Genomic DNA, 115,343 nt, shown 5'->3' on the forward strand with positions numbered 1-115,343 from the left:
TTGCCAAAAACAACAGAAATCCGTCCATCGGGAACCGGTGAATCACCGCTTGCAGTTATTGAAGACTGGGTAAATGTTGTTGATTCAGAGACAGGGAAAAAAGGCCGCCGTGAAACAAATACGATGCCGCAATGGGCGGGAAGCTGCTGGTATTATCTGCGCTTTATCGATCCGGATAATAAAGAAGCGCTAGCGGATAAAGACTTACTAGAGCGCTGGCTGCCGGTTGACATTTACATTGGCGGCGCCGAGCATGCTGTACTTCATTTGTTATACGCGCGTTTCTGGCATAAAGTATTGTACGACATTGGCGTCGTTCATACGAAAGAGCCGTTCCAAAAATTGTTTAATCAAGGCATGATTCTCGGTGAAAACAACGAAAAAATGAGTAAGTCAAAAGGCAATGTTGTCAACCCCGATGAAATTGTGGAAAGCCACGGCGCGGATACACTTCGTCTTTATGAAATGTTCATGGGGCCGCTTGAAGCATCCATTGCATGGAGCACAACTGGGGTGGACGGAGCTCGCCGCTTTCTTGACCGTATTTGGCGCTTGCTTATCACAGAAAATGGCTCTTTAACGCCTAAAGTGACAGGTGAGGATAAATCACTTGAAAAAGTATACCATCAGACAGTGAAAAAAGTGACAGAAGACTATGAAGGACTTCGTTTCAATACAGCCATTTCGCAAATGATGGTGTTTGTCAATGAAGCGAATAAAGCTGAAACGATTCCGGCTGAATATGCGGAAGGGTTTGTGAAATTAGTGTCACCGCTTGCGCCGCATTTAGCGGAAGAGCTTTGGGAAAAGCTTGGTCATAGCGGTACGGTAACGTATGAAGCGTGGCCGGTATTTGACGAATCAAAGCTTATCGATGATGAAGTGGAAATTGTCATCCAGCTAAACGGCAAAGTAAAAGCAAAAGTAATGGTTTCAAAAGATGCAACAAGGGAACAAATGGAAGAGATCGCGATGCAAAATGACAAGCTTCGAGAAGAGCTGGCTGGAAATACGATCCGGAAAGTGATCGCGGTGCCGGGCAAGCTTGTCAATATCGTCGCAAACTAATCAAGGAGGAATGAAGACATATGATTCCAACAATCACTGGTGAAGAAGTACGTGAAAAGCTCGAAAATGGCGAACAGCTGGCATTAATTGATGTGCGGGAAAACGATGAAGTGGCAGAAGGCATGATCCCTCAGGCGGAGCATATCGTCATGGGGACGATTCCTGAACAGTTGGATCGTCTTGACAAAGAAACAGAGTACATTATTATCTGCCGCTCCGGCGTCCGTTCGGAAAATGTGTCCCGTTTCTTAATCGAAAATGGCTACAAAGCAACAAATATGACAGGCGGTATGCTGGACTATACAGGCGAAACAGCGCCGAAAAACTAAAAAAACTGTGCGGATTGGCTCCGCACAGTTTTTTTATGGAAAATCCCTTGAGAGTGTAGACAAATTAATATTTTTTTCAGAACCTTCTTTTTTTCTTCCTCACCATGACGCTCGGAATGTGTGGGAGGTTTCGTTTGCTGCTTTTAAATGGGAGCCGTAAAGGCGGCGGGTGCGCGGCTTTGCTTTCCACGGAGCAGAAGATGAGCTCGCTAGTCCCGCAGGAGCCCCCACCGCCTCTGCTTTTAAAATAAGTGAAGATAAAAGAAGCGAGGCGTGTGGCATGCTCCGCTTTGAAACGAGACCGTCACGCTTCTCACCCGCTTTTCGTGAATAAAAGCAACAGCTCGAACTCTCGCTGCTATTTTAAAACGGGGTGAAGCCAAATGGACGGAGACTCCTGCGGGAACAGCCAGCTGTGCGAGACCCTGCAGGCGCGTTAGCGACGAAGCGGCTCGCTGGTGGCCCGCGGAAAGCGGAGTCCGTTTGGCTTCACCTATCGGCCCTTTTAAAAAAGCATAGTTTCTATAAAGACGTTTGCTCGTTTCCAGCAATAAACGCATGCTTTCAAAAAGCAGCCCACTTTGTCGACAGTCTCTCCCTTATCTCACGGCTGCCGCATTCGTTCCGGCAATATGACCGGTGATGAGCGCGGCAGTAATATTGTAGCCGCCAGTATAGCCATGAATATCCAGTATTTCGCCACAGAAAAAGAGACCATCTTTCTTTTTAGACGCCATCGTTTTCGGTTCAATTTCTTTTACTGATACGCCGCCGCCTGTGACAAACGCTTTTTCAATTGGCAATGTGCCACTAACGGCAATTTTAAACGATTTAATGAGAGACGCGAGTTCACGAATATTCGCATCGGACAATTGATTTCCAGAAGTTTCCAAATTGATATCAGCCCGTTCAAGCAAAAAGTGCAAATACCGTTCTGGCAACAATTTCTTTAAGCTGTTTTTTACCGCTTTTTTTGGTTCTTCCTTGATGATTTGCCGAATCGAAACGCCTGCTTCATGTTCATTCCCATTCGGAAACACGTCAATAGACATGTAAACAGGAGAGCCATTTTTTTTCAGCTCTTTTACGACGTATTGGCTGCAGCGCAGTGCGGCGGGACCGGACAAGCCAAAATGAGTAAACAGCATATCCATCCGGTGCGTGACGAGCGGTTTACCTTTTTTATTCAGTACAGACAGCCCGACATCACGGAGCGCCAGCCCTTGCATAGAGCGGTTCACAATAAACGGCTCTTTTGACGTGACCGGTACTTCTGTTGGAAATAATTCTGTAATGGTGTGCCCCGCTTGTTTTGCCCACGGATAACCGTCGCCGGTTGATCCGGTTTGCGGCACTGCTTTGCCGCCGGTCGCGAGGACAACAGCGTTAGAATGAATTTCTTCACCAGATGTTAATTGAATACCCCGCATATATTTGTCATCCATTAATAATTTTGCGACAGGAGACTCAAGCCGCATGTCGACTCGAAGCCGCTTTAATTCACCGAGCAGCGCTTCGACGACGTCCTGTGCCCGATTAGAAACTGGAAACATCCGTCCGTGGTCTTCTTCTTTCAGCTTCACGCCGAGGTTTTCAAAAAAACGGATAATGTCTTCATTGCTGAAAACAGAAAAAGCGCTGTACAAAAAACGGCCGTTCCCTGGAATGTGCCGAATAATTTCTTCTACGGGCAGCCGGTTCGTCACGTTGCAGCGGCCGCCGCCGGAAATTTGCAGCTTGTTGCCGGGCTTTTTGCCTTTATCAATTAACAGTGTGCGCGCGCCCGAACGGCCTGAAGCAATGGCTGCCATTAAGCCGGCTGGTCCGCCGCCTACCACAATTACGTCATACATAGGGTCACCTCGTTCTTTAAACTTTTTTCATTATAGCAGATGGCAAAATAAATTGTCAGGCACGCTGGAAAGATGTACACTAGCAAGTGATGTTTAATGGAGAAAAAGAGGGATTTATTTATGTCATCCAACTTAATAAGAGGGACGTTTATCCTCACACTGGGCACGTTTATTTCAAAGTTTCTTGGCTTGTTTTATGTGATACCATTTTACAGCATTATCGGTGGGGAGGATGCGGCCGCGCTGTATAGCTACGGCTACGTTCCATATACGATTTTTATCAGCATTGCCACAGCCGGTATTCCGCTTGCAGTATCCAAGTACATTGCGAAATATAATGCGATTGAAGAATACGCTGTCGGCAGGAAACTGTTTAAATCCGGTCTTGTCATTATGCTGTTAACAGGTTTCGCCGCTTTTGCTGTTATGTATTCTTTTGCGCCATTTTTTGCGAAACTATCTTTAGGTGGCAAAGAAACAACATACACTATTGATGAAGTGGCAACGGTCATTCGTGCGGTCAGCTTCGCACTTATTATTGTGCCATTCATGAGTGTAACACGTGGATTTTTTCAAGGGCACCAGTCAATGGGACCTTCTGCTGTTTCACAGGTTGTTGAACAAATTGCTAGGATTATTTTCCTTCTTGGCGGCGCATATATCGTTATTCATGTGATGAACGGGTCGGTTGTCACTGCGATCAGCGTTGCGACATTTGCGGCGTTTATCGGTGCGTTAGTTGGCCTGCTCGTCTTATACTGGTACTTTTTTAAGCGGAAAAAGCATTTGGACAAGCTGTTAGAGCAGGATAAAGGACAGGCGGATGTGTCACTGTTTGGCATGTATTCGGAAATTGTCGTCTATGCCGTTCCATTTATTTTTGTCGGAATCGCGATTCCGTTATACCAGCTTATTGACCAAGTTACTTTTTCAAGAGCCATGTCTCAAATTGGGCTTGCGGACCAGGCTGTGTCAGCATTCGGAGTGTTAAATTTCAGCACCCAAAAATTGGTGATCATACCGGTTTCTCTCGCAACAGCTTTTGCGATGACACTCGTGCCGATGGTGACAAGCTCATTTGTGAAAAAAGACATGGCGCTGGTGAAGCAGCAGCTCAATAAAACATTTGAAGTACTGCTGTTTTTGACTGTTCCAGCAGCTGTCGGCATGGCGCTTTTGGCAGAGCCGCTTTACACTGTTTTTTATAAATACAGTGAGTTTGGCACCGATGTGCTCCGGGTATATGCGCCAGTTGCCATTTTATTTGCACTGTTTTCCGTAACAGCTGCTATTCTGCAGGGCATCAATGAACAGCGCTTTACCGTATTGAGCCTGCTGACTGGAATTTTAGTTAAGCTTTCGCTGAACATTCCGCTGATTAAACTTTTTGAAACGGAAGGCGCTGTGTATGCGACCGCTCTAGGCTATTTGACTTCTATTGTCATCAATATTGTCGTTATTCGCATGTACGCATCGTATTCTCTTCGTCCACTCGCCAAAAAGATTGGGCTGATCACAGCATTTAATGCCGTGATGGCGATTGTGGTGATCACGCTTTATGGCATTTTGTCAATGGTCCTTTCAACAGAAACAAAAGGCACTGCGTTATTGATTATTTTCATTTGCGCAACTGTCGGAGCGATTGTTTATTTCGCGATCAGCGAGAAGTCGGGTCTTCTTGATGAAGTATTTGGATCAAGACTTGATAGTATTAAACGAAAACTACGCTTGAAAAAAGCATAAAGGAGTAAAAGATGCGTTTAGATAAATGGCTCGCCAATTCCGGGATTGGATCCCGGAAAGAAGTAAAAAAATTGTTGAAAACCGGGGCTGTAACTGTGAATGGGAAAATGACAAAAGACGCAAAGGTCCATGCCGACCCGAATGCGGATAATGTGATGCTTTTCGATGAGCCGGTTGAATACCGGGAATTTATTTATTTGATGATGAATAAGCCAAATGGCGTCATTTCCGCAACAGAAGACAAGAGAGATGAAACGGTCATTGATTTGCTCGATGATGCGCATAAGCACTTCGATCCGCACCCGGTCGGCCGGCTCGATAAAGATACGGAAGGTATGCTGTTATTAACAAATGACGGGCACTTGTCGTATCAATTGCTGTCACCAAAACATCATGTGCCGAAAACATATTTTGCCCGTATTCATGGGCAGGTAACCGAAGCTGACATTGCCGCGTTTAAAGAAGGCGTAACGCTTGATGACGGGTATAAAACGAAGCCGGGTGACCTCGTTATTTTATTAAGCGGCGACGAATCAGAAATTGAACTGACGATCACCGAAGGGAAATTTCATCAAGTGAAGCGCATGTTTCAGGCGGTCGGCAAAGAAGTAGTGTACTTAAAACGGCTCTCCATGGGCGCGCTCGGTCTTGATGAAGAACTGGAATTAGGCGAATATCGAGAGCTGACAGAAGAAGAACTGAATTTATTAAAAGAGAACTGAAAAAACGGCTGTCCATAGCGGGCAGCCGTTTTTGGTATAAAAATATTAGGATGTCATCCGAACTTTTTTTTCCGTGGTTGTCCATTTTCCGCGTGTTGGACTAAAAACAAGCTCATTGTAAGCCAGTACATTCAAGTCGCGTTGAATTGTTCGCGGGGTGATGCCAAATTCATCTACAATATCCTGCGTTGTCACAGTCCCATTTTCTTTAATGAACATATAGATGGATTTTATGCGAGTCAGCATTCGATTTGTAGTAGGCTTCAAAGAACCACTCCCTCATCTTTTTTCCCTGAGGCATAACAACAACAGACGGCAGAAAATGATAATATGATTAAGCTGATTCAGACATCTCCTTTACAGCCTATTTTTATACAGGTGTTAAACTGTCTGATAATTACAGTGTACTGTATTTGTATAGAATTTGCTAGAAAAAACCGTTGAGTTTACATGATGTTTACCCTTTTTTAATAATATTATGCCTTTAAACGGGAAAAATGTACGTAATTTTTCTATATGTTCTGAAAAATAATCTTTTGTAAAGGAATTAGTTAAAATGACTGTTCCCATGTAAAATGAAAAAGGGAGGAATGTTTATGCATACCATTGATTGGCGGGACGAAATAAAGAAACTCGAAGGTGGATTAATAAAAGACCTTCAAAAGCTCATTCAAATTCCAAGCGTCAAAAGCAATGAACGTACAGATGAAGCGCCATTTGGCAAAGAAGTCCGGCAAGCGCTCGACTTTATGCTTCAATTAGGAGAAAAAGATGGATTTACTCTAAAAAATGTTGGAAATGTCGCCGGTCATCTTGAAATGGGAGAAGGAGTTGACTTAATCGGCATCCTATGCCATGTCGATGTTGTGCCGGCAGGAGACGGCTGGTCTTACGAACCATTCGGCGGAGAAATAGAGAATGGCAAGCTTTTTGGCCGGGGAGCAATGGATGATAAAGGACCGACAATGGCTGCCTACTATGCGATGAAGGTCATAAAAGAATTGGGCATCCCTCTTGAAAAACGTGTCCGGATGATTATTGGAACTGATGAAGAAAGTGACTGGGAATGTGTGGATCGCTACTTTGAAACGGAAGAAATGCCTCAATCCGGATTTGCGCCAGATGCAGACTTTCCGATTATTTTTGCTGAAAAAGGAATCGCGGATCTTCAGTTAAATATCAATATTCCATCATCGACACAATCCGCTGTATCGGTTGAAGCTTTTCAAGCCGGCAGACGGTATAACATGGTGCCGGATCACGCCGTTGCCTCTGTTTGGATTGAACAGCAGCATACTCTATTTTTACAAAAATATACAGAATATATAAAAGATAATGAATTAGACGGTTCTTATTATATTGACAGTGGCATGGTTTTTCTCGAAATGAAAGGCATTTCTGCTCATGCGATGGAACCGGATCATGGGCGAAATGCAGCCTTGATGCTGGCCGCATTTTTAGTGAAAGAAGCCATTGACCCGGCTTCAGCAGCATATTTGCAATTTATTATCGATCAATTTGAGGGAGATACACGCGGACAGCGTCTTGGCATCGCTGTGACAGATCCTGAAATGGGCGATGTAACTGTAAACGCTGCTCTTTTCCGTTATGAAAAAGAGCAGGCGGCACAAATTGGCCTGAACGTCCGGTATCCGGTTTCATTTTTATTTGATCAAGAAATGAATGAGCTTAACAAAAGGCTGGAAAACGCTTCACTGCTTATTTTAAACAATAGCAAACCGCATTATATGAAGCCGGATGATCCTTTCATCGAAACGTTAAAACGTGTGTATAAAGAAGAAACGGGAGAAGAAGCAGAATTGCTTGCTATTGGTGGCGGCACGTATGCCCGTGCGTTAAAAACGGGTGTTGCTTTTGGCGCGTTGTTCCCGGGGCGAGAGGATGTCGCACATCAAAAAGATGAATACGCAATACTGGATGATTTGTTCCGGGCAGCCGCCATATACGCGCGGACTATTGTCGAGCTCGCCGGAAAAAAAGAATAGAAAAAATCCCGCCAGTTAAACGGCGGGATTTTGTTAATTATTTAAACCATGAAAACGATACCTCTAAGCCGGCAGGGGAGGAATTATTCATATTGAAAAACATCGGTTGATAAGTACCGTTCGCCCGTATCCGGTGCAATACAAATGACAATATCATTTTTAGTTAGTGTTTTAGCGACTTCAATCGCTGCGTAACATGTTGCTCCGCCTGATGGACCAATGAGGATGCCTTCTTCCGCGGCAAGACGGCGGGTAATCGTGTAAGCATCATCATCCTCTATCTTAAAAATGGAATCATACACATTTGTATTTAAAATATCGGGAATAAAGCCGGGGCTTGTACCGACTAATTTATGCTTGCCTGGCTTTCCGCCTGATAAGACAGGAGAGCCTGCGGGTTCCACAACATGGACCGCCAAATCGGGAAATTGTTTTTTTAATTCTTCACCTGTGCCGGTAATCGTACCGCCTGTACCGGCACTTGCAATAAATGCGGCGAGGTTTTTGCCGATTTGAGCAGCCGCTTCAGCGATTTCCGCGGAAGTCGTACCGCGGTGGGCGTCGGGGTTGGCCGGATTGTCAAATTGCATGGGAATGAAGCTGTTTGGCGTCGATTCTGCCAGCTCAATTGCTTTTTTAATCGAGCCGGGCATTTTATCATTCCCTGGCGTCAGCACAACCTCTGCGCCGTAGGCTTTTAAAATATTGATGCGTTCTTTCGACATCGTGTCGGGCATAACTAAGATCGCTTTGTAACCGTGCGCTGCTGCATTCATCGCGATGCCGATGCCCGTGTTACCGCTTGTCGGTTCAATAATCGTGGCACCTGGTTTCAGCTTGCCCGATTTTTCTGCCTCGACCATCATGTTATAGGCGGCACGGTCCTTTACACTTCTACTCGGGTTATAAAATTCTAATTTCACATATACGTCTGCTCCATGTTCAGGTGACAAACGCTGCAACTTAACAAGCGGTGTATCGCCAATTAAATCCGCTATATTGTTGACTACTTTCATTCAATGTCACCCTTTCTGTTCTTTGTTTATTAAAACACATTATCTAAACAATTCCAATGGAAATACAATGAATGAAAATGCCCGGCTTTTATTCTTTGTTTTTGGTAAACTAAAAGCAACGGCTGACCGAAAAGAGGAGTGTATGATATGCAGCCACATTATTTTTTTGCTATCGTTCTCCCCGATCATGTGAAAAAAATGATTGCGGATGAAATGAAAAAACGAAATGATCCGTTTAAACGAACTGTTCATCCAGAAGACTATCATCTGACATTAGCTTTTGTTGGGGCCGAGAAATTATCCGTCCTTCAAGAAGCTTGCGGCCTTATCAGTGAAGAAGTGACCCGTACTCCAGCTTTTCCGATGAAACTTTCTTCATTAGGTACATTTGGCAAGAAGGCATCGCCCCGCATTTTCTGGATTGGAACGGATGAGCCGGCACCTCTTTTTCACGTGCAAAAAGAAGTAGCGGCAGCGTGCAGGAAGTCAGGTATTGATATTGATGAAAAACCATTTCGTCCTCACATTACAGCGGCACGGAAATGGATCGGCCAGCAGCCATATTTCCCATCACAACTGCCGGACTGGCCGCCATTTTTTGTAACTGAAGTGGCTTTATACGAAACAAATACGTCTGCATTGCCAAAATATATAAAAAAATGGTCATGCACATTAGGTAAGTCGGGAGAGGGTACAAGCCATGGGGCAATTAATTAAGCTGCAGAATTATATATCGCGATACGAAAATGATGTTTTTCATTATCCTGCACAGTATGTGCGGCTTAAAAAGCAAGAGTGGGAGAAGTTTCACGCTCTTTGGGAACAGCGGCAAGATGCCGGATTACTGATTCCGGAACCGGGTGAGGGGGATGATTGGCTGCTGGAGGAACCGAAAGAAAAATATTCGTTATTTCGAGGCCTTTTTTCACGGAAAGAAAAACAGGCGGAAGCCGATCCCGAACCGCTGCAGGAGGAAGAGAACTTATTTTCTATCAATGAAACAGAATCAATCTATTTGAAAACGGAAGAGGATGCGAAAAAAGCGTTTATTGATAAGATGTATAATTTTCAAATTAAATGGGCGAGTTCCACGCTTTTACATCAGTCGCCGCTTGACCATAAATATTACGTCGATGAGCGGCTGCAGTTTTTATTGAAACGGCTGCCAGATACATTTCTTATGCTGTATGAACCGGTTTTTCGTTTTCAAAAAGCGGTCGTTGAGCTTGATGTGGTTATCATTACCCCGCTGCATATTTGGTGTGTTACTTTTTTAGAAGAGCAGGACGAAGCTGTTTTTGCAGGATCACCAGAGCGGTTTTGGGTGAAGAGGTTTGGCGCGGCAGAATCAAAAATTTTAAGCCCGGCTGTGTCACTGGCAAGAACGGAAAAAATCGTTAAAAAGCTTCTCCAGCATGACCAAGTAGATATGCCGATCCGAAAAGCTGTGTTTTCTCGAAACGGCTACATTGATGATCCAGCTGCGCCGGCAGACATACATTATATTGATAAGCGTGAATTTTATCACTGGTTTGACGAGATGAGGCAGTTATCATCGCCGCTGAAAACGATTCAGTTAAAGGCAGCCAAAGCGCTGCTTGCCCACGCAGATACAGTCAGTTTGCGCCGCCCCGAATGGGAGGAGGAACTTTAAATGATTTCAACCCGTCCGTTTAACGCGTATTTGGACACATTAACAGAAGTGGCTGTTTTATTGCCGAATCATTACTATTCGGGAAAGTCGTCTGCTTTTTATATTGAAAGCGGCGGCAGTGTGACCAAAATGGATATTTTAAATATAGAAAAATTTGACACGATGATCAAGTATACGTGCCAAGTAAAAGAAATGCCGGAATTTGGCCGGGAGCATGTCATTTTAGATGAACGGCTCATGCGTACGGACCTGCAAATTGGCGGGGTCATCCGAACAGAAGAATTTGACCATCTATTTTATTATGAAGGGGAGCTTGGAAGTATCTATTCGCCGAAACTGACATCTTTTCGGGTATGGGCGCCAACAGCAACCGAAGCATTTGTGAAGTTTAAAGAAACAGCCGACAGCCCGCATCGCTATGTGCCAATGAGAAGAGGCCCGTCTGGCACGTTTGAAGCAGAGCTGGCTGAAAATGCGGAAGGGTATTTTTATCATTATCAAGTACGAATCAATAACATTTGGCATGAAGCTGTAGATCCCTATGCGAAAATGGTGTCAGTGCACAGCGAATGGGGCCGGGTTGTTGATGATGAAAAAATGATGGTGCCAAAATACGAGCTTCCGCCATTTTCATCGCCGCTTGATGCGATTATTTATGAAGCCTCTATTCGGGATTTATCAAGCCAGCCGGAAAGCGGGATTAAGCGGAGAGGATTGTATCTTGGTTTGACCGAAGAAGGAACACAAAGTCCGGACGGTCAGCCGACGGGGCTTGACTATGTTGCATCTCTCGGTGTAACACATGTAGAGCTGCTGCCGTTTTTCGATTATTTCGGCGTGTCGGACGTTGATTTTTCCGCCAACTATAATTGGGGATACAACCCGCTGTTCTTTAACGTTCCGGAAGGCAGCTTCAGCACAGATCCCGTTGATTTGTATGCGAGGGCAGTTGAACTGAAACAAATGATTGAGGCGTTTCATAAAAAAGGGCTTCGTGTCATTATGGACGTCGTGTATAATCATGTATTCGTCCGTGAAACATCTTCGTTCGAACGGCTTGTCCCAGGCTACTTTTTCCGCCAGGGGCTGGATGGAATGCCGTCAAATGGGTCAGGCTGTGGAAATGATTTTGCTTCGGAGAGAAAAATGGGGCGTAAATTCATTCTTGATTCGCTTCATTACTGGATGGATGCTTATCATCTAGATGGCTTTCGCTTTGACTTGATGGGGCTGATCGACGTAGGAACGATTCAGCAGGCGGCCGCCCGCATCCGCCGCAATAAGCCGGATGCGGTTATTTTAGGAGAAGGATGGGATTTAAATACCGCTTTGCCATCGGAAAAAAAAGCGTCCATTCAAAATGAACAGGACCTAAGAGACATCGCTTTTTTTAATGACCGGTTTCGAGATTCAGTAAAAGGAAACACGTTTCAATTATTTGAACCGGGCTTTGCGTTTGGAAACAGCCAATTTTTAGATAACGCTTTTGCGGCACTGACAGCAAATGTCGGCTGCGCTGGTATTGACCGGTTGTTTCATTCACCGGCACAGTCTGTTAATTATGTAGAGTGCCATGACAACTACACGTTGTGGGATAAGCTTGAGGCGTGTTTCCCAGGAGACACAGAAGTGAACAGGAAAAAGCATTTGCTCGCGACATCCTTTGTACTTCTTTCACAGGGCATTCCATTTCTGCATGCAGGACAGGAATTTTGCCGCACAAAATATGGGGTGGAGAATAGCTACACGAGTTCGGATATGATCAATCAGATGGACTGGCGCCGACGCAGTGAGTATATTGATCATGTTCAATATATAAAAGGGCTGATTGAGCTGCGAAAGTCAACCGGTGCTTTTCGAATGAGAACAGAAGAAGCCATTTGCTATCATATGATCAAATGGCCTTCCAATTCCGACACATTAACCGTTTGGCTGAAAGATGTTGGTTCTTATGGAAAGTGGAATGATATAGTTGTCAGTTTCAATGCCGGCAGGGCTGTTTCAAGCTTTATACTGCCAGATGGAGAACAATGGAATCAAATTGTCTCTGGCACGCAGTCAGGAATAGATCCTATTGATGTGGCACGGGCTGACGCGGTTGTAGAATCATTTAGCTGCGCTGTTTTCGTCCGATAGAATGTTTTAGAAAGGAACTGGTCGAAAGCATAAATTCATGGTACAATACTTCATACGATATTAAGAACGATACGAGTAATAAAAAAGACAGCGATTGTTTTTCGAAGCGGCTGCTGTCTTTTTTTATGAAAAAGGTGAGTTTTTGTGGAACATTTTCTTGGCGGTGACTGGGAAATAACGCCTGCTGGAGGCGTAACAGGAAAAGCATTTTTTGCGCGGCACGCTGGAAAAGAACTGTTTTTAAAACGGAATTCTTCTCCTTTCCTTGCCATGCTCTCAGCCGAAGGGATTGTCCCGAAGCTCGTCTGGACGAAGCGGCTTGAAAATGGAGATGTTATTTCTGCACAGCATTGGATGAATGGACGCGAACTTGTACCAGAAGAAATGGAGTCCGAGCGTGTGGCCCGGCTGATGGGGAAAATTCATTCATCCAAACCGCTTTTAAATATGCTGAAGCGGCTTGGAAAACAGCCAGTTTTGCCGGCAGCGACATTATCCGATATCCGCTCCCGCACCAATCTGATTTCAGCACATCCAGTTGTAGCTGATGCAGTACACTTTTTGGAAGAACAGCTGCCAAATGTACCGGATTATCAATTTGTCGTTTGTCATACGGACGTGAATCATCATAACTGGCTGCTTTCTGATCAGGATGAGCTATTTTTAATTGACTGGGATGGAGCGATGATTGCGGATCCGGCGATCGACCTGGGAACGCTGTTGTTTGGCTACGTGAAACGAGAAAATTGGACAGGCTGGCTGTCACAATATGGTCTGGCGTTGACCCCGGATTTTTTCCATCGAATGAAATGGTATGCGGCTGCACAGCTGCTTTTGTCGATCGAGTGGAACCGGGAAAAAACCCGCTTTCATGATATGAACCGAAGTCTTGCCTCTTTGCATCGATTAATGGGGGCGGAGTACAATTTATTTGGAAATGGAGAGAACAAGCAAGATGCGTTTAAGAAATAAACCGTGGGCGCGTGAGAAAATCAATGCGTACCCGCAATATATTATCCCGCAGCCTGAGGAAGCAAAAGGGCGCTGGAATGAATTTTTTGGCAATGACAACCGAATCCATATTGAGGTGGGCACGGGAAAAGGCCAGTTTGTAACAGGCATGGCAAAACAAAACCCGCATATTAACTATATTGGCATTGAGATGTATGAAAGTGTTATTATCACGGCGCTGGACCGGCTTATTGAAGCAGACTTGCCAAACATGAAGCTTTTAGACGTGGACGGAGCGAAGCTGATGAATTACTTTGAAAAAGGGGAAGTCAGCCGCGTTTATTTAAACTTTTCCGATCCATGGCCGAAAACGCGCCATGCAAAACGCCGGTTAATGTATAAAACGTTTTTAAGCTTGTATGAATCGATTATGCCGGATGACGGCGAAGTCCATTTCAAAACAGATAACCAAGGCTTATTTGAATTTTCACTGAAAAGTTTTTCGGAATACGGCATGCTTTTAACATTTGTCAGCCTGGATTTGCATAATAGCGGGTATGAGGGCAATGTGATGACTGAATATGAAGAGAAATTTTCAGCAAAAGGCCAGCGTATTTATCGATCAGAAGCAAAATTCCAGCCTCGCGTATAGAAAAGCGCAAGGTTGCCTGCTTATCGGCGACAAGCATAAGGCAAGCACTAGCAGAGGCGCTTTTTGCCTCCAGAAGGGCTTTCTGGGTAAATGGAACAAAAGCTAAGAACGCGTCATCGTGCCGCAACGCTTTTGTGACCCACATCCTGTGGACCTCGATGGCGCCTGGAGCTGGACCACGTCCGAAATATATTCTTTTTTGTCTTTTAAAAAATCCCAAACAGATTCAATCTGTTTGGGATTTTTTTAATTATACAGGCTGAACGTGCAGCAGCGTGCCGGTTTTAGCATCTGCAGAGAACTCAAATTGTTCGTTTCCGGTTTCGCCAGGACGTGAAATGCCGCCTTTATAAACAAGTGCGGGAAAGCCGTTTCTGTCAATTTGTTCTGGCTTCATTTGAATCCATGAGCCATCGACCGGCCCGTTTTTTTTAAATGTATCTTTCACTTTTTTTAATACTTTTTCAGGCGGAACATTCATTGATTCGGACGTTTGTTTTTGAATCAAAACGGCTGCGGCTGCTCCTGCGGCTGCGCCGATCAAAAAAGCAGTTCGATCACATTTTATCATGTTGAAACCCCCTGGTTATCTAGTAGATTGCTCTTATAGTATACAAGAAGTTCTGATTGAAGAAAACTAAAATGCGCTTCATTCCACCTTCGTGTTCATTTCCGGTATAATGAACAAAAGACAGGAGCGGGAGGAATCAGACCAATGAATCAAGAAACAAAAGATATGTTTAAAACGCTGACAGAACTGCCAGGCGCGCCGGGAAACGAGCATGCGGTGCGGGCATTTATGAAAAGAGAAATGGAACCGTATGCGGATTCAATTATTCAAGACCACTTGGGCAGCTTGTTTGGCGTGAAAAATGGAGATGAAAATGGTCCGCGCGTTATGGTTGCCGGTCATATGGATGAAGTAGCGTTTATGGTAACAGCAATTACCGAAAACGGCATGATCCGCTTTCAAACGCTAGGGGGCTGGTGGAACCAGACAATGCTTGCTCAGCGTGTCTGTATTTATACGAAAAACGGTCCAATCGAAGGAGTTATCTCGTCTACACCGCCGCATTTATTAACAGAAGATCAGCGTAATAAGCCAATGCAAATTAAAAACATGCAAATTGATATTGGCGCGGACGATAAAGCCGATGCGGTATCAATCGGAGTAAAGCCGGGTCAGTCTATTTTGCCGGTATCACCGTTTACGCCGCTCGCTAATCCGAAGAAAATCATGGCGAAAGCATGGGATAACCGATACGGCTGCGGACTGGCCGTGGAGCTGTTAAAAGAGCTGGAAGGGAAAGCCCTGCCGAACATGCTTTATTCCGGGGCAACGGTTCAAGAAGAAGTGGGTCTTCGCGGTGCACAGACGGCGGCTCATTTAATAAATCCGGATATCTTTTTTGCTCTCGATGCAAGCCCTGCCAACGATGCGTCAGGAGACAAAAATGAATTTGGACAGCTTGGCAAAGGGCTGCTGCTCCGTATTTTTGACCGATCGATGGTGACACATGGCGGCATGCGTGACTTTGTGCTGGATACAGCAGAATCAAACAATATTCCGTACCAGTACTTTGTTTCACCAGGCGGGACGGACGCCGGACGCGTCCATACAACAGGAAGCGGTGTCCCAAGTGCGGTCATAGGAATTTGTTCACGCTACATTCACACGCATTCATCGATTATTCATACGGACGATTATGATGCGGCAAAAGAACTCCTCGTAAAACTTGTCTCCAAAATGGACAAGACGACCGCGAATACGATTAAGCAATATTAACGGAAAGGAGAACACAAATGTCCACGATAAAATTAAAACGGGCGCTTGAAGAAGCACTCCAACAGCCCAACCGGACGATTGTATTTGACCGGGAGAAAGAGGAAATGCGCATTGAAAACAGTGAAACGAAAAAAGGAGTCACTGTAACACTTGGCGGAATTTTGGCTAAATTTGAAGGGAACGTTCAAAAAGCGGCGGAAGAAACGGTGTATTATGTTAACGAAGCGCTCAATGCGTTTGATGGCGCCGGCAAAGAAGAACAAAAAGAAAAAAGGATTTTTCCAGTTATCCGCTCAGCCTCTTTTCCAATAGAAGCAGAGGAAGGCGTGCCGCTTTTTTATGATGAGCATACAGCTGAAACCCGTATTTATTATGCGGTTGACCTTGGCTCAACATATCGCTTAATTGATGAAAAGCTCATGGCGAAAGAAAAGTGGTCAGCAGATCAAATTCGTGAAATTGCGCGCTTTAATCTGCGTTCCCTGCCGCTTGAAATGAAACAAGACACCGTGGCTGGAAATGTGTTCTATTTCTTGAATTCAAATGATGGATACGATGCCACTCGTATTTTAAACGATCGGTTTTTAAAAGATATGAGTGACAAAATAGAAGGCGATATGACCGTATCCGTTCCGCATGGCGACGTTCTTATTATTGGCGACATTCGTAATGAAACGGGCTATGACATTTTAGCGCAAATGGCGATGAGCTTTTTCGCAGCCGGACGTATTCCGATTACGGCACTTTCATTTGTTTACGAAGGCGGGCATCTCGAACCGGTCTTTATTTTAGCGAAAAACCGTCCGCACAAAGACTGACTTCTTTGGCGGACGGTCTTTTTCATCCCCATCTATTTTCCCAAAATGTCGTTTTTCTGTTAACAAATCGTGTATAGTTGGTACAATGAAAAAGACTTTAAGGAGAAAGAGTGGTTATGGATGAGTATGCTGAAAAAAATTCTCTCCTATTTTAGAGAAGAAATCGAAATCATTGAAGAAGTCGAAATAAAACCAAATGATAGAAAACAAGAAGAAGCGCAGCCGGAAAAAGTAGAAGAAAAGCGCCCGGCCCCTTCTGCACCCTTTGCACAAAAGCGGTTCGTCCCACTGAATCCATCCGTCCAGCAGATTTCAACACGTGTCGCGTATCGGTATCCGACGGTTAAGCGGGGCAATCACGAAGAAGTACCACGCCGGAATCGTTCGAATCGAACCGAGCCTAAACAGGAGACACCATCCGATCTGTCAGGAAGTGAGCATCCGCGTCAATCAGTCTATACACCCGCACCGCGTGTCGCGCCACGTCCGTTTAAACCAACGGAAATCCCGTCACCGATTTACGGATTCCGGGCCCGTCCGGTTAAAGAAGATGCGCGCAGCGTCCGCAGTGAAGAGCGGGAAAAAACAAATGAACCACTTTTGCTGTTTACAAAGGAGCAGTCAAAGCGCCCTCTTGAACGCCAAAAGGCGGTGCCGAAAGAACAAGCGGAGATGCCGATGGAAAAGCCACTTCCAGTAGTGGAAAAGCCGGCACCTGTCTATAATGAAGGCGGCAAGCTTCCGCCGCCAGCTGCTCACGCTGAGAAAACACGGGAACGGCGCCATTCGCCGTTTAATGTTGTGATGCTGAAAAAAGACCGTGAGAAAGTGGGCAAACCGGCATTAAAACAACAGTCAGCACCGGCACCGAAAGAAGAAAAACCGCTTCCGCCCGTTCAATCTGTTTTAACAGGCAAAATAGATCGTCCGCCGCTGTCGTTTCTGACACCACCCGCTAAAAAAACAACGGATAATAGGTGGATACAGGAAAAATCAGCGCTATTAAATGAAACGTTAAAAAGCTTTAATATTGATGCGCACGTTACGGGCGTGACGACGGGTCCGTCCATTACGCGCTTCGAAGTGACGCCGGCAATCGGTGTGAAAGTAAGCAAAATTGTTAGTTTAACAGACGATATTAAACGCAGCCTTGCTGCACGGACCATTCGAATTGAAGCCCCGATTCCAGGTACGCAAGTTGTTGGCATTGAGCTGCCAAATGAAGAGAGCCGACCGGTGTTTATCAGTGAAATTATTGGGCACAACAGTTTTCAAATGGCAAAGTCTCCGCTTGCTTCAGCGCTGGGTCTTGATATCGCAGGAAAACCAGTCGTACTGGATTTGCAAAAAATGCCACATGGATTAATTGCGGGTGCAACTGGATCTGGAAAAAGCGTCTGCATTAATTCGATTTTAGTCAGTCTTTTGTATAAAGCAGCGCCGCATGAACTAAAACTGCTGCTCATTGATCCGAAAATGGTCGAGCTTACGCCTTATAACGGCATTCCGCATTTGGCGAGCCCGGTTATCACCGACGTGAAAGCCGCCACTGCTGCGCTTAAATGGGCAGTGGAGGAAATGGAGCGCCGCTATCAACTTTTTGTTCATGCCGGTGTGCGTGATATGGCATCGTATAATACAAAAGTGAGCCAATCTGAATTTAATGAGCCGCATTTGCCGTATCTGGTCATTGTTATTGATGAATTAGCGGATTTAATGATGATGGCACCGGGCGAAGTAGAGGAGTCCATTTGCCGGATTGCGCAAAAAGCGCGAGCATGCGGCATTCATTTAATTGTCGCTACGCAGCGTCCGTCTGTTGATGTTATCACGGGCTTAATTAAAGCGAACATCCCGACACGGATCGCTTTTTCCGTTTCTTCACAAATTGATTCACGCACTATTTTGGATAAAGTAGGTGCGGAAAAATTGCTTGGAAAAGGCGACATGCTTTTTTTAGATAACGGGGCAAGTGAATCGATCCGCCTGCAAGGCACATTCGTTACAAATGAAGAAATTGATGCAGTGGTCCGTTTCGCCAGCGGACAACAAAAACCGAATTATTTATTTAAACAGGAAGAACTGCTGCAAAAAACAGCTATTCATGATGAAGAAGATGAATTATTTCAAGAAGCGTGTGAACTTGTTGTCCGCCAAGGCGGCGCCTCCACTTCCATGTTGCAGAGGAATTTAAAAGTAGGCTATAATCGTGCAGCACGTCTCATTGAAATGATGGAAGAGAAAGGTCTTGTGTCCGGACAGCGGGCTGGACGGCCAAGGGAAGTTCTCGTTTCAGAAGAAGAATTTTTTGCGTATTTAGAGGAATCGAATTAATAAACCGGTGCCTTTGCACCGGTTTTTTTCGGGGAATAGTCACGTTTTGAAAAAAGTGCTATAATGGACAAATGCAATGATTGACTGCCAGCCGTTTCAAATGAAGCGGCACTACATATACTACATGTAAAAGGCTAGAGAATGCTGGAGGTTTAATGATGACAACCTATCATTTTGTTGGAATAAAAGGCTCTGGAATGAGTGCCCTTGCCCATATTCTTCATGACAAAGGATATGCCGTGCAGGGATCGGACGTAGAAAAAACATTTTTTACACAAAAAGCGCTTGAAGAAGCAGGCATTTTAATTTTGCCATTTAATGCAGATAATATTCAAGAAGGCATGACCGTTATTGCGGGAAATGCATTTGGAGAAGATCACGAAGAAATTAAACGCGCACAAGAAATGAATGTACCGGTCATCCGCTATCATACATTTTTAGGCGATTTCATTCAAAACTTTACCAGTGTTGCGATTACAGGTTCGCACGGGAAAACATCGACAACCGGCTTAATGGCACACGTTGTGAGCGGCGCAGCACCGACGTCTTATTTAATTGGAGACGGAACGGGGCGTGGGGCGAAAGACGCGGCATATTTCGCATTTGAAGCGTGTGAATACCGCCGCCACTTCTTATCCTATTCGCCGGATTATGCGGTTATGACAAACATCGATTTCGATCATCCGGATTATTTTGCTGACGTGCAGGACGTTGTGTCTGCGTTCCAGCAAATGGCGATGCAAGTGAAAAAAGCTATTTTTGCATGCGGCGATGATGAATATTTACAAGGCATTCAAGCAAATGTACCCGTTGTTTTTTATGGCTTTGGTGACGAAAACGATTTTCAGGCACGCAACACGTCTTTTAATGAAAACGGAACGACATTTGATGTATTTGTCCGAAATGAATTTTATGCGACATTCCGTATCCCTGGCTACGGGGATCATAACATTTTGAACGCGTTATCTGTGATTGGTCTTTGCCATTACGAAGAAATCGATACAGATATTGTAAAAGAACGCCTGCTTACGTTTTCGGGAGTAAAGCGACGTTTTTCCGAGAAACAAGCAGGCGGGCAGGTGCTGATTGATGATTATGCGCATCATCCGACTGAGATTCGTGCGACAGTTAATGCGGCACGCCAAAAATACCCGAATCGGGAAATCGTGGCCGTATTCCAGCCGCATACATTTTCGCGTACGCAAACGTTTCTTGATGAATTCGCGGACAGCTTGAATAAAGCGGACGCGGTTTATTTATGCGATATTTTTGGTTCGGCTCGTGAAAATCACGGTAAGTTAACCATTGAAGATCTTCAAGAGAAGATTCCAGGTGCCAGGTTAATAAAAGAAGATAGTACAGAGGTGCTAAAAGAGCATCAAAACAGCGTCCTCATTTTTATGGGCGCCGGTGATATTCAAAAGTTTCAGGCAGCTTACGAAGAACAGCTTGCTTAATACGAAAAAAACGCCTTTGCCGGGATGCCGGAAAGGGCGTTTTTTCGTGAGCAAATCCGCTTATTTTAGGTTTTCCGGATTCAATCCTTCTAATTCTGGCAGCACAAACCGTCCATCTTTACGAATTAATACGTCATCAAACCAAATTTCGCCGCCGCCGTATTCCGGACGCTGGATGTTGACCATATCCCAATGAATATTGGAATGGTTGCCGTTATATGCTTCTTCGTAGCACTCACCCGGTGTGAAGTGGAAGCTGCCGTCGATTTTTTCATCAAATAAAATATCCTGCATCGGATGAAGAATGTGTGGATTGACGCCAATTGCAAATTCGCCAATGTAACGGGCGCCTTCATCTGTATCAAAAATATCGTTAATGCGCTTTGCATCATTTGCATGAGCGTCGATAATTTTGCCATTTTCAAACCGAAGCTTTACGTTCTCAAAGGTAAAGCCATTATATGGTGATGGGGTATTATATGAAATGACACCGTTGACAGAATCACGCACAGGCGCTGTATACACTTCTCCATCTGGAATATTTAAGCGGCCCGCGCATTTAATAGCCGGAATATTCTTAATGGAAAACGTTAAGTCGGTTCCCGGCCCTTTCAGTTGTACTTTATCGGTCCGATTCATTACCTCGACAAGAGGATCCATCGCTGCATCCATTTTGCTGTAGTCAAGGTTGCATACGTCAAAATAAAAATCCTCAAATGCATCGGTGCTCATTTTGGCAAGCTGAGCCATCGATGGTGTTGGATAGCGGAGCACGACCCATTTTGTTTTTGGGACCCGAATGTCACGATGCACTTTCTTGCCGATCGTATTGCCGTGAATTTGCACTTTCTCTGCCGGCACGTCCGCCTGCTCATTTATATTATCTCCAGCACGAAGACCGATATAAGCGTCCATTTCTTTCATGACATTCGCTTCAAAATCAGCCATTAAATCGTATTGGCCTTCTTGAGCCCCCATTAAAAGCGATCGGTCTACCCGATGGTCTTTTAACAGCACGTATGGCCAGCCGCCCGCTTTATAAGCTTCATCGACTAGCGCAGTTACAAGTTCGCGCTGCAGGCCAAAGTTTTCTATCAGCACTTTTTCGCCAGGCTGAATTTGGCAAGAGTAGTTGATTAAGTTAGCCGCAAGCGTTTGAATACGTGAATCTTTCATAATAAATCCTCCTCCTGATCTTCTCTATTGTACGATTTAGGGAAACTTTGTGCAAAAAGAAGGAAATTCTCTTGTAAAAAAAGAAATAAGTAATTTAGTGTTTATAATTTTAGGCACTGGGTAATTTTATTACATAAACAATAACGTTGGAGGTGTCCCGGAGTGGAAATTATTCTTTACTTAAGCGCGGCGGTTGCGGCAATCGCGTTTTTGATTTTGGTCCTTAACTTGTCCAAAACATTAAAATCAGTCGACAATACGCTCGACACGCTGTCCCGTACAGTAGACCGACTGGAAGGGCAATTAAAAGATGTGACAGCGGAAACCGCAGAGCTGCTGCATAAAACAAATGCGTTAGCTGAGGATGTGCAGCATAAAACCGAACAGCTGAATACAGTCGTTTACGCTGTTAAAGATGTCGGTTCATCTGTTCATAACTTGAATCATTCGTTGAAAAAAGTGACAACGACTGTTGCTTCACAAATGGAAAAAAACCAGTTCAAAATTTCCCAGGCTGTTCAGTGGGGGAATGTTATAAAACAAATGGTTGATAAATTCAAGGAAGACAAACAAAAAACGGATGCGCAGCCATCGGCCGGACGTACGAAAGCTCTTCCGGCACCAGCTTATAAAAATAATCAATAAAAAAGAAAAATTAGAAGAGGAGCGTTTATTCATGAGAAACAAAAACACATATGACCAATTTAATATTAAAAAAAATGGCGTCAATACACCCCAGCAGACACAATACGACAGCTTTGATTTAAATGCAGATCGTTATCAGTATGAAGATACAATGAATACGAAAGATTTTATTATCGGCGCATTGTTCGGTGCGATTGTCGGTGCAGCAGCGGCGCTTATGATGGCGCCTAAGTCAGGCACGGAGCTTCGCAGCGACTTAAATTCCCAAGCCGGTTCCTTAAAAGAGCGTGCCAGCGGATTGACAGATACAGCGAAAGACAAAACATCCATGCTGACAAGTGCAGTCCAAGAAAAATCGACGGCGATTGTGGATAAAGTAAAATCATTGAAATCATCTGATGATTCTGGCTCAATTGACTCAGAAAAAGCAGAAGATAAAAAAGAAGAAGCAAAGTCTCTAGTAGATAACGCAGCGGAAGCTGTAAAGAACAAGGTGGATACAACAGCTGACACAGCGAAAACAAAGCTTGATGAAACGAAAAAAGCGTTTGACGAAGCAGAAAAAGCAAAAAACAGCTCCGATCAAAAAAGCGATACTTCATCAAAACCGGCATCAGAAGGATGGGTGGACCCGGTTGATAAAGGAATCAATGAGAAAAAGAAAAACGGCGGCTTGAACAATAACAACGGTAACAATAACAACGGTAACAATAACAACGGTAACAACAATAACAACAATAACAACAATAATAATCAAAGCAAAAAATTTAATAACAAGTAATGAAAAGCCGGACTTGTTCCGGCTTTTCATATTAAAGGAGTTTTAAGTATGCAAAAGATTATAAACATCAATGAATTTGAAGAGCTCATTGAAAGCAATGAACCATTCTTTTTATTAAAGCATAGTACGACATGTCCGATTAGCGCAGCAGCATATGATGAGTACCAATCGTTTATGGAAGATCCGGCATCCGATAAAAAAGGTGTATATTTAGCCGTCCAGGAAGCACGTGAACTATCCAATCATATTGCTCAAGTAACAAATATTCGTCATGAATCTCCACAAGTCATTTATTTTAAAGAAGGCAAGCCCGACTGGAATGAATCACACTGGAAAATTACAAAAGACCAGCTTTTTTCTGTAAAATAAAAAAGTGCCCGAATGCCAGTCGTTCGGGCATTTTTGCACTTAAACGCTTTAATGCTTAAAAGCGTTTAAGAAATAAAGCGAAATTTTCGTGACTTTTCGAAATGGATGATTTATAATAATCGTAATAGCCCAAAAGAAATGTATCGCATACGAAGTTGATAGCTCTTTTCACCATTTAATTGCCGGGAAATTTTGAATATCTACTTGCGGAAGGATGAGTAATGTGAGCAACCAAGAATTAGAACAGATAAGAAGCAAGGTGGACGAAATGAACGTTCAGCTGCTTAAACTAATTAATGAACGCGCAGAGCTTGTACAGGAAATCGGGCGCATTAAAGAAAAACAAGGTGTCAATCGTTACGATCCAGTCCGCGAGCGTTCTATGCTAAATAATCTATTAGAAAAAAACGATGGACCGTTTGAGCGTTCCACTGTTGAACATATTTTTAAAGAAATCTTCAAAGCTGGTCTTGAGCTTCAAGAAGATGACCACCGGAAAGCTCTTCTCGTTTCACGTAAAAAGAAACAAGAAGATACAGTGGTTACAGTCCGCGGCCATAAAGTAGGCGATGGCAACGTTACATTCGTTTTCGGTCCATGTGCCGTTGAATCATACGAGCAAGTAGCAGCAGTAGCTAAATCAATTAAAGGCAAAGGCCTAAAAATGATCCGTGGCGGTGCATACAAGCCGCGTACATCTCCATACGATTTCCAAGGGCTTGGTCTTGAAGGATTGAAAATCTTGAAGCGTGTAGCAGACGAATTTGATCTTGCGGTTGTCAGCGAAATCGTCAATCCTGCTGATATTGAAACAGCTTGTGAATATATTGATGTCATTCAAATCGGTGCGCGTAACATGCAGAACTTCGAATTATTAAAAGCAGCTGGTTCTGTGAAAAAGCCTGTTCTTTTAAAACGCGGCTTGGCAGCAACAATTGACGAATTTATCAACGCGGCTGAATACATTCTTGCCCAAGGAAATGACCAAGTCATCCTTTGCGAGCGTGGTATTCGCACATACGAGCGTGCGACACGCAATACGCTTGACATCACTGCAGTGCCAATCTTGAAGCAAGAAACACATCTTCCAGTTTTCGTCGATGTGACGCATTCAACAGGACGCCGTGATCTTCTTCTTCCGGCTGCAAAAGCAGGAATCGCGATCGGTGCAGATGGCATCATGGCGGAAGTTCATCCGGATCCGGCTGTTGCCCTTTCAGATGCGGCTCAGCAAATGAATTTACAACAATTTGATGAATTTTACGATGAGATTTTAAAATCCGTGCCGGTAAAAGCATAAAATTTAGGCTCCTGTGTTTGCACAGGAGCCTTTTTTCGTTAATATAGAGAGAAAGAAACGAAAAGGAGCAATTACCCCAATGAATATTACGATTTATGATGTAGCGAGAGAAGCAAACGTGTCGATGGCAACAGTGTCGCGCGTAGTAAACGGAAACCCAAATGTAAAACCAGCCACAAGAAAGAAAGTTAATGATGTCATTGAGCGTTTAGCCTATCGTCCAAATGCAGTTGCCCGCGGTCTTGCCAGCAAAAAAACGACAACGATCGGATTAATTATCCCAGATATCTCGAATATTTTTTATGCGGAGCTTGCGCGTGGTATTGAAGATATTGCGACAATGTACAAGTACAACATTATTTTAAGCAACTCTGACCAAAATGAAGAAAAAGAAATGCGCTTGATTCAAACAATGCTTGGCAAACAAGTTGACGGTCTTATTTTTATGGGCAATCACATTAACGATGAGCATGTAAAAGAATTTGACCGCTCACCAGTGCCGGTTGTGCTCGCGGGATCTGTCGAAAAATCAGGTAAAATAGCCTCTGTGAATATCGATTATAAAGAAGCAGCACGTGAAGTTGTTCAGTCACTTATTGATGGCGGACATAAGCGTATTGCCTACGTAGCTAGTCCGTTCCATGATGTGATCAGCACAGAGTATGCCCTTGCTGCCTATAAAGAAATTCTTGAAGAAGCGGGCATTTACGATGAGTCGCTTGTTGTTGAAGGTGATTACACGTATGACTCTGGCATTGAAGCGTGGGAAAAACTAAATGAAGCAAGTGAGCAGCCAACTGCTGTATTCGTTTACAACGATGAAATGGCATTTGGTGTCGTTCATGGGGCTCAGGATGCCGGTTTGACTATACCAGACGACCTTGAAGTGATTAGCTTTGATTCGACGAAATTGTCGCTTATGGTACGTCCTCAGCTGACAGCAGTTGCGCAGCCGTTGTATGATATCGGCGCCGTTGCCATGCGCTTATTGACGAAACTCATGAATAAAGAAGAAGTTGAAAATCTGGTTGTTGTTCTGCCGCACCGTATTGAAAAGCGGGGTTCAACAAAAGCATAATACAAAGCGGAGGATGAATGTCATACAATGAAAAAGCAGGACATGTTAACGCCAGTCGGAATGGCTGTCGGTTTAACACTTGTCGCGTTTGCTGTTATTTCTAACAGCGGGACTTCATGGTTTGCGTCATTTGTTGATTTTGCTTCGTTTTTAATTGTGATTGGCGGTGTAACGTCCGCCCTATTGATTAAGTTTCCGTTTATGGACCCGAATCTAACAGAAGAAGCCGGACAAACACAGCCCAAGGATTGAACTGTGTTTGTCCGGCTATTTTGTGTGGTCACGAAGTGGATAAAGAAGCTTATCGACTGTCAACTGGTTTTTTTCCATAATTTCGCTTTTTCTTGGAATGGCCGGATACATATCGTCTGGATCTGTCCAAGAAGAAGGGAGAGGGTGAGGTGCTTTCGGCTGCCATTTTGTGATCCATTCTTTTGGGAATGATTGGGTCAATTGTTGCTGTCCGCTCATCTCCAGCCAAAGAAGGGACCAGGCACGCGGCACAACACGCCATATATCATATCCGCCACCGCCAACAGCGATCCAACGGCCGTCACAATACTCATGAGCAAGTTCATGAGCAAGTGCGGGAATTCGTTTGTAAATGTTCATGGTCGCCGATAAATGGGTTAAAGGATCATAGTAATGAGCATCTGCCCCATTTTGAGTTAAAATGACATCCGGTTTAAAAAAATGAGCGACTTCACGGAGCGTTGTTTCATAAGAAGACAGCCACGATTCGTCTTCTGTAAAAGCATCGAGCGGCACATTAAAGGAATACCCATATCCATGACCGTGCCCCCGTTCATTTACGTTTCCTGTTCCAGGGAAAAGGTACCGGCCTGTCTCATGAATAGAATAAGTAGCTACTTCAGGATCGTCGTAAAATGACCATTGTACACCATCACCATGATGAGCATCTGTATCAACGTACAAAACACGGGCATTGTATTTTTCCTGCAAGTATTTTATGGCTACAGAGCTGTCGTTATAAATGCAAAAGCCCGAAGCTTTTCCACGAAAGCCATGATGCAGCCCGCCTCCAAGATGAATAGCGTGGTTCGCCTTGTCTGTCATCACTTGATCAGCAGCTGTCAGCGTGCCGCCAACAAGGAGCGCACTTGCTTCGTGCATGTCTTTAAACATCGGTGTATCCTCCGTGCCAAGGCCATACCCTTCTCCGGCAGCTTCGGATAATTCACCATGCCCGGCTTTTTTAACAGCTTCTACATATTCAGGGTCGTGAATAAGCGTTAGTTCTTTATCTGTTGCCATACGCGGTTCAATGATTTGGCTGTCATCAAGCGCTCCCAGCTGGCGCAGCAAATCAATCGCTAATGTAAGACGAAATTGGTTGAAAGGGTGATTTTCTGAAAAGCGGTAACGCAATAGTTGATCAGAATGCACAAAAACGGCATCGTGATTCATGTACAAACCCCTGGCATATTTGGCCAAAGCACCTGATGGCCCGCTTTTTTTAAATCATCGATCACCCCGACCGGATTCATTGTTCGAATGCGCAGTACAATGACTTTGTGCGTCTCTGCATCACGATCCGGATAAACAAGAACGCTTTGCACATTCACGCGTCTGTGACGCAGCACTTGTAAAATATCAAATAAAATGCCGGCTTTGTTTTCAACACGAATTTCAATCCGGGAACCAGGCTGATGAACACCGGTTAATTCAACGAATGTGTTAAGAACATCTGTTTCTGTCACCAGTCCGATTACTTCATTATTTTGAACGACAGGCAGGCAGCTGATGTTATGCTCGTAAAACGTTGCCGCAACATCCTCTACAAAATCAAGTGGGTGGCCGGTAATAACGTTTGGTTCCATAATTAGACGAAGAGGCTTATTTAACTCTTCCCCACCATTTTCCTGTTTTAAAATAGACGGAGTTGCATCCTTAATATCCCGGTCTGTGACGAGTCCGACGAGCAGCCCTTCAGCGTTTAAAATTGGGATATGACGGATTTTATGGTCACGGCAAAGCTGCAAAGCTGCCGCGATTGTATCATCAGGTGTAAGCGTATGTATATCAATATTCATTATTTCTTCAACAATCACCTGTAAGCTCCCCCTTTTCTCAATACATAAAACGGTTCATAAAACGAATCTGATCGAATTTCTGAATGGATTCCTGGTCTACTCGCGCACCGATTCGGACCATTAAACAGTTTGCCGGATGGGAACTGATTTCCGGATCATCTGTTGCATACCAGACAAGCCCGCCCGCACTCATCATTTTTTCCATAATCTTGCGGTAATCCCAAACGTTTAATCCAGTTCCTTTTAAATCCCAATGCCAGTAATATTCTGTTGTAATCGTAATGTACTCTTCCATTTGATCATCCATCATCGCAACGCGCAGCATCGTCTGGCCGACACGCGCTCCCCGGTACTCAGAAGAGACTTCAACCGCACCGAGTTCAATTAAATTATCGAGCTTTGCTTCTGACCAGCGTTCAAGTGGATCTGGATATAAAAATGTAACGTATCCAACAATAGTGCTGCCACTTCTGGCAATAATGATGCGGCCTTCGGGAAGATTTGCAATGCCGATTAATGCCTCGTGCTGCTGTTCGGGCTGGCGGAATGCAACAAGACCTTCATGAAATTCATATTGCATCAGCTTTTCGGGTAGGATTGGACCTTCAATAATGAGTGGTCCGGCCGGTGTTTCCACTTCTTTCGAATAATACGTTTTACGATGCTCCATTAGGTCACCACCTTCATAATCATATATACCCTACATTATACATAATCACCTTTAAAATAAAGCGTTTTCACTAAATGTTCAGAGAATCAATAAAATCTTAACAAAATTAATTTTGAATAAATTGTGAAAAATATTTAAGTGTTATATAATAGGGGGGTATTAACCATACATAAGGGGGAATCGGTTTATGAAATTGGAAGCGCTATCAGCTATACAAGGAAATTATAATTTAACAAGTTATGATGACGTGTACTCTTCTTTTGACTGGAAAGAAACTGAGAAAGCTTTTTCTTGGGCTGAAACAGGCAAAGTAAATGCGGCTTATGAAGCGATCGACCGTCATGCCGAATCTGAAAGAAAAGATAAAGTGGCGCTTTATTATCGTGATGCAAACCGGAATGAACAATATACATTCGCGGATATGAAAGCAAATACGAACAAAGCGGCTAATGTACTAAAAGAATATGGGAATGTGGAAAAAGGGGACCGCGTCTTCATCTTTATGCCGCGCTCGCCAGAATTGTATTTTGCCTTGCTTGGTGCGATTAAAGCTGGTGCAATCGTCGGGCCATTATTTGAAGCATTTATGGAAGGCGCTGTACGCGATCGTCTTGAGGACAGTGAAGCACGAATGATCATTACAACACCTGATTTATTGGGGCGTATCCCGGTTGCTGATTTGCCAAAGCTGGAAAAAGTATTTGTGGTGGCAGACGGTGTTGAGGAAGATGATAAACACGTTGATTTTATGGCGAAATGGAAAGAAGCATCGGATCAATTTGATATTGAATGGGTAGACCGCAATGACGGAATGCTGCTTCACTACACATCTGGTTCAACTGGCAAGCCTAAAGGGGTTTTACACGTACATAATGCAATGATTCAGCAGTATCAGACAGCAAAATGGGTGCTTGACCTTCAAGAAAACGATGTATACTGGTGCACAGCTGATCCTGGCTGGGTTACTGGAACAGCGTACGGCATCTTTGGTCCTTGGCTTACTGGTTCAACCAACGTCATTGTTGGGGGACGCTTCAGTCCGGAAGCGTGGTATGGCACAATTGAAGAATATAAAGTAACCGTTTGGTACAGCGCACCGACAGCATTCCGCATGCTGATGGGGGCTGGTGATGAAATTGTGAAAAAGTTCGATCTTTCATCGCTTCGTCATATTTTGAGCGTCGGCGAACCGCTCAATCCTGAAGTTGTCCGCTGGGGTAAAAAAGTATTTGATCTTCGCATCCATGACACATGGTGGATGACGGAAACAGGTGCACAGGTTATCTGTAATTATCCAGCGATGGATATTCGCCCGGGCTCAATGGGCAAGCCGATTCCAGGTGTGGAAGCGGCGATTGTTGATGATCAAGGAAACGAGCTGCCGCCGAACCGGATGGGCAATTTGGCCATTAAAAAAGGATGGCCGTCCATGATGGCGACAATTTGGAACAACGAAGCAAAGTATGAATCTTACTTTATGCCGGGTGACTGGTACGTTTCCGGGGATTCTGCTTATATGGATGAAGATGGCTATTTCTGGTTCCAGGGCCGTGTCGATGATGTCATTATGACCGCTGGTGAACGCGTTGGTCCATTTGAAGTTGAAAGCAAACTCGTTGAGCACCCGGCGATTGCCGAAGCGGGCGTGATCGGAAAACCGGATCCGGTTCGCGGTGAAATCATTAAAGCGTTTATCGCGCTTCGTGATGGCTACGAGCAGTCGGATGAATTAAAAGAAGAAATTCGCCAATTCGTAAAGAATGGTCTTGCAGCACATGCTGCGCCGCGGGAAATCGAATTCCGTGACAAGCTTCCGAAAACGCGCTCTGGTAAAATTATGCGCCGTGTCTTAAAAGCGTGGGAACTTGATCTTCCAACAGGTGACTTGTCGACAATGGAAGACTAATAAGTTTGCTCCGCTGCTCCGTTTATTGCGGAGCAGCTTTTTGATGAATAGATATAAATCGCAATAAGTGGACATAATTTTCCGTTTGACAAACAGAATCGTGCAGGCTACAATGTGAGTTATATTTAATAAACAAAGCGATGAACGGAATAAGTAGTCTGCTGTCCCTGTTATATAGAGAGCTTTCGGCTGGTGAAAGAAAGCACAAACAGTGAGATGAATTACCTCCAGGAGCTTTCACCGTGAACAACTAGTAGCGGCTGACGTCCACCGTCGTTACCGGTGTTGAGTGGAGAATATGTTTTCTCAAGCTTGGGTGGTACCGCGCATAAATAGCGTCCCTGCATATATTGCAGGGGCGTTTTTTGTTTAAAAAGGAGAAGATAAAATGGAATTATTAGAAGACTTAAAGTGGAGAGGCATTGTTTATCAGCAGACGGATGAAGAAGGCATTGAAAAATTGCTGGATAGTGAAAAAATCGCCCTGTACTGCGGTGTAGACCCGACAGCGGACAGTATGCATATTGGTCATTTGCTGCCGTTTTTAACACTCCGCCGTTTTCAAAATCATGGCCATAAACCGATTGTTTTGGTTGGTGGAGCGACTGGGACAATCGGTGATCCGAGTGGTAAGAAAGAAGAACGGACCTTGCAGACAATGGAGCAGGTGCAAAAAAATGTCGATGGCCTGCGTGCGCAGCTGGAGAAAATTTTCTCGGTAGAAGGAGACAACGGGGCGGTTCTGGTCAATAACTACGATTGGATCGGCTCGATGGATGTTGTTACATTTCTTCGCGATTTCGGAAAAAACATTGGCGTTAACTATATGCTGGCGAAAGATACGGTTTCATCACGGTTAGAGAGTGGTATTTCGTTCACGGAATTTGCCTACACGATTTTACAGGCAATGGACTTTTACTACCTGCACAAAAATCATAACTGCCGGATGCAAATTGGTGGAAGTGACCAATGGGGAAATATTACGACCGGTTTAGAGATGATCCGGAAAATGAACCCGGAAGGTGAGCAGGCATTTGGTTTTACTATTCCGCTCGTGACGAAATCGGATGGAACGAAATTTGGGAAAACAGAAAGCGGTGCGGTTTGGCTTGATCCTACGAAAACGTCACCGTATGAATTTTACCAGTTCTGGATTAACACGGCTGATGCCGACGTTGTTCGGTACTTGAAAATATTTACGTTCCTCGAAAAGGAAGAAATTGAAGCGTTAGAAGCATCTGTAAACGAAGAAGCACATCTACGTAAAGCACAAAAAGCGCTTGCGGAAGAAATGACGCGCCTGATCCATGGACAGGGTGCCTTAGATCAGGCCATCAATATTACAAAAGCTTTGTTTAGCGGTGATATTAAGTCTTTATCAGCTGCTGAAATTGAGCAAGGATTAAAAGACGTTCCAAGCTATACTGTAGAAGGGGAGATTCCCAACATCGTTGACTTACTGGTAGAGGCGAAAATTTCCCCATCAAAGCGGCAGGCGCGTGAAGACGTGCAAAACGGGGCTGTGTCAATCAATGGTGAAAAAATGACCGATACGGCATATATGCTGACAGAACAGGATAAAATGGACAGCCGTTTTACTGTGATCCGCCGTGGAAAAAAGAAATACTTTTTAATTCAGTACGATAACCAGCAAAATATAAATGATTAAACATCATGTCAGTATTGAGATGAGTGCGCAGTAGGGTAAGGAGTCATAATGGAAAAAGAATTAACGAAGATCAATGATAAAATTTATTATTTCGCCATTAGCATTGTCATATTAGCGATGCTAATGGGTTTATTATGGGATGACTCTTATTTGGGGAACATGAATACAGGGTTTCTTTTGCACGCAGGATTGATTTTCATTTTGTCTTTAAGTTTAGTGCTTTATCCAATGTTCGATAATCGGGCAACCCGCATTGTCATGATCACTGGAGCGGCAGCCTACTTTTATACACTGTTCTATTTATATCCGGAAACATGGTCTACCTTTATTTATATCTGCCTTATTCCGGTTATTTCCATTTTATTTTTTGATTCAAAACTTTTTTATTATGCTATTTTTCTGAACAGTACAGCTGTCAGCTCCGCGTTCGTATATATTAGTCTAACAAAGCAGGAAAAGCTGTATCCCTTTTTTTACGAGGATTGGATCGGACATTTCATTAACTTTTTAGGCGTTCAGATCCTTTTGTGTATTTTGTACTATTTAACCTATGTCCGAATGCAGAAACAGCAGGCTTATTATAAAGAAGTGCAGGAGTCTGAACGCATTAAAACAGCAGGACAGCTGGCAGCGGCTTTCGCGAATGAAATCAGAAATCCAGTAACAGTTGTCAAAGGATTTTTGCAGTTATATGAGCAAGATTCTGCTTATGATCACCATGCAAAAAAGCATTTTTCTTTAATGATCAATGAACTCGACATGGCAGAGGAAGTAATTTCTCAATTTTTAGCCGTCTCAAAACCGAATAAAGAAGCAGTAGTCGAAGAAGTGCATCTAAAAGAAAACCTCCAAAGTGTCGCGAGTCTGCTTGCTTCTTACGGATTGATGAATGATAACAAAATTGAATTATATGTGGAAGAGGGCTGTCGAATTGCAGCCAATAGCATGGAGTTTAAGCAGCTATGTATCAATATTATTAAAAATGCGATAGAAGCTTCTACAGAAGGATGTTCAGTTATTGTAAATGCAAAGCGGGAAAAAGATAAAGTGGAGATTCAAATCATGGATCGCGGGAATGGCATGTCGGAAATAGAAATGCAGTCGTTGGATACACCGTTTTACTCGCTGAAAAGTAAAGGAACGGGGCTTGGATTAATGATTTGTTATAATATCGTGAGTAAATACAATGGAAAAATCACGTTTCAAAGTTTAGAAGGCGAAGGGACAACGGTTACAATCCAGTTTCCGGAATACTGAAAGACGCCGCTATCACAAGGCTTTTTCAACAGCCTTTTTTAGTTTAGAATGTAATAGTCCATTGTAATCTCTTTTTAACGATTAAGGGCGCCCGATCATTCATTCAAATTCTACAAAGCAGAAAAGAAATAAAAAAACCCACAAAACATTGATATAACAATGTTTTGTGGGTTTTTAAAAATGAATCTACAAAGCGATTGAATTAACGTGAGTAGAACTCAACGATAAGCGCTTCGTTAATTTCTGCTGGCAATTCAGAACGCTCAGGAAGACGAGTGAACGAGCCTTCAAGTTTGTCAGCATCAAAAGTCAAGTAGTCGGGTACGAAGTTGTTTACTTCAACTGCTTCTTTGATGATAGCAAAGTTGTTTGATTTTTCGCGAACGCCAATTGTTTGACCAATTTTCACTTGGTATGATGGAATGTCAAGACGTTTTCCATTAACAGTGATGTGACCATGGTTAACAAGCTGACGAGCCTGACGGCGAGTGCGGGCAAGACCTAAACGGTATACAAGGTTATCAAGACGTGATTCAAGAAGAACCATGAAGTTTTCACCGTATACGCCTTTTAGTTTACCAGCGCGGTCAAACAAGTTACGGAATTGACGTTCAGTCACGCCGTACATGTGACGAAGTTTTTGTTTTTCTTGAAGTTGTTGTCCATATTCAGACATTTTTTTACGCTGATTCGGACCGTGTGGACCTGGAGCGTAAGGGCGTTTTTCGATTTCTTTACCTGTACCGCTAAGTGAAATGCCGAGACGGCGGGATAATTTCCAGCTTGGACCTGTGTAACGAGCCATTGAATGACTCCTCCTCTGTGTTTTTATTTTGTTGTAAAATAAAAACCGGTGTGACAAACTATCAGCACATTTTGTTTTCATGCACCATCGCCCTGCAGCAACGGGTTACACGATGCCCCTTTTCCGGATCATGCCGGATAAAGAAACAAAATGACATCTAAACAGCGTACACATAGGCTGCATTTATTTTACACAAAGAATAGTATATAACGCGTGAAAATTGCTGTCAACCTTTTATTATAAAAAGCGGACCAGTGTTTCAGCAAAGTGGACAAGCCCTTTTTCATCTTCTTCGTCAAAACGGTTTGTTTCGGGGCTGTCAATATCCAGAACGCCAAGTAATTCCCCATTTTTCATTAACGGGACAACAATTTCGGAGCGGGAGGCGGCATCGCAGGCGATATGGCCAGGAAAAGCGTGGACATCTTCAATACGCATCGTTTTGCGCTCGGCAGCAGCCGTGCCGCATACGCCTTTTCCAAACGGAATGCGCACACAGGCTGGTAATCCTTGAAAGGGACCAAGAACAAGTTCTTTGCCATCATTTAGATAAAAGCCTGCCCAATTAATACGGGGGAGAAATTGGCCGAGCAGAGCAGACGCGTTGCTTAAATTAGTGATTTGATTTGTTTCACCAGCAAGCAGCGCCTCTAATTGCTTGTTTACAAGGGAATATTGTTCTGTTTTTGTGCCAGAATAAGCGGCAGTTTGAAACATGCTTATACACTTCCTTCTATTAGAGTACGATCAATTTGTTCTAATCCTTGCCCGATACCGGCGGCCGCGTGTGCATCGGATCCGTAAACGAGCGGGATACCGAGTGAATGAGCAGTACGGGCAATGTGAGCAGGCGGGTACGTTTCCCGGCATAGCGGCTTGACAAAACCGGCTCCATTATAATCCAGTGAATAGCCCGCGTGTTTTACTGCCTGCAGAATGCGTTCTATGTGCAGATCGAACGGCTCCGTGCATGGAAACATGTGCTGAAATTTATGAACGAGTGTCATATGTCCGATCCGGGACGGCTTAAATGCGCCGAGATCTGTTTGAATCGACTGTAAAACGGTATCATAGTATAACTTGTAAACAAATTCAATTGATCCGGCTTCATTTATGATTCGTCCAAATTCTTCTTCGCTGAAATCAATACAAACAAATTGGCCATTTATCGGAAGAAAGTGAACGGATAAAATAGCATCATCTAAAGAAGAACCGTATTCCGTTAAAAACTGAGTTGTTTCTTCTTCAAATCCGGAAATAAAATCAACCTCCAGACCTGTATTGATTTTTAAAGAAGAAGCATACTGTTTTTTAGCAGTTTCCACCTCTTTTATATACTTTTCAAGATCTGCTTTTCGCATTGAGCTGTCTCGGGCAGGCGCAGGGTCGATGAAGTGGCCTGGAAGCGGCGCATGTTCTGTGAACGTAATTTCAGAAAACCCAAGCGTGATCGCACGTTCAATATACTGTTCTAATAAATCATTTGAGCCGTGCGGGCAGTACAATGTATGAATATGTCCGTCTCTCAGCATACGAAAAAACTCCTTTTTCTTTGAAAAAAGCAATGAATTTGACATTTTTTTGCGAAAACTGCTTGAAAAAACGTAAGTTCCCATCAAAAATATGAACAATCATGCTATTATTAATATTAGTGAAATTATACGCAATTGAACGAGAGGGCGCAATGAGGCGTTTTCTTTCTATACATACTATTTATTCATTGTTACGAGGGGGCTTATGATGGTGGAATTCGTCATTGGAGCGATCATTGTCGTACTTATTTTTTCTATTTACACAATGGTGAGCAGAAAAAGAAATGCAACTGAAATCGATCAGCTTGACATGAAAAAAACAGAACTGCTTCATCGCCCAGTCCATGAAGAACTGGCTAAAGTAAAACGCCTTAACATGACAGGCCAGACAGAGGCTTTGTTTGACAGGTGGCGGGCCGAATGGGATGAAGTCGTAACGGTTGATATCCCGGCCGTGGACGAAAAATTGTTCGCTTCGGAAGACCAGGTCGACAAATTTCGATTTGGTGCTGCAAAAAAAACAAATAAGGAGATCGAAAGCCGCCTCAGCCAAATCGAAAAAAAAGTAAACGACATTTTATCTGAGCTTCAACAGCTCGTTGGCAGTGAAGAAAAAAATCGCGCAGAAGGCGAAGATATGCATGCACGCCAGCGTGAAGCGAAAAAGCGTCTTCTTGCTCACCGTCATACGTTTGGTAAAGCAGCGCCCGTTCTTGAAGTGCAGCTGGATGTCATCACCGGCCGCTTTGAAAAATTTGCGGATTTAACGGAAGACGGAAACTACCTTGAAGCACGTGAGCTCTTGATGGAAATTCAGACGGAAATGGATGTTATGGAGCATAAAATGGCTCGCATTCCGGCGTTAATGACAGAAGTAAATCATACACTCCCGGCGCAGTTATCTGAAATTGAAAATGGCTACAAAGAAATGAAGCAGGACGGCTATTTATTGGATCATTTGCAAATTGAAAAAGAAGTGACTGACTTGAAAGAAGATTTGGACCGATGCCGTGATTTTCTTGTGAAAACGGAAGTGGCGGAAACAGAATTGATTGTATCTGATGCAAAAGACAGCATTGACTTTTTCTATGATCTGCTTGAAAAAGAAGTAATGGCAAAGCATCACGTGTTAAAAGATGAAGGAGAAACAGGTACAGTCATTGAAGGAATCAGTGGCCATAACGATGAACTAATGGAAGAAACCGATCTCGTTAAACAAAGCTATCAGCTCGACGGTGAAGAATCAGATGTGCCAAAAAGGTTAAAGGAAGAAATTTATCATCTTGAAAAGCAGTATGAAATTTTGCACGGCCGCATTCAAGATGAAAAAACGGCTTATTCATTCCTTCACGATGAATTAAAAGAAATTCAAGCCCGTATCGCAGAGCTGACAAAAGAGCAAAAAGGATTTGCGGCTTTTCTTCAAACGCTTCGAAAAGATGAAGTGGAAGCGACCGAAGAGCTGCACACGCTTCGAAACCGATTGCAGCAAATTACACGAAAAGTAAAACAGAGCAACTTACCGGGTGTTCCGGACTACTACCGGGAGATGAGTGAAGATGCCCGGGTGCGTATTCAAGAAACGAACGCATATTTAAATGAAAAGCCATTGAACATGAAAGCGGTGCAGGAAAAGCTCGATGCAGCTAACGGATCGATTGGGCACCTTGCGAATAAAACAGATGAGCTGATTGATCAAGTCGCGCTGGCTGAACGAATGATTCAATTTGGCAACCGGTATCGCCGGACGCATCCGAATATTGAACCGAAACTAAATGAAGCAGAAATCGCTTTTCGCCAGGCGGACTATAGCAAAGCATTGGAACTGTGCGCGACAGCGATTGATAAAGTCGATTCAAAAGGGTTGAAAAAATTCGATGCCCAGTACAAAGAAGAACAGCAATAAAGCGGGCCGTCTCGAGAAAAAGAGGCGGCTTTTTTTATGTCAATATGCTAACATGGATAGGTGAAAAAAGTAAGGAGCAATGCGTATGATTTATTTCGACAATAGTGCGACAACGATGCCAGATCAATCAGTACTTGAAACATTTATAAAAGCAAGCACACGCTTTTTTGCGAATCCATCATCGCTTCATTATCCCGGAATGGAAGCTGAACGGTTTCTTGAAAAAGCGCGCGGTCAAATTGCCGCGTTGTGCCGTGTTCCTGCTCGAGAGATTATTTTTACATCTGGCGGAACTGAATCGAATAACCTTGCGATCAAAGGAACAGCGCATTTTTATAAAAGCAGAGGGCGGCATATCGTTACGACCGCAATGGAACATCCATCTGTATTTGAAGCGTGCCGGGATCTTGAAAAAGAAGGATTTGATGTCACATATGTAAAGCCAAGAGCAAATGGTGTAATCGAAACGGCAGATATTCAACAAGCTATAACGAATGAAACAATTCTTGTATCGGTCATGCATGTGAACAATGAAATCGGCACAGTCCAGCCTATAGAAGAGATTGGGCGAATGCTCAAAACTTATCCGCAGACGCTTTTTCATGTGGATGCGGTGCAAGGATTTGGAAAAGTGCCGCTCGACTTAAACAAATCCGGCATACATCTTATGTCGGTATCTGGGCATAAGCTGCACGGATTAAAAGGAACGGGCTTTTTATATAAGCAGAGCGGTGTTCAACTTGCCCCGCTGCTGTCAGGCGGGGGACAGGAAAGTGGTTTTCGCAGTGGAACAGAACAAACAGCTGGTGCAGCGGCATTAGCAAAAGCGGCACGTCTTATACTAGAAACGGATATAGACTCTATCCAGCACATCACCCGCCGGATCTACAATGGACTCACTTCTCGCTTAAACTTTGTTGTTCATACACCGATTAACCAAGCCGCGCCACATATTTTAAACGTATCTTTGCCAGGTGCAAAAGGAGAAGTGCTCGTGCATGCCCTGGAAAAAGAAGGGATTATTGTTTCGACGACAAGTGCCTGCTCCTCAAAGCAGACAAAGCCAAGCCGTACACTGCAATCAATGAATGTAAATAGTGACCTGGCTGCTTCCGCAATTCGCATCAGCTTGTCATCCCATAATACTATGCAGGAAGCTGAACAATTTATCGAAGCGCTGGATCGAATTATTCCAGCGCTCGCAAAAAAAAGGAATGAGCGAACATGAACTATGACCACGTATTGATCCGTTACGGCGAAATGTCGACAAAAGGACGGAACCGAAGTAAATTTATAAATAAAATGAAAACAAATATTAAGCGTCTTTTGCAAGATGACCGTATTGGAGTGGAAGCACAGCGTGACCGCATGTTTCTTTATCTAAACGCGGCATCGTTTGACGATGTGAAAGAAAAGCTTGTTCACGTGTCAGGCATTCAGTCATTCAGTCCAGTTGTGAAAACAACACAGGAATTAGATGAAATGAAAGAAGCAGCACTCTCTCTTGTAAAAAAAGCGATGAATGGGAGCCCTGCCTCTTTCAAAGTCAACACCCGCCGCGCCGATAAGCAATTTCCGCTTGATACGCATGGATTAAACCATGAAATCGGAGGGCATGTGCTGCGTGAAACAGAGGAATTGACGGTGGATGTTCGAAACCCGGACTTTACACTAACAATTGAAGTAAGGACAGAAGCTGTATATTTATCATCCCAAACAATTCCGGGTGCCGGTGGTATGCCAGCCGGTGCAGCGGGGAAAGCCATCTTGCTTTTATCGGGTGGTCTCGACAGTCCTGTGGCGGGGTACATGATGATGAAGCGCGGTGTCGAAATAGAGGCGGTCCACTTTTTTAGTCCGCCATACACGAGTGACCGGGCAAAACAAAAAGTCATTGATTTGGCCAATGTGCTGACAACGTACGGCGGCAATGTCCGGCTGCATATCGTGCCATTTACACATATTCAGGAAACGATTCATAAGCAAGTGCCGGAAAATTACACGATGACATCTACGCGGCGGATCATGATGAGGATTGCGGATCGCATTCGTGAGCAGACGGGTGCCTTGGCCATTGTTACGGGAGAAAGCCTCGGGCAAGTAGCCAGCCAAACGATGGAGAGTATGGCGGCCATTAATGATGTGACAAACACGCCGGTTCTTCGGCCGCTGATTGCAACGGACAAGCTCGACATCATGAATATCGCACGCAAAATCGGCACGCATGACATTTCGATTTTACCATTTGAAGACTGTTGTACGATTTTTACACCGGCCGCACCAAAAACAAAGCCGAAAACGGAAAAAGTCCAGTTTTTCGAAAGCTTCTTAGACTTTGATCCGCTGATCGATGAAGCCGTTCGGTCAACGGAAACGATTCTGCTTCCAAACAATGAATCGGAAATGGATGACTTATTATAAGATACCCGCGCCAGTTTCCGGCGCGGATTTTTCCAGATAGATATTTCGTGTATAGAAATAAATGAGGTGAATACATGCAAAACGAACGAAAATCCGGCATGTTGTACACAGCCGGATCATATGTGATTTGGGGATTGATCCCAATTTATTGGAAGCTGATCGGTGATGTGTCTGCCTATGAAATATTGGCCAACCGTGTAATTTGGTCATTTGTTTTTATGATTATACTGCTCGTGCTGATGAGAAAGCTTGCACCGCTTAAACGTGTACTAAAAGACATAACAATTCATCCAAAAAAAGCACTGGCGCTCGGGGTGGCTTCATTTTTAATCAGCATTAACTGGTTTGTTTTTATTTGGGCAGTTAACAATAACCATATTATTGAAACGAGCATGGGCTATTATATTAACCCGCTTATGAGTGTGCTGCTCGGGGTTGTCGTGTTGAAAGAATCACTTTCTAAAGCACAAATCATTTCTTTTTTGCTGGCCGCATGCGGTGTTTTAATTATGACATTTTCGTATGATTCTTTTCCGTGGGTGTCATTATCACTGGCGATTTCATTCGCTCTTTATGGCTTAGCCAAAAAGATGATCCGGATGGATGCGGCGGTTGGCTTGACAATTGAAACAGCTGCCGTCACACCGTTTGCCGTTTTATATCTATTATTTTTATCAAGAAACGGAAGTATTCAATTATTTTCAGGCAATGTTCAGACAGATCTTCTCTTAATTGGTGGTGGTGTGCTCACGGCGATCCCTCTTCTTTTATTCGGGCATGGCGCACAAAAAATTCCGCTTTATTTGATCGGCTTCCTGCAATACATTGCGCCAACAATGACACTTTTGCTCGGCGTTTTTATATACAATGAACCATTTACGCCATCGCAATTGCTATCTTTTGTTTTTATTTGGAGTGCGCTCGCTGTCTTTACATTTGCCCAGCTCAAAAGCGTTCAAAAGAAAAAAGCTGTCGTTTAGCCCTTTTTCATTGCAATCACAGCATGTGATTCAGTATGATGTATGTATACTGCTGAATTTGGAGGGAATAAACAATGGCAAACGTAACATTTAAAGGAAATCCAATCACATTGATTGGCAGCGAAGTAAAAGTGGGAGACAAAGCACCGGATTTTACAGTTCTGGCTAATGACTTATCTCCTGTCACGCTTGTGGATACAGCGGGAAAAGTTCGCTTAATCAGTGTTGTGCCTTCGATTGATACAGGTGTATGCGATGCGCAGACTCGCCGTTTCAATGAAGAAGCGGCAAAAGTGGACAACGTTGAAGTGTTAACCGTCTCAGCTGACCTTCCATTTGCTCAAAAGCGCTGGTGCGCGGCGGCCGGTCTTGAAAATGTGAAAACATTATCAGATCACCGTGACTTTTCTTTTGCTGAAAGCTATGGTGTTGGCATGAAAGAACTCCGCCTTCTGGCACGTTCTGTTTTTGTGATCGACTCAAGCGATACAGTTACATATGTGGAGTATGTCGGTGAAGGAACAGATCATCCAGACTACAACGCGGCGATTGAAGCAGCAAAAGCAGCAAAATAATTCAGTACAGGCTCGTTTCAGCCGGCTTTGACATTTTGTCGGAGCCGGCTGTTTTTTGCGAAATGAAAGTGAGGATTCTTTTTATGACAAAGGAATTGACAGTAGAAAAATTGTTTACCGTGTTAGACCAATCTGCCGCACTTATGAGCAGGCTTTTATCCATTCCGTATTTAGAAGCACTCGGTGAAACAGCAGAAAATCTCTTTCACGGTTACGTCGTGCAGGAAGAATTAAATGAAATGGATGAAAAACGGCTGCAAAAGTTATACAGTGAGGTTCAGCTGGAGCACTATTCAAAAGAAGCGATCCGCAAGTCGTTTCAGCTTGCCATTTTAAAAGGCATGAAAGAGCATGTTCAGCAGAATCATCAAATGACGCCAGATTCGATCGGCTTGTTTATTGCCTATCTATTAAGAAAAAGCTTTGGGAAAACGGCGACGTTTACACTGCTTGATCCGGCGATCGGAACAGGAAATCTTGTCACAACGGTATTAAATGAATTTGACGGAAAAGTAGAAGCGCACGGTGTCGACCTTGACGATGTGTTGTTGAAGCTTGCCTATGCGGGAGCAAACCTGCTCCACCACCCAATTTCGTTATACACCCAAGATGCATTGGAGCCGCTGTTAATTGATCCGGTAGATGTGGTTGTTTGCGATTTGCCTGTTGGGTATTACCCGAATGATGATCGGGCGTCTTCATATAAGCTAAAAGCAGACACTGGTCATTCGTATGCCCATCACTTGTTTATTGAGCAAAGCCTGCAGCACACTAAACCGGGCGGCCAGCTGTTTTTCATCATTCCAAACGGTCTTTTTGAATCACCGGAAGCGAAAAAGCTGCAGTCCTTTTTAATAGAAGAAGCGTATATTGAAGGTGTGATTCAGCTGCCGGCAACGCTTTTTAAAAACAAGCAGGCGGAGAAAAGCATCTTAATGATCCGCAAAAAAGCGCCAGGTGTAAAAAAGCCGAAAGAAGTACTGTTAGCATCCATGCCATCATTAACGGATAAAAAAGCAACAGCAGCGATCGTCCGAAAAATTGATCACTGGTTCAGCGAACATCAGAAAGGATGACAGCGATGTGGACAAAACGAGACCACTCGTATTGGAATCAGCTGATGGATTGGGAGCAGCAGCTGGTTTCAAATCGGGACAATGAAACGGAGGAGAATGATGCCCTCAACCGGATCACAGCCTCAATGCCGGATGATATGCAGGATCGATTTTTTATGCAGGTGGATCAATCAATAGAATGGATTCATTCGTTTTTGCAAAAAGAGAGGCTGCAAACAGAAATGAGAAATCGAATATTCGCGACAGCCCGGATCTTTCGCGAAGATATTGAAACGGTAGAGCAGATGCGCAGTCTTACAATCGACCAGCTTCATTACATAAGCCGTCAACAAGCTTCAAGAAATCATGCAGCCGCCGCAGTCCAGGGAGCTATCACAGGAACAGGCAGTTTGGTGCCGATAGCCGCAGATCTTCTTTCTATGACGGCTATTGGGCTGCATGCGATTCAAACAAACGCCCTTTCCTATGGTTTTGATCCAAGTCATCCGGTTGAAAAAGAGAACATCCTTCATCTCTTTCATGCCTCTTTGCTTCCGGATCACCTGAAAGCAGATGGATGGGCACAGCTTATCACAGAAGTAGAAGAAGGAATTGCTTATAGTTCTGATGACAGCTGGGCGATGGATGAAACGATGCTTCAGGAACCATTGCGTCACGTATTGAAGCTGGCAGCTGTTCGAACATTGCGTCATCAAACCTTATCGGGCGTTCCGCTTATCTCAATGGCGATTGGAGCCGGTGCCAATTATTGGGCGGTTAAACAACTGACTGCTTTTGCTGAACGATACTATCAATATCGTTATTTGCATGAAAAAAAGAACCGGAGCTGACCACCAGCCGGTTCTTTTTTATTGGTGTATTTTTTCATTAGTATATACATCCGGTACGGTTCTGAACCAAAGCCACAAATCATTAATAACCGAGGCGAGCTCGCTAATGCCTGTATTGAGCCGGCATGATCGGTCAAAATCTTCTTCATTATTCAAAGCGGCCTGCTTCTCATTAATATGTGTTTCTAGTTCTTGAATGCGATCCGGAATCTTCCCCCGGATCATTTCCCATTTATGCATGATCACTTGCCGTTCATCTGCGGTATACTCAAGCCATTCCCGATTGAGAGCAGGAATAGAAATGCCGAGGCGTTTATCGTACTGGAACATAAATTCACCTGCTTTATTCTCGTTTCTTCTATAATAGTGAAACAAATATAAAATAGCAAAACGGTCGAATATACAAGATTTCTACATAAATACACAAAAAACTGTATTTTTTTCAGAAAACCACTTGAAAGGGCCTTTGGAAAATGATATTCTTTATACATATTAACAGAATAAAAATTAATTCGAATGAATAATTATACTGGTATTTGCAATTATGAGGAGGAAATAATAGATGGGTAAGAAAGTTGTTCTCGCATATTCAGGTGGTCTTGATACATCCGTCGCGATTCCGTGGCTTAAAGGAAAAGGATACGATGTTGTCGCAGTGTGCCTCGATGTCGGCGAAGGAAAAGACCTTGAATTTATTAAAAACAAAGCACTTCAAGTAGGTGCAGTTGAGAGTTACATGATCGACGCGAAAAAAGAATTTGCGGAAGATTTTGCACTGATTGCCTTGCAGGGACACACATGGTACGAAAATAAGTATCCGGTTGTATCCGCGTTATCACGTCCGCTTATTTCAAAGAAATTAGTTGAAATCGCGGAGCAGGAAAATGCAACAGCTGTGGCGCATGGCTGCACAGGGAAAGGGAATGACCAGGTTCGTTTTGAAGTAGCAATCCGTGCGTTAAACCCAGACTTGGAAGTTCTTGCACCAGTCCGTGACTGGGCTTGGTCGCGTGAAGAAGAAATCGAATATGCAAAGCAGAACAATGTGCCGGTTCCAATCGGAAAAGAAAGTCCGTTTTCGATTGACCAAAACCTATGGGGTCGTGCCAACGAGTGTGGCGCTTTAGAAGATCCTTGGGCAGCACCCCCGCTGGATGCGTATGACTTAACAGCGCATTTAGAAGATACACCGGATACACCAGATATTATCGAAATCGATTTTGAAGAAGGTGTTCCAACAGCTGTAAACGGCGAAAAAATGGAGCTTGCTGAGTTGATACTTCATTTAAATGAAGTGGCAGGCAAGCACGGGATTGGCCGTATTGACCACATTGAAAACCGTCTTATCGGCATCAAATCACGTGAAGTGTACGAAACACCGGGCGCGACAACGCTTATTACTGCACACAAAGAGCTTGAAGACATTACACTTGTAAAAGAACTTGCTCACTTTAAGCCGGTTATCGAAAAGCGTTTAACTGAAATCATTTATGATGGTCTTTGGTTCAACCCGATTCGTGAATCACTTGTCGCTTTCTTAAAAGATACGCAGAAATATGTAACAGGTACAGTGCGTGTGAAACTCTTTAAAGGACACGCAATTGTTGAAGGAAGAAAATCGCCGTATTCATTGTATGATGAAAGCTTGGCAACTTATTCTAAAGACGATGCGTTTGACCATGCTTCAGCGGTTGGCTTTATCAACTTATATGGTCTGCCAACAGTTGTCAGCTCGCGTGTTCATAAAGCGAAGGGGCTTAAGTAATCATGACGAAAAAGTTATGGGGCGGTCGGTTCCAAAAATCAGCAGAAGAGTGGGTAGACGAATTCGGAGCGTCCATCTCATTTGACCAGGAGCTCGTTTTCGAAGATATCGAAGGCAGCATCGCCCACGTGACAATGCTTGGTGAAACAGGCATTTTAACAACAGAAGAAATGGATCAGATCAAGTCAGGACTTGAGGCTTTAAAGAAGAAAGTCGAAGCCGGTGAAATCGAATTTTCGGTTTCGCTTGAAGACATTCATTTAAATTTAGAAAAAGCATTGATTGATTCGATCGGTCCAGTTGGCGGAAAGCTTCATACCGGAAGAAGCCGGAATGATCAAGTCGCAACGGATATGCATTTGTACTTGAAGAAGCAAGTCAAAGACATTATCGGGTTAATCAGCCAGTTCCAGTCGGTTTTAGTGGAGAAAGCCGACAAACATAAAGAAACGATCGCGCCAGGCTACACGCATTTGCAGCGGGCGCAGCCAATTTCATTCGGTCATCATTTAATGACGTATTTCTGGATGCTGCAGCGCGATAAAGAACGGTATACGGAAGCGTTGAAACGAATTGATATGTCTCCGCTCGGGGCGGGGGCGCTTGCCGGCACAACGTTTCCGATTGACCGTCAGCGTTCAGCAGAGCTGCTTGGCTTTGCAGGCGTATATCAGAACAGTATGGATGCAGTAAGTGACCGCGATTTCATTCTCGAATTTTTAAGTGCATCGTCGATTTTAATGATGCATATGTCCCGTTTTGCGGAAGAGATCATTCTTTGGTCCAGCCAGGAGTTTCGCTTCATCGAGATGGATGATACGTTTTCAACCGGCTCAAGTATTATGCCGCAAAAGAAAAATCCAGACATGGCAGAGCTGATACGCGGCAAAACAGGCCGTGTATATGGCAACTTGTTCAGCCTGCTGACGATTTTAAAAGGACTGCCGCTTGCCTATAACAAAGATATGCAAGAAGATAAAGAGGGCATGTTTGATACCGTCCATACGGTTCTCGGTTCTCTGAAAATTTTCGCCGGCATGGTCGATACAATGGCGGTGAACGAAGACCGCATGAAAGACGCTGTGCAAAATGATTTCTCCAATGCGACAGAGCTTGCGGATTACCTGGCAGCAAAAGGCATTCCGTTCCGTGAAGCGCATGAAATCACCGGCAAGCTTGTATTTACGTGCATTCAAAAAGGATGCTTCCTGCTTGATTTGTCGATCGAAGAGTTGAAAGAAGCATCGAACGTAATCGAAGAAGATATTTACGGCGTTCTATCACCGTATGAAGCAGTCAAGAGAAGGAAGTCTCTCGGCGGCACTGGGTTTGACCAAGTCGAAAACCAAATTCAAGCGGCAAGAGAACTGCTAAAATAAAAAAGCGTAAGGCGCCTGCTTATCGGCGACAAGCATAAGACTAGGACTGCCGGAGGCGCTTTTTGTCTCCAGAAGGGCTTGGCTTATGACCGCGAGCCGATGGAGCCTGGAGCTGGATTAACAAAAAAACCGCCAAAGAAGTGGCGGTTTTTTTATGCATGCGGTTATTCATCGATATCATCAGTACGGACAATTAATACGTCACAGTTGGCTGCACGTGTAATATGCTCGGAAACGCTTCCAATCAAAAAACGTTCCATTGCGTTTAATCCCGTGGCACCACAGATGATCAAATCCGCTTCTACTTGTTTCGCTACATCCTTGGGGATAATTGATTTAGGAGAGCCATATTCGACAAACGTATTTACATGTGTCACACCAGCTGTTTCCGCTTCTTTTTTGTAATTATCAAGAAGCTCGTTTCCGTACTTTGTTGCGCGTTCAGCAATAGAGCGGTCATATGCCTCGATTGCTGCAAATGAACGGGTGTCAATGACATGAACAAGATTTAACGAAGCACCATTTCGTTTTGCAATTTGGACAGATTTTTTAAAGGCCCATTCCGCTTCTTTTGATCCGTCAACGGCTACTAATACGTGCTTATACTTTAACATAAGCCATTCCCCCCCTTATACCTTCATTTTACAGCAAAAGCATCAAATAAAAAGTGATAAGTCTAACATTTCTGAAAGTTTTACCAGAAAGGTTTAAATGGTTTGTAAGGAGGGGAAAGTTATGTGATGCAATACAAAAGGAAGGGGTCGAAATATGAAAGTATCTTATCACGGACATTCAATTGTTAAAATTGAATCAAATGGAAAAACAGTTTTGGTCGATCCGTTTATTAACGGAAACGAATTGACGGATTTAAAAGCAGACGAACAAAATCCTGACTTTATCGTGCTGACGCATGGACATGGCGACCACGTAGGCGATACGCTCGAGATTGCCAAGCGAAGCGGTGCCCTTGTCATTGCCGTGAATGAGCTGGCGCTTTATTTGCAGCACCAAGGTGTTAATGCGCATCCTATGCACATAGGCGGCAGCCGTGAGTTTGAATTTGGGAAAATTAAATTTACACAGGCGTTTCACGGCTCTGGTCTTCAGCAGGAAGACGGAACGTTTTTATACATGGGTATGCCGGCTGGGGTTCTCATCATGAATGAAGGGAAAACCGTCTATCATGCAGGTGATACCGGATTATTTTCCGACATGAAATTAATTGCTGCACGTCATCCAATCGATTTGGCTTTTTTGCCAATCGGCGATAACTTTACAATGGGACCGGACGACGCGGCGATTGCGGCGGAATTTTTGCAGGCGAAAACAGTTGTGCCGATTCATTACGATACGTTCCCGCCAATTAAGCAAAATCCGGAAGACTTCACGTCGAAAGTGAAAAACGGCAGCGGCAAAGTGATGAATCCCGGAGATGTGATTGAATTATAAAAGCGGAGCTGTCTCAATTGAGGCGGCTTCTTTTTTTTCGCCTTGTTTTGGTCTATAATTAAGAAAGGAATGAGAGCCGAAAGGGACGGGTGGAGCCATTGATAACGAAACACGAACAAATTCTTCAATACATTGAGGAATTGCCGATCGGCGAAAAGATTTCCGTCCGCCAAATTGCCAAGGCACTTTCGCTCAGTGAAGGAACGGCCTACCGGGCGATTAAAGATGCCGAGACAAAAGGAATGGTCAGCTCGATTGAGCGGGTCGGGACAATCCGGATTGAGCAAAAGAAAAAAGAAAACATTGAAAAGCTGACGTTTGCGGAAGTCGTCAATATTGTCGATGGACAAGTGCTTGGCGGACGAAACGGATTACATAAAACATTAAATAAATTTGTCATCGGCGCGATGCAGCTTGAAGCGATGATGCGCTATACAGGACCCGGTAACTTATTAATTGTCGGAAACCGGGTAAAAGCCCATGAACTTGCTCTGCAGGCTGGTGCAGCTGTTTTGATTACCGGTGGATTTGAAGCGGGCGATGACCTGAAAAAACTGGCGGATGACTTAGAGATTCCAGTTATCTCGACAAGCTACGACACGTTCACCGTTGCGGCCATGATTAACAGGGCTATTTACGATCAGCTTATCAAAAAAGAAATCGTGCTCGTTGGTGATATTTTAACGCCGGTTGAAAGCAGTGTTTTTTTGGAGCTGGGTGATACGGTCGGGGACTGGCTTGATAAAAACAGAGAAACATCGCATAGCCGATTTCCAGTCGTTGATGAACATTTAAAGGTATTTGGCATGGTGACAGCGAAAGATATAATGGGAAGCGGGCGGGAAATGCTCGTTGATAAAGTGATGACGAAGCATCCGATTACGGTTACGCTTAAAACGAGTGTTGCTTCGGCTGCGCATATGATGATTTGGGAAGGAATTGAATTGCTGCCAGTCATTGATGAGCAAAACCGCTTGCAAGGGATCGTCAGCCGACAGGACGTCATGAAAGCGATGCAGATGGCGCAGCGTCAGCCTCAAGCGGCCGAAACGCTCGATGATACGATCGCCAAACAGCTTATTTTGCCGGAAGACCAGGAAGCGGGCAGCGGCTATCAATTTGACGTAACCCCGCAAATGACCAATCAGCTCGGCACCATTTCATACGGTGTTTTTACAACGATTGTCACGGAAGCGGCAAATCGGGCATTGCGCGCCCATAAACGCGGCGATCTCGTCGTTGAAAATATTACAATCTATTTTTTAAAGCCGGTTCAAATGGAATCAACACTTACTATTTTTCCAAAAGTACTGGAGATCGGCCGTAAATTCGGGAAAGTAGATGTGGAAGTGTACAACGCGGGTGTGCTGGCAGGCAAAGTAATGATGATGTGCCAATTAATTGACCGTTAACAACGATAGGATCAAAGGCTAAGAAGCACGGCATCATGCCGCAACACCTTTGTCACCCACATCCTGTGAGCCCAAGAGCGCGGCATCATGCCGCAACACCTTTATGACCCGCATCCTGCGGGTCCAAGCGCAAAGGCGGCCGTTCAGGCTCGGCAGGCATAAGACGGACCAGCGAAGGGGCGCTCTTTGCAACACAGCTGTGACGGCTTATGACCGAGGGTCTGGCCGCCTGAAGCTGGACATAAAAAAAACAGGCTGATATGCCTGCTTTTCCGTCCGTTATCGATCCAGTTCTTCCGCTTCCTGTCGAGCAAACGGCAAATAGTGCTTATACATTTTGAAGCCTGCAATCATACTGGCGAATCCGTATAATATAAAAACAGCCGCGACAATATAAGCGGTTGTTGTTTGCTGAATGAGCAGCGTATTGACGCCAAACATACCGACAAACAGTCCAAGCACCATGCTGGACTTGGCAGACAGCCATTTTCGTTCCATTGGCCGACTGCTGCGGACATACTGGACTTTATAAAACAAATAAAAAATAAACGATAAAACAATAATCACGACTAAAAAGAAATTAGGCATCCAACATATTCCTCCGTTTTTCACTCTCGTTTTATTGTAACGGGAATAGCGGCGGATTTCCACTGGAAACGAGCCTATAGAGAAGGGGAAAAGATTTGAAACAACACATTATCGACAAAATTAAGGAATATGACACAATCATTCTTCATCGCCATGTGCGTCCCGATCCAGATGCATACGGATCGCAGGGAGGCCTTGCGGAAATCATTAAAGCAACATTTCCTGAAAAAACAGTTTATACTGTTGGCGAAGAAGAACCAACCCTTTATTTTATGCGCCGTCTTGACCAAATTGAAGACAGTGTGTATGAAAATGCGCTTGTGATCGTATGTGACACAGCAAACCAGGCACGGATTTGTGATCAGCGCTTCAAGCTCGGAAAAGAGATCATTAAAATCGACCATCATCCAAATGAAGATCCATACGGTGATTTGCTTTGGGTCGACGTGGACGCTGCAGCGTGCAGCCAAATGATTTATGAGCTGTATAAAACGTCTGAAGGTCAGCTGAAAATGAGCGACGCCGCGGCGCGCCTCCTATATGCAGGCATTGTCAGCGATACAGGACGGTTTTTATATTCGTCGACAACGATTGATACGATGCAGTATGCTGGCGAACTCATGCAATATGCATTTGACCGTCAGGAACTGTTTAACAATATGTATGAGAAAGATGCGCATGTGTTGAAATTAGAAGGCTACATTTTGCAGCATTTTGACATAGACGATTCCGGTGTTGCTGAAGTCCGTTTGACAAAAGAGCTGCTTGAAAAATTTCAAGCGACACAAGCAGAAACATCGCTTCTCGTCAGCATTTTAGGCAGTGTCAAAGGCATTCGGTCCTGGGTGTTTTTCATAGAAGAAGAGGACCAGATTCGCGTACGGTTCCGTTCAAAAGGGCCCGTTATTAATGGGCTGGCCATGAAATATGGCGGCGGCGGCCATCCGCTTGCTGCAGGTGCAAGCGTTTATTCCTGGGAAGAGGCAGATCAAGTGCTGGCCGATTTAAAAACACTTGTTGCTGAGTAATAAAAGGAGAATTTTTTCTCCTTTCTTTTTATATTAAAAGAAGAACATACATTCACATAACCGGAAGGAGTGAGAAAATGGTTATCCATCTGGAAACGGAAACGGCATACAGCTTTCGAGGGGCGACACTTACACCGGATAAGATTGCTCAAAGAGCGCAGGAAATGGGCAGCATGGCAGTTGGACTGACGGACTGGAACAATCTGCATGCGGCAGTTCCTTTTTACCTTGCCTGCAAAAAGCGGAATGTTAAGCCTATTATGGGATTAAAAGCAGAAGTGGAAGCCCAGCAGGTGAGCGGGCAAGCTTTTCCACTTCTTTTGTATGCACAGAATAATATCGGCTTTTCCAACTTGGTCAAAATTGCAAGTGCTTTGCAAACGAAAGCGAAAAGCGGCCTCCCGCTGCGATGGCTTAATGGATATGCTGAGGGAATCATTGCGGTGCTTCCCGGACTGGATGGCGATCCTTCCGAAGAAGCGGCAGCTCACTTTAAGAAGGTGTTCAGCCATTTTTATATTGGGCTTCGAGGGAACAGCGGTGAGCGATTTTTAATTGAGAAGGCGAGAGAAACCGGCATTCCGATTGTTGCGATCGGCAACGTGCAATATGCAGATGCAGAAGGTGCTTTTGCGTCCAAATGCTTGCAGGCGATTCGAGACAACCGGCTCATTGAAGCAGAAGAAGAATTAGCGGAAGCGGCATATGCGTTTGCGTCAAGCGCACAATTAAAAGATACATACAAAGAGATGCCAGAAGCAATCGAAAACACAGCGGTCATTGCTGGGCTTTGCCATGTAAACATTGAATTTGGCAGTCGCCTCATCCCCTCTTTTCCACTGCCCGATGGGGAAAACGCTGACGACCGGCTAAAGGCGTTGTGTATGGAGAATCTTTCGGAACAAAACAGCCTGTACACAAAGCGGCTTTTCTATGAGTTGTCGGTTATCAGCAAAATGAATTTCAGCGACTATTTTTTAATTGTTCATGATTTTATGCAGTTTGCGAAAAAGCAAGGCATGCTGACAGGTCCGGGGCGGGGGTCGGCTGCTGGGTCACTCGTTGCTTTTGCATTAGGCATCACGGCTGTAGATCCCATTCAGTACGATCTTTTATTTGAGCGGTTTTTAAACCCGGAGCGGATCACCATGCCGGATATTGATATTGATTTTCCTGATCACCGCCGAGATGAAGTCATTCGCTATATCGCTGAGAAATATGGAGCTGTTCATGCCGCGCAAATTGTAACATTCGGCACGTTGTCAGCAAAAGCGGTTATGCGTGATACGGCGCGCATCTTCGGCTTTAACACAGCGGAATTGTCCCGGTTATCCAAGCTGATTCCGTCTATGCCCGGAACAAAGCTTTCACAAATTAACTTAAGCAGTTGGCGCGCTGAATCAGCGGTAAATGAGCGGATTTATCAAGCAGCGCTTCATTTGGAGGGACTGCCACGCCATACGTCCACGCATGCAGCTGGCGTGATTATTTCAGAAAAACCGCTGACGGATCATGTGCCGATTATGGACGGGCACGATGGCGTTTATTTAACGCAATATCCGATGGAGCCGCTTGAAATGCTCGGGTTGCTAAAAATGGATCTGCTCGGTTTACGTAATTTGACGACGATAGAGCGGATTTTATCTTCCATTAAAAGAAAAACGGGCAAAAAAATTGATTTATTATCTCTTGAACTTGATGACCCACTCGTTTTTCAGTTGCTTGGCCGCGGGAAAACAGCTGGTATTTTTCAGTTTGAATCCGACGGGATGAGAAACGTGCTTATGAAGCTGCAGCCAAATCGGTTTGAAGATATGGTTGCGGTCAATGCATTGTACCGTCCCGGTCCAATGGAGCAAATCCCATTGTACATTAAACGTCGTCATGAACAAGAAGAGATCGGGTATTCACATCCAATTTTAAAAGAAATTTTGGAGCCAACGTATGGGATTATCGTGTACCAGGAACAAATTATTCAAATCGCTGTTAAATTGGCCGGCTTTTCACCGGGGGAGGCTGATTTGCTTCGCCGTGCTGTGAGCAAAAAGAAAAAAGAAACGCTGGAAAAAGAAAGGGTCCATTTTGTCAACGGCGCCAAACAAAATGGCATTAATGAAAAAACGGCTGTTTACGTGTATGACTTAATTGTCCGGTTCGCCGATTACGGATTTAACCGGAGCCATGCGGTCGCATACAGTATGATCGCGTACTGGCTGGCTTGGCTCAAGGCGCATTATCCAGCACATTTTCTTGCCGCCCTGCTTCAATCACAAACTGGAAATGAAGAGAAATTGCGGCAATACGCCATAGAAGCAGCTGAATACAACCTTGATTTTCTTGCCCCATCCGTCAATTCTAGCAATTTTTCGTTTCAAGCGGATTCTGATGGTATTCGATTCGGCCTCGTGCCAGTAAAAGGTGTCGGGCAGTCAGCAGCTACGGCCATCATTGACGAGCGGAAAAAGGGCCATTTTCATGACTTATTTGATTTTTGTCAGCGTGTGCCGGCCGGTGTCGTTAATCGAAAGGTGATTGAATCATTAATTTATGCCGGGGCGATGGATGAATTTGGTCAAGATCGCGCAGTGCTTCTGGCCAGTATTGATGCCGCTTTTGAACATGCAGCGCTCATCCAGCCCGACGAAGGAAGTTTATTTGAGGGGCTCGGCGTTTCTTTTCATCCGAAATATGCAGATGTACCGGAGCTGGCAAGTGATACAAAGCTTGAAAAAGAAAAAGAAATGCTAGGTCTGTATATATCGGATCATCCGGTAGCAACGTATCGTCCGATGCTGAGCCAGGCAGGGGTCATTCCGCTGGCAGAGCTTAGGAAGAGCCGGGGCATCATCATTGCTGGAATGGTCGGTCCCATTCGTGAAATTCGGACGAAGAAAGGGGATAAAATGGCATTTTCGTCTCTTATCGATGAAACAGGTGAGAAAGAGATCGTTTTGTTCCCAGACATATATCGGAAATTCGGATCATTTATCGAAAAAGGGAAAGTCTTACTGGCGGCTGGATCGACAGAAGAAAGAAACGGCACGCTTCAAGTTATTGTTCAGACTGTAGAACCAATTAAAGAAGGATTGAACAAAGCCATTGAAGAAAAACAAACGCTTTACATTCAACTGCAGGAAGGAAAAGGAGAAAGCCGACTGGCAGAATGGGTAATTGACGAATTGCAGCGCTATCCAGGCCGTGCAGCTGTGGTCATTCATTACGAGCGGACGAAAGAGACAGTAAGGCTCGGTCCGAAATATAGGGTGTCGCCAATAAATAAATTGATAGATGAATTAAAAAAAGAGTGCGGAGCGCAAAACGTCGTCCTTAAATCATTTGTCTAACCTTTACAATTTCGTTTGAATCGTTTAAAGTATTATAGTGAATTGTGTGGTCTGACCACTCGGGTGACAACAAAGGGAGATATCGATATGTCAAATCGGGAAGAAGCACTCCAGATGCATAAAGAAAACCATGGGAAATTGTCAACTGGGATTAAAACAGTTGTGAAGAATACAAAAGATTTAAGCCTTGCGTACTCGCCTGTTATAGCACGCCGTAAAGTAAATCCAGAAGATGTGCGTCAAAAAACAATGAAGCTATCATTGATTGGAAAAGGTGAATAAATGATAGAGTCAGCACGTCCGCCTTCAAAATTTTTGGCAGCTATTGCGCAAATTCAAGAAATGATTAAAACAGACCGTTTTCAATCCGGGGATAAAATTCCCTCGGAACGCGAATTGTCAGACCGGCTTTCAATCGGGCGTTCATCGGTTCGAGAAGCGCTGAGGGCTTTGGAGCTTTTGGGGCTCATTGAAACACGGCGCGGTGAAGGGACTTTTCTCCGCGATTTTAAAGATCATCAGCTTGTCCCGCTCATTGGCACCTTTATTTTTGATGGTGATCAAAACAAAGAAGACGTACGTGATGTCAAAGCGATCTTGGAATTGGGCTGTCTCGCTATCTTATCTAGAAAATCCGGCTTCGATTTTAATGAAGCAGGGGACTCTTTTCAGCAGCAAATAGAAGCAGCGGATAACCGTCTTCTCAAAAATATATGGATGATTATTTCCGATTACGCCGGGAGCGATACAGGCAATGAACGTCTTGAAGAACTGCTGGCTGCGGCTAAACAAATCAATTATTCAGAGCGCCAGTAAAGGGGTGGAACAGTGGCGATTAAAAATATGTTCACGAAACAAAAACCAAAAAAAATAAAATATGCAACGATTCCGTCAGAGGCAGCAAAACAAGATGTCCCTGAAGGTATTATGCAAAAATGCCCGAAATGCAAGAAAATTATGTACACAAGAGAATTACAAAAAAATCTCCATGTTTGTTTTGGGTGTGGCTATCATTACCCGATGAGAGCGCATGAACGCATTAAAAGTCTTCTTGATGAAGGCTCCTTCCGTGAACTCGATGCCGGGTTATCAACAGCCAATCCGCTTCAATTTCCGGATTATGAAGAAAAAATAGCAGCTGATCGAAAGAAAACCGGCTTAAATGAAGCGATTGTGACAGGTGTCGGATCGATTGATGGCTATCCGTCCGCTTTTGCATTTATGGACTCGTCGTTTCGGATGGGCAGCATGGGTTCAGTCGTCGGTGAAAAAATCACGCGAGCTGTTGAAGAAGCGATTCGTCTGCGGATTCCCTTTATTATTTTTACGGCTTCTGGCGGTGCTCGTATGCAGGAAGGGGTTTTGTCCCTTATGCAAATGGCAAAGACTGGTGCTGCGTTTAAACGGCTCAGTGATCGCGGCGGCTTGATTGTTTCGGTAATGACTCATCCGACAACGGGCGGCGTATCGGCAAGCTTTGCATCGTTAGGAGACTTCAATTTTGCGGAGCCTGGGGCGCTGATTGGGTTTGCAGGACGGCGGATTATTGAGCAGACGATTCGTGAAAAGCTGCCAGAAGATTTTCAGACGGCTGAATTTTTGCTTAAGTGCGGTCAGCTTGATGCTGTTTTGCATAGAAGTGAAATGAAAGAAAAGCTTTCATTTTTGCTCGATATTCATCAAACGGGCGGTGGAGAAAGATGACAGGACTTGAATTTGAAAAGCCGGTTCGTGATCTACAAGAAAAAATTGCGGAATTGAAAAAGTTCACTTCCACATCAGAGGTGGATTTATCTGACGAAATTGAAAAGCTGGAACTGCGCTTAAAGAAACTGGAAGATGATATTTACAACAGCATGACGCCTTGGGATCGCGTGCAAATGGCACGTCATCCGAACCGGCCGACGACACTGGATTATATTTCATACCTGTTTGAAGGCTTTTTTGAGCTGCATGGAGACCGCACATACGGCGATGATGCAGCGATTGTCGCGGGGATCGCGAAGTACCATGGTCAGCCGGTAACTGTTATCGGCCATCAGCGTGGCCGTGATACGAAAGAAAACATTCAGCGGACATTCGGTATGCCTCATCCGGAAGGATACCGGAAAGCATTACGTCTCATGAAGCAGGCAGAGAAATTTAATCGCCCGATTATTTGTTTAATTGATACAAAAGGAGCGTACCCGGGAAAAGCAGCGGAGGAACGTGGACAGAGCGAAGCGATTGCCCGCAATATTTTTGAAATGGCCGGCTTGACGGTCCCCGTTATTTGTGTCGTAATTGGCGAAGGGGGAAGCGGCGGAGCATTAGCACTTGGTGTAGGCGATCGGTTATTTATGCTTGAAAACTCTACATATTCTGTTATTTCACCGGAAGGGGCTGCTGCTCTTTTATGGAAAGATGCGGGCCTCGCGAAACGTGCAGCCGAAACGATGAAAATTACAGCTCCAGATTTACGTGCACTTGGCATTGTGGATGAAATCATTCCGGAAGTGCGCGGCGGTGCGCACCGTGATGCGAAAAGGCAAGCTGAGCTGATGGATGAAGTCCTGAAGCCGGCGATTAAACAGCTGCTAACGATGGAACAAACTTCTCTTGTTGACCAGCGGTATGAAAAATATAAACGGATTGGCGGCTACGCCGAACAAACAACCGGCCTGAAGGATTAACTTTCAGAGCCGGTTTTTTCAGTAATCTTATGCAAACATGAATTTTTTTAGATGTTAACGCTTACTTCGCGGGTAAAGATTGTGAACGGCAAACCGTTCTGTTATCTTAAAAGGAGATAGGCATATGAGAGTTGTGACTGACAAAATTTTTTTAGAGGTGACAGGATGATGAAACGAATTGGTGTATTAACAAGCGGTGGGGACGCGCCGGGAATGAACGCGGCTGTACGGGCAGTTGTCCGGAAGGCAATTTATCATGACATGGAAGTGTTCGGTGTGTATCAGGGCTACCATGGCTTGATTAATGGGCACATAAAGCAGTTGGACCGCGGTTCTGTTGGCGATATTATCCATCGCGGAGGTACCATTCTTCGTTCTGCCCGCTGCTTGGAGTTTAAGACACTTGAAGGGCAAAAGCAGGGTATTGAGCAGATGGAGAAATTCGGCATTGAGGGACTCGTTGTCATTGGCGGAGATGGATCGTACATGGGAGCAAAAGCATTGACTGAGCACGGTTTCCCATGTGTTGGTGTACCAGGAACGATTGATAATGACATTCCAGGAACCGAATTTACAATTGGTTTTGATACGGCTTTGAACACCGTTATCGATGCAATCGATAAAATTCGTGATACAGCAAGCTCTCATGAACGGACATTTATTGTCGAAGTGATGGGCCGCCATGCAGGAGATCTTGCGCTTTGGTCAGGCCTTGCCGGCGGAGCGGAAACAATTCTTATTCCAGAAGCGCCGTATGACATGAACAAAATTGCTTCAAAGCTAAAACGCAGCCAGGAGCGCGGCAAGAAACACAGTATTATTGTCGTAGCAGAAGGCGTCATGACAGGTAACAAATTTGGTGCTATTATTGAAGAGTTGACAGGATTCGACACGCGCGTTTCTGTTTTGGGCCATATGCAGCGCGGAGGCACGCCAAGCGCGTCAGACAGGGTGTTGGCAAGCCGTCTCGGTGCGCATGCAGTGGAATTGCTTCTTGAAGGAAAAGGCGGACGGGCTGTCGGAATCGAACAAAACCAAATCGTTGATTACGACATTATCGAAGCGCTTTCGAAGCCGCACAAAGTGGATCAGCGTATGTATGAACTATCACAGGAACTGTCGATTTAACTACGAAATTGGAGGAACTATTGATGCAAAAAACGAAAATCGTCTGTACAATCGGACCGGCAAGTGAAAGTCTTGAAACGCTTGAATCGTTAATAAAAGCAGGGATGAACGTTGCCCGTTTGAACTTCTCTCATGGAAGCCATGAAGAGCATGGGGCGCGTATTCAAAATATTCGCCAGGCAGCAAAAAATACGGGGAGAACGGTCGCGATTTTACTTGACACGAAAGGTCCTGAAATTCGCACACACCAAATGGAAAACGGATCTATTGAGCTCGAAAGCGGAAAAGACGCCGTTGTTTCGATGACAGAAGTGCTCGGAACACCTGAAAAATTTTCAATTACGTATTCAGGTTTAATTGATGATGTGGAGCCAGGCTCCAGCATTTTACTTGATGATGGCTTAATTGGTCTTCTTGTCACAGGCATTGATCGTGAAAAAGGCGAAATTGGCGTTCGCATTTTAAACAGCGGTACGCTAAAAAACAAAAAAGGGGTAAACGTTCCGGGCGTTTCCGTTAAATTGCCGGGAATTACAGAAAAAGACGCAGAGGACATTCGTTTTGGCATCGAGCAGGACGTAGACTTTATCGCCGCCTCTTTTGTCCGTCGTACATCTGATGTATTGGATATTCGTGAGCTTTTGGAAAAAAACAAAGCGGCTCACATTCAAATTATCCCGAAAATTGAGAACCAGGAAGGTGTCGATAACATTGATGACATCCTTGAAGTAGCTGACGGCTTAATGGTAGCGCGTGGGGATCTTGGTGTGGAAATTCCGGCTGAAGAAGTGCCGATTGTTCAGAAACAGCTTATCAAAAAATGCAACCTGCTAGGCAAACCAGTTATTACTGCTACACAAATGCTTGATTCGATGCAGCGTAATCCACGCCCAACCCGTGCAGAGGCAAGTGATGTGGCCAACGCAATTTTTGACGGAACGGATGCCATTATGCTATCAGGTGAAACGGCAGCTGGTACTTACCCGCTTGAAGCCGTTCAAACAATGCATAACATTGCTGTTCGGGCAGAAGCAGAATTGCAAATGAAAGACATTCCGCCACGCCGCCGCAACAATACAGGGCGCATGACAATGACGGATGCCATTGGGCAGTCTGTTGCGAAAACAGCGGAAGCACTTGAAGTGCGCGCTATTATTGCGCCAACGTCAAGCGGCCATACAGCACGAATGATTTCACGCTACCGTCCAAAAGCATCTATTTATGCGGTGACAGATAGTGAGCGTGTCACAAGAAGCCTTTCACTTGTCTGGGGTGTAGTGCCTCTTATGGGACTAAGCGTATCTTCTACAGATGAAATGCTTGATAACGCGGTTGTTCATTGTTTGGACGAAGGCATGATCAGCCACGGTGAACTTGTTGTGATTACTGCGGGAGTTCCAGTAGGTGAATCCGGAACAACAAACTTAATGAAAATCCACGTTGTCGGTGATATTTTAGTGAAAGCACAAGGTATCGGCCGTCATTCTGCATACGGGAAAGTGGTAACGGCGAAAACATCATCTGAAGCACTTGAAAAAGTAAAGCAAGGCGACATCCTTGTCACATACGGAACCGACCGTGAAATGATGCCTGCTATTGAAAAATGCAGTGCCATTATTACGGAAGAAGGCGGATTAACGAGTCATGCAGCTGTTGTTGGCATTAATCTAGGCATTCCGGTTATCGTTGATGTAGAAGGAGCTTTAACAACACTCTCAGACGGACAGGAAATTACAGTTGATGCAGCACGCGGTATTATCTACAATGGTCACGCTAACGTTTTGTAAACAACAAGCGAGAGCGATACACGGACGAACAAGCAAGCAAAAACAGAGGTCCTGTCATTAAACCAAAAATGCCTGCTAAATGGTAACCAGCAAATGCTGCAAATAAAACAGCAAGCGGATGCAGTCCAGCTGAATCGGCCACGAGTTTTGGTTCAAGCAGCTGGCGCATGATCGTAATTACTACGTAAAGAATGGCGGCAAAAATGGCGATTTTTGTTTGGCCGGTGAGTATGCAGAAAAACACCCATGGAAGAAACAGTAAGCTTGACCCGATGATGGGCAAGAACTCAAGCACTGCCGTTAAAAAAGCAAGCTCCAGCACGTGCGGGATATGCAACAGAAAAAAACCAATACATGCAGCGGCAAAAGTAGCGGCAAAAAGCTGCACTTGGGCATAACCGTATGCATAAAAAGAAGCAGAAAAATCATTTGCAGCAATAGCTGTTTTTTCACGGATGGATTCAGGCAGGATTGAAATAAAGGAAGAACCATCCTTTGCAATGAAAAATGCAGCCAGTATGGCAATTAATACTTCAACTGCTGTTCCTGAAAGAGCGAGAAAATAAGATGTGCCTATAAGCAGCCATTTTCCCGCGTATTCTTCAATAGTGTTGCCAATAGCTGTTTCAACATCGTATAAAGACTGTACTAGAAGCTCTTTTTGATCTTCTGTTAGAAAAGCCGTAACGCTATTAATTAACTGTTCTAAATGCGCTGTAGCGATCGGAATGTAATGAGGAATCACATAATGGATGTGTGAAGCTGTTCGGGCGCCGATCCAGCCGAATAAAAACAGGCCAGCCGAAAATAGGCACAGAATCCATCCGAGAGAAGCGAGTACAGCAACGTTTCGGGATACACCCGCTTTTTTTTGAATGAAGTGGGCTGGTTTATGCAAAACAGCGGCAAAAAATGCCCCGGCTAAAAAAGGCTTGAAAATCGGCAGCAGCCAGTAAATAGAAAGCAAGACCGCACTAACGAGAACATATTGTATAATCATCCGCATGGTACATGCCTCCATCTCTCTTATACTCGTATGAAGAAATGGGCATGTCCATGCGTCTTTTTTTTAGAGGTGAACACATGCAGGCATATTTATTTTTGCTTTTATTGGTCATAATCAGCATGATCGCGAAAAATCAATCATTGCTTTTCGCATCTGCCCTTTTGCTTGCCTTAAAAGCGGTGGGTCTCGATATGAAATGGTTTGATTTGATGCAAAAAAACGGTATAAACTGGGGTGTAACAGTTATTACAATAGCGGTACTTATCCCGATTGCAACAGGTGCAATTGGCTTCAAGGAACTAGGGGCAGCATTAAAATCGCCATACGCCTGGATTGCGCTAGCGGCCGGTATTCTTGTTGCGCTAATCGCAAAAAATGGGATTGTGCTTTTGGCGGAAGATCCGCATATAACAACAGCACTTGTATTGGGCACAGTATTAGCTGTAGCCCTTTTCAACGGTGTTCCAGTCGGTCCGTTAATCGGTGCAGGCATTGCGTATTATGCAATGAAATTATTTTCTTTGTTCCAGTAACCGAAAAGCGAAACTTTTTTACCGGGTTATCCGTAAGCATATAATATAAGAAGATAAAAAAGGGGATGAGCACGGTGTTAACGAAAAATCCGGGTATTGCCGCTGTATTGAGCGTGTTTTGGACGGGAGTCGGCCAAATTTATAACGGCCAAATTATAAAAGGCCTTATTTTAATTGTCGTACAAATAGTGAATGCAGCGTTAATGTGGGTGTTAATCGGCTTTGTGACCTATCCGATTGTATGGATCTGGGGCATTTATGACGCATATAAAACGGCGGAAAGAATGAATAGACGTTCTGATTTTTAAGCCGGAACATATTATAATACCATAAATTCCGAGCATGTTATGTTCGGAATTTTGCTATTTTCTAAAAAAATTTTGAACGATTTGACACGTTTTGATTCACAAACCTCTATAGATTGTTTATAATAAGCAATGTAAGCGCACACCTTTTTGAACATTGCACCAATTTTTTTGTTCGGAAAAGTGGTATACAATTTTACATAAGCTTTTTTATTTTCAAAATGGTACTGAGCAGTTGCTCAGAATGCACATACAAACAAATAAAAAAGCGGGTAATGGGGAAATAAACAGGCGAAGGAGAGATAATTATGACTACTGCACGCGGACTCGAAGGAGTAGTTGCTACAACGTCATCTGTCAGTTCAATCATTGATGACACACTTACATACGCAGGTTATGACATTGATGATCTGACTGAAAATGCGAGCTTTGAAGAAGTGATTTATTTGCTTTGGCACCGCAGCCTTCCGACACAGGCACAGCTGGACGAGCTGAAATTACAGCTATCGGAAAGCTATGACATCCCTCAGGAAATTATGGATCATTTCAAAATGTATCCAATTGACAAAGTTCATCCAATGGCGGCGCTCCGTTCATCCGTTTCATTACTCGGTCTTTATGACGAAGAAGCAGATGTTATGACAGATGAAGCCAACTATCGTAAAGCAATTCGTATTCAAGCAAAAATTCCGGCACTGGTTACAGCATTTGCACGCATCCGCAAAGGACAAGAGCCGATTGCGCCGAAAAAAGAATATGGCATCGCGGAAAACTTCTTGTATATGCTTTCCGGCAATGAGCCGACAGCAGTGGAAATTGAGGCATTCGATAAGGCACTCGTTCTTCATGCAGATCATGAACTAAATGCTTCCACATTTACAGCGCGTGTATGCGTGGCAACGTTATCTGATATGTATTCTGGTGTAACAGCTGCTCTTGGTGCACTTAAAGGTCCTCTTCATGGCGGCGCAAACGAACAAGTTATGAAAATGCTTACAGAAATCGGATCAGCTGATAATGTGGAGCCATACATTCTTGAAAAGCTAAACAATAAGGAAAAAATCATGGGCTTTGGACACCGTGTTTATCGTCAAGGCGACCCGCGCGCGAAGCACCTTCGTGAGATGTCAAAGCGCTTGACGGAGCAAAACGGTGAGCCTGAGCTTTATAATATGTCGATTGAAATTGAAGAACTTGTAACAGGCAACAAAAATCTTCCGCCAAATGTTGACTTCTATTCGGCATCCGTTTACCATAGCCTCGGCATTGAGCACGATTTGTTCACTCCTATTTTTGCTGTGAGTCGTGTGTCTGGCTGGATTGCGCATATTCTCGAGCAGTATGCCAATAACAGACTGATCCGTCCACGGGCGGAATATACAGGTCCAGATATGCAAAAATACGTGTCGATCGACCAACGTACCTGATTAAGAAAGCATTTGCAAACAAATAAATAACTAGTGTAATATGGAAGATGGCAAACAAAGGTTAGGGCACGAATCCTCTAACCTTTGAACATGGAATTGGAGGAATTTTAAGATGACTCAAGGCGAAAAAATTACAATGCAAGACGGCGTATTAAACGTACCAAACAATCCCGTCGTTCCTTTTATTGAAGGCGATGGAATCGGTCCTGATATTTGGGCAGCAGCATCACGCGTATTAGATGCAGCAGTTGAAAAAGAATACAATGGCGAAAAGAAAATCATCTGGAAAGAAGTTCTTGCCGGTGAAAAAGCATTCAACCAAACAGGCGAATGGCTTCCAAAAGAAACGCTTGAGCAAATTGATGAATACTTAATCGCAATTAAAGGTCCACTTACAACTCCAGTTGGCGGCGGAATTCGTTCATTGAACGTGGCACTTCGTCAAGAATTGGATCTTTTTACGTGCCTTCGTCCAGTTCGTTATTTTGATGGCGTACCTTCACCAGTAAAACGCCCTGAAGATACAGATATGGTTATTTTCCGTGAAAACACAGAAGATATCTATGCAGGAATTGAGTATGCAGAAGGTTCTGACGAAGTGAAAAAAGTCATCGAATTCCTTAAAAATGAAATGGGCGTAAATAAAATTCGTTTCCCTGAAACATCAGGAATTGGCATTAAGCCAATCTCAAAAGAAGGAACAGAGCGCCTTGTACGTTCCGCAATTAACTATGCATTAAAAGAAGGCCGCAAGTCTCTGACGCTCGTTCATAAAGGCAACATTATGAAATTTACAGAAGGTGCGTTTAAAAGCTGGGGCTATGATCTTGCTGAGAAAGAATTCGGCGATCAAGTCTTTACATGGGAGCAATACGATAAAATTAAAGAAGCAGAAGGCACAGATGCTGCGAACAAAGCACAGTCTGACGCTGAAGCAGCGGGCAAATTGATCGTAAAAGATTCCATTGCCGACATCTTCCTGCAGCAAATTTTGACTCGTCCGAAAGAGTTCGATGTTGTCGCAACAATGAACTTGAACGGTGATTACATTTCTGATGCTCTTGCAGCGCAAGTAGGCGGAATCGGTATCGCACCAGGTGCAAATATTAACTACGAAACAGGCCATGCGATTTTTGAAGCAACACACGGAACAGCACCAAAGTACGCTGGTCTTGATAAAGTAAACCCATCATCTGTATTATTGTCAGGCGTTTTGCTTCTTGAGCACCTTGGCTGGACAGAAGCAGCAAGTGCGATCACGAAATCAGTGGAAAAAACGATCTCTTCTAAAGTGGTTACATATGACTTTGCCCGCCTTATGGATGGCGCAACAGAAGTGAAATGCTCTGAATTCGCAGATGAATTAATTAAAAACCTATAACGGCCAATGCTCTCCATTACGGAGAGCATATACATACTGATTTATACAAATAAAGGGGGAGTTTTATTATGACAGCATACAATCGCAAAAAAGTTTCTGTAATCGGTGGCGGATTCACGGGTGCAACAACAGCGTTCTTTCTTGCACAAAAAGAATTGGCAGATGTTGTCCTAGTAGATATCCCACAAGCAGACGGTCCTACAAAAGGGAAAGCTTTGGATATGTTAGAAGCAAGCCCGGTTCAAGGATTTGACGCAAACATTACAGGTACATCAGATTATGCAGATACAGCGGGTTCTGATATTGTTATTATCACAGCGGGAATTGCGCGTAAACCAGGCATGAGCCGTGATGATCTTGTTCAGACGAACCAAAAAGTAATGAAATCTGTTACAGCTGAAATCGTCAAACATGCTCCAGATTGTACGATTATCGTGTTAACAAATCCAGTTGATGCAATGACTTATACTGTTTTAAAAGAATCTGGATTCCCGAAAAACCGTGTTATCGGCCAATCAGGCGTCCTGGATACAGCTCGTTTCCGTACATTCGTTGCACAAGAATTGAAAGTATCAGTTAAAGATGTAACAGGTTTTGTTCTTGGCGGTCACGGTGATGACATGGTACCGCTTGTTCGTTATTCATATGCAGGCGGCATCCCGCTTGAAACATTAATTCCGAAAGATCGTTTAGATGCAATCGTTGAACGCACGCGTAAAGGCGGCGGCGAAATTGTTCAGCTTCTAGGCAACGGTTCAGCATACTATGCACCAGCGGCATCACTTGTTGAGATGACAGAGGCCATCCTAAAAGATCAGCGCCGCATTTTGCCCGCAATTGCTTATCTCGAAGGCGAGTACGGTTACGATAAATTGTACTTGGGCGTCCCGACAATCCTTGGCGGCAACGGCATTGAAAAGATCATTGAACTCGAATTGACTGCAGATGAAAAAGCAGGTCTTGACAAGTCTGCTGACGCTGTACGCAATGTCATGTCTGTTCTTGCATAAACATATGCTTTAAAGAACCTGCCATCAATTGGCAGGTTCTTTTTTATACAAATCCTTGCAGAACGGCTCTTTCTCAAGCATGATTATTTCGTTATAATGGAAGATAGACATTTGAATCAGGAGGGCCATATGAAAAAAATTCTAGTCGTGGATGATGAATCATCTATCGTGACATTAATTAAATACAACCTCGAACAAGCGGGCTTTGAAGTGGAAACCGCTTGTGACGGAGAGGAAGCTCTTAAGCAGGCAGAAGCGGTATCACCTGATTTGATTATTTTGGATTGGATGCTCCCGAAGTTTGATGGCATGGAAGTGTGCAAAGATCTTCGTCAAAGAAGAGTGACGACACCGATTTTAATGCTAACAGCCAAAGATGAAGAGTTTGATAAAGTACTTGGTCTTGAACTAGGAGCAGATGATTACATGACGAAACCATTTAGTCCGCGAGAATTGATTGCCCGTGTAAAAGCAATTTTGCGCCGTGTTCAGCAGGCGCCGGCAGAACCGGTTGAGGAAGAAGTAGATGACAGCGAGTTAATTAAAGTGGCTGACTTAAAGCTGTTTCCTGAAAAATACGAAGCGTATTACAAAGAAAACCTGATTGATTTAACACCAAAAGAATTTGAACTGCTGCTGTTTTTAGCTGAAAATAAAACGAGAGTGCTGACACGTGACCAGCTGCTTGCGGCTGTCTGGAAATATGACTTTGTCGGTGATACACGTATCGTAGATGTTCATATTAGCCACTTGCGTGATAAAATGGAGGAAAATACAAAAAAACCACAATACATTAAAACAATCCGCGGTTTGGGCTACAAATTGGAAGAACCAAGAGAAGCATGATCAATTTTCGGACAAGGCTGATCTTGTCGCTTATCACATTCATTGCCATCGTACTTGTCGCACTTGGCATTTGGCTTGGTCAAATGTTTAAATCGTATTATTTGGCAACGGTTAACGACCGTCTTGAACGAGAAACATCTTTACTCGCCAGTGCGATAGAAGATTGGGGAGGGGTTAAAGCGTTCGATCCTGTTATGCTCGGGGAGTGGAGCGAGCAAATGGATACACGCTTGAATGTAGCGGATAACGCCGGAAATCTTCTTTATGACAGCGGCGGAGCAAATGAGCAGCAGACAGCGATTCACCATGATATTGTACAGCGTATTTCAGGTACATTGAATGAAGAAAATTATAAAAATTCATTGTTGCGAAAATTGGACGTTCAATATCATTGGGAGCATATTTTAAATGAAGAAGGCGAGCAGGAGGGCTACGTTGTAGTCAGCATGCGAGTGGAGGCGCTCGATGAAATATACGGGCAAATCTGGCTTATTTTACTGGCGTCACTCGGGTTTTCTCTTGTGCTGATCGTCTTGATCGGAACAAAAATAACGGGTCGTTACGTGAAGCCAATTGAATCCGCTACAGCTGTTGCCATTGAACTGGCAAAAGGCAATTATCGGGCACGCACATATGAAACTCCGCCGGATGAAGTGGGAATGCTTAACACATCGATTAATATTTTAGCGCGAAATTTGCAGGAAATGATGCAGGCGCAGGAGGTTCATCAAAATCGTCTGACTACGTTAATAGAAAATATTGAAAGCGGCTTACTGCTTATTGATGATCGTGGATATATTGTCATGGCAAACCGTTCGTTTAAAAAAATGTATAGTACAGGCCGAATTATTAAAAAACGGTATTACGAAGTGATTACGCAGGAAGATGTAATAAAAGTAGTGGAAGATGTATTTATGACGGAAAAAAACGTCCGCCGACAAATTAAAATCCCATTCGAGCTGGAAGAAAAAGAAATTGAAGTATCCGGCGCACCGATTATTGGTACAAATGACGAGTGGAAAGGCATCCTGATTGTATTTCATGATATAACCGAAATCAAGCACTTGGAGCAAATGCGTAAAGATTTTGTTGCGAATGTTTCCCATGAATTAAAAACACCGATTACGTCGATTAAAGGTTTTTCGGAAACACTTTTAGATGGTGCATTGAATGATCCGGATGCTGCTAAAATGTTTTTGGAGATTATTTGGAAAGAAAGCGGCCGGATGGAGACGCTTGTTGCGGATCTTTTAGACCTGTCAAAAATCGAACAAAAAGGGCTTACGATCAATATTACGACTGTATCATTAAACAAATTGATGAAAGAAATGATTGTCACACTTGAAAGCCGGCTTGAAGCGAAACAAATCGTTCTGCGGGTGAATTTGCCTGATCATTTAATGATTCAGGGAGACGAATACCGGCTGAAACAAGTGTTTCTAAATTTAATTACAAATGCCATTTTATATACGCCAAAAGGCGGCCGGATTTTTATTGAAGGAAACGAGTCAGACCGCATGGTGAATGTGAGGGTCTCAGATACAGGAATCGGTATCGAAAAAATGGAGCTGCCGCGTATTTTCGAGCGCTTTTACCGGGTTGACAAGGCGCGGAGCCGGGATTCAGGCGGAACAGGGCTTGGGCTTGCGATCGTGAAGCATATTATGGAAGCCCATCACGGGAAAATCAATGTGGAAAGTAAAATGAATGAAGGAACATCGTTTACGGTTTCATTTAGAAAAGACCTGACGAATGATTTTACAAAAGATTAATGAATCGTTTACATTCATTTTATATTCATCTGGTATAGTATGAAGTATCAACCCCCTTTATCCAGCTTTTGTTTGGCGGAGTCCCCTTGTTGATGGGTCTCCGCCGCTTTTTTTTATCGGGACGGATATAAGCCGTTGTTTTCTTTTATTCTACCGTGCATGGTAGAATAAAAAAGAAAACAACGGCTTTTTTAATGCATTCAGTCTTGGATGCAAAGGAGGATTTATGGAGAAAAAATTAGTATTAATCGACGGAAACAGCATTGCGTACCGAGCTTTTTTTGCACTGCCGCTTTTAAGCAATTCTAAAGGTGTGCATACAAATGCTGTGTACGGCTTTGCCATGATGCTTAATAAAATTGTGAAAGATGAACAGCCGACCCATATGCTCGTTGCGTTTGACGCAGGGAAAACGACATTTCGCCATGAAACGTTCAAAGAATATAAAGGGACGCGCCAAAAAACACCGCCTGAGCTTTCCGAGCAGTTTTCGTACGTACGTGAATTATTAAAAGCGTACGGCATCCCGTATTTTGAGCTGGAAAATTATGAAGCAGATGATATTATTGGAACGCTGTCTCTTGAAGCGGAGCGGGAAGGGTTTATCGTCAAAGTGTATTCAGGTGATAAAGATTTAACACAGCTCGCAACAGACAAAACGACTGTATGCATTACACGCAAAGGGATCACCGACATTGAAGAGTATACACCAGAGCATGTTCAAGAAAAATATGGGCTGAAGCCGCTTCAAATTATTGATATGAAAGGGCTGATGGGCGACTCATCAGATAATATTCCGGGTGTGCCAGGCGTTGGTGAAAAAACAGCGATTAAGCTGTTGAAGCAATTTCATTCTGTCGAAGCGCTGCTGGAGGCGATTGATCAAGTAAGCGGAGCAAAGCTGAAAGAAAAACTGACTGAACATAAAGATATGGCTGTTATGAGCAAGCAGCTGGCCACTATTTTACGAACTGTACCACTTGAGCTGGCAATGGAACGGCTTGTATACAATGGCGCAAACGATGATGAACTGTATGATTTATACCGTGACCTCGAATTTAAAACGCTCCTTGAAGGTATATATCGGACGGCCGAAGCAGAACAAATGACAGACGTGTCATTTACGATCGTCACAGAACCGGAAGCGGCTCATTTTAAACAAGCAGACGCCGTTTATGTGGAAATGATGGATGTGAATTATCATAGAGCGCCGATTGCGGGTATCGCTGTATCCGGCAATGGACATACCATTTTTATGTCTGGGGAAACGGCTATTTCGTCTCTTGCGTTTAAACAATGGGCAGAGAACCAATCGGCTCGAAAAACGGTTTTTGATGCGAAACGGACTGTTATTGCACTGCGACGCCATGGTATTGAGATTGCCGGTGTTGACTTTGATGTATTTCTTGCTTCTTATTTGATCAATCCGTCCGAATCGCCAGAAGATTTTGCGGCTGTGGCGAAACTGCACGGCGAAACGGGAATCGCATCAGATGAAGCGGTTTATGGCAAAGGCGCAAAGCGTGCGCTTCCGGCAGAAGAGGTGTATGCAAAACATGTTAGTGCCAAGGCGGAAGCATTAAGCCGTCTCGATGAAACGTGCCGGCACGAGCTGTCCCAAAATAGTCAAAACGAATTATTGGATGAGCTTGAACTGCCGCTGGCGCTCATTTTAGCGGATGTGGAATCAGAGGGTGTCCGTGTTGATATAAACCGATTAAATGAAATGGGCACAGAATTGAAAAAACGGCTTGCTGAAATGGAACAGACGATTCATACACTTGCCGGAACCGATTTTAATATTAATTCGCCGAAGCAGCTAGGGGTTATTTTATTTGAGAAGCTTGGATTGCCGACACTGAAAAAAACAAAGACAGGCTATTCTACATCCGCTGATGTGCTGGAAAAATTAGCACCGTCACATGAAATTGTTCAGCATATCCTGGATTATCGCCAAATCGGCAAACTGCAGTCTACATACATCGAAGGGCTGCTTAAAGTTGTGGATCCGGACACGTGCAAAATTCACACGCGCTTTAATCAAGCTTTAACTCAAACAGGGCGGCTCAGCTCGACTGATCCAAATCTGCAAAATATTCCGATCCGCTTGGAAGAAGGACGGAAAATCCGGCAGGCGTTTATTCCGGAAAAAGCGGACTCCGTCATGTTTGCGGCTGATTATTCGCAAATTGAGCTACGGGTGTTAGCTCATATAAGCGGGGATGAAAAACTGATTGACGCATTTAAGCACGGGCTCGATATTCATACCGCAACCGCAATGGAAGTGTTCCATGTTAAGGAAAGTGTTGTAACATCTAATATGCGGCGCCAGGCAAAGGCGGTTAATTTCGGTATTGTTTATGGCATTAGTGATTATGGCTTGTCACAAAATCTTGGAATTACCCGGAAAGACGCAGCTGAATTTATTGGCCGTTATTTAAAGACGTATCCAGGTGTCAAAGAATACATGGACACGATTATTCGTGAAGCAAAAGAAAAAGGCTACGTGACAACACTGCTAAATCGTCGCCGCTATCTCCCGGAAATAACGAGCCGCAACTTTAATTTGCGTTCGTTCGGTGAGCGTACGGCAATGAATACGCCGATTCAAGGAAGTGCAGCCGATATTATTAAAAAAGCGATGATTGATGTCGCCGAGCGGCTTGAGCAGGAACAATTAACATCCAAGCTGTTATTACAGGTGCACGATGAACTGATCTTTGATGTGCCAAAAGAAGAAATTGATCAAATGGAACGTATTGTACCGGAGGTCATGGAGCATGCTTTTGAGCTGGATGTCCCGCTCAAAGTGGACTATTCATTTGGACCGACATGGTACGATGCAAAGTAAGGAGAGAGAAGTATGCCGGAATTACCGGAAGTAGAAACAGTCCGCCGCACATTATTAGACCTTGCGGCGGGCAAAACGATAGCTGGCGTCGATATACGCTGGCCAAAAATGATTAAGCAGCCGGAAGCCGAACCATTTCGTGATGCGCTAGTTGGTGAAACGATCCGATCAATCGACCGCCGTGGGAAATTTTTAATTTTCCAGCTGGATCATTACGCGCTTATTTCGCATTTACGGATGGAAGGCAAATTCAGTGTTAATCAATCATCTGAACCGGAAGCACCACATACACACGTTGTCTTTTCATTTACAGACGGCAGTGAGCTTCGCTACCGGGACGTTCGCAAATTCGGTACGATGCATTTAACAGCAAAAGGAACAGAAAACGAACTTTCTTCTTTAAAAGCACTTGGTCCGGAGCCGTTTGATGAACGCTTTACACCAGAATATTTACATGAAAAGCTGCAAAAAACATCTAGACAAGTGAAAACGGCGCTTCTTGATCAAATTATTGTTACTGGCCTTGGGAATATTTATGTGGATGAAGTATTGTTTCGGTCACGTGTGCATCCACATCGGGTTAGCAGGACGATTACGAAAGAAGAAGCAAAACAAATCCACTTGTATACAATTAGCGTATTAGCAGAAGCAGTCGAAAGAGGCGGAAGTACGATTCGAACTTATCTTAACAGCCAAGGGCAAAAAGGGACGTTTCAAGAAGTATTGAACGTATATGGACGTGCAGGGGAAGCTTGTGTAGAATGCGGAGCGGAAATTGTGAAGATGAAAACCGGCGGACGTGGCACACATATTTGCCTGCACTGTCAGCCGCTTGAAGGTTCAGTATGATTATTGGATTAACCGGTGGAATTGCAAGCGGGAAAAGCACAGTCAGCAGCCTGCTCAAAGAAAAGGGGTTTACAGTTATCGACGCAGATATCGCCGCCCGCGCTGTTGTCATGCCAGGGCAGCCAGCACTACTGAAAATTGTTGAGGTGTTTGGCAGTGAGATCTTAGCACTAGATGGAACATTGAATCGTGAAAAGCTCGGATCAATCATTTTCCATGATGAATCCAAACGAAAACAGCTAAATGACATTGTTCACCCGGCTGTCCGAGCATGGATGCTGTCTGAAAAGAACAACGCAATTGAGGCGGGGCACGAAACGATTATTTTTGATATTCCTCTTTTATTTGAAAGCAAGCTCACATGGATGGCAGACCGTACATTGCTTATTTACGTTGAACCAGCTGTTCAGCTAAAACGGCTTATGGATCGAAATGGTTATACAGAGCAAGAAGCTGCTGCCCGGATTCAGTCCCAGATGCCTATTCATGAGAAAAAAGCGCTCGCCGATGACATAATCGACAATAGTGAAACAATCGAAAAAACAATAGAGCAACTCAGCAACTGGATAACCCGATTAGGACTCGAATCTTAATCGGGTCTTTTTGTGTCCCTTTCTTCAAAATTAACTGATTTATTTTATTGGGTCATTTTATTATTTCTTTTTCACTTTAATGTGTTATACTAAATTCAGATAATAAATATAAAGTATAACACTAATTCGTGGGAGGCCCTCATTTATGATGAAAGCAAAAGTAGCAATTAACGGATTTGGCCGGATTGGCCGCATGGTGTTTCGCAAAGCGATTTTGGACGATGACCTTGATATTGTAGCGGTGAACGCCAGCTATCCGGCGGAAACTCTTGCTCATTTGCTCAAATACGATACGAATCATGGGAAATTCGAAGGGGATGTGCAAACAGAAGGAGATGCCCTTATTATTAATGGGAAACGGGTTCAGCTTCTTTCCAGCCGGGATCCACTCGAACTTCCGTGGGACAAACTTGGTATCGACATTGTCATCGAAGCGACGGGCAAATTTAACGCACGTGAAAAAGCAGCGCTTCATTTGCAGGCAGGAGCAAAAAAAGTGGTCCTCACTGCGCCAGGGAAAAATGAAGACGTGACCATCGTAATGGGGGTAAATGAAGAAGTGCTGGACGTAGAGAAACACGAGATTATTTCAAATGCATCTTGCACAACAAACTGTCTTGCACCGGTTGCCAAAGTACTCGATGAACAATTTGGCATCGAAAATGGCCTAATGACAACCGTTCATGCCTACACAAATGACCAAAAAAATATTGATAATCCACATAAAGATTTACGCCGTGCCCGTGCTTGCGCCCAGTCGATCATTCCGACGTCAACCGGTGCGGCTAAAGCACTGTCACTCGTTTTGCCGCAGCTAAAAGGAAAGGTGCACGGCATGGCGCTTCGTGTGCCAACATCTAACGTGTCGCTCGTCGACCTTGTTGTGGATGTAAAACGGCCGGTAACAGTAAAAGAAGTAAATGACGCATTTAAAGAAGCTGCTGCTGGCCAATTAAAAGGGATTTTAGATTTTACAGAAGAACCGCTTGTGTCAGTTGATTTTAATACAAACCCGCATTCTTCTACAGTTGATGGACTGACAACAATTGTGATGGGTGACAGCAAAATAAAAGTGCTTGCTTGGTACGATAATGAGTGGGGCTACTCTTGCCGGGTCGTTGATCTTGTCCATTTTGTGGCGGAACAAATGAAGAAAAGAGTCTATATTTCTGCTTAAATCAAGCAACGAACAGCTCCGGTGCCTGCCGGAGTTTTTCTTTTGGGAAAAATAAAAGAAACTTGTTGCAAAATGTTGTAGCAGGTCGTATACTCAAATTTGTGAAATAAATGCTTAAAGGGTTAGGACCTCTTCGGACTAACTTTCCCCCGTGGCAGTGATCACTTTTACAATTGATTCAAAAACTACTTTGTAAAAGGGGGAACGATCATGGAAACAATGGGTCGTCACGTCATTTCAGAATTATGGGGCTGCAATTTTGACAAATTAAACGATATGGAAGTCATCGAGAGAACATTTGTCGACGCCGCTCTTAAATCAGGTGCGGAAATTCGCGAAGTCGCGTTCCACAAGTTTGCTCCGCAGGGAGTCAGTGGAGTCGTCATTATCTCCGAGTCTCACTTAACGATTCATAGCTTCCCGGAACATGGATACGCAAGCATTGACGTTTATACATGTGGGGATCTGGATCCAAATATTGCTGCGAACTATATTGCAGATGCGCTTGAAGCTGAAACGCGCGAAACGATTGAGATGCCGCGTGGCATGGGTCCTGTGCGCGCACAACTTAAAGAAACTGCAAACGTTATGTAAACAAAACGGGGTGTATGAACTTTCATACACCTCTTTTCTATTTTCATGACGTCTTTTTTTTAGTATGATAAAGGATAAAGACAAGACCTGCACGATGCAGGTCACGAATGCGTTGCGGTTGATGCCGCATTAGTAGCATTTGATCCGGGCCCACATGATGTGGGTCACAAATGCGTTGCGGCACGATGCCGCGTTATTAGCATTTGATCCGGGCCCACATGATGTGGGTCACAAATGCGTTGCGGCACGATGCCGCGTTATTAGCATTTGATCCTTAAAATCGGAGTTGATTTGATCATGATTTGCCCTGACTGCCGTTTTAACGGGACGAAAGTAGTCGATTCGCGCCCGGCAGATGACGGGCATTCCATCCGTCGGCGCCGCGAATGTGAAAAATGTGGCTACCGGTTTACGACGTTTGAACGTGTCGAGCATATACCTCTCATTGTCGTAAAAAAAGAAGGGATGCGCGAAGAATTTAACCGTGAGAAAATGCTCCGCGGACTGATAAAAGCTTGTGAGAAACGGCCGGTACCACTCGGAACACTTGAGAAAATGACAGCCGACATTGAACGGGATCTGCGTGCAAAAGGTGTATCCGAGGTGCAGTCGGATGAAGTGGGCGAAATGGTTATGGACCGGCTGTCGGCGATTGACGAAGTAGCCTATGTCCGGTTTGCATCCGTTTACCGGCAATTTAAAGATATTAACGTGTTTTTAGACGAGTTAAAAGACATTATTAACAAAGAAAAATAAAATCCCGGGAGATCTTGCTCCGGGCTTTTTTCTTCTTATCTAAAGAAGGCATTGAGGTGAACAGCATGAATCGGCACTGGAATGAAATGCAGCCTGCCGACGCGTATACGATTACAGTGTCCGGCTGTGTGGACAGCCTTGAGCAAAAAGTGATCACGCTTTTGTACCAGCCGCTAATTGGTGCGCAAGCGCTCAGCTTGTACATGACCATGTATGCGGAAGTGGAGGACGGCAAGCTGTCATCAGGCAGCGCGCCGCATTATCACTTAATGAATACGCTCGGCTGCAGTCCGCAGCAAATATATGAAGATCGGCTGAAGCTTGAAGGAATTGGTTTGTTAAAAACATATGTGAAAAAAACAGAAGAAAGCCGGGGGTTTTTATACGAATTATTGCCGCCGCTCGCACCGGATCAATTTTTTACAGACGGCTTATTAAATGTTTTTTTGTACCGGAAAATTGGCAAGCCTCATTTTTTGCGGCTGAAGCGGATGTTTTGTGACCGTGAGCCGAAGTCGCCTGATTTCCGTGATGTGACACACGCCTTTGCTGACGTGTTTTCAACAGGTTATATGGATGCGCAGGAAGCAGAACTGGACAGCACACCGGAGCCAGGCAGCCGTTTAGCCTCAAAAGGCACCAAAACAGGACCCGTTTTAAATGAATCTTTTGATTTTTCCGCGCTTGAGCGTGCGTTAAAAGATGCGTTAATACCCGCCTCTTCTTTGACACCATTTATAAAAGAAACGCTTAAAAAGCTGTCATTTTTATATGGGATCAGACCGCTTGATATGAAAAACCTGGTCCTGTCTTCGTTAAATGAACAAGATGAAATTGACGTGGATGAGCTTCGGAAGTCGGCTCGTAATGCGTATCAATTTGAATCGGGTGGACGTTTGCCGGATATGACACCCCGTATTCAAAAGCAGGAGGGCGCAGCAAATGCTGAACCGAAAACACAAGAAGAAAAGCTTGTTTTCCATTGTGAATCGGTCACCCCGTATCAAATGATCGTTGATATATCTGATAGAGCGCCTTCATCTGTTGATATGAAATTAATTGAACAAGTTATGCTTCAGTACAATTTCACGCCGGGAGTAATGAATGCACTCATTCAATATGTTATGCTGAAATCAAATATGAAGCTGTCAAAAAGCTTTATGGACAAAATTGCGGCGCAATGGGCACGGAAAAAAATTAAAACAGCCAAAGAAGGCATTGAGCTCGCCAAAAGTGAGCAAAAGCAGTCGGATGAATGGACGAAATCAAAAAGTTCACCAAAATCAGCTGGAACCCGAAAAGCAACCCGGCAGGAAAAACTGCCATCCTGGTTCACTGAAAAAGAAGAAAAGCCGGAAACAGTTGACCAAAGCTTTGAAGAAGAGAAAAAGAAGCTAGAGGAAGCACTTCGAAAACGAACAGAGAGGGCGTCGGCCGGTGAAAAAGATTAATGAAGCACTCGGGAAAATGAAAGCGTCGCCCGGGTTTAATGAACAGTACGAACAGACGAAGCGGGAAGTGCTGTCAGATAAGACGGTTCAATCATTTATTAAAGAACATGAGCTGGGCGAAAAAGAAGTAGCGCGCGCGATAGGAAAACTATATGAATATACATCTCAAAGCCATAACTGCGGTAAATGTCCGTCTCTTGATGGATGCATCAATGTGATGGCCGGTTTTGAACCGGAGCTCGCTATGCGTTATAAAGCAGTGGAGCTTGATTACAAACGCTGTTCGTGGAAAATTCGCGATGACGAAATGAAGCATTTAAGGCGGCATGTAAAAAGTCTTTATATGCCGGGTGACGTACTGAAAGCTACATTTGCACAAGTAGAGCTTGATAATCGAAGCCGGTTGAGCGCAGTGTCAACGGCGAAAGATTTTGTGGATGGATACAAGCTGGGAGAAACGTCAAAAGGCTTGTACATACATGGGAAATTTGGTGTTGGAAAATCCTTTTTGTTTGGCGCGATTGCCAATGAACTAGCTGAAAAACATATTGCATCAATGATAGTTTATTTTCCGGAATTCGTCCGTGAAATGAAACAGTCACTCAGTGACCAGTCGACAGGGGCGAAAGTAGAGGCAGTTAAGTCAGCTCCTGTCCTCATGATCGACGATATCGGCGCGGAGACGATGTCAAGCTGGATTCGTGATGATATACTGGGCACGATTTTACAGCATCGAATGTTAGAAGGACTCCCGGTTTTATTTACATCGAATTTTAATTATGCGGAGCTTGAGCATCATTTAACCCATTCACAGCGCGGAGAATCAGAAGCATTAAAAGCGGCGCGGATTATGGAGCGCATTAAATATTTAACAGTTCCGGTTGAGATGGCTGGTGCAAACCGGCGGCAATAAGAAAAGCGCAAGGCGCCTGCTTATTGGCGACAAGCATAAGACGAGGACTGGCGGAGGCGCTTTTTGCCTCCAGAAGGGCTTGGCTTATGACCTCGAGCCGATGGCGCCTGGAGCTGGACAACGCTCAAAACATATACTTTCGTATCTTACGAAAATCGCCCTTGATTTTGAATGGGATGGGTACTATAATAACGTCATATGAAAAGCTAAGACAGGGACATGTTTCATTTGGGACGTCTTTAGAGAGGGAAAGCATCGGCTGCAACTTTCCCGTCACGAACAAATGTTTTTACCACCCTCGAGCTCTGCTTCTGAATCAATTCGATTAAGAAGCGGCGGCACCAGACCGTTATCTGACTGCAATTGAGCCGGGGGTTACCCTCGGAAAGTTGGGTGGAACCGCGATTAAACCTCGCCCCTTCGTTTATGGAGGAGCGGGGTTTTTTGTCGTTTTTAGAAAAAAGGAGGCAACACACATGTCGATTCAATTAACATTTCCGGATGGAGCCGTAAAGGAATTTCCCACTGGAACAACAATGGAGGATGTCGCACAGTCGATCAGTCCGGGGCTGCGCAAAAAAGCACTAGCCGGTAAAGTAGCCGGTACGCCCATTGATTTAAAAACACCGATTGAACAAGACGGTTCGATTGAAATTATCACGCCGGATCATGCAGACGCATTAGGAATTTTGCGCCACAGTACAGCGCACTTAATGGCGCAGGCGCTCAAGCGTATATATGGTGCGGACAAAGTAAAGCTTGGTGTCGGCCCGGTTATTGAAGGCGGTTTTTATTATGATATTGATTTAGACGAGTCGATTACGCCGGAAGATTTGCCGGTCATCGAAAAAGAAATGAAAAAAATCATTAATGAAAATGTGCCGGTTGTCCGCAAAGAAGTAACACGCGATGAAGCAAAAGCGTTTTACGAAGAAATTGGCGATGAATACAAAATTGAACTTCTTGAAGCGATTCCGGCTGACGAAATAGTGACACTTTACGAGCAGGGCGATTTTACTGACCTTTGCCGAGGCGTACATGTGCCGTCAACTGGCAAACTGAAAGAATTCAAATTACTAAATATTGCCGGCGCGTACTGGCGGGGAAATTCTGATAATAAAATGCTTCAGCGCATTTACGGTACAGCATTCTTCAAAAAAGAAGAGCTTGAGCATCATTTGAAAATGATTGAGGAAGCAAAAGAGCGTGATCATCGTAAAATTGGGAAAGAGCTTGATTTATTTACAAATTCTCAAAAGGTTGGTCAAGGACTTCCGCTTTGGCTCCCGAAAGGTGCAACAATCCGACGTATTATCGAGCGCTACATTGTCGATAAGGAAGTAAGCCTTGGATATGACCACGTGTATACACCGGTAATGGGAAGCGTGGAATTGTATAAAACGAGCGGACACTGGGACCATTACCAGGACGGCATGTTCCCGGTTATGGAAATGGACAATGAAGACCTTGTGCTTCGTCCAATGAACTGCCCACATCACATGATGATTTACAAAAATGACATTCATAGCTACCGTGAATTGCCAATCCGTATTGCTGAGCTTGGCACAATGCACCGCTATGAAATGTCAGGTGCTCTTGCTGGCTTGCAGAGAGTCCGCGGCATGACACTAAATGATGCACACATTTTCGTTCGTCCAGATCAAATTAAAGATGAGCTGAAGCGTGTTGTGGAGCTCGTTCTGGCTGTTTACAAGGACTTTGACTTAAACGATTATTCATTCCGTTTGTCCTATCGTGATCCGGAGAACACAGAAAAATATTACGATGACAATGAAATGTGGGAAAAAGCGCAGGCGATGTTGAAAGAAGCAATGGATGAACTTGGTATGGAGTACGTAGAGGCGGAAGATGAAGCTGCATTTTACGGACCGAAGCTTGACGTACAGGTAAAAACGGCGCTTGGCAAAGAAGAAACATTGTCAACCGTTCAACTGGACTTCTTATTGCCGGAGCGTTTTGACTTAACATATGTCGGTGAAGACGGCAAGCAGCATCGTCCGGTTGTTATCCACCGCGGCGTTGTATCAACGATGGAACGGTTTGTCGCTTTCTTGATTGAAGAATACAAAGGTGCGTTCCCAACATGGCTTGCACCGGTACAGGTTCAAATCATCCCGGTATCGAATGAAGTTCATTATGACTATGCAAAACAATTGAAAGATCAATTGAAGTCAGCAGGCATCCGTGTTGAAATGGATAGCCGCGAAGAAAAGCTCGGCTATAAAATTCGCGAGTCGCAAATGAAGAAAATTCCATACATGCTTGTTGTTGGCGACAAAGAGCTTGAAAGCGGCTCGGTTAATGTCCGTAAATACGGCGAACAACAGTCGGAAACGATGTCTTTCGACGATTTTCGCGAGCATGTCCAAAAAGAAGGCAAGCGTTAAGAAAAAAACTATTGTTTTTTTTGAAAAGCAATGGTATGATTTAAAACGTTGGTTCTTTCAGTAGTCTACTGGACATTTGAAAGAAGATATGATATAGTTACTTAGGTGAATAAAACACAATATAAAAGAAAGCAGAAGCACCCGCTTCTCACCTCGTCTGACAAAAAAGTTGGCAGGTTGACATGGTAAACAACAAAGCTGTTTAGTCGGCTTTTTACTGGCGGGGCATCTACTTCAGATGCTCCGCCTTTTTCATGCAAGCAGTGCGCTTATCTTTTAAACAGTGTTTTCTCAAATGACCTGGAGGTGGCTTATTATTAGCAAAGACATGAATTTAAACGAAGGCATCCGTGCCCGTGAAGTACGCTTGATTGACCAAAATGGTGAGCAGCTCGGCATTAAACAAAAACGTGAAGCCCTTGAAATTGCCGGCCGCGTTAATCTTGACCTTGTGCTTGTTGCTCCGAATGCGAAACCGCCGGTAGCCCGTATTATGGACTATGGCAAATTCAAATTCGAGCAGCAGAAGAAAGACAAGGAAGCCCGCAAAAACCAAAAAATCATCCAATTGAAAGAAGTGCGTCTCAGCCCAAGCATTGATGACCACGATTTCGATACAAAACTTCGCAATGCGATTAAGTTTTTGGAAAAGGGTGACAAAGTAAAAGCATCGATCCGATTTAAAGGACGTGCGATTACGCATAAAGAAATCGGCCAGCGTGTACTTGACCGCTTTGCAGAAGCGTGCAAGGACGTTGCGACAATTGAGTCTAAGCCGAAAATGGATGGCCGTAGTATGTTCCTTATTATGGCGTCGAAAAACGAAAAGTAAACCAGTTTGAGGAGGAAGTCGAAATGCCAAAAATGAAAACTCACCGTGGTTCTGCCAAACGTTTCAAGAAAACAGGTTCAGGTAAACTGAAACGTTCCCACGCTTATACAAGTCACTTATTTGCAAACAAATCTACAAAGCAAAAACGTAAATTGCGCAAAAGTGCAATGGTTTCTAAAGGCGATTTCAAACGCATTCGCCATATGCTTGACAATCTGTAAGAAAATCAACGCAACATCATTAGGAGGGAAATAGTATGCCACGCGTAAAAGGCGGTACTGTAACACGCAAACGTCGTAAAAAGGTTCTTAAGTTAGCAAAAGGTTATTTCGGTTCGAAACATCGTTTATATAAAGTTGCCAATCAACAAGTTATGAAATCCCTGCAATATGCATACCGGGATCGCCGTAACAAAAAACGTGATTTCCGCAAATTGTGGATCACGCGTATTAACGCAGCTGCACGTATTAACGGTCTTTCTTACAGCCGTTTAATGCACGGCTTGAAACTTGCCGGCATCGAAGTAAACCGCAAAATGCTTGCTGATCTTGCAGTCAGCGATGAAAAAGCATTTACACAGCTTGCAGAAGCTGCAAAAAAACAACTAGGCTAATTTTAGCTTTGAAACCGTCCTGACTTCTTGTCAGGACGGTTTTTTGTTTTGTTTATAATGAATGGACGCAAATCCTTCCAAGTGTGCACAAATTATGCGCTTTCGCAGTAAGTTTGCTAAAATAGATGAGGAGGTGCGGCAGTGTCTATTGTTTTTATTTATTTTATAGCGATTAACTTTATCACGTACGTCACCATGGCGAACGATAAGAAAAAAGCACGGAAAAATCAGTATCGAACGAGAGAACGAACACTTTGGCTATTGGCCTTATTAGGCGGTGCACCCGGTGGCTTTATCGCCATGCAGACATATCGCCACAAAACAAAGCATAACGCTTTTAAATATGGCATGCCGGCTTTAGCTGTAATTGATTTATTACTTCTCGCAATGACTGGAGGGACTGCGATTTGAATATTGAAAAATTGTATAACATGCAGCGAGGACTTGATGAATACATAAAAAAAGGTCATGACTTGGAAGGCGTCGATTTGTTTGACCAAAAGGTGCTGGCATTGCTGGTAGAAATAGGCGAATTGGCCAATGAGACGCGCTGTTTTAAATTTTGGAGCAAAAAAGGGCCATCCGAACGAAATGTCATTTTAGAAGAATTTGTCGATGGTGTTCATTTTATTTTATCACTTGGCCTTTTAACAAATAATAGAGCGGAGCCTGAAAAAGAAGTATCGGCTGAAACAGCAACGGTACAGTTCTTACATGTGATGGAATCCGTTCACACTTTTCAAAAAACAAAATCAGAAGGTGATTATGGGCTGCTCCTGAACCGCTATTTTGCATTAGGAGATATGCTTGGCTTTTCATCTGATGAAGTTGAACGGGCATATATCGCCAAAAATGAAGTAAACTACGAACGACAGCAATCGGGCTATTAATAAAAAAGGGGAGTGTATTAATGAAGAAACTTGACCAAACGTTAACCATGTTAAAAGAATTAACTGATGCAAAAGGTATTGCCGGCAACGAGCGTGAAGTGCGCGATGTCATGCAAAAATACATCGAACCATTTGCCGAAGAAGTGACAACAGACGGGCTAGGCAGCTTAATCGCAAAAAAAACAGGTGATGCGAACGGTCCAAAAATTATGGTAGCCGGTCACTTGGATGAAGTCGGTTTTATGGTCACACGTATTGATGACAAAGGGTTTATTCGTTTTCAAACGGTTGGCGGATGGTGGAGCCAGGTGATGCTCGCACAACGTGTCACAATCGTCACGCGTAAAGGCGATGTGACGGGTGTGATCGGTTCAAAACCGCCGCACATTTTGCCGGCAGAAGCACGCAAAAAACCAGTTGATATTAAAGATATGTTCATCGATATCGGTGCATCAAGCCGTGAGGAAGCAACTGAATGGGGTATTCGTCCAGGTGATATGGTCGTGCCGTATTTTGAATTTACGGTCATGAACAATGAAAAAATGCTGCTTGCAAAAGCGTGGGATAACCGAATCGGCTGTGCGATTGCGATTGACGTCATGAAATACGTACAGAATAAACAGCATGCCAACGTTGTATATGGCGTTGGAACAGTACAGGAAGAAGTTGGTTTACGCGGTGCGAAAACGTCCGCTCACCAAATTGGGCCGGATATCGCGTTTGGTGTTGATGTCGGGATTGCCGGTGACACGCCAGGTGTAACAGAAAAAGAAGCGATGGGTAAAATGGGTAAAGGGCCACAAATTATCTTGTACGACGCATCGATGGTTTCGCATAAAGGATTGCGCGATTTCGTGACGGATGTTGCGGATGAGCTTAACATCCCATACCAATATGATTCAATGGCGGGAGGCGGAACAGATTCCGGCGAAATTCATATGACGGCAAATGGCGTCCCCACTCTGTCGGTGACGATTGCGACGCGCTACATTCATTCCCATGCTGCGATGCTTCACCGGGATGATTACGAGAATGCAGTGAAGCTTCTCGGAGAAGTCATTCTTCGTTTGGACCGTGACACAGTTAATACAATTACATTTGACTAAAACAAAACCGCTCACAACGCTGTGAGCGGTTTTTTCTGTTATTGCAGAGCGGACGACATGCGCTCTAACACGACTTTTTGTTCTTCGGTTGTGCTTTTTTTCCAGAATAGTTCCAGCATAACACCAAGACCCGGCAGTGTTTTTTCTTCGCCGGTTGAAATCGCATCTTGGATCACTTCTGACAATTCATTTGGATTTTGACCATTTAAATTTTGAATCACTGCGCCTCGCAAATTCATGTTCATCCCTCCTCGTTTCTGTTATTTTCACCATAGCGGCGCCCATTATACAGAAAAATGCTATAATGAATGCGGTGAAAGGAGAATGACCGTGAATTATATCCAATCCGCGAACAATACACATATAAAACAACTGAATAAGTTATGGACAAAAAAAGAACGGGATAAAACCGGCCTTTATTTACTTGAAGGGTTTCATCTTGTTGAAGAAGCACTTCGTCATAAAGAATATATAGAGGAACTGCTTTTGTCCGAAGAAGCAGTTCCTCCGGCATCCTGGAATGTGGACGATTTGAACGTGACGATGATTTCTGCTGATGTCGCAAAAAAGCTGTCTGATACGGAAAATGGACAAGGCGTTTTTGCGTTATGCAGAAAGCAGGAAACAGTAGATTTACCGGATGGAACGACATTTTTGCTGCTCGATGCCGTGCAGGATCCGGGTAACATTGGTACAATGATTCGAACGGCTGATGCGGCAGGGCTTGATGCCGTTTTGCTTGGTCATGGATCAGGCGACCTGTACAATCCAAAAGTGCTTCGTTCGGCGCAGGGAAGCCATTTTCATCTGCCTGTTATGTCAATGGACTTAATGGATGCGATCGTAGAATTGAATAGCCGCAACGTTCCCGTGTATGGCACAGCACTTGAAGGCGCTGTTGATTACCGCGAAACAAATCCGGGTCCGTTCGCGCTCATTGTCGGCAACGAAGGCAGCGGTGTGCGTCAGGAGCTTTTGGGCATCACGACGAAAAATGTGTACATTCCGATTTATGGTCAAAGTGAATCACTTAATGTCGCGGTTGCTGCCGGCATTCTTCTGTATCATTTTCGGGAAAACAATTGAATTTCAAAAACGGGTTGTCTATAATAAGTAAGTATAAATTTGATAACCAAAAGGCAATGACGGAGAAAAGTACGCCATCCTTCTTTTTTTAGGAAGAAAATGCCCAGACTGAAAGCATTTTTAAAAAGAAATGGCCGAAGTTCACCTCCCGAGCCGGTGCTTGGACCACTTTTGTGTAAAGGCACACCGGTTTTTACCGTTATCTGAATGAAGTGAACGCGTGTTTTTTTTGCGCGTTAAAAAGGGTGGTACCGCGATATCAGAAGCCTCGTCCCTTTCCGGGAACGGGGCTTTTTTTGTTGCCAAAAAGGAGGAAAAAACGTGGAAGAACAGTTAAGAGGGCTGCAGGAAGAAGCGGTTATGAAAGCAGCGGCAGCGCAGGATTTAAAAGAACTGAATGACGTGCGTATCGCGTATCTTGGCAAAAAAGGGCCGGTTACAGAAGTATTAAAAGGCATGGGGAAGCTTACAGCAGAAGAACGTCCAAAAATGGGCGCGCTTGTGAATGTCGTCCGTGAAGCGATCACAAAAGCGATTGAAACAAAACAAGTATCGCTTGAATCAGAAGCGATTCAAAAGCAGCTGGCAGAAGAGTCGATTGATGTGACATTGCCAGGCCGTCCGGTGAAGCTTGGCGGCCATCATCCATTGACACGCGTGACAGAAGAAATTGAAGATTTATTTATTGGCATGGGCTATACAGTAGCGGAAGGACCGGAAGTGGAACAGGATTATTACAACTTCGAAGCGCTCAATTTGCCAAAAGGTCACCCGGCACGCGACATGCAGGATACATTCTACATTACGCCGGAACTTTTAATGCGTACGCATACGTCACCTGTCCAAGTGCGAACGATGCTGAAACATGCAGGCAAAGGACCAGTGAAAATTATTTGTCCAGGTAAAGTATACCGCCGCGACAGCGATGACGCGACGCATTCTCATCAATTCAACCAAATTGAAGGGCTTGTTGTCGGTGAAAACATCCGCATGAGCGACTTGAAAGGCACACTGGATGCTTTTGCGAAAAAAATGTTCGGCACGGACCGGGAAATCCGTCTTCGTCCAAGCTTTTTCCCTTTTACAGAGCCATCGGTTGAAGTCGATGTCAGCTGCATGTGCGGCGGCAAAGGCTGTTCGATTTGCAAGGGGACCGGCTGGATTGAAGTGCTTGGTGCCGGCATGGTACATCCGAATGTACTTGAAATGGCTGGCTTTGATTCAACGGTATATTCCGGTTTTGCTTTTGGCATGGGGCAGGAACGCATTGCGATGCTGAAATATGGCATTGATGACATACGCCATTTTTACACGAACGATCTTCGCTTTTTGCAGCAATTTTCTGTACACGAATAAGGAGGAATTCACACATGTTTGTTTCATATAAATGGCTGTCACAATATGTTGACATTGCCGATCAGACGCCGGAAGAACTGGCTGAAAAAATTACGCGTGCCGGTATTGAAGTGGAAGGCGTGGAAATGCCTGCTGCTGAAATGAAAGGCATTGTCGTCGGCTACGTGAAAACGCGCGAGCAGCACCCGAATGCCGATAAATTAAGCAAATGCCTTGTTGATGTGGGTGAAGAAGAGCCGGTCCAAATTATTTGCGGCGCAAAAAATGTGGATGCCGGTCAATATGTAGCGGTGGCAAGAACCGGTGCGGTATTGCCAGGCAATTTTAAAATTAAACGCGCAAAACTACGCGGCGAAGAATCAAACGGCATGATTTGCTCGCTGTCAGAACTGGGTATTGAAAGCCGCTTGAATCCGAAAGAATACGCTGAAGGCATTTTTAACTTCCCGAACGACGTAACGCCGGGAGAAGATGCACTCGCTGCGTTAAACCGAGACGATGCGATTTTAGAATTATCACTAACGCCAAACCGCTCCGATGCCCTAAGTATGATTGGTGTTGCATATGAAGTCGCAGCGATTTTAGGACGCGATGTAAAATTGCCGGAACTAAATCCGGTTGAAGCGGATGAGCAGGCATCTGATGCGATTCAAATTCGCATTGACGCGCCAGAAGACAATCCGGTTTACGTCGCCCGTGTTGTGAAAGGTGTGAAAATCGGCCCATCGCCGCTTTGGATGCAGACGCTTCTTATGAACGCTGGCGTACGTCCACATAACAACGTCGTGGACATTACAAACTACGTATTGATGGAATATGGGCAGCCGCTCCATGCGTTTGACCTTGACCGGCTTCAAACAGGTGAAATCGTCGTTCGCCGTGCAGAGGAAGGCGAGAAATTTGTCACGCTTGATAACGCAGAACGCACGCTGTCAGCAGAACAGCTTGTTATTACAAACGGCCAAGAGCCTATTGCGCTTGCCGGCGTGATGGGCGGCGCCAATTCAGAAGTAACAGAACAGACTGTCAACGTATTGATTGAGTCTGCTTATTTTAACAGCCAGATCGTTCGCGCCGCTTCAAAAGCACACGGGCTTCGTTCAGAAGCAAGTGCCCGCTTTGAAAAAGGCGTGGATCCTGCTCGCGTGCAGGCATCATGTGATCGGGCGGCCGAACTCATGACGGAGCTTGCAGGCGGAACTGTTCTTTCTGGTAGTGTTATTGCAGGCGAATATGCACCTGAACCTAAAAAAGTGTCGATTACGCTTGATCGGTTGAATACGCGCCTTGGCACAGAGCTGCAAATGGGCGGCGTCGAAGACATTTTCAGCCGTCTGAAGTTTACGACTGAAACAAATGGCGATGAAATTACCGTAACAGTACCGACGCGACGCGGTGATATTACCATTCCGGAAGATTTAACGGAAGAAGTGGCGCGTCTTTACGGATATGACCACATTCCGCTCACACTGCCGGAAGGAGAATCGCTGCCAGGCGGATTATCACCTTACCAGCTCGGCCGCCGCGTTGTCCGCCGTTATTTAGAAGGCGCCGGATTCAATCAGGCGGTCACATATTCGTTAACATCCGAAAAACGGGCGGCTCAATTTTCGTTTGAGAAACGCAAGCCAGTCGCGCTTGCGATGCCGATGAGTGAAGAACGTGCGTACTTGCGTGAGAGCCTGCTGCCGCATTTAGTGGAAGCGGCTGCGTACAACAGTGCCCGTCAAATGGGCTCTGTCGCTTTATACGAAACAGGTTCTGTTTACTTAAATGAAGGCGAAAATGTACAGCCGAAAGAAGAGGAACGACTTGCCGGTATTATAACAGGAATGTGGCAGGAGCATTTATGGCAAGGAGAGAAAAAAGCAGCTGATTTCTTCACCGTCAAAGGTGTCATTGAAGGAGTGGTCGCACGCCTAGGCTTAATGGACCGGTTGTCATTCCAAAAAGCAGCACCGGAAGGATTCCATCCAGGCCGGACAGCAAGTGTTCTTTTCGATGAGCAGCCAATCGGTGTGATCGGCCAGCTTCATCCGTCATTTGCGAAAGAAGTCGATTTAAAAGAAGCGTATTTATTTGAATTAAAGCTGGATGTTTTATTAAATGCTGCGCGTAAAGACTTAGCGTACGTGCCAATTCCACGCTTTCCATTCATCAGCCGTGATATCGCGCTCGTTGTGGACAGAACAGTCGAATCTGCATCGCTCGAAGGAATCATTAAAGAAGCAGGCGGATCGCTGCTGACGAACGTCCACGTGTTTGATGTATACGAAGGAGACCGGATGGAAGCAGGCAAGAAATCTGTCGCATTCGCTTTAACATATGTCAATCTGGACAAAACATTAACAGACGAAGAAGTCACTGCGGTGCATGAAAAAGTGCTTGCCGCGCTGAAGGAAAAAGCAGACGCAGATTTGCGGGCATAAAGTAAATGGGCTGTGCAGAGGGATAAAATATTCCTTTTGCACAGCCTATTTATATTGTTTGAAGGATGACCCCGCCGGCTAATTAAAGGAATTAAAGACCTCTGACAATCCGTTTCGCTTTTTCCGTATTGGCAAAATGAAGCTTCGTAAAGGGGCGCAGAACGCTTTCGTCGTATGTTTGAATCAGCCGGGCCGCCGCTTTGTCCACAATGGAACCGGCGCCTTTTGGAATGGGAAAACCTGCTTTTTCAGACAATATGTCCATTTCTTTTAAGAATGCATAACGCGCTAAAATGGAGGCAGCGGCAACCGAACTATGAATGCTTTCGCCTTTCGTGCTGAAAAAGACGTTTTCCTGCACGATATTTTTCTGTCCTGTTAAGTGGCGGTAATAAATCGGCTTTTCGGCAAATTGGTCAATGAGCACAGCTTCTGGTTTTTCGGGCGCGATCTTATCAAGAAGCTTGCCGAGCGCCTGATTGTGCAAGATTGCTTTGATTTTTCCTTGTGACATGCCGCTTTCTTGTAAATCATTATACTTTTCATTTCGTAAAATAAGCAGGCTGTACGGAATATCTTTCAACAGTTTTTTTGCAACTAACACAATTTCAGGATCTTTCATATCTTTTGAATCCCGGACCCCAAGTGCTTTCAGCTCTGCAATCCGGCTTTTTTCGACAAAAGCGGCGACGACCGTGATCGGACCAAAATAATCGCCTGTTCCGACTTCATCGCTCCCGATCACTGACATCCCTGCAAAACCATCCGGCAGATTTCCGCTTGGTGCTGAAGGTTTTTTTGGTTTTGGTTTGGCTGTTTGCCCGTCCCATTTTGCTGATTCTCGCTCCGCATTTTTCCCTTGAAACAGCACTTTTCCTGAACGGTAGCCTGTCACAGAACAGCCATCCCTTTTAGCGGCAAAGACAGCTCCAGCGGGCAGAGTGGCCGGAACACCATAATAGTTCTTCATTTTTTGTAATGTATCGTTGTTTACAACAAGCACAGTATGACTCAATTCGACATCCTCCAGACTTTCTTCCTTTTCACGGTAAATAACTCATGGTATGATATATAACAGAATTGCAACAGAAATGGGGGCCTTGCATTTGTCGGATGGACAAAAGACTCGCCTAACAGTTGACATTTACGGAAATCAGTATACGATTATCGGAACTGAATCAGAATACCATATTCGCTGTGTAACGGAAATGGTTGATGACAAAATGCGTGAACTCGGCAGCCGTAATGCTTCGCTCGATACGCAGAAAATTGCGGTGCTGACGGCTGTTAATATGGTGAATGATTACTTAAAGATGGAAGAAGAATTAGAGCAGATGAAAATGGAATTAAGCCACATGAAAAACCGGAATGCCGTCAACGGCTGAAAAACTTCTCTCCTATTTGGTAGAGAAGTTTTTTTCTGCTACTATTAAAGAAAAGCAGGTGACATCAGGCTGTTGGCAAACGCTTGTTTTCAATCAGCCTCATGTCTCACTTTTTTTAAAATCTGAGGTGACGTGAATGGTAAATAAAAAAGATATTATTCGATTGCTTGAAAAAATTGCGATTTACATGGAGTTAAAAGGAGACAACCCATTTAAAATATCCGCATTCCGAAAAGCGGCAGCAGCGCTTGAACAGGATGAACGCAGCCTTTCTGAGATTGATGACGTGACGAAATTATCGGGAATCGGAAAAGGAACTGCCGCTGTTATTACAGAGTATATTGAAACGGGAGAATCGACGGTGCTGACAGAACTGTCTGGAGAAGTGCCTGAAGGGCTCATGGCACTTTTAGGACTGCCGGGTCTTGGCGGCAAGAAAATTGCCAAACTATATAAAGAACTTGGCATTACGAACATGATCGAATTAAAAACTGCGTGTGAAGAGAACCGCGTGCAGGCTCTTGCCGGATTTGGTGCGAAAACAGAAGAGAAAATTCTTGCGGCTGTTGAAAAGTCAGGCACGCAGCCGGACCGTCTGCCGATCATGTACGTACTGCCGATCGCAGAGCGTATAGAAGGTTATTTGGACAGTCTAGCTGAAATTAACCGTTTTTCACGGGCAGGCAGCTTGCGTCGATTGCGTGAAACAGTAAAAGATCTCGATTTTATAGTAGCAACGGAGCAGCCGGAAAAAGTAAAAGAACATCTTCTTGCCATGCTGGATATAAAAGAAGTGATTGCCGCCGGTCCGACAAAAGTGTCAGTTATTATTGAAGGAGACTTTGATTTATCGATTGACTTCCGGATTGTGTTGCCGGATCAGTTTGCCAGCGCACTCCACCATTTTACCGGCTCGAAAGACCATAACGTGAAAATTCGCCAAATTGCGAAAGAACGCAATGAGAAAGTAAGCGAATATGGGATTGAGCAGCCGGATGGAAGCGTTAAAACCTTTGACAGCGAAGAAGCACTCTACCACCATCTGGGGCTTCCGTTTTTCCCGCCGGAAATTCGGGAAGACGGCACCGAGACAGATAAATATGAAGAAGGAACACTCGTTCAGCTCTCAAACATAAAAGGTGATCTTCATATGCATACAGCCTGGTCGGATGGCGCGTTTTCTATTGAAGAAATGATTGAAGCGTGCCGTGCGCGCGGATATGAATATATGGCGATTACCGATCATTCCCAGTACTTGAAAGTGGCGAACGGATTGTCCATCGAACGGCTCATCCGCCAAAATGAAGAAATCAAGGAGTGGAATGCGAAATTCAATGACATTGAGGTATTATCCGGAATTGAAATGGATATTTTACCGGATGGCACGCTCGATTATGAAGATGATGTGCTGAAACAGCTTGATTTTGTTATCGCATCCATTCATTCAAGCTTTTCGCAGCCACAGGAGCAAATAATGGAGCGGCTTAAAACAGCGCTTTATAACCCATATGTGAAGCTCATTGCTCATCCGACCGGGCGTATTATCGGCCGCCGGGATGGCTATCCGGTCAACATGGAGGAGCTCATTCGGCTCGCGGCAGAAACGAACACAGCCCTTGAGCTGAACGCAAATCCATACCGGCTTGATTTATCTGCTGTTCATTTGAAAATGGCACAGGAAGCAGGCGCAAAAATTATGATCAATACAGATGCGCATGCGATCGAGCATCTTGAATTTATGGAAACAGGCGCAAGTGCGGGCAGAAAAGGATGGCTGCGGCCGGAGATGGTGATTAACACCTGGCCGAAAGACGAATTCCTTTCTTTTTTGCGCAGCATTTGATGCCCTTAAAGGAGTCGAAACCATTTGAACAAAAAAGTGCTTGCAACACTTGAATTTGATAAAATTATCGCAAAACTGGCCGGCCATGCTTCGTCTGAAGTCGGCCGGTCGTTTGCGGAAGAATTAAAGCCGTCGCATAATGCGGAGGAAGTGCAGCGCTGGCTTGATGAAACAGAAGAAGCGGCGGCTGTCATCCGGATTAAGGGAAATGTGCCGCTCGCCGGTATTTATGATATCCGTCCTCATGCCAAGCGGGCCCAAATCGGCGGTGTCTTAAGCGGCGTAGAACTAATGCGGATCGCAAGCACCATTGGAGCGAGCCGTCACATTCGCAAATTTATTGAAGACGTTCGTTCGGAAGGGCAAGTGACGCTGCGCATTTTGCCGGAGAAAACAGCAGTCATTCCGGTATTGACAGACCTTGAGCACAAAATTAAACATACGGTAGATGAAAACGGACGTGTATTGGATTCAGCAAGTGATACATTGCGCCACATTCGTCACGGGATGCGGTCTGCTGAGTCACGGATCCGGTCAAAGCTTGAAAGCTTAACGCGCGGACAAAGCGCACAAAAAATGCTTTCAGATGCGATTGTAACGATACGAAACGACCGGTATGTGGTTCCGGTTAAGCAGGAATATCGGTCTCATTACGGCGGGATCGTGCATGACCAGTCTTCCTCGGGTCAGACGCTGTTTATTGAACCGGCGTCTGTGGTGAGTTTAAACAATGAACTGCGCGAGCTGACAGTGAAAGAACAATATGAAGTCGAAAAGATTTTACGTGATTTGTCAGCGGAAACGGCTGAACATGCGCCGGGCTTGTTCACGATGACGAAGATGCTCTCAGAAATCGACTTTATTTTTACAAAAGGAAAATTTGCCCGCTCCATGAATGCGACAAAGCCGCTTATTAATGAAGATGGGTATATTCATTATATTCAAGCGCGCCACCCCCTGCTGCCGGCAGATGAAGCAGTAGCGAGCGACATTGAAATTGGCAAAGACTATACGGCTATCGTCATTACCGGGCCGAATACCGGGGGGAAAACTGTCACCCTGAAAACGACTGGTCTTTCGGTTCTTATGGCGCAGTCCGGCTTATTTATCCCGGCCGAGGACGGGTCGGAAACGGCGATTTTTCAATCGGTATTCGCCGACATTGGCGATGAGCAGTCGATTGAACAAAATTTAAGTACGTTCTCTTCCCATATGGTGAATATTGCCGGCATTTTAAAAGAAATCGACCATGAAAGCCTTGTCTTATTTGACGAGCTTGGTTCAGGAACTGATCCGCAGGAAGGCTCGGCGCTGGCGATCTCGATCTTGGATGAAGTGATTGCACGTGGCGCCCGCATTATCGCGACAACGCACTATCCAGAACTAAAAGCATACGGATACAATCGAGAAAGTGTTATTAATGCGAGTGTAGAGTTTGACGTCGAAACGCTCAGCCCAACGTACCGATTGCTAATTGGCATTCCGGGCCGAAGCAACGCGTTTGAAATTTCAAAACGGATCGGCCTTGATCCGGAGATTATTGAAAATGCCCGAAACATGATCAGCGCAGATTCACATGAAGTTGACAACATGATTGCGGCACTCGATTCAAGCCGCAGACAAGCGGAACAACATGAACAAGAAACACGTGAGTATTTGCGTGATACGGAAAAGCTGCACCGGGATTTGCAAAAAGAAGTGATTGCCTACCATGAGCAAAAAGAAAAAATGGAAGAAAAGGCTCGTGCCGAAGCTGCAGAAATTGTTGGAAAAGCGCGGGTGGAAGCAGAAGAAGTGATGAGAGAGCTGCGCGCCCTCCGCCTGGCCGGTGGGGCGGGCGTAAAAGAGCATGAGCTTATTGAAGCAAGAAAAAGGCTGGAAAGCGCAGTGCCAGAGCAGAAAACGAAAAAACCAGTCATTGAATCTGCGAAGCGGCAATGGAAGCCAGGTGACGAAGTAAAAGTGATCAGCTTTGGCCAAAAAGGCAGCATTATTGAAAAAGCGGCCGGCGATGAATGGGTCGTGCAAATGGGTATCATTAAAATGAAAGTAGCAGAACCCGACATGCAATTTGTAAAATCGGAGAAAAAGAAAGAACCGAAGCCAATTGCGACGATTCGCGGCAAAGATTTTCATGTTTCATCTGAACTTGATCTACGCGGTGAACGGTATGAAGACGCGCTGAAGCGGGTTGAAAAGTATTTGGACGACGCACTTTTAGCTGGTTATCATCAAGTATCGATCATTCACGGAAAAGGTACGGGCGCTCTCATGAAAGGCGTGCGCGGTTATTTAACAAAACATCGGATGGTGAAAAATATTCGATTTGGCGGGTCTGGCGAGGGCGGCCTTGGCGTCACAATCGCTGAACTGAAATAAGGGGGCCTAGTTATGACAGGTTTCTGGGAAAATCAATACGTGCAGCTGGCCGGCTATTACAGCGTTGCGACGATCTGCATTATTATGTGTTTGGCTGTCTTTGAACTGGTGACATCGTACCGAAACTGGGAGGAAATTAAAAATGGCAACATGGCGGTCGCGATGGCAACCGGCGGCAAAATATTTGGCATTGCGAACGTATTCCGCCATTCAATCTTGCACAATGATTCAGTTTTAACAATGGCGGGATGGGGCATCTTCGGCTTTATTCTGCTGTTAACCGGCTATTTTATGTTTGAGTTTCTCACCCCGAGCTTTAATGTCGATAAAGAAATAGAGCGGGACAACCGTGCCGTCGGTTTTATTTCATTCGTTATTTCAGCAGGGCTGTCCTATATGATCGGTGCTGCTTTGTTGTAAAGAAAAGAGGAACGTAAGTATGGAAACTTTGGCAAAAGTATTAATCGGCTTTTGTGCGGCTTTTTTAATTATTGGCGTGATTTATATGGTCATGAATGGATGAAAAACCGCGCAAGCATCTGGACCTGTATTTTGCAGGCCCGGATGCTTTTTTCTTTTCTTGAAAAATGAATCATTATTCACTATACTAGAAGTAGTACGAATTCTTCTCACAAAGGGGTGGATGAAGATGTCTGAAAAACCGTGGCTTGCTCATTATCCAAAAGAAATTCCTGAAACACTCTCGTATCCGGATCAGCCGCTGCCATTGTTTTTAACGAAAGCCGCTGCCGAGTATGGGGACAAAACAGCGATTCAGTTTCTCGGCAAAGAACTGTCCTACAAAGAGCTGCATGAATCTGCATTGAAACTGGCGGCCTATTTAAAAAAATTGGGGATTCAAAAAGGAGACCGCGTGGCCATCATGCTGCCAAATACACCGCAGGCGGTCATCAGCTTTTACGGTGTTTTATATGCCGGGGCAATTGTTGTCCAGTTTAACCCGCTTTATAAAGAACGGGAAATAGAGTACCAGTTGAAAGACTGTGGCGCAAAAATGATGATTGTCCTCGATCTGCTTTACCCGCGTATTCAGAAAATCATTCGGAACACAAACTTAGAACATGTGATTGTAACCGCTATCAAAGATTATCTGCCATTCCCGAAAAACATCATTTATCCATTTGTTCAAAAAAAGCAAAGCGGTCTTGTTGTCCACATTGAAAATCGAAACAAAAATCACCTTTTCACGAAGATTATGGAAGAAACGGCTGTGAATGAAGAAGCGCTCCAAATGGATGTGGAAAATGATCCAGCCGTTCTACAGTATACTGGCGGCACGACGGGTTTTCCAAAGGGCGTCATTTTAACGCATAAAAATCTTGTAGCGAACGCTTCGATGTGCAGCGCTTGGATGTACAAATATCGTCCCGGCGAAGAAACCCTGCTCGGTGTCATTCCATTTTTCCATGTATACGGCATGACAACCGTTATGATCTTAGGTGTCATGCAAGGCTATAAAATGGTGCTGCTGCCGAAGTTTGATGTGAAAACGACGTTAAAAACAATTCAAAAACAAAAGCCAACCATTTTTCCAGGTGCCCCGACGATTTACATCGGCTTGTTAAATGATCCGAATATTAGCAAATATGATTTGTCATCCATCGATGCGTGTATTAGCGGCTCCGCACCACTGCCGGTGGAGGTGCAGCAAAAATTTGAACAGGTAACAGGTGGAAAACTGGTTGAAGGATACGGCTTGACAGAAACATCACCTGTGACACATGCGAATTTCATTTGGGGTAATCGTATTAAAGGGAGTGTTGGCGTTCCGTGGCCGGATACAGATGCGGTCATTTTATCGATGGAGACGGGAAAGCCAGTGGAGAAGACGGGTGAAAAAGGAGAAATTGCTGTTAGGGGACCACAAGTGATGAAAGGCTATTGGAACCGTCCGGAAGAAACGGAGCAGTCATTTAAAGATGGCTGGTTTTTAACGGGAGATATCGGCTACATGGATGAAGAAGGACATTTTTATATCGTTGACCGAAAAAAAGACATGATTATTGCAGGCGGCTTCAACATTTATCCGCGTGATGTTGAGGAAATATTATATGAACACGATGCAATCCAGGAAGCAGTTGTTGTCGGTGTTCCTGACCCGTACCGCGGTGAAACGGTCAAGGCATTTATTGTCTTAAAAGAAGGGCGGCACGTAACGGAAAAAGATCTTGACGACTATTGCCGTACGCATTTAGCGGCATTTAAAGTTCCGCGCATTTATGAGTTCCGTGAAGAACTGCCAAAAACAGCTGTCGGGAAAATCCTGCGGCGCGTACTTATTGATGAAGAAAAACAAAAAGCCGAAAAAATAAGTTGATGGAATAGGCAGCCTGCTTGACGAAATCAATAAATGAAGGTAAGATAAGTGCATGAATGAATGATCATTCATTATTGATTTTACAGGAAGGCGGCTTGTTTTATGAAAAAGAATAAACCAAAATACCATCAAATCATCGATGCCGCTGTTATCGCAATTGCTGAAAACGGCTACCACCAGGCGCAAGTGTCGAAAATAGCCCGACAGGCCGGTGTGGCAGATGGAACCATCTACTTATATTTTAAAAATAAAGAAGATATTTTAATTTCATTATTTCAAGAAAAAATGGGTACATTCGTAGCAAAAACATCCGAAAGCATTCAAGCGAAACAAACGGCAGCTGAGCAGCTTGAACTACTTGTACAAAACCACTTTACACTTTTGAAAGAAGATCCGCATTTGGCAGTCGTCACACAGCTTGAACTGCGTCAGTCAAATAAGGAGCTTCGTCTGAAAATCAATGAGGTGCTAAAAGAATATTTGCTGCTGATTGATCAGATTTTGCAAACGGGTGTTGAAAATAGGGAATTCAATGATGGACTGAATATCCGGCTTGCCCGGCAGATGATTTTCGGGACGCTGGATGAAATGATTACAACATGGATCATGAATGATCAAAAATATGATTTAGCCGCATCAGCGGGCGACGTCACAAAAATGCTGCTGAACGGATTTTCTGGCAAGGTAAGTGTCTGAACAAATGGGGAGGGAATCAAATGAACTTGTATGTATTGCTGAAAAGAACATTTGACACAGAGGAAAAAATTTCGATTTCAGGCGGGCGCATTCAAGAGGATGGAGCCGAATTTATTATTAATCCGTACGATGAATACGCCGTAGAAGAAGCCATCCAGCTTCGTGATGAGCATGGCGGTGAAGTGACAGTTATTACAGTCGGCAGCGATGAATCCGAAAAGCAGCTGCGGACCGCACTTGCAATGGGGGCAGATAAAGCGGTTCTGATTAATTCAGAGGAAGACCTTGATGAAGGGGATCAATACACAACCGCTAAAATTTTGACCCAGTATTTAAAAGACAAAGAAGTGGATTTGATTTTAGCTGGGAATGTCGCTATAGATGGCGGAAGCGGCCAGGTTGGTCCGCGAGTGGCAGAGGGTCTCGGTATTCCATATGTAACGACTATAACAGACATTGAGGTGAATGGATCTGATGTATCGATTACGCGGGATGTAGAAGGCGACTCGGAAAAAATCAGTACATCATTGCCGCTTCTAGTTACTTGCCAGCAGGGATTGAATGAACCACGCTATCCTTCATTGCCAGGCATTATGAAAGCGAAGAAAAAGCCGCTGGAGGAACTGGAACTGGATGATTTGGATTTAGAGGAAGCTGATGTAGCGTCAAAAACGAAAACAATTGATATTTTTATGCCCCCTGAAAAAGCAGCCGGCCGTGTGCTTGAAGGGGACTTATCCGATCAAGTAAAAGAACTGGCTGGACTGCTCCGTTCTGAAGCAAAAGTCATTTGATTTTTTATAGGGGGGATTATCATGTCAAGAAAAGTAATTGTACTTGGAGAAACACGTGAAGGACAGCTCCGCAACGTGTCGTTTGAAGCCATTGCAGCAGGAAAAACAGCTGCTCAGGGCGGTGAAGTACTTGGCGTGCTGATTGGCGATTCCGTCCAGTCACTCGCCCAGGAAATGATTCAATACGGAGCAGACCGTGTGCTGACTGTAGAAAATGAAAAGCTCGGTCACTATACATCCGATGGGTTTGCCCAAGCGCTGCTGGCGGTCATCGAACAAGAACAGCCAGATGGGATTTTGTTTGGACATACAGCTCTTGGAAAAGATTTATCCCCAAAAATAGCAGCAAAACTTGGCACCGGCCTCATTTCTGATGCGACATCAATTAGTGAAGAAAATGGGGATGTTCTTTTTACCCGGCCTATTTATTCCGGCAAAGCATTTGAAAAAATCATGGTGGAAGACGGTCTTTTGTTTGCGACTATCCGTCCGAATAACATTGAGCCGCTTCAAAAAGATGACACTCGTTCCGGTGATGTTTCTTCTGTATCCGCTTCCATATCGGATTTGCGCACGATCATTCAAGATGTCGTTCGCAAATCAACAGATGGAGTCGACTTATCCGAAGCGAAAGTGATCATTGCCGGCGGGCGCGGCGTGAAAAGTGGAGAAGGATTTCAGCCGTTAAAAGAATTGGCCAATGTGCTTGGCGGCGCAGTTGGAGCCTCACGAGGCGCGTGTGACGCGGACTACTGTGATTATTCCCTGCAAATTGGCCAGACCGGCAAAGTTGTCACGCCAGATTTGTATATTGCATGTGGCATTTCCGGCGCCATTCAGCATTTAGCAGGGATGTCTAATTCAAAAGTCATTGTTGCCATTAATAAAGATCCGGAAGCGGAGATTTTTAAAGTGGCGGATTATGGCATAGTCGGGGACTTATTTGAAGTGGTACCGATGCTGACAGAAGAATTTAAAAAAGTAAAAGCGGGCAGCCTCTAAGTTTGAGGCTGTTTTTTTAGTGGATAAGCAAAATAATAGCTAACGCAAAAAAACGGTGATATACTTTCCATATGATTTAGAAACTTTAGGAGGTATTTATACATGGCAATCGTAAAAGCAACTGATGCAAACTTCTCAACTGAAACAGGAAGCGGACTCGTTCTCGCGGACTTCTGGGCACCTTGGTGCGGACCGTGCAAAATGATTGCTCCAGTATTGGAAGAATTAGATTCTGAAATGAGCGACAAAGTGAAAATCGTAAAGCTTGACGTTGACGAAAATCAGCAGACAGCTGGCGAATACGGCGTAATGAGCATTCCGACGCTGATTTTGTTTAAAGATGGACAGCCGGTCGACAAAGTTATCGGCTTCCAGCCAAAAGAAGCGCTTGAAGAGCTAATCAACCGCAACGCGTAATAAAACGAGAGGCGTCCCGATACACCGGGGCGTTTTTTTTGTATAATGTCTAGCTTTAGGTGCCATCGGAGGCCTACATGATGTGGGTCGCAAAAGCGTTGCGACGATCCGGATGATCTAGTCGGGCGACTGCCACAGGACGTGGCAGCGTTGAAGCGCGTCGGCACGATGCCGCGTTCTTAGCTTTTGTTTCATTAGCCGATGATAAGCAGGCGCCTTCCGCTTTTCTTACCAAAAGAGGTGCATCTTATGAATGAACTGATCCAGCATAAACTGGCTCTTTTACCGGATGAATCCGGTTGTTATTTAATGAAGGACCGGCAGGGGACCATTATTTATGTCGGCAAGGCAAAAGTGCTGAAAAATCGTGTCCGCTCGTATTTTACCGGCTCACATGATGCTAAGACGACACGGCTCGTCAGCGAGATTGTTGATTTTGAATACATTATTACGTCGTCTGATCTCGAAGCGCTTATTTTAGAGCTGAATTTAATTAAAAAGTACGATCCGAAATATAATATCATGCTCAAAGACGACAAGAGCTATCCGTTTATTAAGCTGACAGCGGAACGGCACCCTCGTTTAATCATTACGAGAAAAGTAAAAAAAGACAAAGCGAAATATTTCGGTCCTTATCCAAATGCGTACGCGGCGTCTGAAACGAAAAAGCTGTTAGACCGGCTCTATCCTCTGCGTAAATGCTCTACGCTTCCGGACCGGGTTTGTTTGTATTACCATATGGGGCAGTGTCTTGCTCCTTGTGTGAAGAATGTTCCCAATGAAACATATAAAGAGATGGCAGCGGAAATAACCCGGTTTTTAAATGGCGGCCATCAGGACGTAAAAAAAGCGTTAGAAGCAAAAATGATGGAAGCGGCAGAAAAACTCGAATTTGAACGAGCAAAAGAATACCGGGACCAAATGTCCCACATCGATACATTGATGGAAAAGCAAAAAATCAATATGGCTGATCTGACAGATCGTGATGTATTTGGCTATACAGTGGATAAAGGCTGGATGTGTGTCCAAGTGTTTTTCGTGCGACAGGGGCGTTTAATTGAGCGGGATGTATCCACGTTTCCGGTTTACAGCGAACCGGAAGAAGAATTCCTCACCTTTCTCGGTCGTTTTTATGAAGCGCCGGAGCATTTTAAGCCAAAAGAGATTTTGCTGCCGGATGCCGTCGACGCGGATCTTGCCGGTCAGCTTATTGGCGTGCCGATAACGAAGCCGCAGCGAGGCAAGAAAAAAGAACTCGTTGAGCTTGCGAAAAACAATGCAAAAGCTGCCCTGCGGGAAAAATTTGCGCTGATTGACCGGGACGAAGAACGTACCATCAAAGCAGCCGAACAGCTTGGAGAGGCAATGCGTATTCATATACCGCTTCGAATCGAGGCGTTTGATAACTCAAACATACAAGGAACAGCACCTGTATCAGCGATGATCGTATTTATCGATGGAAAACCAGAGAAAAAAGAATACCGGAAATATAAAATTAAAACAGTCACCGGACCGGATGATTACGGCTCGATGCGCGAAGTCATCCGCCGCCGTTATACCCGCGTTTTACGTGATCATTTGCCATTGCCTGATTTGATTATTATCGATGGGGGAAAAGGACAAATTGAAGCAGCGCGCGACATTTTATTGAATGAACTCGGACTCGATATTCCGATTGCAGGTCTCGCCAAAGATGATCGCCACCGTACATCCCAGCTGCTTTACGGAAATCCGTTGCAAATCGTGCCGCTTATGCATAACAGCCAGGCTTTTTATTTGCTTCAGCGCATTCAAGATGAAGTACACCGGTTTGCGATTACATTCCACCGGCAACTTCGTGGGAAAGGAGCATTTCAGTCCATTTTAGATGACATTGAAGGCGTTGGACCACAGCGAAAAAAACAGCTGCTGAAAACGTTTGGTTCGTTGAAAAAGCTAAAAGAAGCGTCAAAAGAAGAGATTATTGCTGCGGGCATTCCGGAAAAAACAGCCGATGCTCTGCTCGCGGCCCTGGCAGAAAAATAAAATAGACCGCCTTAAAAGGCGGTCTATTCCCATTTTACAGTAATGTCAACATGTTTGCTTTTTTTATGTAATTGGCAAATGGCTTCCGCTTCTCTATCAAAATGCGCTGACATCTGTTCTGCGACAAATCCGCTTTCCAATGTGAAAGAAGGATTGGTCTGCACGTTAAAACGACGTTCAGTCATCCCGCCGGAAAGCCGGTAAAGTCGTTCGTTTTTCGTTTCTTTTATAAGGTAAATCATGCCCCATCCGGCTTCTTGGAAAAAAGCGGACAATTCTTCTGTATCTGTACACGGAAATCGCCGTGCGAGCGCTTTTCCGCCCCAATATAAAACATCACCTGCATCCGAACCCAAAAGATCGCCGATTAAAACGTCCCGGATCAATTCATAGCCAAAGACAGAAACAGACGCATTCTTCGCTTCAGACAGTCTCTGTTCTTCGTTTTCAATAGTCAAAGTTAATTCCTCGCTTTCTCTCTCGTTATTATATACAATTGACCGCGTCAAAAAAAGTATATTCCGTATGAAAAGCCGGACAAAAATGTGCCCACCTTTCCTTGACGCTTATACTTTATGGGAGTAAAATGTACTTGTCACATCGTAAGAGTAGTAGATGAAGCTGTGTGCGAATAATGAAAATATTTGTCGAATGCTTCAAGATTAAGGGGGGGAAATGGTGGCTGACAATCGAGAGTTTTTTTACCGCAGGCTGCATTCATTGCTCGGTGTCATTCCGGTCGGGCTATTTATGACGCAGCACTTAGTCGTCAATCATTTTGCGACGAAAGGGGAAGAAGCGTTTAATCAGGCTGCAGGATTTATGGCAAGCTTGCCGTTTGTGCTTGTACTAGAAACGTTTATTATCTTCCTGCCGCTTTTGTTCCACGCTATTTATGGACTGTATATCGCGTTTACAGCAAAAAATAACGTTGGGCGCTTCGGCTACTTCCGTAACTGGATGTTTGTATTACAGCGCTGGTCAGGCGTAGTTACACTCATCTTCGTCGCATGGCACGTTTGGGAAACACGGGTTCAAGCTGCATTAGGTGCAGAAGTAAACTTTCAAATGATGGAGAACATTTTAGGGAATCCATTCATGCTTGTCTTTTACATAGTTGGCGTCCTCGCAGCGATCTTCCATTTTGCAAATGGTTTATGGTCGTTCTGTGTGAGCTGGGGAATCGCTGTATCACCGCGTTCGCAGCAAATCGTTACATACGCAACGCTATTTGTCTTTTTTGCTTTATCAATTATCGGATTACGCGCAATCTTTGCGTTCGTGTAAAACCGGCAATGAATTGAGTTCTGTCAGATAGATAAAAGATAGAACTGAAAAGGGAGTGGATCTCGCAATGAGTAAAGGTAAAGTTATCGTAGTCGGCGGCGGGCTAGCCGGTCTGATGGCTACGATTAAAGCAGCGGAATCAGGTACGCCTGTTGAGCTATTTTCGCTTGTTCCGGTAAAGCGTTCTCATTCCGTTTGTGCGCAGGGCGGCATTAACGGCGCTGTGAATACAAAAGGAGAAGGCGATTCTCCTTGGGAGCACTTTGATGATTCGGTTTATGGAGGCGATTTTTTAGCGAATCAGCCACCTGTTAAAGCGATGACAGAAGCGGCGCCAGGCATTATCCATTTGCTTGACCGTATGGGCGTTATGTTTAACCGGACGCCGGAAGGACTTCTTGATTTCCGCCGTTTCGGGGGCACGCAGCATCACCGGACAGCATTTGCTGGCGCGACGACAGGCCAGCAGCTTTTGTACGCACTTGATGAGCAGGTTCGCCGCTTTGAAGTAGCGGGTCTTGTGACGAAATATGAAGGATGGGAATTTCTTGGGGCCATTATTGACGATGAAGGCATTTGCCGTGGAATTGTTGGACAGAATCTTTCAACAATGAATATTCAGTCATTCCCTGGCGACGCTGTGATCATGGCGACAGGCGGTCCGGGCATTATTTTTGGGAAATCAACGAATTCCATTATTAACACAGGATCAGCGGCATCAATTGTCTATCAGCAAGGGGTTAATTACGCAAACGGTGAGTTTATTCAAATTCACCCGACAGCCATTCCGGGAGATGATAAACTCCGTCTTATGAGTGAATCGGCGCGTGGTGAAGGCGGTCGGGTTTGGACGTACAAAGACGGAAAGCCTTGGTATTTCCTTGAGGAAAAATATCCAGCTTACGGAAATCTTGTGCCGCGTGACATCGCGACACGTGAAATTTTTGATGTCTGTGTCAACCAAAAACTCGGTATTAACGGTGAAAATATGGTGTACTTGGATCTTTCTCATAAAGATCCGCATGAACTCGATGTAAAACTGGGCGGAATCATCGAAATCTATGAAAAATTCATGGGTGACGATCCGCGTAAAGTGCCAATGAAAATTTTCCCTGCGGTCCATTATTCAATGGGCGGCTTGTGGGTAGATTACGAGCAGCAGACAAATATTCCAGGCCTTTTTGCAGCTGGTGAGTGTGATTACTCACAGCACGGTGCAAACCGTCTCGGTGCGAACTCGCTTCTTTCCGCTATATATGGCGGTATGGTGGCAGGGCCGAATGCAGTACGTTACATTAGTGGTCTTGAAAAAAGTGCTGATGCTGTTTCTTCTTCCATTTTTGATCACCATGTGAAGCAAGAAGAAGCAAAATGGAATGGCATTATGTCATTGAATAAAGGGTCTGAAAATGCCTATGTTATCCACAAAGAACTAGGCGAATGGATGACGGCAAACGTAACTGTTGTTCGATACAACGATAAATTAAAGCAGACAGACGATAAAATTGTCGAACTTTTAGAACGCTATAAAAACATCGATATTAATGATACGGCAAAATGGAGCAATCAAGGGGCAATGTTTACCCGTCAGTTGAAAAACATGCTTCATTTAGCACGCGTTATTACAATCGGCGCGTTAAACCGGAATGAAAGCCGCGGTGCACACTACAAGCCGGACTTCCCGGAACGGAATGACGAAGAATTTATGAAAACAACGATGGCCACGTTTACAGGTGAAAATACGGCGCCTTCTTTCCATTATGAAGAGATTGATGTCTCACTTATTCCACCGCGTAAACGGGACTACTCGAAGAAGAAGGAGGAGAAATAATGAGCGAGCAAAAAACAATCAGCTTCATTATTACCCGTCAGGATGCCGCTGATTCTGCTCCGTATGATGAAGAGTTTGAAGTAGAATACCGCCCGAATATGAACGTCATTTCCGCACTAATGGAAATCCGTCGTAACCCGATGAATAAAAAAGGCGAAAAAACAACACCCATTAACTGGGACATGAACTGCCTTGAAGAAGTGTGCGGTGCGTGCTCTATGAATATTAACGGCAAACCGCGTCAGTCTTGTACAGCACTTGTCGACAAGTTGGAACAGCCAATTCGCTTAGCGCCAATGAATACGTTCCCGGTTGTCCGTGATCTGCAAGTAGATCGCAGCCGTATGTTTGATTCATTGAAGCGTGTAAAAGCATGGGTGCCAATCGATGGTACGTATGACCTTGGCCCTGGACCGCGTATGCCGGAACGGAAGCGTCAATGGGCGTATGAACTTTCAAAATGCATGACGTGCGGCGTCTGCTTAGAAGCATGCCCGAACGTAAACAGCAAATCAAACTTTATCGGCCCACAATCGTTGTCACAAGTTCGTTTATTTAATGCTCACCCGACAGGCGCAATGAACCGTGATGAGCGGTTAGAGACGATCATGGGAGACGGCGGTCTTGGCAACTGCGGCAATTCGCAAAACTGTGTACAGTCTTGCCCGAAAGGCATTCCATTAACGACGTCGATTGCGGCGCTAAACCGCGAAGCAACAATGCAGTCTTTCCGCAGCTTCTTTGGAAGTGACCACGCGGTAGATTAATAACAGAACCTCCAGCATGTGCTGGAGGTTTTCTTTACAGCATAAATGAATGATCATTCATTAATTAATTAGGAGGATTTTCATGAGAATACCTGCATACATTGATGATTGGACAAAATGGTTTGAATCATTTACGTATTATTGGCCAGTAACCGTTCGATTTTCAGAAATTGATATGCTTGGTCATGTAAACAATACGGTTACTTTCAAATATTTTGAAGAAGCGCGTATTCAGTTTTTACAGGAGCAGGGTTTGAAAAAAGAATGGGGCCACGATTCCATAGTATTCGTTGTAGCAGATTTGCAATGTGACTATATAAAGCAGGTTTTTTATGGAGACAATCTTAAAATCTATGTGAAAACGGCTTCATTTGGCACGTCATCGTGTGACATTCACTATAAAGGAATAAATGAAAAAGAAGAAGTGGTTTTCACGGGACGCGGGACAATTGTACAAATAGACAAGGTATCCGGCCGGCCGGTTCCTTTTAATAATGAAACAAAACAGCTGCTCACATAAAACCAATTAAAGGCTGTGCGCATATGATAGTGTAGCGGCGGCTAACCGAAACAGGCTGCTCTTTGAAAGGGTGACAATATGTGTGGCAGCTTTGATTTTGACTAGACGGGAAAAAGATGTGTTTAAGCGGCTTATTGATGGTAAATCGACTCATGATATTGCAGAAGAACTAGGGATTAGTGAAAAAACGGTACGGAATCACATTTCAAATGGCATTCAAAAGCTTGGCGTCAAAGGGCGGGCGCAAGCTATTGTCGAATTGCTTCGGATTGGAGAGCTTTCTCTATAGCATCATGGCCGTGCCGATTCACTCGGCACGGTTTTTCCCTTGCTTGCATTTTACGTAAAAAACAAGGAAAATAGATGAAGAATCGCATATTGTTTTCACATGAAAGGGTGCAAATGAATGTCTCTCATACAAAGCAGCCCGGGAGAAGCTGTCGCTGATATTGAGCGGAACCTGCGTCATATCGACGGCATTATCAAGCAAAAAGGCCGCGAGATTTTAAATGATTATAAGATTACACCACCGCAATTTATCGCGCTGCATTCATTATATGAAAAAGGAGACACGACAATCGGGGAGCTGTCATCCAGAATGTTTCTGGCGTGCAGCACGACGACTGATCTCATCGATCGGATGGAAAAGACTTCCCTTGTTGAGCGGGTCCGAGATACGAAAGACCGCCGCATCGTCCGCATTCACCTGCTTAAAGAAGGCGAAAAAATTATTAAAGATGTCATTAAAAGGCGCCGTGAATATGTGGAAGGCGTGCTGAACAACTTTTCGGAAAAAGAAACAGCACAATTAAATGCTCTTTTAAATAAAATGCACATTGAAATGAAAGTGGAATGAGGCGGACGTGTTGAATAGACCAATCGGAGTCATTGATTCAGGTGTCGGCGGACTGACAGTTGCAAAAGAAATGATGCGTCAGCTGCCGAAAGAAACGATTTATTATATAGGGGATACCGCACGCTGTCCGTATGGTCCGCGCTTGCCGGGAGAGGTTCGAAAGTTCACATGGGAAATGACCCGCTTTTTGGAGCAGTACGATATGAAAATGCTCGTCATTGCCTGTAACACGGCAACAGCCGTCGTACTCGATGAAATTAAACGTGAGCTGACCATTCCAGTCGTCGGTGTTATTCAGCCGGGGGCCCGGGCAGCGATTAAGCAAACGAAAAATCGTCATATTGCCGTGCTCGGAACAACCGGCACAGTGAAAAGCCGTGCATATGAAAAAGCCATCGAAGCGATTGATCCAGGTGCAGAAGTGTACTCGCTTGCCTGTCCCGATTTTGTGCCGCTCGTAGAAAGCGGAGAATACCGGAGTGAGCGTGCAAAACAAATTGTTGCACAAACCCTTAAGCCGTTTAAAAAAACTCCGTCAGACACCGTTATATTAGGCTGTACGCATTATCCGCTTTTGGAACCGATTATTGCGGATTATATGGGACCGGATGTATCCGTGATCAGTTCAGGTGATGAAACGGCACGTGGTGTCAGTGCAATTCTGGAATTTAATGATATGCTTGCGGAAAATGAGCAGGCGAAACACCGTTTTTTCACAACGGGAAGCATTAAATCATTTAATGTCATTGCGGCTGACTGGCTTGGCGACATTCAATTGGATACGAAAAAAATTCAGCTGGCATAATGCCGGCTTTTTTTCGTTTGACCGCATATATTTGTATGAATGCATAAAGAAAGGGGCGGTTTGCGTGCGGAAAAAGTGTGGGTTGGCTATGCTGCTTATACTGTCAGGCTGTGCAGGAGAACCAGAAGAAGGACTGCCGATAAAAGTCGTATACACAGAAGAAGGGGAAGACAGTCCTGCATCAGCTGCTGAAACCGTGATGGCGGAGCTGTATGTAGTCGATCAAAATCGGCTGCTCGTCCCGCAAGTGCTGCCGATTGAAGCGAATGGGCATGAAGAAAAAGCCGCCCTTCTTGCATTAGCAGAAGGAACTGCTCCAGCCGGGTTTCAGTCGCCACTTCCGGAAGGAACGATTATTCAAGATGTTGAATTGAAAGGGAAAACGGCCATTGTCAGTGTAGCAGGTGCTTTTTCAGACTATCCGGCGGAAGAGGAAGAACTAGTTGCCGCGGCCATTACATGGACCGTAACAGGAATGGGACAGGCTGAACGCGTTCAGTTGAAGCTGAATGGAGAAAAACTGGACGCGATGCCAAAAGCGGGCTTGCCAATTGCGGCAGGCGGGATGAAACGAGAAGATGGCATTAATATGAAAGCCGGTTATACGGACACCGGTGCCACAAAGCCCATTACTGTTTATTTTACAGCTCAAAATGAACAGGGTCCTTATTTAGTACCGGTTACTCGGCGAATTTCAGCGCAAACAACTGATTTGATTGCTGCTTCTGTTTCTGAACTTGCCAAGGGGCCTGTTCCTGGCAGCGGCCTTATGACAACCTGGCCTTCTGATGCAAAATTAGCTGCATCGCCAGTTGTGGAAAATGGACGGGCGGTGCTTCAATTTAGCGACGCGATTTTAGAAAATAATGGCGAAGCACTCGTCTCCAGCAGTTTGCTGAAGCCACTCGCACTGACGCTCGCCGCTTCGGCGGAGATAGACAGCATTGCTGTAAAAGTGGAAGGACATCCGGATGTGAAGATGGAAACGGGCGCCCCGGTACCTGCTTCGTTGACCGCTCCGTTGTTTGTAAATGCAGAAAGTAATCTATCGGCGGAATGAACATTTGACAGACGCGCGTAAATTCCGGAAAATGGACAGCGGAAGCAGGAAAAAACGGAGGGAATCAATATGCGCATAGACGGACGGACAGAAAAAGAACTTCGCCCAGTTGGAATTGAAACAAGCTTTTTAACACACCCGGAAGGATCTGTACTCATTTCAATTGGAAACACAAAAGTGATTTGCACGGCGAGCATTGAAGATCGTGTTCCGCCGTTTATGAGGGGAAGCGGAAAAGGCTGGGTGACAGCAGAGTACGCGATGATCCCGCGTGCGACTGGCCAGCGTAACATGCGGGAATCAACAAAAGGGAAAGTAACGGGACGGACGATGGAAATCCAGCGGCTTATTGGCCGGGCGCTGCGTGCAGTTGTGGATCTGGATGTGATCGGAGAACGGACGATCTGGATTGACTGCGATGTTATTCAAGCGGATGGCGGAACGCGCACAGCGGCGATTACCGGCGCATTTGTGGCGATGACGCTCGCCTTGCATGATTTGGCGATTGAAAAAGATTTTCCGCTGTACCCGGTTACCGATTTTCTTGCGGCGACCAGTGTCGGAATCGTCAAAGAGCACGGCGTCGTGGTAGACTTAAACTATGAAGAAGACAGCAGTGCGGAAGTGGATATGAATGTTGTCATGACCGGCGATGGTCAATTTGTTGAAGTGCAGGGAACCGGGGAAGAAGCAACGTTTTCCATGAATGAGCTTCAACAGCTGCTTGAAGCAGCACAGGGCGGCATGAAAATGCTGTTTGATATTCAGGCGGATGTACTCGGTGTTGCGGCGGATTTGATTCATGAAAGGAAATCAGCGAATGAATGAACTCATTGTTGCCACTCAAAATGTGGGAAAAGCGAAAGAGTTCGTTCGCATGTTTGAACCTCTTGGCATTACAGTGAAAACACTGCTCGATTATCCAGAGCTGCCGGACGTGGAGGAGACAGGTGAAACGTTCGCAGAAAACGCACTCTTAAAAGCAGAATCCGCTGCCCGGTTAACAGGCCGGCCGGCGATTGCTGACGATTCCGGAATCGTCATTGATGCGCTTAATGGCCGCCCAGGAGTGTATTCCGCGCGTTATGCGGGAATAGAGAAAAATGACCGGGCTAACAATGAAAAAGTGTTGGATGAAATGAAAAATGTACCCAGTGGCAGCCGCAGTGCCCGGTTTGCGTGTGTGCTGGCTGTGGCGTTTCCAGACGGACGAAAGCCTATATTCGCGGAAGGATTTTGTGAAGGGTCGATCGCTTTTGAAGAACAAGGCAAAAATGGCTTTGGCTATGACCCTTTATTTATTCCGGACGGATATGAGGTTACGCTGGCCCAAATCGATCCGGAAGAAAAAAACATAATCAGCCACCGCGCGCATGCATTAAACACATTACGGGCAGTACTGCCCGAACTGGCAGGTGAATAAAGGTGAAAATGTTAATCGTAAGCGACAACCACGGATGGGACAGTATTTTAACTGACTTGAAGCGCCGCTACAAAGACAAAGTGGATGCAATGATTCATTGCGGGGATTCTGAAATGACGGCTGAGGACCCAGCAGTTGATGGCTATACCGTTGTCCGCGGCAACTGTGATTCAGAAGACCAGTTCCCCAATGACGTGTTAGAAAGTGTGGAGGACTGCCGTGTATTCGTTACACACGGTCACCGATACAACATTAAAATGACGTTAACCAATTTAGCGATGAAAGCGAAAGAAACAGGTGCTGACTTTGTTTTCTTCGGTCACTCGCACACGGCCGGTGCCGAAATGGCCGATGGCGTTTTGTATTTAAATCCGGGCAGCATCTCTTTGCCGCGCGGACGCCGCGAAAAAACGTACGCTATTGTGGATGTGAAAAAATCTAAAATTGCTGTCCGCTTTTTTGATGAGAGGCATCATGAAGTAGAAGCGTTAAGCTGTACATTCAACCGCTGATTGGTCAGGCGGCTGGAACGTCCTGCCGGTGTGCAGGGCGTTTTTTTACTCAGACATAGAAGGATTTACTCAGACATAAAAATAATTCCAGCCATAATTTAAAATTCATGTTGACATCGTATCCAACGATTGCTATTATAAATATTGTCTTTAAAGCAAGTCTCAGTAGCTCAGCTGGATAGAGCAACGCCCTTCTAAGGCGTCGGTCGGGGGTTCGAATCCCTCCTGGGACATCATACATAAGAAATCAAAAAGGCAATCTGTCACGTTATGGTGCGGATTGTCTTTTTTCTAAACGTACACTTTCATTGTTTGAAGTGAAACGGTCAGTCATTCGGTCACCGATGATATTTGATCGTTTTTGGCTTCACTAACAGTGGAGGTGTTTTTTTGTTATGACAAAGAAGAAAGGAATCTTTGACGTAAAGGTGGATGTTCGTAAATTGTTTGACGAGGAGCCGCAGAGGGGTCTTGGAATCGATTCAAAGCAGCAGAAGGTACAACAAGGCTCCAAATCGATTAAAGACGCTCTTGCAACGATTTCGAGCCAAATGAAGGTCAGCGGGAATAGAAGCCGAACCATAAGTGACTATATTCTGCACGTAGAACATTTTCAATCAATTACTGAGACAAAATATATAGCGGATATTACAGTCGAGACTGTGTATGAATGGCTGGACAGCATGAAAGTCAGCAACCAGACAAAACTTACAAGGCTAAAATGCTTCAAGGCTTTTCTTTCAAGATGTTTGGATAACGGATGGATTGAAACAAAGTTTTGGCGGACTGTGAATATAAAAGTAGATCAGAAGGTGAAGGAAGGAGCTACAGACGCCGAAATAAGCGTCTTGCTATCTGTTCTAGACCTAAGTAACTTTATTGAGCTAAGAGACGCTGTGGCAGCTCTCCTGATGTATAAGACAGGGGTTCGAATCAATACTCTCTCACAGTTGGAAGAGCGGCATATCAATTTGAATGAAAATGTATTGGTGCTTGATGGAAGCATTATGAAAAATCATCAGAGTTTGAAACTTCCATTCGATGATTTATTAGGAAATCTCTTAGCGGTGCTAATTGACCAAAATGCAATTGTCCGCAAAGCATATCGCAAAAACAATCAATTGCTGTTTATTACAAAGTACGGAGATGTCATATCTAATTCACCAACGCACAACAACGTTCAAAAAAGATTGAACAAATACAGCAAGATGTATGGTTTAAAAAATATCAATCCGCATGCTTTACGCAGAGGATTTGCGAAGAATTTATTGGATAAAGGGGCGAGTGTAGCCGTAATTTCCAAAGCGCTCGGGCATTCGGATATTGCAGTGACAACGAAATACCTATATCTGGATATGGACGAGGTAGCAGATAACTTGCGGAGATATTTGTGAAAAATAGTAAGTAGGCACTCTCGCTTAGCAAGCCGAGGAAGATGTATGGGGAAATGGCGGTGCAAAGTGATGAACCGTGACTTATATCTTGAGAAGGTGGATAACAGGTCATGGTTAGAGAGTAAAAAACAAAAAAATATTGCAGGGTGTGACCACGGTAATCTGCTGAGAAAGAGATGTCTTAATAAGACGTCTCTTTTTATTTTTATCAATTGCATGGTGTCGCTATCCAGTTTTTTAAGAGGTTTTCTAAAAGGGTAAATTTACTTGTTATTTTTTTGATATAATGATGAAGATAATTCATTAATTTACATAAGAGGAGAAAACAACCATGAAAAAGCCGTTAAAAGTTTTAGCCACTACATTAGTTGCAGGAACGATATTTTCTTCAACAATATCACCATCATTAGCAAATACAACAAACCCTCCACTAGAGACAAGCACCAATCTATTCACTGATGTAAAGGCTGGAACAAAGCTGGGAGAAGCTGTAGAGTTTCTAGTTAGAAACGGAATTGCTAGAGGATACGATGAAGCATTCGGAGTAAACGATTCAATTAAACGTGTTGATTTCGCTGTAATACTTGGGAATTATCTAGCGGTTGACACAGCTAATGCTCCAAAATCTACCTTCAGAGATCTTCCATTTCGTGCATCTGGCATCGTATCGGCACTTAAAGCAAAAGGGATCGTAAATGGTAAAACAGCTACGAGCTTTGGAGCTGGAGACAATATTACACGAGGCGAAGCGGCTATCATGCTTTACAGAGCTTTTAAGGACGATTTCTATGTAAATGAGTCAACAACATTCACTGACGTCTCGCCTCGTTATATTGAGGCTGTTGGAACATTGTTTAATTCTGGCATCATAGCAGGTCTCAACAATGGTAAATTTGGAACGGATGAATCTTTAACAAGAGGTCAAATGGCTTTACTAATTAAAAGAATCTATGATTTCCAGCAGTCATTAAAGAATGAGAAAAGATCTGGATTTGTTGCTTTTGGAGACAGCAATACATCTAGCTCATACTTTGAAACAGAGTATCCAGAGTACGTTAGTAAACGATGGACAGATCAAGTGGCGGCTGTTTATGGCGAGGGATTAGAAGAATATAACGCAGGGAATAGCGGATATAGCACAAGAGACAGCGATCCACTCTTTCAAGAAAAGGTACTTAATCTTAAGCCGAGTTATGTGACAATCTTGTTTGGAATCAACGATGCTCTCATCTACAAAGGTGAACCACAGGTGAGCAAAGAGGACTTTAAAAAGTATCTTACAAAATGGGTTTCAGCTCTTAGAGCAAGAGATACTACAGTGGTATTGCTGACAAATCCACCAATCATCGAAGAAACATATTATAAGTCTGAGCTTAACAATGTCGCACCTTATTACAAAGACAAAGGCGGCTTACGTGCGTGGATTAACAGTTACAACGATATCATCCGTCAAGTTGCCAAAGAACAGTTCGTTCCAGTTGTAGATGTTTACGACATTATATCTTACGAGGCTGGCGGCGCAACTGACGACACACTTATGAAGAGCGGATATATTGACAGTAGTGTTGGCATTCATTTAACTCCTAAAGCAAATAACATTGTTGCAAATGAGGTGAAGAAGATTTTGGCAGACGATGAGGAACTTCTTACATCAGAGCAGGATGGCGTATTTATGAACGCAGAAAAGAAAACATATAAACTTAGCGAGATTAAAGATGTCAAACTAACTATCGAGAATAAGAGCGATGTATCGTACAACTACGCTCCCGTATTTACAATTCAAAAGAAAGTAGCAACTGATTGGGTTACACTTGACCAAGATCCAGAAATCGCCCCTCCTGCAATTATTAATAGCCTTGAGGCAAATAAAACAGTAACAGAGTATGCACATTTCTCGACATTGGATCTGCCTGTTACAACAGGAACGTATCGCATCGTTCATACCTTTGGAAATGAGAGCGGAAAGATCGTTAAACTGGCAGCATATATCGATGTTACCGAATAATAGAGCAGCTTTATGCTGCTTTTTTGATTAAATTCAACTATAGGTAAAGTTTTACCTGAACGCAGTGAAATGGCAGATATATTAGTGTTAAAGAAGAGAAATAAATTATTTGAGATTCCTTTATATAAAGGAGCCTTTTTAATTGGTTGCTATGGTTAAAATTATAATTAAATACAGTTAATACTTTATATGGTAAAATGGGTAAAAAGGAGGGTAATCATGAAATTGCATTTTTTTATTTTACCCATAGTCGTCCTCGCAGCTTTATACATAGGGTTTGACGCAACTAATAAACAGAACGTGAGCAGCGAAATTGCTACTAAACAAGCACTAAGTTTAGAAAGTGAAGAAGAGAATCAAGCTAATGAACAAAAAACTGATACAAATGACCCGCAGCTCGATCCTACAATGCTAGTGGACTTTTTTGTAGAGAATGATTATACAGCGTCACCTATTTTTACAGGTGAAACTTGTGATATTTATACAGTGAAGAATACATATGAGAATGTACAGGTTCAAGTTGATATTTACTATGAAAGAAAAACTGAAAAAGTGGTACTCGTGGAGTCTAACGTAGACGGAAGTTATTACTTTGCCCATCCTGACCAAGAGGGTGCAGAGAAGTTAGTTACTCAAGTAGCAAATAGTATTTTTGTTCCGCTTGCGAAGCTTCCATACAATACGGCAAAACCCGAAGAAGCAGCTGAGTGGGTTCAGTCTCACATAGATGATTCATATGCGGTTGAGCCAAAAGAAAAGACAAGCAATCATGTAGGTCTGGCTACTATTAATATTTTTGGAAGTCCGCTTTTTAGAACACTTGAATTGGACTTTGGATTTGCAAATAGCACAGATTCTCTGTGAGCATCATCAAATAAAATTAATCGTAATATAAAAAAGTATAGGCTGCGAGGACTTAATACGATGAATGAAGAAAAAATGATCTTATCTGCTATTTTAGCTGGCATTATTATATTAGTGGTATTTTGTATAGAAGTGCTTTATGTAAAACAAAAAGAGTATAGAAATAAAATTGATCTGTTAAAGAAATCTAAGCCCCTTAAACAGTATCTTGATTCTTTAATCTATTTTAAAGGAGAAAGCGTTAGCCTTAATGATGTACGTGAATCAGAAGTGAAAAGGGTTCTAAGAGACATTCAAGAGCAAGAGGCAGGTCTTAAGGTTGAAATAAAACATATTAAAATTGCTTTAAATCAAATGATATTGGACAGAAAAAATGTTCAGGCTACACAAAAACCTCATAGCGTAAAAGAGTCGATTTCATTAAATCAAATCGATCAAATGAGTGGAATTGATTTTGAACGCTTTTTAAAAAGATTTTTTGAAAAAAGAGGATATAGAGTCACAATTACACCTGCCTCTGGAGATCAAGGCGTAGATTTAATTCTTTTTCGTGACAATCGAAAAATTGCCATACAAGCCAAAAGATATAATCAAACAAACAGGGTAGGTAATAAAGCAGTACAGGAAGTTTACGCAGGGAAGCCATACTATGATTGCGATGAAGCTTGTGTAATTACTACTTCTTATTTTACAAGCCAAGCAATTTCACTCGCAAGTAAAGCGGGAGTTAAGTTGATAGATCGAAAAAGATTGCAGCTATTATTAAAAGATCAGATTAAGCTGTGATACGTAATGCTGTCAACGCATCAGATGTATTGAATTTTAAATACATTGAAATATAAATGAGTA

111 protein-coding genes, 1 tRNA gene and 3 other annotated features (1 of these 115 only partly in view) are annotated in these 115,343 nt (G+C 44.2%); of the genes, 93 read left to right on the forward strand and 19 right to left on the reverse strand.

The window, feature by feature from the left end:
• Positions 1-1,068: the 3' end of a leucine--tRNA ligase gene (gene leuS / locus VQ00_RS02655; RefSeq protein ID WP_046178530.1), read on the forward strand. Its footprint begins 1,344 nt before the window's first position; 1,068 of the gene's 2,412 nt are visible here — the last part of the coding sequence; its start codon lies off the left edge, out of view; the stop codon is at positions 1,066-1,068.
• Between the two features lie 20 nt (positions 1,069-1,088).
• Positions 1,089-1,397: a rhodanese-like domain-containing protein gene (locus VQ00_RS02660; protein ID WP_046178531.1), complete on the forward strand. Its 309-nt coding sequence runs from the start codon at positions 1,089-1,091 to the stop codon at positions 1,395-1,397.
• A gap of 599 nt (positions 1,398-1,996) precedes the next feature.
• On the opposite strand, the gene VQ00_RS02670 is transcribed toward VQ00_RS02660, so the two are convergent.
• Positions 1,997-3,250 carry a BaiN/RdsA family NAD(P)/FAD-dependent oxidoreductase gene (locus VQ00_RS02670; RefSeq protein WP_046178533.1) on the reverse strand — a complete coding sequence of 418 codons (1,254 nt, stop codon included), beginning with the start codon at positions 3,248-3,250 and terminating at the stop codon, positions 1,997-1,999.
• A gap of 120 nt (positions 3,251-3,370) precedes the next feature.
• Here VQ00_RS02670 and VQ00_RS02675 point away from each other — a divergent pair, with 120 nt between their 5' ends.
• Together VQ00_RS02675 and VQ00_RS02680 are read left to right on the forward strand one after the other, a co-directional pair.
• The gene (locus VQ00_RS02675; RefSeq protein ID WP_046178534.1) at positions 3,371-4,993 is read left to right on the forward strand and encodes a putative polysaccharide biosynthesis protein; all 1,623 of its coding nucleotides are present in this window, start codon (positions 3,371-3,373) and stop codon (positions 4,991-4,993) included.
• An 11-nt stretch (positions 4,994-5,004) separates the two neighbouring features.
• On the forward strand, positions 5,005-5,715 hold the full coding sequence (locus VQ00_RS02680) for a pseudouridine synthase (RefSeq protein WP_046178535.1): 711 nt from the start codon (positions 5,005-5,007) through the stop codon (positions 5,713-5,715).
• A gap of 45 nt (positions 5,716-5,760) precedes the next feature.
• On the opposite strand, the gene VQ00_RS02685 is transcribed toward VQ00_RS02680, so the two are convergent.
• On the reverse strand, positions 5,761-5,982 hold the full coding sequence (locus VQ00_RS02685; RefSeq protein WP_045851690.1) for a DeoR family transcriptional regulator: 222 nt from the start codon (positions 5,980-5,982) through the stop codon (positions 5,761-5,763).
• A gap of 329 nt (positions 5,983-6,311) precedes the next feature.
• Between VQ00_RS02685 and pepV the strand changes: the two genes are divergently transcribed.
• Entirely contained in the window at positions 6,312-7,721 is a 1,410-nt protein-coding gene (gene pepV / locus VQ00_RS02690) for a dipeptidase PepV (RefSeq protein WP_046178536.1), read from the forward strand.
• Positions 7,722-7,804: 83 nt separating this feature from the next.
• Here the strand turns inward: pepV and cysK are convergent, their stop codons facing one another.
• The gene (gene cysK, locus VQ00_RS02695; RefSeq protein WP_046178537.1) at positions 7,805-8,737 is read right to left on the reverse strand and encodes a cysteine synthase A; all 933 of its coding nucleotides are present in this window, start codon (positions 8,735-8,737) and stop codon (positions 7,805-7,807) included.
• Between the two features lie 147 nt (positions 8,738-8,884).
• On the opposite strand from cysK, the gene thpR reads away from it, so the two are divergent.
• The 5 genes from thpR (at position 8,885) to trmB (ending at position 14,130) form a co-directional block, all read left to right on the forward strand.
• The gene (thpR, locus tag VQ00_RS02700) at positions 8,885-9,454 is read left to right on the forward strand and encodes an RNA 2',3'-cyclic phosphodiesterase (protein ID WP_046178538.1); all 570 of its coding nucleotides are present in this window, start codon (positions 8,885-8,887) and stop codon (positions 9,452-9,454) included.
• The gene (locus VQ00_RS02705; RefSeq protein WP_046178539.1) at positions 9,438-10,391 is read left to right on the forward strand and encodes a nuclease-related domain-containing protein; all 954 of its coding nucleotides are present in this window, start codon (positions 9,438-9,440) and stop codon (positions 10,389-10,391) included. Before thpR ends, VQ00_RS02705 begins: the two co-directional genes overlap by 17 nt.
• A complete protein-coding gene (gene pulA / locus VQ00_RS02710; protein ID WP_046178540.1) occupies positions 10,392-12,527 on the forward strand; it encodes a type I pullulanase in 2,136 nt (711 codons plus the stop codon).
• A 144-nt stretch (positions 12,528-12,671) separates the two neighbouring features.
• The gene (locus VQ00_RS02715; RefSeq protein ID WP_046178541.1) at positions 12,672-13,499 is read left to right on the forward strand and encodes a phosphotransferase family protein; all 828 of its coding nucleotides are present in this window, start codon (positions 12,672-12,674) and stop codon (positions 13,497-13,499) included.
• Positions 13,483-14,130, forward strand: a complete 648-nt coding sequence (gene trmB / locus VQ00_RS02720; RefSeq protein WP_046178542.1) for a tRNA (guanosine(46)-N7)-methyltransferase TrmB — start codon at positions 13,483-13,485, stop codon at positions 14,128-14,130. The genes VQ00_RS02715 and trmB overlap by 17 nt, the downstream gene beginning before the upstream one ends.
• Positions 14,131-14,380: 250 nt before the next feature.
• On the opposite strand, the gene VQ00_RS02725 is transcribed toward trmB, so the two are convergent.
• Entirely contained in the window at positions 14,381-14,701 is a 321-nt protein-coding gene (locus VQ00_RS02725) for a PepSY domain-containing protein (protein ID WP_046178543.1), read from the reverse strand.
• 144 nt (positions 14,702-14,845) lie between these two features.
• Between VQ00_RS02725 and VQ00_RS02730 the strand changes: the two genes are divergently transcribed.
• The 4 genes from VQ00_RS02730 (at position 14,846) to murC (ending at position 20,525) form a co-directional block, all read left to right on the forward strand.
• Positions 14,846-15,916 carry a M42 family metallopeptidase gene (locus tag VQ00_RS02730; protein ID WP_046178544.1) on the forward strand — a complete coding sequence of 357 codons (1,071 nt, stop codon included), beginning with the start codon at positions 14,846-14,848 and terminating at the stop codon, positions 15,914-15,916.
• Between the two features lie 17 nt (positions 15,917-15,933).
• Positions 15,934-16,734: a DUF1444 domain-containing protein gene (locus VQ00_RS02735; protein WP_046178545.1), complete on the forward strand. Its 801-nt coding sequence runs from the start codon at positions 15,934-15,936 to the stop codon at positions 16,732-16,734.
• 120 nt (positions 16,735-16,854) lie between these two features.
• A complete protein-coding gene (locus VQ00_RS02740) occupies positions 16,855-19,068 on the forward strand; it encodes a DNA translocase FtsK (RefSeq protein WP_046178546.1) in 2,214 nt (737 codons plus the stop codon).
• 158 nt (positions 19,069-19,226) lie between these two features.
• Positions 19,227-20,525, forward strand: a complete 1,299-nt coding sequence (gene murC, locus VQ00_RS02745; RefSeq protein WP_046178547.1) for a UDP-N-acetylmuramate--L-alanine ligase — start codon at positions 19,227-19,229, stop codon at positions 20,523-20,525.
• A 60-nt stretch (positions 20,526-20,585) separates the two neighbouring features.
• On the opposite strand, the gene VQ00_RS02750 is transcribed toward murC, so the two are convergent.
• Positions 20,586-21,701: an aminopeptidase gene (locus VQ00_RS02750; protein ID WP_046178548.1), complete on the reverse strand. Its 1,116-nt coding sequence runs from the start codon at positions 21,699-21,701 to the stop codon at positions 20,586-20,588.
• A 162-nt stretch (positions 21,702-21,863) separates the two neighbouring features.
• Here VQ00_RS02750 and VQ00_RS02755 point away from each other — a divergent pair, with 162 nt between their 5' ends.
• From VQ00_RS02755 to VQ00_RS02780, 6 genes are all read left to right on the forward strand, one after another.
• Positions 21,864-22,346, forward strand: a complete 483-nt coding sequence (locus VQ00_RS02755) for a DUF948 domain-containing protein (protein WP_046178549.1) — start codon at positions 21,864-21,866, stop codon at positions 22,344-22,346.
• A 31-nt stretch (positions 22,347-22,377) separates the two neighbouring features.
• On the forward strand, positions 22,378-23,127 hold the full coding sequence (locus tag VQ00_RS18945) for a YtxH domain-containing protein (protein ID WP_052728293.1): 750 nt from the start codon (positions 22,378-22,380) through the stop codon (positions 23,125-23,127).
• Positions 23,128-23,175: 48 nt separating this feature from the next.
• Positions 23,176-23,496, forward strand: a complete 321-nt coding sequence (gene ytxJ, locus VQ00_RS02765) for a bacillithiol system redox-active protein YtxJ (protein WP_046178550.1) — start codon at positions 23,176-23,178, stop codon at positions 23,494-23,496.
• A 223-nt stretch (positions 23,497-23,719) separates the two neighbouring features.
• Complete coding sequence (locus VQ00_RS02770; RefSeq protein ID WP_046178551.1) at positions 23,720-24,796, forward strand: bifunctional 3-deoxy-7-phosphoheptulonate synthase/chorismate mutase; 1,077 nt, start codon at positions 23,720-23,722, stop codon at positions 24,794-24,796.
• 79 nt (positions 24,797-24,875) lie between these two features.
• Positions 24,876-25,874, forward strand: a complete 999-nt coding sequence (gene ccpA, locus VQ00_RS02775) for a catabolite control protein A (RefSeq protein ID WP_046178552.1) — start codon at positions 24,876-24,878, stop codon at positions 25,872-25,874.
• Between the two features lie 27 nt (positions 25,875-25,901).
• Positions 25,902-26,126 (forward strand): MotA/TolQ/ExbB proton channel family protein, encoded by a 225-nt coding sequence (locus VQ00_RS02780; RefSeq protein ID WP_046178553.1) that lies wholly within the window; start codon positions 25,902-25,904, stop codon positions 26,124-26,126.
• A gap of 15 nt (positions 26,127-26,141) precedes the next feature.
• Here VQ00_RS02780 and VQ00_RS02785 read toward each other — a convergent pair whose 3' ends face one another.
• The 3 genes from VQ00_RS02785 to VQ00_RS02795 are packed head-to-tail and all read right to left on the reverse strand — an operon-like array spanning position 26,142 to position 28,598.
• Positions 26,142-27,302: an acetoin utilization protein AcuC gene (locus VQ00_RS02785; protein ID WP_046178554.1), complete on the reverse strand. Its 1,161-nt coding sequence runs from the start codon at positions 27,300-27,302 to the stop codon at positions 26,142-26,144.
• Entirely contained in the window at positions 27,299-27,946 is a 648-nt protein-coding gene (locus tag VQ00_RS02790) for an acetoin utilization AcuB family protein (protein WP_046178555.1), read from the reverse strand. The genes VQ00_RS02785 and VQ00_RS02790 overlap by 4 nt, the downstream gene beginning before the upstream one ends.
• Positions 27,947-27,965: 19 nt before the next feature.
• Entirely contained in the window at positions 27,966-28,598 is a 633-nt protein-coding gene (locus VQ00_RS02795; RefSeq protein ID WP_046178556.1) for a GNAT family N-acetyltransferase, read from the reverse strand.
• A gap of 187 nt (positions 28,599-28,785) precedes the next feature.
• Between VQ00_RS02795 and acsA the strand changes: the two genes are divergently transcribed.
• The 3 genes from acsA to VQ00_RS02810 all read left to right on the forward strand — a co-directional run bounded on the left by acsA (position 28,786) and on the right by VQ00_RS02810 (position 33,430).
• On the forward strand, positions 28,786-30,504 hold the full coding sequence (gene acsA / locus VQ00_RS02800; protein WP_046178557.1) for an acetate--CoA ligase: 1,719 nt from the start codon (positions 28,786-28,788) through the stop codon (positions 30,502-30,504).
• A 131-nt stretch (positions 30,505-30,635) separates the two neighbouring features.
• Positions 30,636-30,850, forward strand: a binding site (T-box leader).
• 42 nt (positions 30,851-30,892) lie between these two features.
• Positions 30,893-32,173, forward strand: a complete 1,281-nt coding sequence (gene tyrS / locus VQ00_RS02805; protein ID WP_046178558.1) for a tyrosine--tRNA ligase — start codon at positions 30,893-30,895, stop codon at positions 32,171-32,173.
• A gap of 48 nt (positions 32,174-32,221) precedes the next feature.
• Positions 32,222-33,430, forward strand: coding sequence for a sensor histidine kinase (locus tag VQ00_RS02810; protein ID WP_046178559.1), 1,209 nt, complete (start codon positions 32,222-32,224; stop codon positions 33,428-33,430).
• Between the two features lie 202 nt (positions 33,431-33,632).
• On the opposite strand, the gene rpsD is transcribed toward VQ00_RS02810, so the two are convergent.
• The 3 genes from rpsD to hisJ all read right to left on the reverse strand — a co-directional run bounded on the left by rpsD (position 33,633) and on the right by hisJ (position 35,764).
• Positions 33,633-34,235, reverse strand: a complete 603-nt coding sequence (gene rpsD / locus VQ00_RS02815) for a 30S ribosomal protein S4 (RefSeq protein ID WP_046178560.1) — start codon at positions 34,233-34,235, stop codon at positions 33,633-33,635.
• A 237-nt stretch (positions 34,236-34,472) separates the two neighbouring features.
• Positions 34,473-34,952, reverse strand: a complete 480-nt coding sequence (locus tag VQ00_RS02820) for a GAF domain-containing protein (RefSeq protein WP_046178561.1) — start codon at positions 34,950-34,952, stop codon at positions 34,473-34,475.
• Between the two features lie 2 nt (positions 34,953-34,954).
• Positions 34,955-35,764, reverse strand: coding sequence for a histidinol-phosphatase HisJ (hisJ, locus tag VQ00_RS02825; protein ID WP_046178928.1), 810 nt, complete (start codon positions 35,762-35,764; stop codon positions 34,955-34,957).
• Positions 35,765-35,972: 208 nt separating this feature from the next.
• On the opposite strand from hisJ, the gene ezrA reads away from it, so the two are divergent.
• The 7 genes from ezrA to VQ00_RS02860 all read left to right on the forward strand — a co-directional run bounded on the left by ezrA (position 35,973) and on the right by VQ00_RS02860 (position 43,555).
• Complete coding sequence (ezrA, locus tag VQ00_RS02830; RefSeq protein ID WP_082091441.1) at positions 35,973-37,673, forward strand: septation ring formation regulator EzrA; 1,701 nt, start codon at positions 35,973-35,975, stop codon at positions 37,671-37,673.
• A gap of 85 nt (positions 37,674-37,758) precedes the next feature.
• Entirely contained in the window at positions 37,759-38,901 is a 1,143-nt protein-coding gene (locus tag VQ00_RS02835) for a cysteine desulfurase family protein (RefSeq protein WP_046178562.1), read from the forward strand.
• The gene (gene thiI / locus VQ00_RS02840; protein WP_046178563.1) at positions 38,898-40,094 is read left to right on the forward strand and encodes a tRNA uracil 4-sulfurtransferase ThiI; all 1,197 of its coding nucleotides are present in this window, start codon (positions 38,898-38,900) and stop codon (positions 40,092-40,094) included. The genes VQ00_RS02835 and thiI overlap by 4 nt, the downstream gene beginning before the upstream one ends.
• 74 nt (positions 40,095-40,168) lie before the next feature.
• Positions 40,169-41,074, forward strand: coding sequence for an EamA family transporter RarD (gene rarD / locus VQ00_RS02845; RefSeq protein WP_046178564.1), 906 nt, complete (start codon positions 40,169-40,171; stop codon positions 41,072-41,074).
• Between the two features lie 74 nt (positions 41,075-41,148).
• Entirely contained in the window at positions 41,149-41,649 is a 501-nt protein-coding gene (gene tpx, locus VQ00_RS02850) for a thiol peroxidase (RefSeq protein WP_046178565.1), read from the forward strand.
• An 83-nt stretch (positions 41,650-41,732) separates the two neighbouring features.
• Complete coding sequence (locus VQ00_RS02855) at positions 41,733-42,725, forward strand: class I SAM-dependent methyltransferase (RefSeq protein WP_046178930.1); 993 nt, start codon at positions 41,733-41,735, stop codon at positions 42,723-42,725.
• A 5-nt stretch (positions 42,726-42,730) separates the two neighbouring features.
• Positions 42,731-43,555 (forward strand): EcsC family protein, encoded by an 825-nt coding sequence (locus VQ00_RS02860; RefSeq protein WP_046178566.1) that lies wholly within the window; start codon positions 42,731-42,733, stop codon positions 43,553-43,555.
• An 18-nt stretch (positions 43,556-43,573) separates the two neighbouring features.
• Here VQ00_RS02860 and VQ00_RS02865 read toward each other — a convergent pair whose 3' ends face one another.
• Positions 43,574-43,885, reverse strand: a complete 312-nt coding sequence (locus VQ00_RS02865; protein WP_046178567.1) for a hypothetical protein — start codon at positions 43,883-43,885, stop codon at positions 43,574-43,576.
• 232 nt (positions 43,886-44,117) lie between these two features.
• Between VQ00_RS02865 and VQ00_RS02870 the strand changes: the two genes are divergently transcribed.
• Both VQ00_RS02870 and argH read left to right on the forward strand, forming a co-directional pair.
• Entirely contained in the window at positions 44,118-45,320 is a 1,203-nt protein-coding gene (locus VQ00_RS02870; protein WP_046178568.1) for an argininosuccinate synthase, read from the forward strand.
• A 2-nt stretch (positions 45,321-45,322) separates the two neighbouring features.
• The gene (gene argH, locus VQ00_RS02875; RefSeq protein WP_046178569.1) at positions 45,323-46,699 is read left to right on the forward strand and encodes an argininosuccinate lyase; all 1,377 of its coding nucleotides are present in this window, start codon (positions 45,323-45,325) and stop codon (positions 46,697-46,699) included.
• Between the two features lie 164 nt (positions 46,700-46,863).
• Here argH and VQ00_RS02880 read toward each other — a convergent pair whose 3' ends face one another.
• Positions 46,864-47,313, reverse strand: coding sequence for a universal stress protein (locus tag VQ00_RS02880; RefSeq protein WP_046178570.1), 450 nt, complete (start codon positions 47,311-47,313; stop codon positions 46,864-46,866).
• Positions 47,314-47,467: 154 nt separating this feature from the next.
• Between VQ00_RS02880 and VQ00_RS02885 the strand changes: the two genes are divergently transcribed.
• Both VQ00_RS02885 and VQ00_RS02890 read left to right on the forward strand, forming a co-directional pair.
• Positions 47,468-48,148, forward strand: a complete 681-nt coding sequence (locus tag VQ00_RS02885; protein WP_046178571.1) for a metal-dependent hydrolase — start codon at positions 47,468-47,470, stop codon at positions 48,146-48,148.
• Positions 48,149-48,246: 98 nt separating this feature from the next.
• Entirely contained in the window at positions 48,247-49,560 is a 1,314-nt protein-coding gene (locus tag VQ00_RS02890; protein ID WP_046178572.1) for a CBS domain-containing protein, read from the forward strand.
• A 279-nt stretch (positions 49,561-49,839) separates the two neighbouring features.
• On the opposite strand, the gene VQ00_RS02895 is transcribed toward VQ00_RS02890, so the two are convergent.
• Entirely contained in the window at positions 49,840-50,148 is a 309-nt protein-coding gene (locus VQ00_RS02895; RefSeq protein WP_046178573.1) for a YtpI family protein, read from the reverse strand.
• Between the two features lie 95 nt (positions 50,149-50,243).
• Here VQ00_RS02895 and VQ00_RS02900 point away from each other — a divergent pair, with 95 nt between their 5' ends.
• The 8 genes from VQ00_RS02900 to pyk all read left to right on the forward strand — a co-directional run bounded on the left by VQ00_RS02900 (position 50,244) and on the right by pyk (position 60,107).
• Entirely contained in the window at positions 50,244-51,176 is a 933-nt protein-coding gene (locus VQ00_RS02900) for a DHH family phosphoesterase (protein WP_046178574.1), read from the forward strand.
• A 77-nt stretch (positions 51,177-51,253) separates the two neighbouring features.
• Positions 51,254-54,520: a DNA polymerase III subunit alpha gene (dnaE, locus tag VQ00_RS02905; protein WP_046178575.1), complete on the forward strand. Its 3,267-nt coding sequence runs from the start codon at positions 51,254-51,256 to the stop codon at positions 54,518-54,520.
• Between the two features lie 87 nt (positions 54,521-54,607).
• A complete protein-coding gene (locus VQ00_RS19315; protein WP_046178576.1) occupies positions 54,608-54,802 on the forward strand; it encodes a hypothetical protein in 195 nt (64 codons plus the stop codon).
• A complete protein-coding gene (locus VQ00_RS02915; protein WP_052728297.1) occupies positions 54,803-55,336 on the forward strand; it encodes a FadR/GntR family transcriptional regulator in 534 nt (177 codons plus the stop codon).
• A gap of 27 nt (positions 55,337-55,363) precedes the next feature.
• Positions 55,364-56,224 carry an acetyl-CoA carboxylase, carboxyltransferase subunit beta gene (accD, locus tag VQ00_RS02920; RefSeq protein ID WP_046178931.1) on the forward strand — a complete coding sequence of 287 codons (861 nt, stop codon included), beginning with the start codon at positions 55,364-55,366 and terminating at the stop codon, positions 56,222-56,224.
• Positions 56,221-57,192, forward strand: coding sequence for an acetyl-CoA carboxylase carboxyl transferase subunit alpha (gene accA / locus VQ00_RS02925; RefSeq protein ID WP_046178577.1), 972 nt, complete (start codon positions 56,221-56,223; stop codon positions 57,190-57,192). The genes accD and accA overlap by 4 nt, the downstream gene beginning before the upstream one ends.
• A gap of 168 nt (positions 57,193-57,360) precedes the next feature.
• The gene (gene pfkA / locus VQ00_RS02930; protein WP_046178932.1) at positions 57,361-58,320 is read left to right on the forward strand and encodes a 6-phosphofructokinase; all 960 of its coding nucleotides are present in this window, start codon (positions 57,361-57,363) and stop codon (positions 58,318-58,320) included.
• A gap of 23 nt (positions 58,321-58,343) precedes the next feature.
• Complete coding sequence (gene pyk, locus VQ00_RS02935) at positions 58,344-60,107, forward strand: pyruvate kinase (protein WP_046178578.1); 1,764 nt, start codon at positions 58,344-58,346, stop codon at positions 60,105-60,107.
• Here pyk and ytvI read toward each other — a convergent pair.
• Complete coding sequence (gene ytvI / locus VQ00_RS02940) at positions 60,094-61,113, reverse strand: sporulation integral membrane protein YtvI (RefSeq protein ID WP_046178579.1); 1,020 nt, start codon at positions 61,111-61,113, stop codon at positions 60,094-60,096. The two genes, pyk and ytvI, sit on opposite strands and share 14 nt — an antisense overlap.
• 77 nt (positions 61,114-61,190) lie before the next feature.
• Between ytvI and VQ00_RS02945 the strand changes: the two genes are divergently transcribed.
• The 22 genes from VQ00_RS02945 to VQ00_RS03055 all read left to right on the forward strand — a co-directional run bounded on the left by VQ00_RS02945 (position 61,191) and on the right by VQ00_RS03055 (position 83,420).
• Positions 61,191-61,646, forward strand: a complete 456-nt coding sequence (locus tag VQ00_RS02945) for a DUF441 domain-containing protein (RefSeq protein ID WP_046178580.1) — start codon at positions 61,191-61,193, stop codon at positions 61,644-61,646.
• Positions 61,647-61,711: 65 nt separating this feature from the next.
• On the forward strand, positions 61,712-61,954 hold the full coding sequence (locus tag VQ00_RS02950) for a hypothetical protein (protein WP_046178581.1): 243 nt from the start codon (positions 61,712-61,714) through the stop codon (positions 61,952-61,954).
• A gap of 305 nt (positions 61,955-62,259) precedes the next feature.
• Entirely contained in the window at positions 62,260-63,378 is a 1,119-nt protein-coding gene (gene citZ / locus VQ00_RS02955; protein ID WP_046178582.1) for a citrate synthase, read from the forward strand.
• A gap of 112 nt (positions 63,379-63,490) precedes the next feature.
• Entirely contained in the window at positions 63,491-64,759 is a 1,269-nt protein-coding gene (gene icd, locus VQ00_RS02960) for an NADP-dependent isocitrate dehydrogenase (RefSeq protein ID WP_046178583.1), read from the forward strand.
• Positions 64,760-64,827: 68 nt separating this feature from the next.
• Positions 64,828-65,769, forward strand: coding sequence for a malate dehydrogenase (gene mdh / locus VQ00_RS02965; protein WP_046178584.1), 942 nt, complete (start codon positions 64,828-64,830; stop codon positions 65,767-65,769).
• Positions 65,770-65,898: 129 nt separating this feature from the next.
• On the forward strand, positions 65,899-66,615 hold the full coding sequence (locus tag VQ00_RS02970) for a response regulator transcription factor (protein ID WP_046178585.1): 717 nt from the start codon (positions 65,899-65,901) through the stop codon (positions 66,613-66,615).
• Positions 66,612-68,387: a two-component system histidine kinase PnpS gene (gene pnpS, locus VQ00_RS02975; RefSeq protein WP_046178586.1), complete on the forward strand. Its 1,776-nt coding sequence runs from the start codon at positions 66,612-66,614 to the stop codon at positions 68,385-68,387. Before VQ00_RS02970 ends, pnpS begins: the two co-directional genes overlap by 4 nt.
• Before the next feature lie 226 nt (positions 68,388-68,613).
• Complete coding sequence (polA, locus tag VQ00_RS02980) at positions 68,614-71,238, forward strand: DNA polymerase I (RefSeq protein ID WP_046178587.1); 2,625 nt, start codon at positions 68,614-68,616, stop codon at positions 71,236-71,238.
• A gap of 12 nt (positions 71,239-71,250) precedes the next feature.
• Positions 71,251-72,087 carry a DNA-formamidopyrimidine glycosylase gene (gene mutM, locus VQ00_RS02985; protein WP_046178588.1) on the forward strand — a complete coding sequence of 279 codons (837 nt, stop codon included), beginning with the start codon at positions 71,251-71,253 and terminating at the stop codon, positions 72,085-72,087.
• Positions 72,084-72,680, forward strand: coding sequence for a dephospho-CoA kinase (coaE, locus tag VQ00_RS02990; protein WP_046178589.1), 597 nt, complete (start codon positions 72,084-72,086; stop codon positions 72,678-72,680). The genes mutM and coaE overlap by 4 nt, the downstream gene beginning before the upstream one ends.
• Before the next feature lie 148 nt (positions 72,681-72,828).
• Entirely contained in the window at positions 72,829-73,857 is a 1,029-nt protein-coding gene (locus VQ00_RS02995; protein ID WP_046178933.1) for a glyceraldehyde-3-phosphate dehydrogenase, read from the forward strand.
• A gap of 210 nt (positions 73,858-74,067) precedes the next feature.
• The gene (speD, locus tag VQ00_RS03000) at positions 74,068-74,451 is read left to right on the forward strand and encodes an adenosylmethionine decarboxylase (RefSeq protein ID WP_046178590.1); all 384 of its coding nucleotides are present in this window, start codon (positions 74,068-74,070) and stop codon (positions 74,449-74,451) included.
• 297 nt (positions 74,452-74,748) lie between these two features.
• Positions 74,749-75,207, forward strand: a complete 459-nt coding sequence (nrdR, locus tag VQ00_RS03005; protein ID WP_046178591.1) for a transcriptional regulator NrdR — start codon at positions 74,749-74,751, stop codon at positions 75,205-75,207.
• A 65-nt stretch (positions 75,208-75,272) separates the two neighbouring features.
• Entirely contained in the window at positions 75,273-76,658 is a 1,386-nt protein-coding gene (locus tag VQ00_RS03010; protein ID WP_046178934.1) for a replication initiation and membrane attachment family protein, read from the forward strand.
• Entirely contained in the window at positions 76,645-77,571 is a 927-nt protein-coding gene (gene dnaI / locus VQ00_RS03015; protein ID WP_046178592.1) for a primosomal protein DnaI, read from the forward strand. Before VQ00_RS03010 ends, dnaI begins: the two co-directional genes overlap by 14 nt.
• A gap of 476 nt (positions 77,572-78,047) precedes the next feature.
• Positions 78,048-79,979 carry a threonine--tRNA ligase gene (gene thrS, locus VQ00_RS03025; protein ID WP_046178594.1) on the forward strand — a complete coding sequence of 644 codons (1,932 nt, stop codon included), beginning with the start codon at positions 78,048-78,050 and terminating at the stop codon, positions 79,977-79,979.
• Positions 79,980-80,102: 123 nt separating this feature from the next.
• Positions 80,103-80,240: a sequence feature (ribosomal protein L20 leader region), on the forward strand.
• A gap of 52 nt (positions 80,241-80,292) precedes the next feature.
• Positions 80,293-80,811, forward strand: a complete 519-nt coding sequence (gene infC, locus VQ00_RS03030; RefSeq protein WP_156153964.1) for a translation initiation factor IF-3 — start codon at positions 80,293-80,295, stop codon at positions 80,809-80,811.
• A 23-nt stretch (positions 80,812-80,834) separates the two neighbouring features.
• Complete coding sequence (gene rpmI / locus VQ00_RS03035; RefSeq protein WP_046178596.1) at positions 80,835-81,032, forward strand: 50S ribosomal protein L35; 198 nt, start codon at positions 80,835-80,837, stop codon at positions 81,030-81,032.
• A 35-nt stretch (positions 81,033-81,067) separates the two neighbouring features.
• Entirely contained in the window at positions 81,068-81,424 is a 357-nt protein-coding gene (rplT, locus tag VQ00_RS03040) for a 50S ribosomal protein L20 (protein WP_046178597.1), read from the forward strand.
• Positions 81,425-81,565: 141 nt separating this feature from the next.
• Positions 81,566-81,835 carry a DUF1294 domain-containing protein gene (locus tag VQ00_RS03045; RefSeq protein ID WP_082091444.1) on the forward strand — a complete coding sequence of 90 codons (270 nt, stop codon included), beginning with the start codon at positions 81,566-81,568 and terminating at the stop codon, positions 81,833-81,835.
• Positions 81,832-82,314, forward strand: coding sequence for a dUTP diphosphatase (locus VQ00_RS03050; protein WP_046178598.1), 483 nt, complete (start codon positions 81,832-81,834; stop codon positions 82,312-82,314). The genes VQ00_RS03045 and VQ00_RS03050 overlap by 4 nt, the downstream gene beginning before the upstream one ends.
• Positions 82,315-82,334: 20 nt before the next feature.
• Positions 82,335-83,420: a M42 family metallopeptidase gene (locus VQ00_RS03055; RefSeq protein WP_046178599.1), complete on the forward strand. Its 1,086-nt coding sequence runs from the start codon at positions 82,335-82,337 to the stop codon at positions 83,418-83,420.
• 38 nt (positions 83,421-83,458) lie between these two features.
• Here VQ00_RS03055 and sspI read toward each other — a convergent pair whose 3' ends face one another.
• Entirely contained in the window at positions 83,459-83,659 is a 201-nt protein-coding gene (gene sspI, locus VQ00_RS03060) for a small acid-soluble spore protein SspI (RefSeq protein WP_082091445.1), read from the reverse strand.
• A gap of 91 nt (positions 83,660-83,750) precedes the next feature.
• Here sspI and VQ00_RS03065 point away from each other — a divergent pair, with 91 nt between their 5' ends.
• The 3 genes from VQ00_RS03065 to pheT all read left to right on the forward strand — a co-directional run bounded on the left by VQ00_RS03065 (position 83,751) and on the right by pheT (position 88,291).
• A complete protein-coding gene (locus tag VQ00_RS03065) occupies positions 83,751-84,506 on the forward strand; it encodes a TrmH family RNA methyltransferase (RefSeq protein ID WP_156153949.1) in 756 nt (251 codons plus the stop codon).
• Positions 84,507-84,553: 47 nt separating this feature from the next.
• Positions 84,554-84,785: a binding site (T-box leader), on the forward strand.
• An 81-nt stretch (positions 84,786-84,866) separates the two neighbouring features.
• Positions 84,867-85,862: a phenylalanine--tRNA ligase subunit alpha gene (pheS, locus tag VQ00_RS03070; protein WP_256519742.1), complete on the forward strand. Its 996-nt coding sequence runs from the start codon at positions 84,867-84,869 to the stop codon at positions 85,860-85,862.
• Between the two features lie 14 nt (positions 85,863-85,876).
• Positions 85,877-88,291, forward strand: a complete 2,415-nt coding sequence (gene pheT / locus VQ00_RS03075; RefSeq protein WP_046178603.1) for a phenylalanine--tRNA ligase subunit beta — start codon at positions 85,877-85,879, stop codon at positions 88,289-88,291.
• A gap of 91 nt (positions 88,292-88,382) precedes the next feature.
• Here the strand turns inward: pheT and rnhC are convergent, their stop codons facing one another.
• Complete coding sequence (gene rnhC, locus VQ00_RS03080; RefSeq protein ID WP_046178604.1) at positions 88,383-89,306, reverse strand: ribonuclease HIII; 924 nt, start codon at positions 89,304-89,306, stop codon at positions 88,383-88,385.
• A 91-nt stretch (positions 89,307-89,397) separates the two neighbouring features.
• Between rnhC and zapA the strand changes: the two genes are divergently transcribed.
• From zapA to trxA, 9 genes are all read left to right on the forward strand, one after another.
• Positions 89,398-89,676 carry a cell division protein ZapA gene (gene zapA / locus VQ00_RS03085; protein WP_046178605.1) on the forward strand — a complete coding sequence of 93 codons (279 nt, stop codon included), beginning with the start codon at positions 89,398-89,400 and terminating at the stop codon, positions 89,674-89,676.
• A 136-nt stretch (positions 89,677-89,812) separates the two neighbouring features.
• Positions 89,813-91,519: a DNA polymerase/3'-5' exonuclease PolX gene (polX, locus tag VQ00_RS03090; RefSeq protein WP_046178606.1), complete on the forward strand. Its 1,707-nt coding sequence runs from the start codon at positions 89,813-89,815 to the stop codon at positions 91,517-91,519.
• 24 nt (positions 91,520-91,543) lie between these two features.
• The gene (locus tag VQ00_RS03095) at positions 91,544-93,898 is read left to right on the forward strand and encodes an endonuclease MutS2 (protein ID WP_046178607.1); all 2,355 of its coding nucleotides are present in this window, start codon (positions 91,544-91,546) and stop codon (positions 93,896-93,898) included.
• Between the two features lie 12 nt (positions 93,899-93,910).
• Positions 93,911-94,318 carry a DUF350 domain-containing protein gene (locus VQ00_RS03100; RefSeq protein WP_046178608.1) on the forward strand — a complete coding sequence of 136 codons (408 nt, stop codon included), beginning with the start codon at positions 93,911-93,913 and terminating at the stop codon, positions 94,316-94,318.
• 229 nt (positions 94,319-94,547) lie between these two features.
• Positions 94,548-96,236, forward strand: coding sequence for a long-chain-fatty-acid--CoA ligase (locus tag VQ00_RS03105; RefSeq protein WP_046178609.1), 1,689 nt, complete (start codon positions 94,548-94,550; stop codon positions 96,234-96,236).
• A gap of 102 nt (positions 96,237-96,338) precedes the next feature.
• On the forward strand, positions 96,339-96,932 hold the full coding sequence (locus tag VQ00_RS03110; RefSeq protein WP_046178610.1) for a fatty acid metabolism transcriptional regulator FadR: 594 nt from the start codon (positions 96,339-96,341) through the stop codon (positions 96,930-96,932).
• 20 nt (positions 96,933-96,952) lie between these two features.
• Positions 96,953-97,726, forward strand: coding sequence for an electron transfer flavoprotein subunit beta/FixA family protein (locus VQ00_RS03115; protein ID WP_046178611.1), 774 nt, complete (start codon positions 96,953-96,955; stop codon positions 97,724-97,726).
• A gap of 21 nt (positions 97,727-97,747) precedes the next feature.
• Positions 97,748-98,728 (forward strand): electron transfer flavoprotein subunit alpha/FixB family protein, encoded by a 981-nt coding sequence (locus VQ00_RS03120; protein WP_046178612.1) that lies wholly within the window; start codon positions 97,748-97,750, stop codon positions 98,726-98,728.
• Between the two features lie 102 nt (positions 98,729-98,830).
• Positions 98,831-99,145 (forward strand): thioredoxin, encoded by a 315-nt coding sequence (trxA, locus tag VQ00_RS03125; RefSeq protein ID WP_046174009.1) that lies wholly within the window; start codon positions 98,831-98,833, stop codon positions 99,143-99,145.
• A gap of 73 nt (positions 99,146-99,218) precedes the next feature.
• On the opposite strand, the gene VQ00_RS18770 is transcribed toward trxA, so the two are convergent.
• Positions 99,219-99,380 carry a hypothetical protein gene (locus tag VQ00_RS18770; RefSeq protein ID WP_172645530.1) on the reverse strand — a complete coding sequence of 54 codons (162 nt, stop codon included), beginning with the start codon at positions 99,378-99,380 and terminating at the stop codon, positions 99,219-99,221.
• A gap of 14 nt (positions 99,381-99,394) precedes the next feature.
• Between VQ00_RS18770 and uvrC the strand changes: the two genes are divergently transcribed.
• Positions 99,395-101,170 carry an excinuclease ABC subunit UvrC gene (gene uvrC, locus VQ00_RS03130; RefSeq protein WP_046178613.1) on the forward strand — a complete coding sequence of 592 codons (1,776 nt, stop codon included), beginning with the start codon at positions 99,395-99,397 and terminating at the stop codon, positions 101,168-101,170.
• A gap of 23 nt (positions 101,171-101,193) precedes the next feature.
• On the opposite strand, the gene VQ00_RS03135 is transcribed toward uvrC, so the two are convergent.
• The gene (locus VQ00_RS03135) at positions 101,194-101,628 is read right to left on the reverse strand and encodes a YslB family protein (protein WP_052728298.1); all 435 of its coding nucleotides are present in this window, start codon (positions 101,626-101,628) and stop codon (positions 101,194-101,196) included.
• A 220-nt stretch (positions 101,629-101,848) separates the two neighbouring features.
• On the opposite strand from VQ00_RS03135, the gene VQ00_RS03140 reads away from it, so the two are divergent.
• The 16 genes from VQ00_RS03140 to VQ00_RS18950 all read left to right on the forward strand — a co-directional run bounded on the left by VQ00_RS03140 (position 101,849) and on the right by VQ00_RS18950 (position 115,280).
• Positions 101,849-102,457 carry a succinate dehydrogenase cytochrome b558 subunit gene (locus tag VQ00_RS03140; protein WP_046178614.1) on the forward strand — a complete coding sequence of 203 codons (609 nt, stop codon included), beginning with the start codon at positions 101,849-101,851 and terminating at the stop codon, positions 102,455-102,457.
• A gap of 67 nt (positions 102,458-102,524) precedes the next feature.
• Positions 102,525-104,288: a succinate dehydrogenase flavoprotein subunit gene (gene sdhA / locus VQ00_RS03145; protein WP_046178615.1), complete on the forward strand. Its 1,764-nt coding sequence runs from the start codon at positions 102,525-102,527 to the stop codon at positions 104,286-104,288.
• On the forward strand, positions 104,288-105,055 hold the full coding sequence (gene sdhB, locus VQ00_RS03150; protein WP_046178616.1) for a succinate dehydrogenase iron-sulfur subunit: 768 nt from the start codon (positions 104,288-104,290) through the stop codon (positions 105,053-105,055). Before sdhA ends, sdhB begins: the two co-directional genes overlap by 1 nt.
• A gap of 82 nt (positions 105,056-105,137) precedes the next feature.
• Entirely contained in the window at positions 105,138-105,575 is a 438-nt protein-coding gene (locus VQ00_RS03155) for an acyl-CoA thioesterase (RefSeq protein WP_046178617.1), read from the forward strand.
• Between the two features lie 82 nt (positions 105,576-105,657).
• Positions 105,658-105,864 carry a helix-turn-helix domain-containing protein gene (locus VQ00_RS03160; RefSeq protein WP_156153950.1) on the forward strand — a complete coding sequence of 69 codons (207 nt, stop codon included), beginning with the start codon at positions 105,658-105,660 and terminating at the stop codon, positions 105,862-105,864.
• A 117-nt stretch (positions 105,865-105,981) separates the two neighbouring features.
• Complete coding sequence (locus VQ00_RS03165) at positions 105,982-106,431, forward strand: MarR family winged helix-turn-helix transcriptional regulator (RefSeq protein WP_046178619.1); 450 nt, start codon at positions 105,982-105,984, stop codon at positions 106,429-106,431.
• Positions 106,432-106,441: 10 nt separating this feature from the next.
• Entirely contained in the window at positions 106,442-107,236 is a 795-nt protein-coding gene (gene racE / locus VQ00_RS03170; protein ID WP_046178620.1) for a glutamate racemase, read from the forward strand.
• 64 nt (positions 107,237-107,300) lie between these two features.
• Complete coding sequence (locus VQ00_RS03175; protein WP_046178621.1) at positions 107,301-108,296, forward strand: GerMN domain-containing protein; 996 nt, start codon at positions 107,301-107,303, stop codon at positions 108,294-108,296.
• 69 nt (positions 108,297-108,365) lie between these two features.
• Positions 108,366-109,124, forward strand: a complete 759-nt coding sequence (rph, locus tag VQ00_RS03180) for a ribonuclease PH (RefSeq protein ID WP_046178622.1) — start codon at positions 108,366-108,368, stop codon at positions 109,122-109,124.
• A complete protein-coding gene (locus VQ00_RS03185; RefSeq protein WP_046178937.1) occupies positions 109,117-109,719 on the forward strand; it encodes an XTP/dITP diphosphatase in 603 nt (200 codons plus the stop codon). The genes rph and VQ00_RS03185 overlap by 8 nt, the downstream gene beginning before the upstream one ends.
• A 2-nt stretch (positions 109,720-109,721) precedes the next feature.
• A complete protein-coding gene (locus VQ00_RS03190; RefSeq protein WP_046178623.1) occupies positions 109,722-110,231 on the forward strand; it encodes a metallophosphoesterase in 510 nt (169 codons plus the stop codon).
• A gap of 159 nt (positions 110,232-110,390) precedes the next feature.
• A tRNA-Arg gene (locus tag VQ00_RS03195) sits at positions 110,391-110,464 on the forward strand.
• A gap of 162 nt (positions 110,465-110,626) precedes the next feature.
• Positions 110,627-111,625, forward strand: coding sequence for a tyrosine-type recombinase/integrase (locus VQ00_RS03200; protein WP_046178624.1), 999 nt, complete (start codon positions 110,627-110,629; stop codon positions 111,623-111,625).
• 331 nt (positions 111,626-111,956) lie between these two features.
• Positions 111,957-113,630 carry an S-layer homology domain-containing protein gene (locus VQ00_RS17615; protein ID WP_052728301.1) on the forward strand — a complete coding sequence of 558 codons (1,674 nt, stop codon included), beginning with the start codon at positions 111,957-111,959 and terminating at the stop codon, positions 113,628-113,630.
• 219 nt (positions 113,631-113,849) lie between these two features.
• Entirely contained in the window at positions 113,850-114,494 is a 645-nt protein-coding gene (locus tag VQ00_RS03210; RefSeq protein ID WP_046178625.1) for a hypothetical protein, read from the forward strand.
• 60 nt (positions 114,495-114,554) lie between these two features.
• Complete coding sequence (locus VQ00_RS18950; protein ID WP_216595821.1) at positions 114,555-115,280, forward strand: restriction endonuclease; 726 nt, start codon at positions 114,555-114,557, stop codon at positions 115,278-115,280.
• Positions 115,281-115,343: the final 63 nt, after the last annotated feature.

Source organism: Domibacillus tundrae (assembly GCF_000970675.1).
In the GTDB taxonomy this organism is placed as follows: Bacteria; Bacillota; Bacilli; order Bacillales; family Domibacillaceae; genus Domibacillus; species Domibacillus tundrae.

Excerpts from the sequence above, each read along its gene's own strand:
- VQ00_RS02660 (WP_046178531.1), top strand. The coding sequence starts at position 1,089 with ATGATTCCAACAATCACTGGTGAAGAAGTACGTGAAAAGCTCGAAAAT.
- VQ00_RS02670 (WP_046178533.1), bottom strand. The coding sequence starts at position 3,250 with ATGTATGACGTAATTGTGGTAGGCGGCGGACCAGCCGGCTTAATGGCA.
- VQ00_RS02675 (WP_046178534.1), top strand. The coding sequence starts at position 3,371 with ATGTCATCCAACTTAATAAGAGGGACGTTTATCCTCACACTGGGCACG.
- VQ00_RS02680 (WP_046178535.1), top strand. The coding sequence starts at position 5,005 with ATGCGTTTAGATAAATGGCTCGCCAATTCCGGGATTGGATCCCGGAAA.
- pepV (WP_046178536.1), top strand. The coding sequence starts at position 6,312 with ATGCATACCATTGATTGGCGGGACGAAATAAAGAAACTCGAAGGTGGA.
- cysK (WP_046178537.1), bottom strand. The coding sequence starts at position 8,737 with ATGAAAGTAGTCAACAATATAGCGGATTTAATTGGCGATACACCGCTT.
- thpR (WP_046178538.1), top strand. The coding sequence starts at position 8,885 with ATGCAGCCACATTATTTTTTTGCTATCGTTCTCCCCGATCATGTGAAA.
- VQ00_RS02705 (WP_046178539.1), top strand. The coding sequence starts at position 9,438 with ATGGGGCAATTAATTAAGCTGCAGAATTATATATCGCGATACGAAAAT.
- pulA (WP_046178540.1), top strand. The coding sequence starts at position 10,392 with ATGATTTCAACCCGTCCGTTTAACGCGTATTTGGACACATTAACAGAA.
- trmB (WP_046178542.1), top strand. The coding sequence starts at position 13,483 with ATGCGTTTAAGAAATAAACCGTGGGCGCGTGAGAAAATCAATGCGTAC.
- VQ00_RS02725 (WP_046178543.1), bottom strand. The coding sequence starts at position 14,701 with ATGATAAAATGTGATCGAACTGCTTTTTTGATCGGCGCAGCCGCAGGA.
- VQ00_RS02730 (WP_046178544.1), top strand. The coding sequence starts at position 14,846 with ATGAATCAAGAAACAAAAGATATGTTTAAAACGCTGACAGAACTGCCA.
- VQ00_RS02735 (WP_046178545.1), top strand. The coding sequence starts at position 15,934 with ATGTCCACGATAAAATTAAAACGGGCGCTTGAAGAAGCACTCCAACAG.
- VQ00_RS02740 (WP_046178546.1), top strand. The coding sequence starts at position 16,855 with ATGAGTATGCTGAAAAAAATTCTCTCCTATTTTAGAGAAGAAATCGAA.
- murC (WP_046178547.1), top strand. The coding sequence starts at position 19,227 with ATGACAACCTATCATTTTGTTGGAATAAAAGGCTCTGGAATGAGTGCC.
- VQ00_RS02750 (WP_046178548.1), bottom strand. The coding sequence starts at position 21,701 with ATGAAAGATTCACGTATTCAAACGCTTGCGGCTAACTTAATCAACTAC.
- VQ00_RS18945 (WP_052728293.1), top strand. The coding sequence starts at position 22,378 with ATGAGAAACAAAAACACATATGACCAATTTAATATTAAAAAAAATGGC.
- ytxJ (WP_046178550.1), top strand. The coding sequence starts at position 23,176 with ATGCAAAAGATTATAAACATCAATGAATTTGAAGAGCTCATTGAAAGC.
- ccpA (WP_046178552.1), top strand. The coding sequence starts at position 24,876 with ATGAATATTACGATTTATGATGTAGCGAGAGAAGCAAACGTGTCGATG.
- VQ00_RS02780 (WP_046178553.1), top strand. The coding sequence starts at position 25,902 with ATGAAAAAGCAGGACATGTTAACGCCAGTCGGAATGGCTGTCGGTTTA.
- VQ00_RS02785 (WP_046178554.1), bottom strand. The coding sequence starts at position 27,302 with ATGAATCACGATGCCGTTTTTGTGCATTCTGATCAACTATTGCGTTAC.
- VQ00_RS02795 (WP_046178556.1), bottom strand. The coding sequence starts at position 28,598 with ATGGAGCATCGTAAAACGTATTATTCGAAAGAAGTGGAAACACCGGCC.
- acsA (WP_046178557.1), top strand. The coding sequence starts at position 28,786 with ATGAAATTGGAAGCGCTATCAGCTATACAAGGAAATTATAATTTAACA.
- tyrS (WP_046178558.1), top strand. The coding sequence starts at position 30,893 with ATGGAATTATTAGAAGACTTAAAGTGGAGAGGCATTGTTTATCAGCAG.
- VQ00_RS02810 (WP_046178559.1), top strand. The coding sequence starts at position 32,222 with ATGGAAAAAGAATTAACGAAGATCAATGATAAAATTTATTATTTCGCC.
- rpsD (WP_046178560.1), bottom strand. The coding sequence starts at position 34,235 with ATGGCTCGTTACACAGGTCCAAGCTGGAAATTATCCCGCCGTCTCGGC.
- VQ00_RS02820 (WP_046178561.1), bottom strand. The coding sequence starts at position 34,952 with ATGTTTCAAACTGCCGCTTATTCTGGCACAAAAACAGAACAATATTCC.
- ezrA (WP_082091441.1), top strand. The coding sequence starts at position 35,973 with ATGATGGTGGAATTCGTCATTGGAGCGATCATTGTCGTACTTATTTTT.
- VQ00_RS02835 (WP_046178562.1), top strand. The coding sequence starts at position 37,759 with ATGATTTATTTCGACAATAGTGCGACAACGATGCCAGATCAATCAGTA.
- thiI (WP_046178563.1), top strand. The coding sequence starts at position 38,898 with ATGAACTATGACCACGTATTGATCCGTTACGGCGAAATGTCGACAAAA.
- rarD (WP_046178564.1), top strand. The coding sequence starts at position 40,169 with ATGCAAAACGAACGAAAATCCGGCATGTTGTACACAGCCGGATCATAT.
- tpx (WP_046178565.1), top strand. The coding sequence starts at position 41,149 with ATGGCAAACGTAACATTTAAAGGAAATCCAATCACATTGATTGGCAGC.
- VQ00_RS02855 (WP_046178930.1), top strand. The coding sequence starts at position 41,733 with ATGACAAAGGAATTGACAGTAGAAAAATTGTTTACCGTGTTAGACCAA.
- VQ00_RS02860 (WP_046178566.1), top strand. The coding sequence starts at position 42,731 with ATGTGGACAAAACGAGACCACTCGTATTGGAATCAGCTGATGGATTGG.
- VQ00_RS02865 (WP_046178567.1), bottom strand. The coding sequence starts at position 43,885 with ATGTTCCAGTACGATAAACGCCTCGGCATTTCTATTCCTGCTCTCAAT.
- VQ00_RS02870 (WP_046178568.1), top strand. The coding sequence starts at position 44,118 with ATGGGTAAGAAAGTTGTTCTCGCATATTCAGGTGGTCTTGATACATCC.
- argH (WP_046178569.1), top strand. The coding sequence starts at position 45,323 with ATGACGAAAAAGTTATGGGGCGGTCGGTTCCAAAAATCAGCAGAAGAG.
- VQ00_RS02880 (WP_046178570.1), bottom strand. The coding sequence starts at position 47,313 with ATGTTAAAGTATAAGCACGTATTAGTAGCCGTTGACGGATCAAAAGAA.
- VQ00_RS02885 (WP_046178571.1), top strand. The coding sequence starts at position 47,468 with ATGAAAGTATCTTATCACGGACATTCAATTGTTAAAATTGAATCAAAT.
- VQ00_RS02895 (WP_046178573.1), bottom strand. The coding sequence starts at position 50,148 with ATGCCTAATTTCTTTTTAGTCGTGATTATTGTTTTATCGTTTATTTTT.
- dnaE (WP_046178575.1), top strand. The coding sequence starts at position 51,254 with ATGGTTATCCATCTGGAAACGGAAACGGCATACAGCTTTCGAGGGGCG.
- VQ00_RS19315 (WP_046178576.1), top strand. The coding sequence starts at position 54,608 with ATGTCAAATCGGGAAGAAGCACTCCAGATGCATAAAGAAAACCATGGG.
- VQ00_RS02915 (WP_052728297.1), top strand. The coding sequence starts at position 54,803 with ATGATAGAGTCAGCACGTCCGCCTTCAAAATTTTTGGCAGCTATTGCG.
- accD (WP_046178931.1), top strand. The coding sequence starts at position 55,364 with ATGTTCACGAAACAAAAACCAAAAAAAATAAAATATGCAACGATTCCG.
- accA (WP_046178577.1), top strand. The coding sequence starts at position 56,221 with ATGACAGGACTTGAATTTGAAAAGCCGGTTCGTGATCTACAAGAAAAA.
- pfkA (WP_046178932.1), top strand. The coding sequence starts at position 57,361 with ATGAAACGAATTGGTGTATTAACAAGCGGTGGGGACGCGCCGGGAATG.
- pyk (WP_046178578.1), top strand. The coding sequence starts at position 58,344 with ATGCAAAAAACGAAAATCGTCTGTACAATCGGACCGGCAAGTGAAAGT.
- ytvI (WP_046178579.1), bottom strand. The coding sequence starts at position 61,113 with ATGCGGATGATTATACAATATGTTCTCGTTAGTGCGGTCTTGCTTTCT.
- VQ00_RS02945 (WP_046178580.1), top strand. The coding sequence starts at position 61,191 with ATGCAGGCATATTTATTTTTGCTTTTATTGGTCATAATCAGCATGATC.
- VQ00_RS02950 (WP_046178581.1), top strand. The coding sequence starts at position 61,712 with ATGAGCACGGTGTTAACGAAAAATCCGGGTATTGCCGCTGTATTGAGC.
- citZ (WP_046178582.1), top strand. The coding sequence starts at position 62,260 with ATGACTACTGCACGCGGACTCGAAGGAGTAGTTGCTACAACGTCATCT.
- icd (WP_046178583.1), top strand. The coding sequence starts at position 63,491 with ATGACTCAAGGCGAAAAAATTACAATGCAAGACGGCGTATTAAACGTA.
- mdh (WP_046178584.1), top strand. The coding sequence starts at position 64,828 with ATGACAGCATACAATCGCAAAAAAGTTTCTGTAATCGGTGGCGGATTC.
- VQ00_RS02970 (WP_046178585.1), top strand. The coding sequence starts at position 65,899 with ATGAAAAAAATTCTAGTCGTGGATGATGAATCATCTATCGTGACATTA.
- pnpS (WP_046178586.1), top strand. The coding sequence starts at position 66,612 with ATGATCAATTTTCGGACAAGGCTGATCTTGTCGCTTATCACATTCATT.
- polA (WP_046178587.1), top strand. The coding sequence starts at position 68,614 with ATGGAGAAAAAATTAGTATTAATCGACGGAAACAGCATTGCGTACCGA.
- mutM (WP_046178588.1), top strand. The coding sequence starts at position 71,251 with ATGCCGGAATTACCGGAAGTAGAAACAGTCCGCCGCACATTATTAGAC.
- coaE (WP_046178589.1), top strand. The coding sequence starts at position 72,084 with ATGATTATTGGATTAACCGGTGGAATTGCAAGCGGGAAAAGCACAGTC.
- VQ00_RS02995 (WP_046178933.1), top strand. The coding sequence starts at position 72,829 with ATGAAAGCAAAAGTAGCAATTAACGGATTTGGCCGGATTGGCCGCATG.
- speD (WP_046178590.1), top strand. The coding sequence starts at position 74,068 with ATGGAAACAATGGGTCGTCACGTCATTTCAGAATTATGGGGCTGCAAT.
- nrdR (WP_046178591.1), top strand. The coding sequence starts at position 74,749 with ATGATTTGCCCTGACTGCCGTTTTAACGGGACGAAAGTAGTCGATTCG.
- VQ00_RS03010 (WP_046178934.1), top strand. The coding sequence starts at position 75,273 with ATGAATCGGCACTGGAATGAAATGCAGCCTGCCGACGCGTATACGATT.
- thrS (WP_046178594.1), top strand. The coding sequence starts at position 78,048 with ATGTCGATTCAATTAACATTTCCGGATGGAGCCGTAAAGGAATTTCCC.
- rpmI (WP_046178596.1), top strand. The coding sequence starts at position 80,835 with ATGCCAAAAATGAAAACTCACCGTGGTTCTGCCAAACGTTTCAAGAAA.
- rplT (WP_046178597.1), top strand. The coding sequence starts at position 81,068 with ATGCCACGCGTAAAAGGCGGTACTGTAACACGCAAACGTCGTAAAAAG.
- VQ00_RS03055 (WP_046178599.1), top strand. The coding sequence starts at position 82,335 with ATGAAGAAACTTGACCAAACGTTAACCATGTTAAAAGAATTAACTGAT.
- sspI (WP_082091445.1), bottom strand. The coding sequence starts at position 83,659 with ATGAATTTGCGAGGCGCAGTGATTCAAAATTTAAATGGTCAAAATCCA.
- pheS (WP_256519742.1), top strand. The coding sequence starts at position 84,867 with ATGAAAGCAGCGGCAGCGCAGGATTTAAAAGAACTGAATGACGTGCGT.
- pheT (WP_046178603.1), top strand. The coding sequence starts at position 85,877 with ATGTTTGTTTCATATAAATGGCTGTCACAATATGTTGACATTGCCGAT.
- polX (WP_046178606.1), top strand. The coding sequence starts at position 89,813 with ATGGTAAATAAAAAAGATATTATTCGATTGCTTGAAAAAATTGCGATT.
- VQ00_RS03100 (WP_046178608.1), top strand. The coding sequence starts at position 93,911 with ATGACAGGTTTCTGGGAAAATCAATACGTGCAGCTGGCCGGCTATTAC.
- VQ00_RS03105 (WP_046178609.1), top strand. The coding sequence starts at position 94,548 with ATGTCTGAAAAACCGTGGCTTGCTCATTATCCAAAAGAAATTCCTGAA.
- VQ00_RS03110 (WP_046178610.1), top strand. The coding sequence starts at position 96,339 with ATGAAAAAGAATAAACCAAAATACCATCAAATCATCGATGCCGCTGTT.
- VQ00_RS03115 (WP_046178611.1), top strand. The coding sequence starts at position 96,953 with ATGAACTTGTATGTATTGCTGAAAAGAACATTTGACACAGAGGAAAAA.
- VQ00_RS03120 (WP_046178612.1), top strand. The coding sequence starts at position 97,748 with ATGTCAAGAAAAGTAATTGTACTTGGAGAAACACGTGAAGGACAGCTC.
- trxA (WP_046174009.1), top strand. The coding sequence starts at position 98,831 with ATGGCAATCGTAAAAGCAACTGATGCAAACTTCTCAACTGAAACAGGA.
- uvrC (WP_046178613.1), top strand. The coding sequence starts at position 99,395 with ATGAATGAACTGATCCAGCATAAACTGGCTCTTTTACCGGATGAATCC.
- sdhA (WP_046178615.1), top strand. The coding sequence starts at position 102,525 with ATGAGTAAAGGTAAAGTTATCGTAGTCGGCGGCGGGCTAGCCGGTCTG.
- sdhB (WP_046178616.1), top strand. The coding sequence starts at position 104,288 with ATGAGCGAGCAAAAAACAATCAGCTTCATTATTACCCGTCAGGATGCC.
- VQ00_RS03155 (WP_046178617.1), top strand. The coding sequence starts at position 105,138 with ATGAGAATACCTGCATACATTGATGATTGGACAAAATGGTTTGAATCA.
- VQ00_RS03165 (WP_046178619.1), top strand. The coding sequence starts at position 105,982 with ATGTCTCTCATACAAAGCAGCCCGGGAGAAGCTGTCGCTGATATTGAG.
- rph (WP_046178622.1), top strand. The coding sequence starts at position 108,366 with ATGCGCATAGACGGACGGACAGAAAAAGAACTTCGCCCAGTTGGAATT.
- VQ00_RS03185 (WP_046178937.1), top strand. The coding sequence starts at position 109,117 with ATGAATGAACTCATTGTTGCCACTCAAAATGTGGGAAAAGCGAAAGAG.
- VQ00_RS03200 (WP_046178624.1), top strand. The coding sequence starts at position 110,627 with ATGACAAAGAAGAAAGGAATCTTTGACGTAAAGGTGGATGTTCGTAAA.
- VQ00_RS17615 (WP_052728301.1), top strand. The coding sequence starts at position 111,957 with ATGAAAAAGCCGTTAAAAGTTTTAGCCACTACATTAGTTGCAGGAACG.
- VQ00_RS03210 (WP_046178625.1), top strand. The coding sequence starts at position 113,850 with ATGAAATTGCATTTTTTTATTTTACCCATAGTCGTCCTCGCAGCTTTA.
- VQ00_RS18950 (WP_216595821.1), top strand. The coding sequence starts at position 114,555 with ATGAATGAAGAAAAAATGATCTTATCTGCTATTTTAGCTGGCATTATT.